We start from the raw sequence: 115,343 nt of genomic DNA on the forward strand, positions 1-115,343 counted from the left end.
AAAGCATTCACGATAAATATCAGTTCAATGCCATCCTATTTAGATTGCACAATGAATCCATTCCTCAACTGGAATTTATGGGTAATTTGCTAGGCAATGGACAGTGGGCAATGATTTATTATAAAAAAGATTATGAAGTTATTTTAGTTAAACGCAATGAAAAAAATCAAGCATTGATTCGTCAATACGAGATTATTCCCAATACGGAGTGACCCTCCACAATCCCTTAAAAAATGAACCTACTACTACTATTATTATTAATCCCCCTAGTTACTAATGCTCAAACTTATACAGAAGTCGCACAATCCATAGGTATTCATCATGCCCACAAGGATCTCAATAGAATGGGCGGAGGGTGTGCTTTTTTTGATTATAACAATGATGGCTACGAAGATTTGTATTTGTCAGGTGGCAATGATCGAGATTATCTGTATAGAAATAACGGAAACGGTACGTTCTCAGAAGTTGGAATTGCAGCAGGTTTAGCGTCTACAAGTAACTATCAAACCTTTGGCGTTACAACTGGTGACATTGACAATGATGGCGACAGAGACCTTTTCTTAACGACTTTTATGGATACAGATTCCTTGGGCAACGATTATTTTGTGAACAACAAATTATTTGTCAATCAAGGCAATGGTACCTTTTTAGATCAATCTACTGCGGCAGGAATTACAGATAGCACTATGAGTATTGCCGCTACATTTGGTGATTTTAACAAAGATGGCTTTTTAGATATTTATGTAGCCAACTACTTAGATCACGATGGTCCAATTCAAGACTCTTCAGGCAATCTTATAGGTATCATGGCACAAGGATTTGCCAATTACTATTACATCAATAATGGGGATGGAACATTTACGCAAAGCGCCAATGGCTCCCATGTTATGGATATGGGATGTGGCTTAGCTGTAGCGGCAACAGATTATGATAATGATGCAGATGTGGACATCTATATCGCCAATGATTTTGGAGAATGGAATAGTCCCAATACACTTTACCAAAACAACTACCCTAATCCGCAATTCACAGACGTTAGCATTTCTGCTAATGCCAATATCGGTTTGTTTGGAATGGGGATTGCGATAGGCGATTATAACGAGGATTTGCACCTTGATTATTATGTAACTAATTTAGGTGCTAATGTATTGTTACAAAACAATGGAGATGGGACATTTACGGACACAACTGCTTTTGCAGGGGTCGAGAATGGATGGGTAGATACCTTGCTTAGTACCGGTTGGGGCTGTGCCTTTTTTGATTACAATAACGATAGCTATCTGGATTTATTTGTTGCTAATGGTCAGATTCCAATGCCTTCTACATTTCGTGCTACGCATCCTGAAGATCCCAATAAATTGTACCACAATAATGGAGATGGTACATTTACAGACACCAGTACTTATCTAGGCTTAAATAGTCCTACTATTGCTCATGGAATGGCTTATTCAGATTATGATAATGACGGAGATATAGATTTTGTAGCGGTTGTCATCGATCAAGCTATTCCCTCTGATTCTATGCCTCATACATTGTTCTATCAAAACAATTCAGCTACGAATACATATAATTGGGTGCAACTAAAATTAGAAGGTACCCTCAGTAATAGAGATGCCTTTGGGACACACCTTGTCATCCATGCTGGAGGACGTACCTTTTTACGAGAAATTGATGGTGGCTCTAGCCACGCCTCTCAAAACACTAGTATTCAACATATTGGACTTCAAAATATCCACCAAGTAGATTCTATTGTCGTTTACTGGCCCAATAGTGCCCCTCAGACCTTTTATAATATTAGTATTAACCAACGACACACACTAGTCGAAGGTCAGATAAATCAACATATAGGCTTAGAAAAACAGAACAACCAATTAGAGGTATATCCTAATCCAACGGCTCAACAAATACACATTCGCTTGCAAGAAGAGCCAACCTCTCTTTTTGATATATCCTTATGCAATGTCTTAGGCAACACTGTTTATCAAAGAAAAAACTGTACTCAATCTGAGCTAACTATCTCATTAGAAGCCTTAAACCTACCTTTTGGTCTCTATTACTTAAAAATCGGATCACTCAAAACAAAGAATATTCTTTTTACAAGCAAATAGGTGAAATTTTTATTTAAATATATTGCCTATCACAAAAAAAAATAATAGTTTTAATAGTTTGTTAACATTATTTTCAATTCCAAAAAAGGTAAGCAAATTATCTTTCTGAAAAAAGAAACAGAAACTTGCCTGTAAAAAGAAACAATATAACACTCAGTTAATTACATTACTTTTATTACTAATCAAAAAAACTATGCGAAAGGTATTACGAATTCCTATTCTGGTTTTAATGTTGGGATTGCTGATTCAGCACGCCCAAGCACAAACCAACTGTGGCGACATTATATATGTGTCGCCCACTGGGCTAAGTACCGCCCCTGGTACTATTGGTAGCCCTACTGATTTAGAAACAGCCTTAACAATGGTTACGCCAACAAAGCATAACATTAAGGTGCTGAATGGTATCTACTCATTTTCTAACACATTAAACATTCCTACTAGTGCTGTGCTAGATGGTGGCTATGAAATAGTTGCTGGAGAGTGGGTTAAGAATAGCTCTTTATTAACTAGGCTTGATATTAATGCTCCTTTTACCACTTCTGCTGGAGTTGGGCATTATATTGCAGTCCGCTTGGATGGAGTGACAGACGTTTACATCAAAGATATTTCAATTGTAAACACTAGAAACGCATCTGGTACAACAGGAAATAGAGGTCGTACGGTCTATGGCATCCATGTTGCCAACTCGACCAATTTCTTTTTTTCTCGTTTAGATATTACCACTAGAGATGCGTCCGCAGGGGCTAATGGTGCTACTGGGGCTGCAGGACTCAATGGGTCTAATGGTCGTAGTGGTCATGGAGGAGATGATGATGGTTCTTCATGTGGTGGTGCTGGTGGTGTTGATGACGGACAAGGTGGTAATGGTGCTGGCGGTGGCGGCAATGGAGGTACAGGAGCTGTTACTTGTAACGGCGCTACTAATGGTAGTGTTGGTGTTAATAGTGGTATTTTCCGTGCCGGCGGCGGTGGCGGTGGCGGTGGTGCTGGTGGTACCGATAGTGGTGCCGATGGGCGTCCAGGTGGTCGTGGTGGTAATGGTGGCGCTGGTGCTGCTGGTGGAAATAATGGTAATGGAGGAACAACCCCTTCTTCTTGTGCTGGAAATAATGGAGGTAGCGGCGCGAATGGTGCTATAGGAGCTAATGGTGCGGATGCCAATACTCCACCTCCTGCGGTGACCTTTGCTCAATTTTTCCTCCCTGCTACCCAAGCTCCACAAGGAGCTGATGGTGCTGGCGGCGGCGGCGGCGGTGGCGCTGGTGGTGGCGGCGGTCAAGAAGATGATGGTTCTTTTGGTTGTTTTGCAGATGACGGTTCTGGCGCTGGTGGCGGCGGTGGCGGTGGCGGCGGTCAAGGCGGTCAAGGTGGCTTTGGCGGCTTTGGCGGTGGTGGCTCTTTTGGCATCTATGCTCAAATGGGAAATACCAACCCCAACCTAAACGATATTGCTATTACAACTGGTGCCTTTGGAAATGGTGGCGCTCGTGGTCTTGGCGGTGCTCCTGGTCTTGGTGGACTTGGAGGTGCTAGAGGAACTGGTTCTGGTGGTGATTGTAGCGAAGTTGGCTGTGGTGGTACTGGCGGTCGTGGCGGCAACGGTGGTCGTGGCGGTCGTGGGCAAGCAGGTCGTCCTGGGGTCTCTGTACCTGTACAAGGAACAACCCGAAATGGAACAACTATCCCTAATCCTCGTGAAATAACTGCCTCCATGTTTGGTGGTTGTACCAATTCTGAAATTGTTATCACTAAAGATGGTGGTACTTGGGGAAGTCCTCCTAACAGTATATTTATCAACGACCTTACGGCTAGTACTTCGTCTTATAATACCAACTCTCCTACGGCAATTGTTAGTTATGGTGCCACAGGACACTATGATCTAGTTGTCGATGGTGTAACCTATACTAGTTTTATTTATATCAGAGATACTAGAGCTTTGCCAACGTTTGATCCAGCAATGTCTCCAACAATTTGCGAGGGGCAAACATTTACGATGAACACTCCTGTAACGGCTGCGGCTTACGAGTGGATTCTATTTGAAGGAGCAAACAATACTTCCAATCCTATTGGAATTTACAATACCAAAGTAGCCTCCTTCCCTACTCCTGTAACAGGGGCTACTGTTAATTATCACTTACGCTTAAGAGTAAGAGACGATTGTTGTGGTTGGTCTGCTCCCGTCTACTTTGATTTTGATGCGATTCCTACATCTGCTGGTCCTAGCGTCACACTAGATACAGTTTGCGCAGGTGAGTCAGCAAGCATCACGGTAACAGGCTCTGGTACTTTAAATTGGTTTAGCGATGCTTTGGGACAAGTTAATATTGCTACTGGTCCCGCCCCCACCTTAACGCTAAACACTCCTATTCTTAATCAAAATACCGTTTTTTATGCAGGACAATCTATTGGTTCTTGCTTAGGTCCATTGACTTCAGCAGAAGTTATTGTCAATCAATTACCGAATCAACCAAGTACAACTCCTATTGAAGTCTGTTCAGGAGAAGATGTTGTGTTGACAGCTACAGGGTCTGGTGTTGGCGATTTAGTGTTTTACGATGCCGCTTTGAATGAAGTTGGGCGGACAACCATGTCTTTAGCCGTTCCTAATGCTAGCCTTAATCTTGGACCATTAGCAGTAGGTTCTTATTCTTATTATACAAGAGAAGACAATGGTACTTGTGAATCTCCATTGAATTTGATTGGTGTAACCGTCCATGCTTTGCCTACGGCTCCTACTGCTACAGGAACTACAATTTGTGCAGGTAATTCCGTTAGTTTATCAGCCAATGCTGCGGGGACTATTAATTGGTATAGCGATGCTGCTTTAACCAACTTATTAGCCACAGGTAGCACTTATACAACGGGCAATTTAATGACAACAACCTCTTATTTTGTTACTCGAGCGGATGCCAATAGTTGTGAAAGTTCTGCGACTACTGTTACCGTAACTGTCAACCCAAGTCCTACTGCTCCTACTGCTGCGGGTACTGCTATTTGCTCTGGCAACACAGCTACACTAACAGCAACAGGTGCTGGTGGTATGTTAACTTGGTACAACGATGCTACAGGTACTACTGTTGTAGGAAATGGTGCCTCATTTACAACACCTACTCTGACCCAAAATACCACATACTACGTGCAAGAAATGAATACAACTACAGGTTGTATGAGCACTTTAACTGCGGTGGTAGTTACCGTCAACCCATTGCCAACAATGCCTAGCTCTGGAACATCCGTTATGGTCTGTGCTGGCGAGGATGTTATTTTAACAGCTGTTGGGTCTGGAACAGGAGATCTTGTTTTTTATGACAATACTCCTACTGAAATTGGGCGCATTACTATGAGTGGTGCCCCTACAGCAAATTATAATGCTGGTGCCCTAGCAACAGGCAATTATAACTTTAGTGTCCGGGAAGATAATGGCACTTGTTTATCTGCTGCTACGGCAATTAGTGTTACTGTTAATGCCTTACCTACAGCACCTACTGCTGCGGGCACAAGCATCTGTTCTGGTAATAATGCTACCTTGATGGCCAACACTACAGGAACTGCAAACTGGTATAGCGATGCAGCTCTGACTAATTTAATCCATACAGGATCCGTATACCCAACAGGTAATTTGAATATTTCGACAGACTTCTATGTCACTCAAGTAGATAACAATGGATGCGAAAGCCCTGCAACTACAGTGACCGTTACTGTTAACTCTAACCCGACAGCACCAACAGGAACACCAGATACAATATGTGCAGGAGCTACAGCAACACTGATGGCTTCTGGTGCTGGAGGAACTATAAATTGGTACAGTGATGCTTCTGCTACACTTCAAATCGGTACGGGTACTTCCTTTACGACAAATGTTCTTGCACAATCAACAACTTACTATGCACAGGAAGTTTCTGCTGACGGCTGCTTAAGCCCTCTAACTGCCATAACTGCTGAAGTTAATCCATTGCCTAATACACCTAGCGCAAATACGATTACAGTCTGCCAAGGGCAAGATGTTATTTTATCAGCAACAGGTTCTGGATCAGGCGATCTTGTTTTTTATAACAACAGCAATACAGAAATCGGTCGAGTAACTATGGCTGGTAATCCTAATGCCACTTTTAACCTTGGCGCTTTGGCTGCTGGCAACTATGTCTATTATGCTGCCGAAGATAATTCAAATTGCACATCTGGTTTGGTTGCTATTGGAGTGAGTGTTAATGCCCTCCCAACAGCGCCTGTTGTTGCAGACGTAACAATTTGTGCAGGTACCACAGCAAGTTTAACGGCTGGTAGTACCGTAAATTGGTATAGCGATGCTGCTTTGAGTAATTTATTGGCAACAAGCAACACATTTACAACAAGTACGCTAACAACAACGACCAACTACTATGCAACTACAGTCGATGCCAACGGTTGTACGAGTTTATCAGATACAGTAACAGTAACAGTTGACCTACTCCCAACTATACCCACAACAATGCCTGACACAACTTGCGAAGGCAATGCAGCTACTCTGATGGCTACAGGTAGCGGAGGAACGATCAACTGGTACAGCGATGCTACGGGAATGACTGTATTAACAACAGGTACGACACTAAATTTGCCTATTGTTAATCAGACAACAACCTACTATGTAAATGAAACCAATTCAACAACAGGCTGTGTTAGTAGTATGGGGATGGCAACAGTAGTAGTTCATCCTAATCCGAATCCTCCTAGTGCTTCTAACATCGTAATTTGTAGTGGAGCCGATGTCATTTTAACAGCAACAGGTTCTGGAACGGGCGATCTTGTTTTTTATAATACTAGTAATACAGAAATTGGACGTTTTACCATGTCTTCTGGTAATGCAACAGGGACATTTAATGCTGGACCTTTAGCTGTTGGAAATTATGTCTATTTTGTTGCTGAGGATGCGGGGGATTGTATCTCTACGCTAACTAGTATCAATGTAGAGGTACGTCAACTCCCTGCTGCTCCTACGGCATTTAATGATAGTCCTGTTTGTGAGGGCGAGTCTGTTTTTGTGCAAGCCAATACGATTGTGGGGGCTAATTATAGCTGGACAGGTCCGAATGGATTTAGTACGACACTGCAAAACTTTAGCCTCAACAATGTTACGGCAGCTCAAGCAGGCACCTATAATGTAGCCGTAACCTTGAATGGCTGTACGTCTAACAGTACACCTACGACTGTCACCGTTAATCCTAGACCTGTTTTAAATCCATTAACTAGTAATAGCCCACTTTGTGAGTTAGATGCTTTAGACATCACAACGACTCCTGTTGCTGGTGCTACCTATGCTTGGACAGGTCCAAATGGTTTCGCTGCTACTACACAGAATGTTAATATACCTAGTGTTTCTGAAACAGATCATCAAGGATTTTATACATTAATTGCAACAGATGCTAATGGTTGTGCTTCATTACCTTTGTCTACGCTTGTAATGATTACAGCCCTTCCTGACGCAGGTATGGCTTCTAACAATAGTCCTGTTTGTGTTGGAGAAGAAGTTAAATTGCAAGTTCCAGAAATATTTGGTGCAACTTATGCATGGACAGGTCCAAATGGTTTCACCTCGACTAATCGTACGCCTAATTTCAATGCAACTATTGGAGATACAGGAACGTATTCTGTCGTTGTAACCGTTAACAACTGCTCTTCCACATACACCACAGAGGTAGAGATTGCTCCAAGTCCATCTATTGTAATTATGCCAGATACAACAATCACATTAGGCACCTTATTAGAACTTTCTGTTACAGGTGGGGTGACTTACGAGTGGATACCTGCTACTCATTTAAACAATGCAACAATTCCAAATCCAATATTTACAGCTCCTGGTGTGGGAACGTATACCTATGTTGTAAAAGGATATAATGCTTTAGGCTGTTCTAGTATGTCTCCTAAACTTTTGATTACAGTAGAACAACCAGCGGTTGAAGACTTAAAAATTGTTGACTTATTTACACCAAATGGCGATGGGGTGAACGACTATTGGCCAGTAGACTTTTTGCAAGATCCTGCAATTGGACCATATACATTGCAAATTGTCTCTCGTGGCGGAATGGAAGTTTTAAACACTCAAAATTATCAAAATGACTGGTATGGTACTTATAATGGTAAAGATTTGCCCGATGGTACCTACTGGTACATTATTCGTCTAGAAAATGATGACACGATTATCAAAGGTGCTGTCACTATTAAACGATAAAATGACTTTCTATTGCTATGGAACTGCTCTGCGGAGTAGTTCCTAGCTAAGAAAGTTTTCAAATTGAAAATTATTATGATAAAAATAATTCAAAAATGTATAGGAGCAGCCTTGTTGTTTAGTGCCTTTCATCTTCAAGCACAACAACTACCTTTGCTCAATCATTACATTTACAATCCATATCTGTACAATCCTGCTCGTACAGGTCAAAATGACTTTGGAACAGCAAGTTTGCATTTTAAAAAGCAATGGACCTCTTTACCTAGCTCTCCTTTTAGTGGCGTTGTTAGTGTAGAATCGCCTATCAAAACAGAGAAATTAGGGAACATGGGACTTGGAGGAATGTTGTACGTTGACCAATTACACATTACTACTAATGTTGGAGGGATGGCCACCTATGCTTATCATATCCCGTTTCAAAAAGAGATTGATTTTAAGCATGGTCTGAGTGCTGGACTTTCTTTGGGTTTTGTCCACCAACGATTTAATTACCCTGATGCTACCGTAGAAAATCCTAATGACAATCAATTATTACCTTCTGAAAGTAGTGGGACGTCATTTGATTTCAGTGCTGGCTTAGATTATCAATGGAAGGAGTTACACGTTGGGGTTTCTATGCTTCAAGGTCTAAATACTGGTCTTCGATTGTTAAATGGCAGTCAAAGCGATCTTAGGTATATCAATACCCGTCAATGGTTGGTCTCGGCAAGCTATAAGCATTTGTTTGGACCTGAAGACAAAAAACATCGAGTGTATTTGCAACCAATTTTTATGGGTAGAATCATAGAAGACATTCCTTTTCAAGCTGAAGCTAATGTAATTGTTGGTTTAGATGGAATGGGATGGCTTGGTATTGGTTACCGTTCTAGTAATAATACGACTGCAACCTCTTCTATTGATGTAACCCTAGGAGTTGAAATCAAACGCCAATTTATTTTTGCCTACACGTTTGGAATTGGTGTAGATGCCAATATGAATGCTAGTATGGGGACGCAGCATGAGATGATGCTGGCTTATCGTTTTGGTGAAAACAAAAAGATCAAGCAATTGGAAAACAGCATGAAGGAAATGGAAGCTAAAAATCAAGCTTTGCAGTTGAATATTGAAAATAATCGAAAAACAGTTGATTCGTTGCAAACTGTTCTCAAAGAAACCAATTCGGTTATTGAGAAAAACACCAAGTCTATTGAGCAACAAGGGAACGCAATCAAAGAGAATAGTTCTAAAATTCAAAAACATGATTCTGCTATCAAAAAGAATCAAGATGAAATTAATGAACTTAGAAAAATGCTTGAAAATCAACCGTTGAAATACAAAAAAATTGGTGAAGTATTTTTTGATAATGGCTCTACTAAATTAGGGGCTACTTCAGAAGCCAATCTAGATGCGGTAAAACAAGCATTAGACCAAGCCAAGGCTAGAGGAAACGAAATTCGTGTTTACATCAAAGGCAATGCTAGTACTGATGGTAATGCCAAACGAAACATGGAATTGTCCATGCGTCGCGCAACTGCTGTTCGTCAATATCTAGTTAACAAAGGGTTGAATGGTGATGCTGTTACGCTCATTCCGATGGGAGAAGAAGATCCTACCGATGGTACCAAAGCGAATACAAATGGTGACTCGAAAGATCGACGCGTAGATATTATTTTTACAGAGAAAAAACCAAAAGGTAGATTATAAACCTTTTTAATTTCAAATTCATACATAGAGGCTACGTCTTAGGACGTAGTCTTTTTTTTGTTTATTCCCTTGCCAACTTGTTGGATCAATTATTTTTGTCGTTAGAACTATCTTAAAAAGAGATGCTCTATAAACCTAACTTCCTCCCAAACATCCTAGTTGTTTCTATATCAGTCTATTTCTTATGATATAAAACCGAATAAGTCTATGAGAAACAAACCATTTTTATTTACTTTTGATATTCTAACAGTTCGTTGATTAGTCGCTCTGCTACTGCATGGTTTCAACAAACTACTGATATTTCCAATAGCCAAACAAAGTACATAACCATAAAAGATGACGTACATCAGTCCAATTAAAACCTATTTTAACACAACTCTGAAACATTCCCCCTCTCTGATTAGTCTACTACTTGTTATTTTTTTAATAACAGGCAAAAAGAGCTATGCACAAACGCCTTCTAATCAATTAATAAAACAATCCCAAAAGTTCTTTTATACCAATCCTGATAGTGCCCTGTTCTATGCCCAAAAAGCATTAGAACAATCTAAAATAGAGCAAGATAGTCTACAAATAGCCTGTGCCTTAAAAACAATAGGTATTGTCTATTCATTTACGCAGCAATACAAAAAGTCTGTTTCATTCTATTACGATGCCCTTCAATTATTTGGACAACTAAAAGAAGCCAAGCAAATTGCTCAGACAGAAAATAATCTTGCAATAGTTTATAGAGACTTAGGACTATATGAGCAAGCGGCTGCCTTGCACCTCAATACTTTGCGTTTTTTTGAGTCAATTGAGGATACGCTACGTATATCACAGGTATACAATAACCTTGGGATTACTTATGAAAAAATAAAAGATTTTAAAACCGCTCTAAAGTATTATAACAAAGCTTTAAACCATACCGCTAAGCAAGACTCTATAACGATAGGGTGCATTTATTTAAATCTAGGAGTTGTATATGATTTGCGAGATCAAAATGATACGGCTCTATACTTCTACCAAAAGGCAGCTTTTATATTTAGTGCTATACAATCGTTAGACGATTTGGCAAGTACTTATTTAAATATGGGCGCCTTACATATCAAGACACTTACACTGGATTCCGCATTATACTATCAAGAAAAGGCTTATCAGTTACAAGAAGATTTTTTTCAAAATGACGTATCTTATTATACTCAATTAGGTGAAATTTATTACAAAAAAAAGGATTACCAACAAGCCCTAAAGCATTTAGATCATGCTTATAAACTAAATTCCAAAGTAGGAAGTCAAAAAAAATTGTTGGCTACACTGGGCTGGTTAAGAGAAACCTATGCTGCCCTTGGACATTATGCTCAAGCATATGCGTATACTGTTCAGGAAAAAATGCTCAAAGATAGTTTGTATACTTCTGAACGAATAAAACTGGTAGAAAGCTTAGAAATTCAATACGATGTCGAGAAAAAAGAACAGCAAATTGTTGTATTAAATGATCACTTAGAGCTAGAACAAAACAAAAGACTTTTGGCGGAACAGCAAGCAAAAATTCAACGCATTTATCAAAATGTATCTATTGTTGGTATTTTTATAGCCTTACTCTTTGTTGCCTTGCTTGTTAATCGGATGAGAATTCGAAAAAAACTTTTTTTAACGCGTGAGGCGGCCCTTCAACAACAGCACAAAATTTCAGAACTAGAGCGTCAGCAGTTGCAAGCAGATCTCGAACACAAAAATAGGGCACTCAGCAACTTGGCACTAGCTGCGGTACAAAAGAATGAAATGTTGGATTCATTAGAAGAAAAATTACACCTACTCACGCAAGAAAATCAAAAAGCAGCCGTCTCTATCAAGCCTATCCAAAAATTACTCAAACAGCAGGTTGCTATTGAGGAAGACTGGAATGAATTTAAAATTCACTTTGAGGAAGTCCACCCCGATTTTTATAAAAAACTATTAGCTGCCTCCGATGCTTTGACTCAAAACGACTTGAAACACTGTACTTACATGAAGGTCAAATTGGATAGCAAGGAAATTGCCAGAATTATGGGAATTTCACCCAAAAGTGTCCAAATGTCTCGCTACAGGATTAAGAAAAAATTACAGCTAGGCAAGGAAGATGATTTATTTGCGTTTATTGAACGCTTATAAACAGTAGCTTGAAGTAGACACAGCTTATCTGACAATTGTTCCTGTGACTACTTCAAGCTACTGCTTTGTCAAACAATCTACTTATTGACAACCAATGGCTTTGTCATACGCTCTTCTCCGACTTCTACAGTACAAAAATATTGTCCACTTGCCACTTTTTGGAGATTAACATCAATTTGATGCTCGCCTGCTGCCAATTTATTGTAGTTTTTACTCCAAACTTGTTGCCCTTCTGCATTGGTCAGACTTACCTTTACTTTTGTTGAGGTCTCTGCTAAATTCAGTAAAATTGTAGTTTGACTAATAGCTGGATTAGGGTATGTATTCAAGGTAAATCCCTGCTGTTGCACTTCTTCAATATTGGTCTTTGAGTTGATTGAAGTGTTGCCTTTGCGTTCTTTGGGTGCTTTCATTTCGCCATCCCACAAAACAAATCGAACTGCCCGCTTTCCTTTTCTAGGATGTCCTTCTGAGGTTTTGTGTGCTCCTCCTTTTTTTCTTTCCTCCTTACATTCTTTTCGTTTTGCTTTTTCTGCTTCCGATAAATATTTATCTAATATAGCTTCTTTCTTCGCTTTCCACGCCTCATGATTTGCCTTCATAGGTTCCATTGATTCTTTAATCAAATCCTTATTGCGCTCCATAAAAGGCTTCATAGATTCCATAAGTGCTTTCCGTTTTTCTCTTAACGGCTCCAACTTACTTTGGCGCATTGCACGGATTTCATCCCTACTTTTACCCGTTTCTTTGTATGTTCTCATCTCCTTATGTAGTAAACGCATTTCAGTATGCAAGGCTTTTTCTTCTATTCTTTTTTGTGCCAAAAAGTCTCTATCCTCTTGTTTCAAAGCTGCTAGAAATTGATCATGTGCTGCCTTTTTGATCGGGTAAACTTCTTCCTTATGAAATTTTTGCAAAGCCGCTCGCGCTTCTTTATTTAATTTTTGAGGATGCTTATGTCTTTTTTTATGTCCTTCTTGTGCCCATACGGCATTTAAACCCAGTCCTATTACTAATATTACTAACAATACTTGCTTCATCTTATTTATTATTTTATGAATATTTAATTTTATTTTTTGAACAATTACTTAAACCATCACCCCGTTTAAAAATCGTATCAACCTAATTATCAGCAAGATAATTTTTATATTTTTACTTCGTGAGCCTACGGGTTCGTAGAAAAACTAAACTTGCCAAGTAGGTTTGTGCTACTAGCACAAAAGCCCAAGTTCATGACCAGAGGGAACTAGTCTTGCGCTCTCATGAGCGAACCGAGCATAGCGAGCTCACGACCGAAGGGAGTAACAAAGCGAACAATAATCAACGGAGTATTATCAAACAATAATGTGTTTAAATTACCCTGTTGCCTCCTTAGAGTTGAAAGAAATGAAAAGGTTTAATACGTACTAGTATAAATTTTAATATCGCCAAGTACTTTGTTCCTCTTTTGATAATAATGCGATGAAAACTTGCTTTTTTAATATAGCTATCCTATATTCGTTGCATTACTCCGTTGAAGAACAAAACAAATAATGAGTACAGCAACTAAATATTTTAACACATCTTACTACTACTGGTATTTTATACTTAGTGGACAGGATGTCTTATGCCGTTGCTTGTAACTTCTACGATAACGATATAGAATTTAAAATCCTAGTCCACTTTTGGGCTAGGATTTTTTTTGTTTAAACAAACCATATTTCTTCACTTTTGAGTAAAAAGATATTTAATAATTACTCAAAGATTACAATCAAAACAGCATGAGACAAGAGTATGATAAATACACTGCCGAGCACCACCAAGTATGGGCATTGATGTACCAAGAACAAATGGATATTTTAACATCTAGAGCTACAAAAACCTATCTTAAGGGCATCGAAACAGTTCAATTTGAAGAGGACAAAATCCCGCGTTTCACGATAGTAAATAAAGCCTTAAAGACATTGACAGGCTGGCAAGTTTATGCTGTTCCTGGAATTATTGACAACAAGCCTTTCTTTGAATTATTAGCACAAAAACAATTTCCTGCTACAACTTGGATGCGGAGTCTGGCACAACTAAAATACATTGAAGAACCAGATATGTTTCACGATGTTTTTGGTCATGTTCCGCTATTGAGTGAACCCTACTTTGCTGGATTTCTAAACGGATTAAGTCAAATAGCTCTAGAGTTTATCGAATCTCCCACTGCGGTTGAATTAATGGCGAGAATTTATTGGTATACGATTGAGTTTGGACTGATAAAGGAAGAGGAAACGATTAAGATCTATGGTGCAGGTATTTTATCCTCTCCTGGTGAATCCGTTTACTCCCTAAGCGATCAACCCGAGCATTTTGCTTTTGATTTGGACAAAATATTAGGTACTCCTTACATTAAAGATAAGTTTCAAGCACAGTACTTCATTACAGAATCTTACCAACAACTATACAACAGTTTGCCTCAACTAAAAGAACGAATCAAACAAGCAGTTGAGTCCAATTTAGTTGTTGAAGATGGTCAAGCATTTAATTTTGAAGATTTGCTCGTCACTATAAATAACTAAAGTAATCCGATTGCACTATCTAATGAAATGCTAGTGTAATCGGATTCGTTATTTGGTAACAATGACGTTGTTTAAAATTAAGTAAGCACTCAAAATTATTATTCCACATTTTCCCAACCTTTTGAGTTAATCTTGCTTCAAAACCCAATACAAAATATAATTTAAGCTAATTCTGCTTTCTTGCTCGCTAAGAATTGGTTTTATGAGAAATAAAAACACCGTATGATACAACTACAGGATTATTCTATTCATTTTCAAGATAAAAATTTTGCGCTCCTAAGAGAACAACTAACAACAAATGCTTACTCTAAAATTTTTGTCTTAGTAGACAGCAATACCAACCGACACTGTTTGCCCATTCTTCAGAATGCTCTAGAAGGGATAGAATTGCATATTATTACCATACAAGCTGGAGAAATTCACAAAAATATAGAAACCTGCCAATTCATTTGGAAAGCTCTGATGCAACAAAAAGCAGATCGAAAGTCTGTTCTTTTGAACTTAGGAGGGGGTGTTATTGGCGACATGGGAGGCTTTTGCGCCAGTACTTTCAAGCGTGGAATTGATTTTATACAAATTCCAACCACATTGTTAGCGCAAGTAGATGCGTCTATTGGTGGTAAGTTAGGGGTTGATTTTGAATTGGTCAAAAATAGTATTGGTTTATTTAACAATCCCCAAGCCGTCTATTTGTATACCGATTTTTTTAAAACATTACCCAAAAACGAACTGTATAGTGGTTATGCAGAAGTTGTCAAACATACTTTGATTCAGAATAAAGAGGCATTTCTACAACTCAATCAAATGGATTGCATAGAGCATTCTGATTGGGAATCGTTGGTAAAAGATTCTTTGTATATTAAGAAATCCATTGTTGAACAAGACCCTTTCGAGGAAAACATTCGCAAAAGCCTTAACTTTGGGCACACCATTGGGCATGCCATCGAAAGTTTGAGCTGGGAAACAGATGCACCTTTACTACATGGAGAAGCCGTTGCAATTGGTATGATTGCAGAATGCTATTTGAGCTACAAACTACTTGGTTTGCCCCAACATGAATTGGATTTGATTGGGCAATATTTAAAATCATTATACGCTAAATTTGACCTCCATAAAATTCATTCCACCAATATTATCACCCTCATTCAACAAGATAAAAAAAACGAACACCAACAAATCTGTTTCACTTTATTGAATAAGATTGGTGCATTCAAAATCAACATACATGCTTCTGAGGCACTTATTTTAGAATCCTTAGCGTATTATAATAATCTATAAAAATCATGGCAGGCAACACATTTGGAAAAATATTTAAAATCACCACCTTTGGAGAATCACATGGAACAGGTATTGGAGTTGTTATTGATGGCTGTCCAGCAGGAATAGAATTAAATTTAGCTTATATTCAACACCAGCTCAATCGCCGCAAACCAGGACAATCCAAAATCGTCACACAACGCAAAGAGGCAGACGAATTTGAAATTCTATCGGGCGTATTTGAAGGCAAAACAACGGGCACCCCCTTAACACTATTCATTGCCAATACTAATCATAAATCAAAGGATTACGATCATATCAAAGATAAACTTCGTCCCTCTCATGCCGACTTTACTTATCGACAAAAATACGTCAATAGAGATTACCGTGGTGGTGGTCGTGCCTCTGCTCGTGAGACCGCAGCAAGAGTAGCAGCAGGGGCCATCGCTCAACAAATTTTGGAACAAAAAGGTATCGTCATTACCGCTTATGTCAGCCAAGTTGGTCCTTTGGAAATACAGCAACCTAAAGAAGAATTGGATTTTTCGCTAATTGAAGCAACCCCTGTACGTTGCCCAGATATTTCAAGAGCAAAAGAAATGGAGGCGTACATTAAGCAAATAAAAAAAGAAGGCGATACAACAGGCGGTGTCGTTAGTTGCGTCATCCAAGGTTGCCCAGTCGGATTGGGTGAACCTATTTTTGACCGTTTGCATGCTGAACTAGGCAAAGCTATGTTAAGTATCAATGCTTGCAAAGGCTTTCAATATGGTTCTGGATTTGACGGGGTTTGTATGAGAGGTTCGGAACACAATGATATTTTTATCAATGATAATGGTATAATTAAAACCACTAGTAATTACTCTGGCGGGATTCAGGGTGGTATTTCTAATGGTATGGATATTTATTTTAGAACTGCTTTCAAACCTGTTGCAACTATCATGCGCCCTCAACCTTCTGTTGATGTTAATGGCAATTCGGTTACTGTAACGGGCAAAGGTCGACACGATCCATGTGTGGTACCAAGAGCAGTCCCGATTGTAGAGAGTATGGCAGCACTAGTTTTGATAGATTATTATTTATTAGCGAGGACAGATCACTTCTAATATGACCATCTACTAACAATACTGTAATTACAAATTAGGAGAGTTCTACAAAAAAGCATATTTTTGTGTTTTGTTTTCATAAAAAATAAATTGTTGTGGCAACACCAAAAACCGTAGCTTTTCACACCTTGGGCTGCAAATTAAATTATTCTGAAACTTCCAGTATTGGACGTTTATTTGAAGAAGCAGGATATAATGAAGTAGCATTTAAAGAAGCTGCTGATATTTATGTAATTAATACTTGCTCCGTAACAGATTTTGCAGATCGAAAATGTCGAAAAACTGTTCGAAAAGCACTACGCCATTCCCCTAATGCCTTTGTAGTAGTGGTTGGATGTTATGCCCAATTAAAACCAGATGAAATTGCAGAAATACCAGGCGTTGATCTAGTCTTGGGTGCTGCTCAAAAGTTTAGAATTCTAGATTATGTAGATGACTTGAGCAAAGCCCCTTCCAAGGGAATGGTAAAGGCAGGCGACGTCAAAGAAGCTAATGAGTTTGTCAATGCTTTTTCGTTTGGCGATCGCACCCGCTCTTTCTTGAAAGTACAAGATGGTTGCAATTATAAATGTTCTTTTTGTACGATTCCTCAAGCTAGAGGTGCTAGTCGAAGCAATACCATTGAAAGTATTGTCCAAAATGCACAAGAAATTGCAGCTATGGGTATTAAAGAAATTGTACTAACAGGGGTTAATATTGGAGATTTTGGCAATGGTACGGAAGTTATTGAGGGGCTAAAGCCTAAAAAAGAGGCACTTTTTATTGATTTAATCAAGGATTTAGATTTGGTTGAAGGGATTGAGCGTTTTAGAATTTCTTCAATTGAGCCCAATCTATTGACGAATGAAATCATTGAATTTGTAGCCAACTCCAACCGCTTTGTACCTCATTTTCACATTCCGTTGCAATCAGGTAATAACAAACAATTGAGAGCCATGCGCCGCCGTTACAAACGAGAATTATATGCCGACCGAGTAGCTTCTATTCGTCAGCATATGCCGCATTGTTGTATTGGTGTTGATGTCATTGTGGGTTTTCCTGGCGAAACCGATGAAGATTTTAAAGAGACCTATCAATTTATTCAAGAACTAGACATTTCTTATTTACACGTTTTCACCTATTCTGAACGGGCTAACACCCCTGCTGCCGAAATGGATGACGTTGTCCCCGTCCACATTCGAAGAGAACGAAACGAAATGTTGCGCATTTTATCTGAAAAGAAACGTCGTCATTTTTATGAGCAATATATTGGCACTCAGCAAGTCGCTTTGTTAGAGGGTAAAAATGTAGAGGGCAAAATGACAGGCTTTACTCAAAACTATATTAAGGTTGCTGTTGATTATGATGAAAAACTTATCAATCAATTAGTTCCAGTACAATTGAACCAACTGACTCATCGAGAAGAGGAGTTGATGGTTGATGCTATTATTTTATAATGTTATATTAAGTAGTACTCCGTTGAAAAATTAACGGAGTTTTGTTGTATTAGTAGTTCGTTGATTAGCTCCCTGCGGTCGTGAGATCGCTATCGCTTAGTTGTTTACTTTTTTACCAAAAAGATAAAAAAGCACATTTATATTAGTTTTTCAACGAACTATTGTTGTATCAAAAGCTAAAAATATTCTTGTAACTATAAAAAACACCACCAATGAGCAAGTATCCATTTATCCCTCATTCTCGCCCCGTCCTTTCTGACGAGCAACTGCTAGAAAACTCTAAAACTTTTTATGAAGAGATGGATACTCGTCGTACCGTGCGACATTTTTCTAGTCGCCCTGTTCCCAAAGAGGTGATTGAAAATATCATCAAGACAGCTTCGACGGCTCCTTCTGGTGCACACAAACAACCTTGGACATTTGCAATTATTAGTTCTCCTGACATGAAGCGCAAAATTCGAATTGCCGCAGAAAAAGAAGAGCAAGAAAATTATCATGGAAGAATGTCTGAAGAATGGATTAGAGATTTAGAACCCCTTGGCACGGATGAACACAAACCATTCTTGGAAGATGCTCCTTATTTAATTGCGGTCTTTAAGAAAGCTTATGACATTCATCCAGAAGGCAAACGCAAGAATTATTATGTAAATGAATCGGTTGGATTAGCCGCAGGTTTTTTGATTGCAGCCATTCATCAAGCGGGTTTGTGTTCCTTAACGCACACACCTAGCCCAATGAATTTTCTAGAACAAATCTTAGAACGTCCTAAAAATGAACGAGCTATTTTGTTGTTGCCTGTCGGCTATCCGTCAGAAGAAGCGGTTGTTCCAGATATTCAACGCAAGCCACTAGAAGAAGTTTCTGTTTGGTATTGAACTTAGTTGATGCATTCAGCCTAGGCGCAATATCATCACTTCGTTGAAACTACAACATTAGTAGTTAGCTACGCTGCTACTATTGAACATAAAACCTTAAAACAATTGACATGAAACTAACACTAACTTACCTGACCTTTTTTGTACTTAGCCTTGCTAGTATTTTCAGCTCCTGTGAGCAACCCCAAAACCCAATAAACTCCCCTTCTCCCGATGATGAAAAAGTACTTACTAAAAAGGAAGAGACCACTCCTTTATCTTCGACTACCTCCTATAATGATTTTATAAGTTCGATGCGTAATTTAAAAGCAATTAATACTTATATCGAATCGTCTAATCAACAATTGGTCAGTTCAATGGATGCAACGGTAGTACATAAACAGCAATATCAACCACTGGTTTCTACTGCTTTTCAAATACAAAGCTTAACCACCGAATTTCATCAATATATCTATGCTTTAAAGGATTTGATGGCGCAAGAATCAAAAGGAGTTTATACACAATTTGATAGTGAAGCCAAAGCAAATTCTGACCTTATTGGAATGCCAAAAGATGGTGAGAACAAAGAAGTTGTTGAGCAAGTTTTTATCACAGGAAAATACGGCGGCGTGAACACTCAGGAACAACAAGGTCCTGTTCTCTACAACAAGTTAAATCAATTAATAAAAGACTATCTACATGTTGTTGGTAATCTCTGGAAAGACGGTGGTATTCGGGCAACTATATTTGCTGATTCCTACAAAAAAGAAGCCTTTGTCAAACGTATCAGTGAAGCTATTTTATTAAATACTTTTCATAAAAGCCTTGGCACATCCAATTGGGTGGAAGATAATTTTCAAAACAAAACGCTCCAAGAGGCTTATCTTAGTCTAACCTCATTGCAAAGTCAGGTTAACTTATCGGCAGCAGCAGTATTAAAACCGTTGTCTGAGCAAATGGGTAAATTAGAACTTACTTACGATCGGTTTGATGTCTTTACACAGTCTTCGAAGTCTTATGTTTTGTTAGGCGAAACTTATGAGAGTGAAATAATGCTAGGCGCCTATTCTTCTCAAGCCAATTTTGCGGTTTCTGTTGATGGACGTGGTCTTTCTGTCATAGATGGAAAAGCAATCTATTCTACTCCTACATCTAAGGTTGGGGAACACAAGTATACTGCCAAAATAGCTGTTCAAAATCCATTGACAGGAGAAACAGAAACCTTCAACAAAACATTCAAATATGAAGTCGGTCAACCTGCATTTACTGCCTCTGCCGACAAGCAAAATATACTATACATTGGCGTTGACAATCCTATTACGATTGCAGCAGCTGGTGTTGCTTCTTCAGCTCTAAAAATATCTGCTGTTGGCGCTTTCTTAAAAAAATCAAGCACTACTACAGGATACATCGCTCAGGTTCAAAAACCTGGAGAGGTTATCATCACAGTAAAGGATATACAAAAAGGACGTGCATTTCCATTTAAGTTTATCGCTAAAAAAATCCCCAATCCTGTGCTTAAATATGGTACTTATACCGATGGGACGATTTCTTCAAAGGATTTCAAAGCACAAACTAAATTAATGGCTGTCCTAGAAGACTTTGACTACGATGCTCAATGTACCATTCAATCTTTTAGGTTAACGTATACTAGAAAACGACAAGATGCCGTAGAACTAAATGGAAAAGGAGGGCATTTATCTGGACAAATTAAAAGTGCGATTCAACAAGCCAAACCTGGTGATCAGTATGCTTTTACAGACGTACATGTCCGTTGTTCTGGAGACAAAAGTACTCGTCGAATCAGTGGTCTAGCATTCGCTATCAAATAATATATATAGCATCTTGTATTCTTTTTAGAATTTTTCATTATGAGATCGTAAAGCATAAATTGTATTATGTTTTACGATTTTTTTTGATCTTATTTTTGCTTATTTATGTATAATATTTTGCTTTTGGGATGTCTTATTTTGGGGTTAAACAGCTGCCAGCATGCTATATCTATAAATGATAGCCAATCGTTAATTAATACTCAACGAAATAATTTAAAAACATTTCAATTATTAATTCAAAATCAAGTAGATAATGTCACCAATGAAGCTATCAAAAACAGAATAAAAAAGATACAATATATTACAATCAACCTTTATGACCGTATTGAATTGTATTATCAACAATTATCCAATTTTCCTACTGAAAAGCCATCTTCATATGTATCTCAATTGAATCTTTTTCAATCCGAAGCAGATTCTTTGCAAGAGAAGTACCTTCTACTTATAAGTGCAGTTTGGGATAATGAAGACATTAAAGGAACTATTGGAGATTCTAGCCAAAGAATAACAGCACTTCAACAAATAAAGCGTCAATTAGTTCCTCTACATGAATTGAGAAAAAATCTAGTACACAATCAACAATCTCAACAAAATGCTCTTCTTCAGTTGAGTCACCTTCAACATCAAATAAAGCAAAATGAATATGCATTTATTCACTTCTTAGCGCATCAAACAAAATACGTAAGAATTTGTGGTGGTTCCCCTTATTCTATCTTAGTCACTAGTCCTAAACCTTGTATACGACTAGGTGAAACCTACAAGGCAGCAATAACCCTAAAAACGTTCCATTCTCCTCAATTACTAGCTGCTCAAATTAATCAAGATAACCTTTCAATTACAAATAACTCCTGTATCTACCAAACTAAAGCTGCCAAAGTAGGAGAAGCAGCTTATCATGTTACTCTAACCTTTACCCATCCTAATTCAACCCAAACCATTACCCAAACACAAGCCTTTTATTTTGAAACAACTCCCTAATTCACAACAATGAAATCTTTCTGTTTACAATACTTGATAATTATTATTTGTTGCTTGAGTAGTTGTCAAAACAACAATTCAGACGCCTTTGTTCTCCATTACCACCAACTTAATCAAAGCTTGCATTATAGTAACCAACTACTTAGCTATGAGACGACTCATTCTTTGATAAATATGGAAGAAATTGCCCACGTAGCAACGCAATACATACCGTTCGTTGAAAAAGTAAAATCAGCTCATCGACAAAAAGAAACATTGGATCAGTTCATTCGTTCCATTAAAGCGAAATTAATATCCGAAACAGGTGGTGTTTATAATAAAGAAGAAGCGCTGGCAATTCAAGAAGATTCTTCTTGGGAAGGAATCCCAAAAGGAGCAAAAACGACTCGTTCTATTGAGAAAATATTACTTATGGAAAAGTATGATGATAAGATGAACTTACCTCTTGCAGAATTATTAGATCAAAAAATACAAGCATTTGTCTTATACAACACTAATTGGCTAGATTCTCTCTTACAAAATTCAACGTTCAACACTCCTACATTTGAAAAGGAGACAAGGAATTGTTTGCGACAATTTAAAAATAATATAGCTCTCAAAACTTCTCTAATTTATTCCAATCAGAAAAATTCATCAAAAGTTTGGGCAGAAGTAAATTTTCAAAACAAACCGTTGATTGCTATCTTAAACGATCTAATAAGCATACAAAATACGATTGAAATAGCGCAATACACCATCATAAACCTCTTTACGAATTATCTTTATTCTATAAACAATGATTCTTACAATCAAGTCGAAATAATATCTCATAGCACGACTCCTCATGTACAAGTTGGAAAAGATTATGAAGCAACCATCTCCCTAGCAACTTATTCAGCTAACGCTACTTTTGATGTTGTTATAAAAGGAGATACCATTGCTGCTATTAATGGCAAAGCAACTTGCCGTATACGCCCTCAAAAAACTGGTAAACAAGAACATGCAGCAACTATTCTTATTACCAATCCTATAACAGGCGAACGTACAAGCATTAACAAAAAACTTTCTTTTGAAGTCATCCCTTAATTCCATTTCTATGAAAAGCACCTTGATTTATATTCTTATAACTCTTGCCTGTTGTACAATGAGTTGCCAAACAAGTTCCTCCGATACAATGATTCTACAAACGTTGCTTCAAAACAAGCATCGGCAAAAAAATACGCTAATAATACAAGACAATACCTCCTCCATGTTAAAATCATTGCAAGAAATCACTGAATATAAAACACAATGTCGCCCTTTGTATTCAAAATGTTATGAAATTCGCCAATTAGCAGACAGTCTTTCAGAATACATCGACCATCTAAAAATAGACCTCATTAATTCTTCTGGAGGTTATTCCAACTCAGACGCCCCCTTACCTATGATGTTAACTAAAATTCCTAAAAATGCCCAAGCAACAGAAATTGTTCAGCAAATGCTGCTCACCGATAAGCAGCAAGTTGCTCCAACTCAAATCATAACTCGTAAGATTCAATTCTTCTATCAGTTCTGTATAAACTTGCTCAACGACTCTTGGGAAAATGGAGGTATTAAAGGGACCATTTTTGCAGACATTACCAAAAAAGAGGCTTCTATCCAATCCATAAAAAAAGTATTAAATAGTCCATTTCTTTATAAAGTTAGAACAATCCCCGATCAATTAGATCAACAACTTCAAGGCAAATCATTGGCAGTAGCTTTATCACTGCTAAGTCTCATTCAAAACGACATTTATCTTCAAGCACATTATATTACAAACTTCTTTTCTGCTCAAATATCATATATGCATCACTACACCTTCTTGCCTGGCTGTATCTCAGCAGCTAAACAAAGTGTCCGTTTGGGCGAAACCTATCATGCTAAGATTTTGTGTGGAATACCTACCAATGTTGATATAAAATCTGCCCGTATAAATGGAAAACATACAACTATTGATAATAACAAAGTACTCTATTCTACCCCTGTTACTCATGTTGGAGGGCATAGTTATCAAGTTAATTTGACGTTCTCAAATCCTTACACCAATACGATTGATAGTCTGGAAAAGAGCTTTTATTTTAATGCCAATCACTAATATCCATCATGAAAACATTATCATTTAGTTTAATAATTATAATAGGCTTGCTCACAACGGGTTGTCAACCCTCTTTTGACAATCACACAATTATCGAATATTTAGATTCTACTCAGAGCATGGAAGAAAGCAATGCATTGTTAGAGCAATCTAGTCGTCGATTAGTGTGGGACATTGCTGAAATGGCTAGAGAAAATTTGGAATTAAAACCCTTGGAGGACAAAGCTAAAGCATTTTTAGAAATAGGAAAAACATTGGATACATACATTGAACAACTGAAAGACTCTTTACTTGGTCCAACAAACCATCTATTTTTAAAAGATAAAGTATCTGTCTCTCAACAAATATCCATGTCTCAACTACAACTTGCTAAAGACAAAGCTATTGTAGAAGCACTATTTTTCAGCAACCTGTTTAATGGAACATCACAATTACCACAGGCGACCATTTTAGATTCAACCATTCAACATGTTCAGCACTCTTACCTTGACTTACTAGAGTCCTGTTGGGAACGGGGAGGTCTCCCTAATACTGTGTTCACTCAAGCCCGTCAAAAGGATAGTATGGTTCATTATTTGACACAAGATTTGCATTTTTATGGTGCTCAAGAAGCTCAGAATTGGGACACATTTTGCTTCAAAAATCAACCTATGGCTGCTGCTCTTTTAACATTAACTACTATTCAAAATAGTATTAAAATTTTTGAATATACAATAGTCCGTTTTTTAAAACAACAGACGACTTATGGGGCTCTTGTCTACGATAAGTTTGAGCTTGTTGCTCAAAGCACCTCTCCTAATCCTCGCTTAGGAGAGCACTATGAAGCTCAGATTAGTCTGGTCACCTATGCTTCTAAAGCGTCTATGCAAGTCGTTATTGACAATGATACAATTCCCGCTATTGATGGAAGCGTCTATTATAACATCCCAACCTCTAAAGTAGGTTGGCATCGGTATTCTGTTCATTTTATTTTGACCAATCCATTAACTAATGAAAAAGAAACTTGGAACCGAAACTTTGCTTTTGAAGTCATCCCTTAACCCTCAAAATGTCATCAAATTTCCATTAAATAAAGAAAAAAAACTTTTAGCTATCAATTTTCCTTTGAAGTCGTGAAATAAAGATAAATTTGTAGTGGAAACATCCATTATACAATAGCAATTGTAAATTTAGCAACTGCTTTTTTACAACTTGACAGATTTTATACAATGAATAAACTAATCATAGGAACTAGAGGGAGCAAACTCGCTCTTTGGCAAGCATACTATACTCAAGACCGTTTAAAAGAAATTGGCGTTGAATCAGAGTTGAAAATTATTAAAACCAAAGGAGATAAAATTCAACACCTGAGCTTTGATAAAATTGAAGGCAAGGGCTTTTTCACAAAGGAGATTGAAGATGAACTGTTAGCAGGAACAATTGATTTGGCAGTACATTCTATGAAAGATATGCCTACAACACAACCAGAAGGACTTTCTTTGGCGGCAATCTCTTACAGAGAAGACCCCGCAGACTGTTTGGTCATTCGCAAAGACGCAGCTACACAAGGTAAAATACTTCAATTGCCAGACAATCCCATAGTTGGTACTTCTTCTGCCCGACGCAAAGCGTTGATCAAATCCATTCGCCCCGATGTTGTACTCAACGATATTCGAGGCAATGTTCCTACCCGCTTACAAAAACTAAAAGAAGGTCAATTTGACGCTATTCTATTAGCAATGGCTGGCATCAAACGTTTGCAGCTGGATATGAGTGCCTTTGAAACCATTCGCTTAAACCCTAAAGAATTTGTCCCAGCTCCAGCACAAGGGGTCTTAACATGGCAAACGAAAACAGACAACATGGAGGTACGTAGAATTTTGCGTAAAATTCATCGTTCTGACGTGTTGCAATGTACCAATGTAGAACGCAAAGTTTTAAAATTATTAGATGGAGGTTGCCACTTACCACTGGGCGTATATTGTGAAACAGATGATATGGGCTACTATCATGTTTCTGCGATTCTTTCTGGAGGTTTGGATCAAGAACTAAATGTTGTCAATCTTTCTTCTAGTACAACTAATAATTTGGCGGAAACTATTTTTGAGCAATTGAAGCAAGGAGTAAACTTATAATGCAACCGACCGAACAACCAACCATTTTTATCTCTAGAGATTTAGAGCAAGACAGTGTTTTCGCCCAATACGTTGCTCCCAAGGCAACAATTATTGGAAGCTCTCTCATCGAATTTAAAGCGGTACATTTTGATAAGTTACCTACTTGTGATTGGTTGTTTTTTTATAGTAAAAAAGGGATTCATTATTGTTTATCTCAGCTAGAGGAGAAAGCGTCACTCCCACCTATTGGTGTGATTGGACAAGCTTCTGCTGATTTCCTGTACTCCAAATATCAAATTCAAGCCCAGTTTGTAGGAACAGGACATCCAGAAGAAACGGCTCTAGCTTTTTCAAAATTAGTACAGGGCAAGAAGGTTGTATTTGCACAAGCATTACATTCTAACCAGTCTGTACAACAATTGTTGGATAAAAATGTTATTTGTTATAATATGATAACGTATCAAAACGAGGTAAAAATTGACTTCAAACTCCCTCCTGTTGATGTATTGGTTTTTACAAGTCCTTTAAATGTAAAAGCTTATTTTGACCAATACACTTATCATACTTCGCAAAAAATAATTAGTATTGGTCGTGTTACAGCCAAAGCACTAAAGGCAATTGGAATTACGACTTTCACCATAGCAACAGCGCCCAACGAACGTGCTTTGGCAGTTGCTTGCTTACAAGCTATCCAACAAAAATGATGTTTAAAGAAGAAAATAATTGCTTAAAAGCTAGTTTTAAATTTAATGATTTTATTACTGCTTTTTCTTTCATGACAGAAGTTGCCTTTTGGGCAGAAAAACAAGCCCACCATCCTAACTGGAGTAATGTTTATGATACAGTTGAGATTGAATTGACGACACATGACGCAGGCAATACGGTTACAGAAAAAGACCATCAGTTAGCTAAAAAAATAGCTCAACTTTACGAAAAATATAACTAAATATATGGATACTATTTTAAAGTACTTTCCTGATTTAAGCCCTACTCAAATTGAACAGCTGAGTCAATTAGGAGATTTGTATACCGACTGGAATAGCAAAATTAATGTTATTTCTCGCAAAGATATTGAGAATATTTACCCACATCATGTCTTACATTCTATGGGCTTAGCCAAGGTTTTTCAATTCAAAGATGGTAGCAAAGTGATGGACTTGGGTACTGGTGGTGGTTTTCCTGGTATCCCTTTAGCTATCCTATTTCCAAAGGTCGATTTCTTATTAGTTGATTCTATTGGTAAAAAGGTTCGTGTGACACAAGAAGTTGCAGATGCGATTGGCTTGGAAAATGTACGCACTCAACAAGCTAGAGCTGAAGAACTAAAAGAAAAATTTGACTTTGTCGTTACGCGTGCCGTAGCAGTATTACCTAAATTGGTCGCATGGACACGTCGAATAATTAGTGACAAACACCAACATGGCGTACCGAATGGAATTTGGGCACTCAAAGGGATTGATCGTGCTACTGAAGAAGCAAAAGCATTGGGAAAAGGTGCTTACTCAGAAATATATCCAATGAGTGATTTTTTTGATGAGGAATTTTTTGGAACAAAATGTGTAATCTATACTCAAAAGTAAATATAGTTTCGTGCCTTTCTAGCGGACTATTGTAAAACGTAATGGTCTATTCCCCCGATTTTAGTTGTCTTGCCAGTTGTATAGTAACATCATCGGAGACTTTTATTTTTTGCGAACTTTGTTTGGCAGCGACATACCTTCTGCCAAACTCCAAGGTTTCATTTACGCTTGATTAGATAAACATCCATTTTATAGACCTACTCGTCATAAAAGGATACGACAGAATGGAAGATCGACATGAACAAAGAAATAAAACACCTCTACCAAGAACTTACCCCTGCTCACAAAGAAGCACTGCAACTCACATTCAAAAAGTCACCTAGAATGCTTCGTTATATCCAAGCTTTGGATGATTTAGGTTATGTTTCCACTCAAAAAGCCATACAGCTGATTTACTCGGACGATACAAGGCATATTGATGATGCAACCTTAATGAATCGTTTCTACAAATTGAGGCGAAATTTGCACCTGCACTTGCTTCAAGTCTGCCAAAACAATTTAAAAAGTTCGACAGATGAAGAGATAGAGTTAAAGTTTTTGCAATTGTTATCACAAAAAAATGAGCATGCTTACCTTTTAGAAAGAGCCCAAAAATTAGAAAAAAAGTGTTGGGAAGATAACCTCTTTGAGTTATTACCAGATTTACTAAATCTCATTATTTCTGCCTTGCATTTTTATCAACCTGAAAACATAAAAAAGATAGCTGCTTATATAGAAAAACTAGATCAGGCCAATGATCTACTTTCTGCTCTCCATAAGTTCAAAAATTATATTAATACATTTCGATTACAAACAATAACTGCCAATAATTATGAAGAACTCGCAACACATTACTCTTCTATTATTAATAAAATGCGACGCAAAGCAAACCTACTAAAACCATATGCTAGGTTTAATTTAATTTATCATTATACTGGATTTCTTGTTGGTAGTCAACTATACAATATCGTTTACAAAACAGGTAATGTACTCTCTCGTCATTTGAACCAATTGGAAAAGCTGCTTGCACAACATCCTCATATGCCCATCGTCAGTTATATTCCCAACCATCGAGTATATAGCCTTAATTCTATTCTTATTAATCGTGCTGTTTACTGGTATCAAAAAGGAAATTCTACTAAAAGTTATGAATCTATTCTCCAATATGAGCAACTAATTGACCAGCACCCCGATGTTTACATTAGGAATACCGTCAACGAATTTCACAATATTCTGCTCTGTTGTTGGGGAGCCAAAGAGTACAATGCTGTTTTAAAATACGCTCAAGAGTTAAAAACATTTCAATCCATCAACTCCTCTATTGAACGAGAGATGCCCTATTATATTTATGAAATGATGGCGTATACTGGCTTATATCCTAAAAAGAAACATACCAATCCTCTAAAATTGATTGCCTTGGGGGGCAAATTTCTTAAAAAAAGTGACCAAAGTTGCGTATGGATGTATGAAGCTGTCGGTTCTTTTGCCTTAGTATATGGCTTTTTTGAACAAAGCAGGTATTATCTGGAACATCCATTATTATTAGAATTCCAAGCAAAAATTCCTAAAGACTTGCGTACTGTTGAGTTGTTAAATTTGGCTGAAGCAGATGACAAACGAGGACTTCATAGCTTCTTACTCAAGATCAAGGCAAAGAAAAAAGAAGTATATCCTCGTACACTCTTGACCCACTTTAATGAATTAGAAATGCTTACAAAGTTATTTTTATGATAACTTTATAAGCATTTTGTTTTGTTCTCTTTTATTGGATTAATGCGCTTCAAGCCAATTGGCACCAGTATCCATTCCAACCAAAATAGGTACTTCTAATCCTGGCAATGCATTTTTCATATGCTCATCAATCAAGGCTTTGGCTTGCTCTAACTCGTTGAGTGGAACATCAAAAATCAACTCATCGTGTACTTGTGAGGTCATCTTAGTTTTTAAACCTGCGTCTTGTATTGCTTTATGAATTTTGATCATTGCCAATTTAATCATATCTGCCGCAGATCCTTGAATTGGCGTATTAATAGCATTTCGTTCGGCATGAGAACGCATCATAGAATTTTGAGAATTCAAGTCTCTCAAGGTACGGCGTCTACCTTTTAACGTTGTTACATAACCGTCTATTCTAGCTTGGGCCACGACGTTTTCCATATAATTTTTCAGCCCTTCGTACTCATTAAAATACTGACTAATCAAAGCCTGTGCCTCGGAGCGTTTGATGCCTAAATTTTTAGACAAGTTCGTTGCTCCTGCACCATAAATGATACTAAAGTTAACTGTTTTGGCATTGTAACGCTGCTCTTTGGTTACCTCATCCAATGACACATCATAAATTCTAGCAGCAGTAGCTTGATGAATGTCCAAACCATCTTGAAAAGCTTGAATCATAGCCTTATCGCCACTAATTTCGGCAACTAAACGCAATTCAATTTGAGAATAATCCGCTGCCAATAAAATATGTTGCTGATCTTTAGGAATAAATGCTTTTCGCACCTCTCTTCCTCGTTCAGAACGAATTGGAATATTTTGCAAATTGGGGTTTTGTGAGCTCAATCGACCCGTTGCAGTCAAGGCTTGATTGAACGAACTGTGTATCCGTCCTGTTTTCTTGCTCACTAATTTCGGCAACGCATCTACATAAGTAGATTTTAGTTTTGCCATAGATCGATAAGTCAACAAATCAGCAACAATTTCATGTTCTTGTGCTAGTTCAGACAATTTTTCCTCATTGGTTGAAAACTGTCCTGTTTTTGTTTTCTTCCAACGGTAAGGAATTTCCAACTTACCAAACAAAACCTCTCCTACTTGTTTGGGAGAATCTAGATTAAATGTATTGAGCCCCGCCGCATCAAATATTTTCTTCTTAATATCAGCAATTTCTTGATCTAATACTTTGGAGTAATCTTTTAAAAATGCGACATCCAAATTCACACCATTGTACTCGATTTCAACCAAAACATCAATTAATGGCTCTTCTATTTCGTTGTACAGCTGAAGCAAGTCTCCTTCCAACAACTTATCCAACTCCAATTTGATTTGTAGGGTAATATCAGCATCCTCTCCAGCATATTCTTTAATTTTTTCGGGTGCGACATCACGCATAGACAACTGATTTTTGCCTTTTTTACCGATCAATGTCTCAATTGCTACAGGAGAATAATTTAAGTACGTTTCTGACAAATACGTTAGGTTGTGTCTATTTTCTGGTTCCAATACATAGTGCATCAACATTGTATCCCAGTACTTTCCTTTCACCTCTACCCCGTACCATTTCAACATCAAAACATCGTATTTGATATTTTGTCCTATCTTATCAATTTCAGGATTTTCAAAAAGGATTTTAAACTCAGCAATAATGCCTCTCGCTTCCTCTTGATTTTCAGGAATAGGTACATAATACGCTTCATGAGGTTTAACCGCAAAAGCAATTCCCACTAATTCTGCTTCACTCACATTCAATCCTGTTGTTTCTGTATCAAAACAAAACCCTTTTTCCGTTCCAAGCAAAGCAATTAATGCAGCACGCTGTTCAGCTGTTTCAACCAAGTGATATTGATGTTCTACATTAGCAATATGCTTATCAGCGATACTGCCAACTTTCGCAGGTGCTTTTTTTGTAGATGATTTTTTAGCTACTACATTTCCAAAAAGATCCGTTTGTTTTCCTTCTGTACTCGAAGCAGAGGCTCCAATAATACGCTTCATCAATGTTCTAAATTCCAATTCAGCGAATAGTTCTTTTAGAGCATCTCTATTAAAGTCTTCTACTTTGTATCGCTCCGCATCAAATTGAATGGGACAGTTCGTGTCAATAGTTGCCAACTGCTTAGACAATAAAGCATCTTCTCTCCCTGCCTCTACTTTTTCTTTTTGTTTTCCTTTTAATTTATCTGTATTGGCTAAGATACCTTCAATAGAATCAAATTCTGCGAGTAGTTTCACGGCAGTTTTAGCCCCAACACCTTTAATACCTGGAATATTATCCACAGCATCTCCTTGCAATCCCAAGATATCAATAACTTGATCCACTCGTTTGATTTGCCATTTTTCCAAGACTTCTTTTTCGCCTAAAACACTCACAGCATTCCCCATTCTGGCAGGTTTGTACAAAAACACCTTGTCCGATACCAATTGGGCATAATCCTTATCTGGCGTCATCATATACACTTCAAAACCCTCCTTTTCAGCCTGTTTGGCCAACGTCCCAATTACATCGTCTGCCTCGTACCCTTCACAGAATGCCACAGGAATATTAAAAGCCTCTATAATTTTTTTGATATAAGGAATAGCTGTTGTAATATCTTCAGGTTGCTTTTCTCGATTGGCTTTATATTCTACATACATTTCATGTCTAAATGTAGGACCAGGCAAATCAAAGACCACTGCAATATGACTTGGTTTTTCTTTTTTGAGCACATCCCACAATGTATTTGTAAATCCCGTAATAGCGGAAACATTCAAACCTTTTGAGTTGATCAATGGTCTGCTAATAAATGCAAAATGAGCTCGGTATATTAATGCAAAAGCATCTAGTAAAAATAATTTTTTCATAAAAATATAGGCATTTTTTTGTTGCCGTAATCTATTCCGTGTCCTTAATAGGATGAAACCTAACGTTTTTAAATTTTAGCAAAAGTACAAAAAAAGTAAGCAAAGACGCTATTAATTTACAGTCCATTCTTTACGAAAAAGAACAGAGGCTCTATTCAAAGATATTGCTTTAATCTATAAGCAAATTTAATTCTAGCTAGTCCTTGATTGCTCTTCTGATAAAAGTAATTTTCGATTGCTTATCAATTATTTTAGAATCACTATACTAGATTTCGATCTACCGAACCAAATTAATCAACACTTGATAATCATCGTATTTTGCATTTCCACCCTTCATTTCCAAAAGATCCATAAATTCAGAAGGATCCATTGCATTTTGGCTAATTAACTCTTCCAATTCTTCATGTGTTAGTTCGGTTCGAACTTCAATTTCGCCTGCTGCAATTTGCTTCATTCGCCACTGGTATGTTTTCTCGATGCAATCCCAAATCTTTTGATGAACCGCTCTAAAATCTACGTCTTGTGCAACTACTTCTGCATTCTTAAAAGCTATGTTATTCCTAGCAATGATTTTTCCAGACTCGATAATAAAATAGGCGGTATGCGCCCATCCTTCGTGTCGTTCCAACAATTTTGAATAAATAACCAATTGCAAATCCTCCCCATTTCTCAACTGTTCTTTTCGATAGGTTGCTCCACCCCACTTCAAATCAACAATTGCCTTCTCGTAAGACGTTCCTTTTTTTCGTTGCAACACCAAATCAACCACACCTTTTAATTCTTGTGTAGCTACTTTGCCACTAATTGGAAGTTCTGTATCTACTATTGTCCAACCATTTTCTTGAATAGCAAAAACCAAAGCCCAAGCAGCTTGCTTAATTCGATTCGTCAAACCAATTCGCTCTGCCTCTTGCCCATACATTAATAAGACCGCTCCTTCTCGTTCAAACAAGTCGGATATATGCCCTTCTACCCACTCTACCACTTCCTCTTTTGACCAAGTTTTTTCTGAAGTTTTGATGGTATTAAAAAGCCCTTCAAAAACGCTGTGTGCTATATTTCCTTTTAAGATACGATCTTTGACAACGCTAAGCATGGATGACTTTTTGAACTTCACTTGATAGCGAAAAATCCATTGATAAGGATAATACAACAAAGAATCCAAGCTAGAGTAGGATTCCGTTTCGGTTTGTTGAATGTTTTTATCACTTGGGATATAAAAATAAGGCTTGGGATGCCCTAACACATTTGGCATCAAAGAAATAAATCCAGGTAAAGTATAAAACTGTCCTAAAAATTGAATATTCTCTTGTGTGTCTAAGTTAACAATGATTCGACTCAAGTCGTTTTCACCCAAAGCAGCACACAAATCCCCCCACAAAGGGTGTGGTAGTTGTTCTTTACCTTCTATATATTGAGGCATTACCAAAATCAACCGCCTTTGTGTTCGCAACACGACCTGCATGCGTTGCCAAAGCAACCTAAGATTTTCTTCCGATGGCGTTTCGATTGGCACATCTTCCTTTTCCAAATACGTGCGTTCCTTTCGATACCATCGTGCAAAACCTGTTTCCCGTTCTATATCTACAAAGTTCCACCAAAACACATCTTCTGTCGGTCGAACAACGGCACTTCCCTTGTAAACATAAGGCAAATGCCCAACTTCTTCTGATCGAAATCGAATAGCGGCCGGTTCGTTAATTGTTCTGACCAAGCGTTCCAATCTTAGATTGGATAAATGCGTATCATTCTCAGGCAAAGCTTCTAATACCTGTACGATATTATTTGATTGAATTCGCAAGCCTTCCAAGGCAGGTAGTCCATTCTGTAAATCTTCCTTGTAACGCTCAATTTCTTGAATTTTATTGTGGGGAGTACTAGGACTATCTAGTTTTTTTTGAAGGCTTTCGATCAATTTTTTGTGTTCATCTTCCTGCTTTCTCGCCCAAATAGACACATATCGGTACAAATCAATTACCTCTGATTTGGGAACAGCTTTAGTCGTGTCGTAGCGTCGTCTAGTAAACCAAAAGCGATACTCCTCTTGCGCTTTTTCTTTTTCTTCCTCTAAAGCCGCTCGATTTTCTGGATTTTCTTGTATTTTTTCATCATAATAATCAAAAAATTGACGCACCATGGCATTCCATGCCCCACTAAATAAACCTGGTTTTTGAGCCATAATTTTAGCAATACCTCTTGCTAAAGCAGGGTGAATAGGTGTATTGGGCAAAGAGACGAACTCCAATATTTTGTAGGGATTAATTGGACGCCACAAGAAGGTGCTTACTAATTTTAAAATTTGCAAAGTTGGTCGTGCAATAGAAGCAGATAAAATCCCCAAACTTGGTAGCCCTTCTTCAACCAAAGTATTGTCTAAGGTTCTATTTTTATCTGGAATCAAACAAACAGGTCGATAAGAAGGATTTTCAACAAAGACTTTCGCCCAATATTCTGCGGCATATGTTTCTCGCTTGGCTTGAATAATAATTAAAGAGCCATCTGCTTTTACCTGATTTCGCTGGTAAGGTTCTTTTAATAAAGCTTTTTGAAAGGTTTGTAAATCACCTGCCTCTTTTGCTATTGAATGCTTTAACTCTATTAAATCAATGCCTGTATTTTGCAGTGTTCCCAACAGTTCTTGCAAATGTGGCGGCAACAAGTACAACGGTTCATTCAAGTAAATTTTATCCACAGGCAAAGGCAGTATATTTACAAAATGTAAAACTCGACGAAAACGCTCTGCGAAACCATCAAAAAGAGCTGTTGGCTCTCCATTTTGGACTAAGTTTTCAATCTCCACTAATGTCCGAAGTCGAGTGGGCATATCTTTTTGATATGCAAAGTCCCACCCATTTATCAATAATTCATCCCGCCGTTGCAACAAAGCAATGGCTGTTGCCATATTATCTGCTTCAAAAGAAGCTCGGTAAAAAGCATTTGGGTTTAATTCCAGATGCACCGTCAATATTTGGCGATATTGCTCATACCTCAAATAGTCGTGACGTTCTGGATAACTAATTCCTAAATGTTTTTCTAGATAAGTAATTAGACTATTACTATTACAACACAAGTCGACCTCTTCCGGTATTTTGATATAAGTTGGAAAGGTTCTTTCCTCTATTTCTAATCCAAATTGTATAATCATGTTGAATATTTACTCTAATCTGCCGAAATCACGTTTAATTCTAATTGAATGTTTATTGTTTTTGAACGATTACTTAATATAGTAGTTCGTTGATTAGTTCGCTACGCTCATGAGGGCGCAAGCTTAGTTTTTTACTTTTTTACCAAAAAGATAAAAAAGCACATTTATATTAGTTTGATAATCAAAATTTTAACATAAAACACAACAAAGACACAACTTGCTGATTATCAAACTAATAAAGTTTAGCTTCGCTGCTACTGCGTGGTTTCAACGAACTATTGTTAATATCAATAGACTCATTTCATTAGACTACAAAACAAAAGTCTTTTGATTCTTATCCAACTACATTACTCCATTAAAAAATCAACGGAGTATTACAACTAGAAACACCCAATAAATTTAAGCACAAATAACTTGTACTTTAGCTGTTAACTTCTCCAAACAGTTTGAAGAATGTTTCTCAAACCTCTATACATCACATTTGCCAAACATGAAGGTAAACAATCCTACTTCATTCTCCAATCAAGTTTCTATTTTTGAGTATTCTGATTATAGACTGTTGTCTAATTCATCAAAGAACTAACCTTCCAATGCCTCAAAAATAAGTTGAAGCTATTAAAATAACAAAGGCGCAAGCCTCCTTAACTTGCGCCATTTAACTGGGTTAATAGATCATTTTTAGTAGAGAAGTAAGTAAAAATGGCTAACAGTTAGCAAAGTAGCACGGAAAATTAATAACTGTTGACCATTTTAGTCTTATTCCGTTAGTATACTATAGCATACTATCAAGAACACTTTCTATTGTGAAATCCAATGGGCAGTACTTCCGTTTCAACTTGTTGAAACATTTCGTCCTTTAGGTATTTAAACTCATCTATGTTCACAATATTTTGGTTCTTTAGCCAATCTAGATTATGCATTTTTTGGTCGTAACAGTCTACGCAATCCCAATATTTTTCAACTAAAAATATTTTGCGTTGCTCTAACAATTCAGTAATAAATTCATCTGCTTGTTTTTTATAATTGGCATCTCTAAAAAAGCCAATAGAGCCATTTTCTATCGTATCTAAGTATAAAATTTCTTGTGCATTTCTATAAACAATATAAAATAAGAGACTAGACATAGCTACTCCTAGAATTGGTGCAAAAAGATTCGTAACGCTGCCTGTTCCATAACCTATAAAATTTGCCATAGACAACCAAAACAAAATAGAAGCCGCTACAAACAAAATATAATTAGGTTGGCGCCTAGTCCTTCGTTCGCCAATAATATCTTCATACCTCAACTCTACTTCATAACCACTCAATAAACCCATCTCCTTAAAATGTAGAATTCCATCATCTAATCTAAATTCTTTTTCTTTCCATAATCTTTTTTGAACCATTTTACGAGTCTCCATTGTCAAGATTTTTATTTGTAGTAATAGATAGTATCTCTGCCAATATTTCTATTTGTTTATTGTTAGTATAGTATACGTTTTTTGAAAAATTTTGTTTCAACAAAAAGATGCAAAATTTAACAAAATAAAACTTTTTTGTTTACAAAAAAAACAAAAATCTATCAACCACCTCATTAAAACACTTTCTTGTTTTAAAAAAAAGTGAGCCAACACAATCTGTTGACTCACTTTAATAATAAAAACGCTAATTTTTATGTAAGAGGTTATTTTACTTTTAGTACGTCCAAAGATCGTGTTCAAAATGAAAAATCCCTTCTTTTATTTTATCAGACTCCAATAATACAGCCATTGGTTCGTTCTTATAATCTTTAATTCTACGATCGTATACGTTAGACTCTTTGGTAATGTAGCCTGAGAACATACGAGCTTCAAAAATATCTTCCCAACTCATACGAGCAGCGTCATTTTCTGTATTAAACGCCTCTGTGCGTGCTAAGGTCTCTCTTAATTCTGGGTAATATGCCCAAAACATAGGTCCTGAATTTAAATAGTTTCCATTGTCATCTCTACGATCTATAATTGGAGCAATTCCCAAAATTCGAACATCCATACTTGAGGTTTCTTCATCAAAGAAATAAACTTCCTTGATACGATATTTCGTGATGTCTTCCCAATTTAATTCATTGCGAACAATTACGGTTTCTTCTGTAAAATCTTCTGGTCTAAAAATAATTGTTGTATCAATAGAAACGCCTATTGTTTCTGCTTCGGCTTGAGTCATTGGTGTAGAAAATTCACTACCAAAAGAATGGTGATACAAGGTGATGTCTCCTGATTTTCCTGCTTCAATCAAGATATTGATAAATGGAGCTTGTTCATTTCTAAAAATATGGTTTCGCTTTTCACGTGTATCAATCAATCTCCAAACACGTTTTTCCCAAAATACATCCTTTTCATGGATATAGTCGTATGGCAACACTTGTTTTTCTTTGTGCAGGTAACGATCATAAAAACCATCTCTAGGACTTGCTTTTTCTATATTTCCTGATTCTGTTACATTGTTATTCTGCGCAAAAGTTGTTGTCCCAACTAAAAAACAAAAGCTCCATACAAAAGCAGACATTATTTTTTTCGTCATCATTTTTTTTCAATTTTAATTATTAACTAATCAAAAGTGTTGGAGTAAAAGGCAAAGAAACTCGTTAGCACTCTTTGTAGTCATAATTACCAAGCTTCAAAAGGTTACAATTATTCAATTTATTTTTTTTAGTTTTTAAAATAAAACGCTTAGTGACAACTCTATTTCTTGATTCTGAATACGTTCTATTTCTTCAAGCCTTAATCTATTAAAGCTTTATAGGCATATATATAGTATTGTGATAATCAAAATCAATGAGCATCTTTAAATTGATTGATTTTTAATTCGGTAATTAAAAAATTAGTGTGAACATTATTGTACAACAATGGTTAAAATTATACTTATGAAAAAGGAAATTAACATAGTATGGTTAAAAAGAGACGTTCGTTTGCACGACCACTTACCACTTCACAATGCAATATTGGATGGGGTTCCTATTCTGTTGGTCTATTGTTTTGAACCTCCATTAATAGATATGCCTTTATACAGCCAACGGCATTGGCAATTTGTTGTAGAAGGACTTAGAGACTTGCACCTTCAACTCAGAACACTACACCCACACAACCTTCAAGTTATTAAAGGTGATTTTTTACGTTTTTTAATCGCTTGTCAAAAACACTTTAGAATAAAAGCGCTCTACTCTAGTCAAGAATCAGGCATACAATGGACATTTGACAGAGATAAGAGGATTAAAAAATTTTTAGAAAGTAAAAAAATACCTTGGTACGATTATGCTACAGAAGGCGTTAGGCGTGCCGTTTTTAATCGAGACAATTGGTTTAAAGATTGGTATATCTATATGGAAACAAGCATTCCAGTTACAGATTATACCCAAGCGGAATTTATAGCTCTGCCTAGTAATTTATCAACGACTTTTGATGCTACCCATTTTACCAAACAATTTCCTACTATCAATAAAAAACAAGCTTTTCAAATAGGCGGTGAACGACTTGGATTAAAAATCTTGAAAAGTTTTTTAGATAAGCGTTACGAGCACTATAGGTGGCATATTTCTAAACCACTAGAAAGCAGAACAAGTTGCAGTAGGTTATCGCCATATTTGGCTTGGGGACATATCAGCCTCCGAAAAGTTTATCAAGCAACCAAAATAAGACAAGCACAACATACCAATGGAAAATTATTGCGTGGTTTTATAGATCGATTGACTTGGAGAAGTCACTTTATTCAAAAGTTTGAAGATGAAATTACCATGGAGTCTTTACCTTTAAATCGAGGCTATACTGCTCTAACAATAGACCATAATCCATCTTACATAAAACGTTGGAAAGAAGGTCAAACAGGATATCCTTTAGTAGATGCGTGTATGCGTTGTTTGATTCGAACAGGTTATATTAATTTTAGAATGCGAGCCATGCTTGTTTCCTTTTTCACCCAACATCTTTTGCAAGATTGGAAGATTGCAGCAGAATATTTAGGCGCATTGTTTTTGGATTTTGAGCCAGGAATTCATTTCCCTCAAATTCAAATGCAAGCGAGCATTACAGGAATTAACATCGTTCGCATATACAATCCTATAAAACAATCATTGGAACACGACCCCAAAGGTTTATTCATAAAACAATGGGTGCCTGAGTTGCAATCCATTTCTCATGAGTACATTCATATGCCCTGGACATTGCCTCCCTTAGAAGCATCTAGAATCAACTTTGTACTCGGCAAGCATTATCCGCTGCCTATTGTTGATACCGCCCAAACAGGCAAACGAGCAAGAGATTTATTTTGGTCTATAAAAAAAGACCCTATTGTTAAACAGGAAACAAAAAGAATATTAAAAATTCATGCAAATCCAAGAAAAACAGCTAAAAGAACTGAGTCCTAGAGAAAAGGATAGAATTATAGAAATGGCTTGGGAAGATCGCACTACTTTTGATGCAATTGAATTTCAGTTTGGACTCTCAGAAGCTCAAGTTATTCAATTGATGCGCCAACAAATGAAGCCTTCTAGTTTTAAAATGTGGCGCAAACGAGTTTCTGGTAGAAAAACGAAACATGCCAATAAAAGAAATTTTGAAGCAGGACGCTTTAAATGTTCTCGGCAACGCTCTGTCTCCAACAATAAAATTTCTAAACGATAAATCAATAGTTAGCTGTGCTGCTACTAATAAATAATACATGAGGACTTATACTACTTTGCGGTTAATATTAGGTGATCAACTGAACGAACAACATTCATGGTTCAAACAAGTAGATAATCAGGTACTTTATGTCATGATGGAAATTGAGCCCGAAAGTGCTTACGTGACCCATCACATACAGAAAATTGTTGGCATTTTTGGAGCAATGCGTCAATTCAATACTCAGCTGAAGGCAAACGGGCATGCTGTCTGTTATTACAAAATATCTGATCAGAATAACCAACAATCGTTTGCTGATAATGTTGATACATTAATACACCAATATCAAATTCAACATTTTGAATATCAACTACCTGATGAGTATCGTCTAGATCAACTGCTTCGCACTTATTGCAATCAACTAAATATTACCTCCCTAGCAGTAGATTCCGAACATTTTTATACTCAAAGAGAAGACTTAACGCTCTTTTTCAAACAGAAGAAAGCAACCATTATGGAGTCTTTTTATAGAGCCATGCGCAAAAAGCACGACATCTTAATGGAGGATACCGAACCCGTTGGAGGAATTTGGAATTATGATAAAGAAAATCGCAAAAAAATCCCTCGAAAGCATTCTATCGAAGCACCATACCTGCTAAAGCATGATGTTGGTTCTATTTATAAAGACATCCAAACTGCTAACTTAAAATATATTGGGCATATTGATCCCAAAGCATTTATATGGCCCTTAAATAGACAAGAATCCCTAAATCTTTTAGACGATTTCCTACAACGAATGCTTCCTTTTTTTGGTCTTTACCAAGATGCAATGCATCAAGAACATTGGAGTTTGTACCATAGTCGATTATCTTTTTCACTTAATATTAAACTTATTTCGCCTAAAGAGGTTATAGTAGCTGTAGAAAAAGTTTATCGACATAACAAGGTGGTTGATATTGCTCAAGCAGAAGGTTTTATTCGCCAAATATTAGGATGGAGAGAATTTATGCGAGGAATCTATTGGAGAGAAATGCCCGGCTATCAACAGCTTAATAAATTAGATGCTCAAAGGGATTTGCCAGCTTTTTTTTGGACAGGCAACACAAAAATGAATTGCCTACAAAAAGCGATTCAACAATCCCTAGATTATGGATATGCTCATCATATTCAAAGGTTGATGATAACAGGTAACTTTTGCCTGATTTCTGGCATCAATCCTACGGATGTGGACAATTGGTACTTGGGTATCTATATGGATGCTTTTGAGTGGGTAGAAATTACCAACACTAGGGGAATGAGTCAATTTGCTGATGGTGGTATTGTTGGCACCAAGCCGTATTGTGCTTCTGCTAATTATATCAACAAGATGAGCAATTATTGCCAAAATTGTCATTACAATAAAAAAGAAAAAACAGGAGATAAAGCCTGTCCTTTTAACGCCTTGTACTGGAACTTTATTCATCAACACAAAAACCTACTAAAATCTAATCCTAGAATGAGTATGGTATATCATATCTGGGAAAAATTTGGCTCAAAAGAGCAGGATATTATATTACAACAAGCTTCTAAATATTTAAATAACATTGAACAACTGTAATCTAAATACTTGTCTATACCTCTTTCAAAACAACTTGCGTTTACAAGATAACCCATCTTTGTACTACGCCTACTTCCATTTTTGGAATGTAGTCCCTGTACTTGTTATTCCCGAAAAAGCAAATACTCATTTGAATGAAATTGGTCAAGAAATGGGCACATTTAGACGGCAATTTTTAATAGAAGCTGCTCTCGATTTAAAAGCATCTCTGGCAAAAGAAAAGATTGATTTAATCATTCTAAAAGAAGATAAAAATCTAGTTTCTAGACTCAAAACTATTTGCAAAACTTATGACATAGAATACACGGTTACTTCCTATCCTAGAGGAACCTATGAAGGAAACTTGTTAGGGGCTTTGTGTGAGTTCACGGCTGTTTTTACTTGTGAAGATGATAATTTGGTAGCTATGGAAGAATTACCTTTCACAGAATTGCCCAAAGTATTCACCCCTTTTCGCAAAGAAATGGAAGCCAACTTGGATATCCGTGACAAAACTCAAAAACCATTGTTAAAAAAATTCAAAGACAGTCATAAATTTTCAGATACCCTAGAACTGATTCAACACCCCAAGCATCCTAATTCTGCTTATCCTTTTATGGGTGGAGAAACGGCTGCTCATGAACGACTTAATTATTATTTGTGGGAATCTAAAGCTATCACGGATTATAAAGAGACTCGAAACGAATTGATTGGCGAAAACTATTCCTCCAAACTTTCGGCTTATTTGGCTTTAGGCAATTTATCTCCCGTACAAGTATATTATGCGATTAAAGACTTTGAGGCACAAGTAGAAAAAAATGATAGCACCTATTGGTTATTATTTGAATTGCTTTGGCGGGAATATTTCTTGTTAGTAGCTCTTCAAGGACACACCAAAATTTACTCTATCCAAGGAATTCAGGATAAGGAACCTAAGAATTATTCCAACGATATTAAGAAATTTGAGCAATGGTGTACAGGTAATACCGACCACCCGTTTATTAATGCTAACATGAAAGAATTGGTTGCTACAGGCTATATGAGTAATAGAGGACGCCAAAATGTGGCGAGCTATCTTGTTCACCATCTAAAAATTGATTGGCGTTGGGGAGCTTCATTTTTTGAGAAACACTTGATTGATTATGATATTTCACTCAATTGGTGCAATTGGATGTATGTAGCAGGTGTGGGTAATAATACTCGTAATAAAGTATTTAATCCAACCCTTCAGCAAGAACGCTATGATCCAGATAGTACGTACTGCAACTTGTGGAATCAATAATATATTTATAGGATCAAAAATCTATTTTGAATGCCCTACTACAATGGGCATTCAAAAGTAGTATCATTCATTTTTTGAGAAGCATTTGATTGATTATTATAAAGATATTTCTTTTGTAAAAATATCGACAGCGTATTAAGTTTTGTCAGCTTCTGCTATTTAATCTGAAATGCCAAGCCATTGATTTTTCTCCCAATAATATCTCCAGGGCAACGTACTTTTATATCTGCAAACGCGTATTGATCTCCTGGTTTGGCTTTTTTGATTACATCTGCAATAGTTCCCGTAAAACGTCCGCCAATCCCTTTATATTCCAGCACATCACAACTTTTACAAGCGTAATACAACGTATAGGATTGTATGGCACATCTTAGGTCCATATCAAAATTATTCAACCTTGCTACCAAACCTGGTTGAGCTTTAAATTCGCCCGACCCAATTAAGCCATTCATTTTATTTGCTAAAACAACAACAGGATCAGGGATTCGTTTTACTCTGAAATTAGCGGTTTGAGACTGACCAGTACTTTTATTAGTAACGGTTATGGTTGCTTGCCCAGGCTTCTGACAAGTTACGGTATAATGCCCGTTTCCTTGTTGGGTAATTATCGCTCCTTCTGATTTGATAGATAAGTTATTATGATCCAATCCTGATGCAGCTACCGTAATAGGGTTTTCAACACCGATATAAAATACATTCATCTTGTCTGCTGCTACCGCTAATGTTCCCATTCCTGAATTAGGGTCTTGCACACTAGTTTCCCCTATAAAACTATAATCATTACTAGGCGGAAAGACGCACAATAGCCCCTCCATAAAAACACTTAAATTACTAGCAAGCAAAATCATAAAAAAAGCTGTAACCCCTATTGATTTGATTGTGTTCATAAGCAAATCATTTTATCGTATTTTGAAATATAGGCTATTGGCAGGACGCCCAACCGTATCGCCTGGGCATTTTACTTTTACATCGGTAAAGGTATATTGGTCACCCGAAGCAGCTTGTTTGATAATTTTGTTCACCATCCCTTTGAATTTTCCTCCTTTCGCTTTTAGAACAATGGGATCTTTTCTTTTTGCTGTATAATACAAAGTATAAGAATCAATAAGGCATTTGGCATCAAAATCAAAGTTATCTAGCCAAGCAATTAAACCAAGTTGTGCCTTAAATTCAGCCGCAGTAATATTTCCAGTTTTATTAAAATTTGCAGTAGCAGGTACAGTACTCGTGCTAGACATCAATACAGTGCTCAATACCACTAAAGGTAAAAGCATCCTTCTTTTTGTGAATATCATAATTTTTCAGTTTAGGCAAAAGAAGGGCTATGCTGTTTTGGGCAGCACAATCTTCTCTCGATTCATTATTTAAAGGGTGGGCAGAATGAACTCCCCAATTGGAATAAGCAACAATCTTTTATTATCGAATTGTAAACGACAAACCATTGACACGGCGCCCCACAGTATCTCCAGGACATTTTGCTTTTACTTCTGTAAACATATAGGTATCACCAGGCTTTGCTTGGCGCACTACTTGAAGCACTTGTCCTGAAAATCTAGTTCCAGAACCTATTATTTCAACTGGATCTTGACGCTTTCTAGTATAGTACAATTTGTAACTTTGAATAGTACACTTAGCATTAAAATCAAAGTTTTCTAAATTAGGTATCAATCCTAATTGAGCTTTAAACGTTCCAGATTTAATGGGACCATCTACCTTGCCAGCACATTTAACCACAGGATCAGGAATTCGTTTTACTCTAAACTCAAAATCTGTTTTTGCCAAACCGCCTCCAGAAAGTGTGATTTTAGCCATTCCAGTTCTTTTAGCCGTCACTATACGTTTTGCACCTGAGCCCTTCATTGTAACCCCAGTACTCGTTACTTTTAGCTGAGAAGATGGCACCCCTGCTGCCGTAACAGTAATTGGATTTTCCACTCCTACATAAAACACATTCATTTGATCTGCCGAAACTGTTGCCGAACGCATCCCAACCTCATACTCAAATGTACTCGTTCCTGTTTTCACTTCACCTGTCAAAGGATTTCTAACTTTACAACCCAAAGTAAGTTTTTTACTACCTGCAGAAGTGGTGTTTTGAGTTAGAATAGCCTTTCCATCTGCTCCAATTTTCAACGGAGAACCATTAACGGTAAGTTGTATATTGGCAGGATCCAATTGAGAACTATAAGATCCCAATGAAATTTCTGCTTTAAAAGGTTCTCCTTTTATGACATAAGATTTTTCGGCATTGATAACAGGAAAAAACTGATCAATTACGATCGTTTTGCCTCCTGCAATCGCTGTCAAATCATTAACCATGGTAGCTTCTGCACTTCGGGCATTAGATTGAATTTGGCTCAACAAAGGCAACACAGCAGCCAAAGGCATTTGTCTAAATTTAAAATCTGCCCAACTTTTCTTATCACTATGTGTCCACTCATCGTCAATATTAAGCGTTATGTTTTTTTCTAAGCCTTTAATTTTCAGCTCTATTTCTTCTTCTTTGAGATCAAATGCTTTTCCATGCTCTCGCAATAAATTGGTATATAACTCCAACAAATGCTGTTTGGATGTTATAATCTTTTGCTCCAACTCATTGCCTTTGCCACCGTCTACTAAAATTCGAGTGGTGATGTCTTTATTTTTTTTGCCTTTAGGAACCATTTCCCCATGGCTCTCTATAAAGTCTCCATCATCTTTTTGACCATTTATATTTCCACCTTCATCAATCAATTGATCTCTGATTTCTTCAATATAGGTAATCAAAGCTTTGGTAGTGTTTCGAATGTCTTTTACAGCAGGTACAATTGGTTTAAAGTTCTGCTTTGATTCATCTGCTAACAATTCCTCTAAACCCTTTGCGGTCGCATCCAATTGCTTATTAACAATATTCATAGAGTCCTGATTTCCTTTATCTAAGGCAAAAAAAGCATTAATAATCTCCGCAGAAACATTTAAAGCTAACATAGCCGTTAACACTAAGTACATCAAATTAATCATTAACTGTCTCGGTTCTTTAGGTATTGACATAGTTTTATTTTTTCTAATTAATAAATAAACCCATGACAGCTAAATTTTTCTTTATACAACCCACCTTTTGTAGGCATATCTATTGCTTTTTTGTTAATCCATCATTTTAATGAAACAGATACATGATGTTATACTTGACACTAAACATAAATAGTAATTATCAAGTCAATAGGATCTATTTTAACCAATCACTAAATGCAATAATTAGCAGGATAACGGTAGGGGGTTATACTACAAAATTATTGTTAAAGAGCAATGATGAATAACTTGTATATCCTTATAATTCTACTTTTACGAAAGGTTACAGTTTGGAACAGCATAATTGTATTTTTATAAAAAAAAAATTGCCAACCCGCTACGCAGATTGGCAATTTTCATCAATATCAACTCTTAAAGAGTACTTTATCCGATTTTAATAAGACCAAAGATCATGCTCAAAATGGAAGATTTGTTCTTTAAGTTTATCAGATTCTAATAACATATCCATCGGATTTGTTTTGTAATCCTTGATTCTTCTATCATACACGTTAGATTCTTTGATAATATAAGAAGCAAACATTCTCGCTTCAAAAATATTTTCCCAACTCATACGTGCAGCATCATTATGAGGATTAAATGCCTCATGACGCGCTAGGATACTACGCAACTCAGGATAATAAGCCCAGAACATTGGTCCTGAATTTAAGAAGTTACCATTATTATCAACACGATCAATAATTGGCGCTAAACCTAAAATACGTACATCCAATGTAGAGGTTTCTTCATCAAAGAAGTACACCTCTTTGATACGATATTTTTTGATATCCTCTGGGTTCAAATCATTTACTACTACCTGTACAATTTCTTCGAATGTTTCAGGGTCAAAGGTAATGATTGTATCTACTGAGCTACCCAAGTTTTGCATTTCTTCTTGTGTCATAGCTTGAGAGAACTCATCATCAAAAGTATGATAAAGCGTAATATCTCCTGCTTTGGCATGTTGTAGAAGGATGTTAATAAATGGCTCCTTCTCATTTTTGAAAGGATGATTCATTTTCTCACGAATATCTATCAGACGCCAAATTCTTCTTTCCCAGAATACATCTTTTTCGTGGATGAAATCATAAGGGATAACTTGTTTCTCTGTATATAAATATCTGTCGTAGAAATTATCTCTTGGTTTAACTTGATCTGTGTTACCAGATTCTGTTACATTAGGATTGTTTTCAGGTTGAGCCCAAACAAATGCAGGCGTTATCACTGTTAGAACCAGTCCTAAAACGAAGAATCGTAAAAATTTATGATTCACATTCATTAGTTTAATCGTTTTGAGTATTACCGAATAATAAAATTACAAAAAGTTGGTTGCTTACGTTATTAATAACGCAAAACAACCAACTTGTATTTTATCAATCTCAAAAAAATTTGAAATTATCTAATCTTGAAAGTCAAACCGTTTACACGACGACCAGCACTATCACCTGGACATCTAGCTTTTACGTCTGTAAATGCATATTGATCACCTGGTTTTGCTTGTCTAACAGCAGAAGCAATTTGACCAGAGAAACGACCTCCTTTTCCTTTTAGTTCTACTGCATCTTGACGTTTACGTGTATAGTACATAGTATATGATTGTACTTGACATCTCGCATCAAAGTCAAAGTTTTCTAACCATGCAGCCAAACCTGGTTGAGCTTTGAACTCACCAGATCCCATTAAACCATCCACTTTCTTACCTAACTTTACGATAGGATCTGGAATACGTTTAACACGGAACTTAAATGGAAACTTCTTACCGTTTTTAGTATCAGTTACAGTAATTGTTGCTTCACCTGGTTTTTTAGCTGTTACGATATAGCTAGTTTTTCCTTTAGATTTCAAAGTACCACCAGTCATAGAAACTTTCATAGCTGAAGTTGTGATACCAGCAGCAGCAACTGTTACTGGGTTGTCAACACCAACATAGAATACATTCATCTTGTCAGCAGCAACGTTCACAGAAGGTTGACCTACTTCGTAAGAGAATTCTTTTTTGAATGTTTCTACCTCACCTGTTTGTGGATTTTTTACAGAGATAGTAGCTGTATATTTCTTCTCACCTACACTAGATCCAGAAGCTGTATACTTTGCTTTACCATCTACTACATTTAATCTGCTACCACCAACAGAAACAGAGAAATCAGCTTGAGAAGAGTACGCTCCCAATGCAATTTCTGATTCGTACTTTTCACCTAATAAGATGTAAGGCTTAGAAGACTGGGAAAATACGTCAAACTTATCGTAAGTCAACTCCATTTTACCCATTTGACTAGCCAAGAAGTTAATCACAGCAGCCTCAGAAGTTCTTGCATCGTTTTGGAATTTACGCAACATTGGATAAATCGCAGCTACTGGCATGTGCCCAAAAGTAAATTCTTCCCATGATTTACCTTCGTGTTGTTCTGGATTATATTTTTCGTCTGCAACTAAAGTCATTTCAGACTCCAAACGCTTCAATGTTTCGTCTTTTTTGTTTTTATCAGCAAAGATAGTTCCTTTGATACCACCATTGTCCCAAAGACCACCTACGAAATCAAGATAAGCTTGTTTTAGCTTTTTAATTTCAGCAGCAAGAATTTGACCTTGAGGTTCTTTTTTCTCACTACCATAGTCTCCAGATACAAAGATACGTTGAGGAGTATCTTTATCTTTTTTACCAATAGGTTTTCCTGCCAATTCAGGATGACCTTGTGACTCAGCCTCTTCAGCAGTATAAGCTCCACCAGACTCTTCTACCATACGCTCTCTCAAACCAGTAACGAAAGTATTGAATCCAACAGTAATATTTTTAGCCTCTTTTGCTTTTTCTACTAAAGGTTGGTATTGTGTTTTAGTTTTTGCAGTTTCCGCCATACTCTCAATAACACTGGTTACGGAGGCCTCTACAATTTGATTATTTTTCTTTATACCCTTATCGAGCATAAAAAACGCATTTATGATTTCAGCTGATACATTCAACGCTAACATAGCTGTCAAAACCAGATACATCAGGTTAATCATCAGCTGTCTTGGTTCCTTAGGAATTGACATGCTTCTTTTTTTTTTGTCTAATTAATGTTTTTTCTTCTGTTTTCTCCAATCAGATTAAATGGTTTCCATACTGAAATCAACTATGGTTATAACGCATCAATCTATTAAAGTTACAGTTTTTTGCCTCTTAAAAAAGAAAGATATTATCCTTTCATAGCAGTTAGCATACCACCGTATACTTTGTTCATGCTAGATAAGTTACCATTTAATTTCTTAAGCTCTTCTCTGTAAACATTTACGTCTTCAGCAGAATCCGCAACATTTTGAATAGCGTTAGAAAGAACAGATACAAATTTACCAGTCTCTTTAGTTAATTTTCCTACATCGTCAAAATCAAGACCAGCAAAGATATCCAAGCTCTTCATAGTTTTAGACATAGTTTGTAACTCTGCTACCATTTGGCTTTGTTGAGACTCCAATGGAGTAACAGCAGTTTTCATTCCGTTCATTGCCTCAATTAAAGCTTCTGGATTTGCAGATCCACCACCACCGTTACCAGCTTGGTCGCTAATATCTACACCTGCTTTATCCAACCCTGGGTACAATTGCTCCCAGTAGTAATCTTTGTGTGGAGGAAGTACTCCTAGCATTAAGAATAGGCATGCCTCTGTAATTAGCCCAACAGTTAACATCTCAGATGCAAAAGGCCAACTTTGAATCTTAAAAAGAGCACCGACAAGTACAACAGCTGCACCCACACCGATGATAAGATTCTTTACATAAGCAAACGTTGAAGAATGTATGAAACTCATGATTTAAAAAAGTTTAAAAAGGTTATATAAAATATAAAATAAAGGGTCTCTAGAAAGAATTCGGATGGTGTTTTTGTTGATAAAGCAAAACATCACTTTCCAAAAACTTTCGTAAGTATAACACTATTTTATATAAAGGTTACACTTTTTGAAAAAAAAAAAGTTTTTTTTTTCAAAAAAAATGCGTCTTAAACAGTTTACACCTTCGATTCATAAACAGATAAAGCAATTTATCCAAACTAAATTTTGTCTTTTTTTTCATCCTCAAAGTTTCCTTTCTATTTGCCTGTTTTTTGTTTTATCAAATGCTATTTTTAGCACCTCCTACAACAATAAGCTAATCAACAAAATACACATAAATATTTTGATTTTTAAAATTATTTTTTTTAAAGTAGAACACTTACTTTTATTTTTTTTGAAACGATAAGAATGTACACCAAACGATTGCAATTAAAATCTTATTTGGTCTTTGCTAAAAGACATGTTTCTAACCTTTTATTTTGATAAAAAAAGGAAATTCTATTTTTTCGACTATTTTGTCAAATTTTTGACATAAAATGCTGTTTCTAAATTTTGGCATTTCTCCTATTTTGGATTCAAACGAGGAAATTTATTTATAAAAGACAAGATTTTGTGTCTAAAGAATCGAAACAACTAGCAACAATAATTCCTACTCTAGATTACTAAATAAACATACAAGAGCAATATAAATTTGACCTGTAAGTAACCTTCATAGAATAGAAAAAGTCGTATTACTCATTCGTGAGCAATACGACTTTTTTATTAGAATCAAACGGACTAGTTTAGTTAAAATCATTCATTGAACGTCCCAAGAATGTCAATACATTACGGAAACCGATGTATGATTTTGTTGTATCTTGGAATTCCCAGTGACGAGTTCCTGTTTGAATATAATACATAATATCTTTCCAAGAACCACCGCGAATTACTTTACGCTTCCAAGCTGTAGGATCTTCTTCTTGAGCATCAAAACGAATATCTGGTTGCAAATCGTGCAAGAAAGCATAAGCATTCTCATAATAAGCAGAAGAAGTCCACTCTGCTACGTTTCCAGACATATTGTATAATCCATAATCGTTTGCAAAGTAAGCATCTGCACGTACTGTGTACAATCCACCATCTGCAGGATAATCTCCACGACCTGGTTTGAAGTTAGCTAACAAACATCCTTTGGCATTACGCACATAGTAACCTCCCCATGGGTAAGGTGCCATATCATGCCCACCTCTTGCAGCGTATTCCCACTCATGCTCTGTTGGCAAACGGAAATCTTCTGTATTTACTTCTTCAAAGTTGTTCCAAAGGTTTGTTCTCCAGTAAGAGAAAGCATTTGCTTGTTTCCATGCAATACCTACAACAGGATAATCATCAAAAGCAGGATGCCAGAAGTAGTTACGCGTCATTGGCTCATTATAAGAGTAAGAGAAATCGCGAATCCATACTAAGGTATCTGGATAAATTCTTGTTGCATCTTTTTTGATATAATCTGAACGATTGTGTTTTTCTTTAGAATGTCTGTTATAGTCATCAGACCAAGAGAAATCTTGTGCCGCTCCTTTCCAATCGTACCATTGGTAATCAAATACCAATTGACGAATATCTAAGTTACGAGAGCTACCAAATTGTTCATCTCCTTGATAGAACATTCCGTCTAGTTCTCCACCAGCAGAATAATCTAACTCTTGTTCCCAATCTACTCCTTGGATTCCTCCAGGATAATCTCTAGTATGGCCCAATTGAATGTGAGCAATAGAATCGCGTACCCATTCTACAAATTGACGATACTCATTGTTTGTAATTTCGGTATCATCCATAAAAAATCCTTGAATAGAGATTTGTTTTGGACGTTGTACTAAAGAAGAATTTACATCTTGATCACTTGGTCCTATATGTAAAGTTCCAGAAGGAACATACTGCATACCATAAGGTTGGATAGGCTTCCATGTTGGTCGTTCTAATATCCCCGTCAATTGACCAGATTCTACTTTTGCACATGAAGCAAAAAGTAAAGTGATGAATAAAATAGCTAAAATTTGTTTTTTCATGTTCGCACCCGAGTTTAAAACCGTTTTTCTTAAAAAAGCACTAACTATATTTTATTGGAAAGGCGACCGCAAATATAGCTGTAAAAAAGTTAGTTATCAAATAAAAGGCTTGTTTCTTATCAGACAAGGCAACATCTGATGATAATATTAGAAACGTGTTTTGATTACTAACGGTAATAATGGTCTTCTTATTATCTACTTTCGTAAACTTTCAAAGTTTTTTTTGTGAAATTATAAAAATCTAGGGTTATAGATAATTTTTGAAGGTATTTCTTTCCCAATTTTTTTATTAAGATTGTAATTTAACACTACTTCATGAGATCCACTGTTGTAAGATTGAAGACTTCCTACAGACAAATCATAGGAGTAGGCTAACATTATATTTTTGGTAATTTGCATTCCTACAAGAAAGACAACAGCATCTGTCGAAGTATTATCATACCCTCTAAACGCTACTCCTCCAAAAATATTGTTGTTCCATTTTAAAATAACGGCAATTTCTGGTTGAAATTTTATAAAATCTGTTTTTAAGAGAAAAGAAGGGTGCAAATAGAACTTGTCTGTCAACTTGATATTTCCAGCAGCACTAAAGAAATAGCCTCTATTGTAAGTTACAGAAGCATCTGTTGCCAAATCTAATGTAGGCTGGGTCAGATTAATAGCAGCTACTCCTATTTCAAAAAAACGATGTTTGTAATAAGCCGCGGCATCCATACTAAAAGACATTCCTGTTTCATTCGCTATTGGCACATTAGGATCGTTGTGGTCAATTCCTAGTTCGTAGTTTCCTTCGGGTGTAAGCAACTTAGAACCGTCCAAACTTTTTTGCAAAAATCGCCCTGCCACTCCCAACGACAGCTTTCCACTTTTGCCTAAGTCTACAATATAACTGTAAGAGCCTCTAATGGATAAGTTTTGATAAGCTCCTATGGCATCGTATTCAAATCCCAATCCAACTCCACTACTGATATATTCAATTGGCAAATGCGCATTAAAATTGATATTAAGAGGACTACCAGGAAATCCGACCCACTGTTTTCTAAATACGCCTGTTATACTAAGCGATTCATCTAAGCCATTATAGGCATTATTATAAGCATACTTATTTAGCATGTACATAGAATATTGAGTCGGTTGCTGCGCCCAACTTTTTGTTGTGATAAACAATAAACAACCAAACAGTATATAGTTAAGTCTTTTCATAAGTAAAATTATAATAAGTGTTTGCTGATCTATTTTAACAAACCACCAACAAACCAGTGATAATTAACAGTTTTTTTTAGTTTGGTTACACTAATTCCCTAAAACTATACTAGCAGACTCAATTTCCCAAGACTAATTTTAAGCAAGGTACCTTTTATAAAGAAGCTCTCTTTATCCCAAATAATAGCCTAGTATTGCTGCTAAGATAAATAGTAGAACAACCTGCCACCAGACTACAGGTCGATTGGGTTTTCGCAAAAATCGTCTCGTCTCAATTGTCTCCTCTTCTTCCAAAACTAAAGGCACATGAGTTGGTGGTTCCCAGTTTTTTATGACCGCAATAATTTCTCCACAATTGCCCCAGCGCATTTCTTTTTCTCTTTTAAGGCACTTTTCGACAATTTTTTGATAAGGTTGCGGGATTTCATCCAACAAACCTAATTCCCAATCCTCCTCTCCCACAATTCTATCTTGTATTTTAGCATTGGTTAAACTGGCGCTTTTCTCACCAAAAGGCAAACGTCCTGTCCACAATTTATACAACAATACACCATATGCCCAGATATCGGTTTGCTCACTAACTTCTGCCGTCTGCTCAAACTGCTCAGGTGCTAGGTATTCGTAGTCTGAAAAAAACGCTAATGGAACTTTATTTTTGTTGCCATAATTGATAAACACAGGAACATAATTACCAAACTCTTTTTGCAATAGAATATGCCTAGCAGATAAATTTTGCCACACAATTCCTTGGGCATGCAGATAATAAAGTCCATCTAAAACTTGATCTGCAATCAACTTCTTGTCTGCGTTTTCTAAGTACAGTTGTTGGTTTAAATCTCCTAAATTTAACAATGGCATCAAGGCAATTGTTGTTATAATCCCCTCTGCAAAACGATAATTTTCCGAATAAGGCATTAAGTTGGGATGTTCCAACTCCTTAGCTGCGTGATATCGCTCCTCAAAAATCCCTTGATCAAAGTTAGGATGTACTTCACTAATTTTGGCTGCCCAAACCTTATTTGTTTCTTTATCTATAGTCTTATAAACGCTCCCAAAGTTTTTTTGGTCCAGTGAGGCGGTTTGATCTACCTCGTATTTTTCAAAAAAATCCTTTAAAGTTTTCATTGGTATTTCTTCCTTCGTCACGATATTAACGATATGCTATACAATTTTGGGACAATCATGGTTCAATTCTTATTGTTTGTTCTCAACCTTTCAACAAAGCTCTTCTATTTTATTAGATTTGTCAAGTCCCCTTTTGTTTTTGTATAGAAGTTATAAAAAACGGTACTATTCATGCCATTTACTCCAATCACCTGTAATTGCTAAGGTCAAGCCAGGCACTTGAATATTTACAAATAGCGTTTTTCCCGATGGAGAAAAACAAACACCTGCAAATTCGGATTGATAACCTATGTTTTCAGCAATTTGATAAAATTTTCCTTTGGGAGTAATTCCAAAAATTCTCGGCTTAATCCCATCCTCACAAAACACCACATCGCCCCAAGGGGCAACTGTTAAGTTATCACAATACCTAAGAACAGAAGTATCGTTGGGTTCTGCGTACAACTCTAATCTACATTCATTCCCTTTTCGTTCCTCCTTATACGTACCCTCGTATTGGCTTGGTATATACTTAAAAATTTGCCCTGTTTTTAGTTGACCACCATTGGTACAGGCAAAGTACAGTTCTTTTTCACCAAACCAAATCCCCTCTCCTCGTGCAAAAATAGCACTGCCTGCGGCATGTCCACGAATCCTCAGATCATCTTTGTCTGTATCTACATCTTCCATATCAATCCACTTAACAGCATACTTTATTCCTGGTTTTAGCCGAGCTTCGTCCCAATTGCGCGTATCCATTCCTGATTTCCAAACAAATGCCAATGCTTGCAACTTACCACGCTTGTGCAATTCTCCTTTTACATTTGGAATAAAACGATAAAACAGACCTTCGTGTCTATCTTCTGTTAAATAAACAATACCTGTACGAGGATCGACCGCAACAGCCTCGTGATTAAAACGCCCCATAGCTTTGAGAGGCACAGGGTATTTTAATCCTATTTTTTCGGTTGCAGGCACTTCAAATACGTAGCCATGCCTTTTTTCATGTACGTCATCTTTAATATAAACGTATTCCTCACAAGTCAGCCACGATCCCCAAGGTGTCACCCCTCCAGCACAATTTCGCCCAGTTCCTGCCAAGCTCATAAACACTTTTTCTACTTGTTGTGTTTTTTCATTATAAATACTAGTAGTAGTCCCTCCCAAATGAGGATACTTATTATATCCCATGTCATAAATTCGTTTTGAATTTGCTCGGTGCAAATATTGATTGCTATATCCAAAGGGCGAATCGGTCAAATAGCCTGGTGAGTTTTCATGATTTCGAATTAAAATGACTCGACCATTTTTTCCTTCAAAAGTTCCCATTCCATCCCCTCTTCCTGGCAACAATAAGCCATCGTGCATGGTTGAGCCTTTCTCTGCAATAATCTTAAAAGAAAACCCTTTGGGTAATTTCAATATTCCTTGATCTTCTAAAGGTCCATACCCATTTACCAACAAATCGTGTTTGAGTTCATGTGCAAAAGTTTGCAATCCAGAAAACCCTAAACTGACAGCCCCCATCATTTTTAAAAAACTTCTACGCGTTGATTTCATATTGTTTATTTTAAGAAGTAGTTAGCGATGCTGCTACTTCGTGGTCGTTGATTTTTTAAGCTATACCAAAGATGGCATCTCCAACCATGGCAATAGCATTTCGTTCTTTAGGCTTACTCCTCAAAACCATGTTTCTTTTTTTTGTAACAAATGACTGCAAGGAATACTAATATTGTTAAAGATAATAATTGAAACGTCCATCGCCAATTACCAACTCGTTTTTCTGCTGCTTGGATAGGAACAACATTCGCCCATGCAATAAATGCATCTGCAATGGGTTCCATTCCTAGTACATATCTTTTCTCTTCATTAGAAGTATAAGCAACACCAAAACTCTCTATACAATTTCTCAAACCTACTGCTGTTTCTGTTTGGTTGTATAGTGCCATTATTCGTTGCCCTACTAATGATGCCGCTCCCCCTATCTCTAAAATAATTGGTCCTGAATCAACATCTTCCATCCCTTTCTTTCCTTTAGGATATTCTCGAATCCCAGGCAAGCCAAAACGATAATCTAAAAATTGCTTTTGGTATTTTTCAAATTGTTTGCGAGCAAAAGTAGTATCTAAATCCAATAAGAAATTAAGCATTAAACTTTGTGATGACCCCTTAGCTCCTTCGATCACTTCTCCTGTTTCAAAATCAACTTCATGAGGAATTAGTCCCGTTGTTGTATCCAAATGCTGTTCTACTTGTCGCAACCATTCTTCAACAAAGTTTTGATAAATGGGAGTATCTAGTTGATTGTATAACCTCAACGATGCTATTGCAACAACATTATCAGCAGGCCAAGCCAAACCTTTGTAGGACTCCAAATAAGTTTTGCCGCTTGTTTTATATGCCGTATAAATCTGCTTTGATTGTTCTTTGAATTGTTCATACTGTTCAGAAGGAGGATCTAAAGGGGCATGAAGTAACAACTTCTGACCCAACAAGTAGTTTTTCCAGCCCAAGTAAAAAATACCACGTTTAGGAGTTAATGCATACGGAAAGTTCATTCGTGCATATTGACTATCCAGCTCGTCCAACACCCAATTTATTTTTTTGAGCCCCAAAACTCTTGTTGGGTGTGTAGAAGGGAGTTCTGCTATAAAATCTGCCCACGTTAAGCCATATAACACATTGAGAAAAATAAATCCTTCAGGATATTTTTCCTGCGCTAACTTACCTCCTCCCTTTTCTAACATAGTTCCAAGGTAATTGAGTTGATAATGCACATCTTTATTAATCCCCTCTGTATAAGTTGGCTGATAAAACAACCGAACATTAAGGTAAATTAACAATAGGCATACTAAAAAGATTAGTAGGTAAAGTATAAAACTAACGACAAGCTTTAACATGCCTTTAAAAAAGTGCATCAATGACTGAATTTTACGGAGATGTTTCATTCTTGCAAATTAAGTCTCGATTGAGCTTCTGAGTGACGTTTGCTCTGTTCATAAGCTTGGATTCTATCTCTTGCATTTTCTCTAATATTCTGAAAAAAGAAACTATAATCGTACAAGTGATAATTTCCTTTTCCCATTGGCATTTGCAACGTAGACTGATTGGCTGGAGGCGTAATTTTCAAAGCATCATTTTCTATTTTTGCATCACAATAATCTAAAATAATTTCATCTATTTTTGTCTTTTTGTTGGGTTGTAGCGCCCCTAAATTTTCTGTTTTGGAAACGTATGTCGTATCTAGATTCCAAGACAAAGGATTGACACACACAATCGGTTCTCCTTCTCCAATTTTTTCAACCAAACTCAATTTGGGATTCCCACTTTCCGTGTTCCACGAAACAAGGCAGCCCGTTTGGGTTGCCGTAGAACAAACGCCAATGGGTAAACTTTCCTTTACATAATGTTCTTTGATGGGCCAACCTAGTACATAGGCAACGATCAATTTGGATTTTATCAAAGAATCTTGCAATACTTCTGCTAACAAGCGTTGACTGTGGTAAGAACCTTGACTATGAGCAGCTAAAATAAAAGGTCTACCTTCGTTCAGGTGTTCTATATAATAGTAAAACGCTTTTCGAACATCTTGATAAGCTACTTCCAAAGCTTTTTTGCCATTCTCTTTTTTATCAACAAAAGAATAAAAAATAGCTTGTCGGTACTTCGGTATAAACATTCTACAATCTTTATAAAATGTGGCAGCTTGATAATTTAACGGCAATACCCTCGTCCTCCAATTAACATGCTCATCGTCCAACGCTTGATTCCATCCTTTGCCTGTAATATATGTGGTAGGGTGCACATAAAATACATCTGTTGTTTTATCTTCTCCTCTTAGATGGGGTTTGTGCCAATTGTTATGATCCGAATAATCGGGCGCTGGCGGAACCTTCTCCGTCTGAAACTTAACTGGTGGTTTGATAAACACCATCAACGACAAACGACTGCAAGAAGTTAACAAGGTGCAGTTGATTATTAGTATAGATAATTTTAAGAGACTAGTTTTCATCGTTGGTATATTTTGATTAGAAGAAGGTAAGATATTTATTATTATTTTTTTTTATTTTAACAATTTTTAATTCTATCTAGTTTATCACAAGAGTTTTAACTGTTTCATCAATCTAATTAACCAACTTCCTGCACTAAGGATCATCCCCCATAGATTTTATGTAAAAAAATACTATAGCGCACCATATAACCCTATTTGCGATAATCATTGCTATATCTAAAATAAATTTAGTTGAGAAAAGTCAATTATTTTTTGTACCTTTCCGAGTGTATATTTTTTTAAGAATTCACTTTGTTTTGTTGTCAACAAATTAACTTCCTTCCAATATGAGTTTCCATTCTGCATTTGATGCTTTTGTTCGTTCTTGCAAACAATACCAAAAACAGGTTGATGAAAAAGGACTTCATTTTAATGAGCCTTATCAATCCATCTATTTGGATATTAATAAAGTATTAAAGATTCATACCGAACAGAAACTTGAATTAGAAGCCATGGCAGCAGGGGAACAAAGCGCTCCTGGTTTTCCTACCTTGACACCTGCTAGAAGGGAGTATTATGAGCTAGAAGCAGAGGTTCCTTCTTTTTTGGCTAATGGAGGTACAGCATATTACTACCTGCAACGTTACAAAATCGCCTGTACCTACTTGGTCAAAACGTTTAGTTATTCGACTTATAAAGGTGACTGGGAAAAAATGCGTCATTTGGGAAGCTGGTTAGCAGCTATTTATAACCAACAACAACAAAGCAACTCTAAAGACTCTTTAGAAAATAGCTTGGAAATCATTAAAGATTTAGGTGACTTTGATAATTTGGATATCAAAGAATTGCAACGCTTGGAGGAAGAGGTTCGCAATATTCAAGCTTTATTGGTAGAAAACTCTAACCTACAAGAAGAGTTGACAGCTGAGGATGCCAAGTTGTTGCAAGAAGCTGCAGATTATATCAAAACCAAAGAAGATGTATTAAAAGGACTGCCTGAAATAGATGATAGTTTTAAATACGACGAACCGCCTGTGATCGAAGTGGTTGCTTATCGTTGTAAACAACTAACTGTTTTGCTTGACCATTTTCATGAAAACCACCCTAAAGAAACGCTTGTCACCGAACTAACAGCCTTCAAACAAGAATTGCGAGATAGCTTTGATTTGCACGTTGGCATTTGTGCTGATATTTACAATTCGCTTATCGATGCCTTGGGATCATTACAATCGTTAGACATTAAAAAGCTTTGTACAATACTCCACAAGGGATTAGAACAATTTCTGAACGAAGAATTTTTGTACGAACGTTATGGTTCTACAATCTCCGTGAATCACATTGTCGCTACCCAAGGTATCCCCGATACGATTCACTTGGAAGTCTTATTACTAATCGCTATAGGGGCTATTTAAATAAGAAGTCGTTCAACAATGGGTTCTAATCAAACAAACGCCAAGAAATGCCAAAACGCACCACAAAATTTGTCACAGGATGACGATAGGCAGTTGCATAATTTCGTTCGTAAACAAAATACAGCAAATTTTCAGCCCGTGCAAAAAATCGGAATTGCCAAATTCGGAAACTAGCATAAAAATCTAAACGAGGATCAATGCTTGTTGTAAAACTGTTTTGATTGTAAAAAGCCCCTGTTAGAGGAGCGTATCCATCTGCCTTATAAGGCGTATGATAATAAAACAAAACTCCAACTTTTGCCAACATCGCACGTTTAAATATATAACTTTGGAAATACAAATTATGCTTTAGCAACAGCTCTGGCAATCGAACATACTCTTCCCCTGCCAAAACAGGCTGCCAAATGACTTGATTGTCTAAGTTCAACTTCCAAATTCTAAAATTCCCCTGTGCTTTTACTTGTAAAATATTGACAGATTCTGTCGCTTGATGTACCTGACTAGAGTCATAATAAATCCAATTGCTCAAGGTGTGATTGAGTACCTCGCCTTTAAAATCTAATCCCCAGTTTTTCCGATCTAACTTGTAAGTATAAGTTCCTCCAAAATTAATTTCTTGAACCTGTTTGAATAATAAATTATTATCCCAAATTTGATCCCAAGATACATACAGTTGTCGATCTATCAAACTAGGCTGGTAGCGCTGAAACAAGGCACTCCCTTCTAAATAACCCAATACCCCCAAGTCATATCCAACACGACCTTTAGCAAAAAAGTCCAACTGTCTTTCTGCCCAAGTCAAACGCCCTTCTAACCTATATTTAAATTTAAACTGAGGATTGTTTTGGGCAATCAGCCCGGCTGTTATATTGTGAATATCAAACGTGATTGGCTCTTGATATACAGCATTCCAACTATGGCGGACATAGGCTTTTACCCAAAGTGGTGCTGAAGTAAGACTACCTCCCAATGCTTGCCTAAAACTCAATTCGTTTTCTAATAATTGATGCCTTATAAACTGCCTTATGCCTCTAGGATTGACATAAGCGATTCCATAGATTGCGCCATTGGTTGGAGGCAATTTATCAAAAAATTTATATCGGTTAAATTGGTAGGTTATTCGATGACTCCACTCATTTGTAGCAGCTGTTTTAGCTTTTATAGAGTCTGTTTTATTGTTGTACAAAAAATGCGTATAACTAACTTCGGTAAGGTTATATTGTGTTTGAGCGGTTGTACTGTTAACATTGACATTTGCCAAAAAATCTGTTCCTAAACCAATAACAGTATCTTGCAATACACCTCCATTATTTTCATGTTTAATGGCATTGGTAAAAAAGTTGAGATAACCATGGTACTTAAAGTCATTGGAAAAAAAACGAAGGGTTGCCCCTACATTTTGATTTCGTAGTCGTTGATGGCTAAAAAAACCTGTTTGGTTCGCCAAACTATATTGTAATGCTAGATAAAAATTTTCGCTAAATTTATGGGCAAAATCTGCTTTTACAAAGTTGTTCTTTTGATTTATTTGCGAATAATACAAATCTGTATAAGGGCGGTTATCTTTTATTTGATAATACTTTATATCGTTGCGTCCTAATTGATATAACTTAAATTGGTCTAAGCCCACTCTAAATCCTCCTTTTAGTTCAGGCTGATAGACTAGATCAAAACTTGGTGTTGCCAACAACCCTGTTAAACTTACGTACCATTTTCTTTCGTTCCAAGTTGCATTTACCTCTTCAAATTCATATAAACTTGAATCTACTAGTAGTCTTTCCGTAGGATTGGATAAGTAAGTGTAATAAACCTTTGTGGTATCTCCTATAATTTTTATTTTCTTACTCTTTCTAGAAGCAACTCTCTGCTGTGCTTGCAAATCAGACGTTTCAGCAAATAGACCAATGAAGCAAATCAACCTGAGTATTAATCTACCTTTGGTTATATAATCGTTATAATTGACCAATGTAATTTAAATTTATAGTTAGGACTCAAATTCCAAAATTACACAGTTTTCAAGAAAGTTCAGCTTTTTTCGGAAATAGCTAACATTACTTTATTAGATTTTAACATTACATTCCTAATAATTAATAGTTGGTTATGTTGCTTAGTAGTTCGTTGATTAGTTCGCTACGCTCATGAGGGCGCAAGCTTAGTTTTTTACTTTTTTACCAAAAAGACAAAAAAGCACATTTATATTAGTTTGATAATCAATTTTTTAACGAAAAACACAATAAAGCTATAACTTGTTAATTATCAAGCTAATAAGGTTTTTTAACGAACTTTTGGTTGCTAGTCTATGTTTTTTACAAACTAGTGTATAACTTTAGTAAAAAAAAGCGAAGCCTTTCTAGAAGACTTCGCTATCAAGTTTTATTTATAATTGGTTCGTTTGCTTTGTTTAATGCTATTCTCTGTTAGAATCTAAAACGCATAGCGTGCTGTAATAGCAGCCTCGTCGTACCAGACGCCCAAGTACTCAAAAAAGTGGAAACTAGGCTTTATATCTGCTTGCAAGGTTAATGGAATTTTCTCAAAAGTATACTCAACACCTGCAACAAAATCAAGCCCTGTTAAAACATAGGGTCGAGTATCATCATCAAAATAAGGATGATCTACATAGCCTCCCCATACACCGACATGTCCACCACCACCAATAAACCAATTAAACCCTCTTACCCTTCCTATGGGAAAATGCCATTCGAATAAAGCGGTAAGGTTAACGCCTGGTGTAGTATTCCAATGTCCATAAGCATATCCTCTTGGGACAGGACCTCTTCTATAAGGTCCAAAATAGCGGCTGGTTACTAAGCCTTCAAATGCGACACGCTCTGCAAAAAAATGCTTTAAAGAAAATCCATAGCTAGGTCCTAATCGACCACCTATTGACGTATTGTAATTTTTTTGGGCATGCGCCTGTTCTGTACTCACTAACAATAAAATGGTAGCAAGCAATGTACTAATTGCATATTTCATAAACTAAAAATTTGTTTTGTTCTATGAACGATTATTATCTATAAATTCGTGTGTTTGGATGTATAATTTTATCATTAAAAATTATACTGATAACAATCATCACTGAGTATCTGATTAGACCTGTAAATAAAACACTTTTTTAGTCTTTTTGTTTAAAATCAAAAGTTTTTTTTAATGACAGCAGTTATCTATCCGCTCTAAAACGACCTTCTTTTTTGAGTCTCTCTACCTCCTTATTGGCAATTGAAACATAGGAAGCATCTATCTTATCAGCCTGTTCTTTTGACATCAATGCACGAGTGGCCACTAAACGTGCTAAATCTTTTTCTTCAAGTCTTTTTTCTTCGTTTGGTTGAGCATTATAATGTCTTATAATAGCATTAAATTCTTCCATCATTCCTACGGTTGCCTTCCTTTTAGGAAACTTTTTAGGTTGAGCTTTAGGTGATGGATAAGCCTCTGGGAATGGCTTTGGACTTGGTGGTGGTGGTGGCGCTAGCGGAGTTGGAGGGCAAGGTGGTGGTGGTGGCGGCGGTGGAATGTCTCCATTAGCAGCCATACTAATTCGTACTTTATTATCTTGATCTAAATACACCAATGTTCCTTCAGGAAGAGGTTTTAGTTCCTTCGATTGATCTTGCATTGGTGGCGGTGGTGGCAACATACGCTTCTTTTCCTCAGTTAAGGTATTATAAGATTTATATACCTTCTGATCCTTGTTTCTAGAAATTACAAAGGTTGCATGTTGAAAATACATCTCTTTCAACTCTAGTTCTTTTTTTATCTCCGTTTTACTTGGAGTTATTTGGGCTTCTACTTTGTTGCTAAACAAAACTAGTAACCCACAAAATAGCGGTATGGTCATTGAAGCAAGGGAATACGCCTTTAACCATGAAGTGTTTTTTGTCATCATTGTTAAACGTTTTTTAGTTGATAAAAAATTAAAATTACTGGTTAGTGATACAGATTGTTTTTGTGCTATTTTATCTAGTAAAAGATGTTGGTAGGAGGCTATTGTGGGGAACTCTTGAATCACTTGGCTGTCTGCTAAAAATTCGTGATTGAGTTGAATTGCTTTTTTATACAGTATTAAAATAGGATTAAACCAAAAGAATACTTGAAGCACTTCTACCACTAGTACATCTATGGAATGCCATTGACGCACATGAGCGAGTTCGTGTAAGTACAACTCTTCTTCTATCTTTCCCATCCGATATAACTCTTCAGAAACAAAGATGTATCGACCAAACGTATATGGCAGATTATTCCCATGCAACAAAACTAATTGGGCACCTCTAAAATTTACCTGCTGGTGCTTTTTAATTGTTTGCCACAAATTATTCAAGTGATAGCTCAACCGAATCATCAAAATAAATACAACTATGCCATACCCCATTGTCAGATAATACATCCAATTCCAACTTTTTTCTTGAGGTACATGATTCGCTGTCATTATATTTTCATCGAACAAGTACACAGGTATAGACTCTATTTCTGAAACAATTACAGTGTATTCAATACTAATAAGTGGTACTATAAAAGAATACAGCAATCCAAATAACAAAAACCACCGATTAAATACAGCCATTTTTTCTCGTTCTAAAAACAATCGATAGCCCCCTAAAATAAGTCCTAGGCACAATCCTGATTTTAAAATATAAAGCATCATTCGTCTTTCTTTTTAATCTCTTCATCAATGACTGCTCTTAAGGCTTCCAATTCGTCTTTTGTCAAATCTGTTGATTGTGTAAAAAAAGAAGCAAATCGACTGGCAGAGTTTCCAAAAAAATTTTGAAGCAAGCCTCTAAAGTGCTTTCCAAAATAATCCGACTTACTAACTAGAGGATAGTACTTTCTAGACTTTCCAAACGTTTTATAATCTATAAATCCTTTGTCTCGAATTCTCTTTAGCAAAGTAGCTATAGTTGTTGTTGCTGGCTTAGGCTCCTCATAGGCTTCTAGAATGTCTTTCATAAACGCATTTTCCAATCGCCAAATATGCTGCATTAGTTCTTCTTCTGTCTTTGATAATTTCATAACTAGTTGTTCTTATTCTATAATTTAGTAGTTAGCTGCGCTGCTACTTCGTGGTCGTTGATTTTTCACGAAGTATTGATTAAGTATCGTAATTGTTCCTTCTCATTTCAAAACTTACTCTACAAATGTAGAATAAAAAATTTAATTCTACAAGTGTAGAGCTAAAAATAACATTTCAACTAAAAAAAAGTCCCCAACCTCTAAATAAAACTCATGCATAGTATTAGGTTATTACAGCACTAACAAGCAATTAATTTTCAGTACATTACCATAATTTAGATCTTTTTATATTCTATGAAAATAAATTCTTATTTTTCTAATGATCAGACTTTTACAACAGTAAAGACACTAAGCCTACATTACTGATAATCAATACTATGAAACTTTCACAAAAAGTAATATGAGGTCAAAATAAAAAAACAAATAAGATAGGGAACTAAATAAACTTATTCTTAGTTTAAAAAACAAACTAAGCAAAAAATAACTTTTAAATAGACAACAAAATCAACACATTATGTTTGGATTTAAATTTATCAAATTCGATGCAATGACTTATGTCCTTCAGTATAAAAATGGAGGTATTAAACAAGAAGGCAGAGGGCTTTCATTTTGGTATTATCAGCCAACAACTTCCATTGCTGCGATTCCAATGGGTAGTGATGATGCTCCCTTCATTTTTGAAGACTCTACCAAGGATTTTCAAACGGTTACCGTGCAAGGGGAAATCACTTATCAAATCACAGATCCCAAACGATTGGCGGATTTACTCGATTTCACAGTCAATTCCAAAGGGAAAAGAATATCCGACGATTATCAAAAATTATCACAACGTATTATTAATGAAGCACAAGCCGCAGCTAGTGTTTTTCTAGGTAATAACACCTTAAAAGATGCGATGGCAGGTTCTAAAGTTCTAGAAAAAGCCATTCTAACACAACTTCAAAACTCAGAAGCCATCCAATCAATAGGTATTCAGCCACTAAGTATCATTGTACTATCTGTAAAACCTACTCCTGAAATGGCTCGTGCATTAGAGGCTGAAACTCGTGAAGCGCTGCAAATTGAATCGGATGAAGCAATTTATAAACGTCGCAATTTTGCGGTAGAACAAGAACGTGCCATCAAAGAATCAGAGCTGAATACAGAAATTGCCGTAGAGGAAAAGAAGAAGCAAATTGCCGACAAAAAAATGGAGGCAGAAATCAAAAAGGCAGAAAATGATAGAGCACTCCGAGAAATGAAACTCAATGCAGATATTGCCGTAGAGGAAAGTCGCAAACAGCTTATTGAATTGCAATCAGAAAACAAACGAAAAGCAGCTGATGCAGAAGCCTACCGACTAGAAAAAATGCTTGCTCTATACAAAGGTATGGATTGGAAAACCATCATGGCTTTGAATGGCAAAAGTGATCCCAAATTAAATGTGGCACTTGCCTTTAGAGAACTAGCCGAAAACTCAGGCAATATACAGAATCTCAACATCAGCCCTGATTTACTCAGCGATCTAATCAAGTAATATAAATTAAACAACAAATCATGGGTTTACAAAAAGATAACTTAATCATTATTAAGGGCGAATCTAGAATGAAGCAACTCAAAAAACGCTTCAATACCAAGAAGCAGGCTAAGTTCTATATGAGTAGCAAAGGTATCAATATAGATCAGGTAGAAAGTGAAGATGAGGCCATAGAGCGTTCGGTCGAAGCAGCTCAAAAAATATCCACCAACATGATGCGGACGCAAGTGGTCGAGCAAAACTTTTTGCCTAATTTCTCATTTGGAGAGGATGATGTTGTTGTTGTTATTGGGCACGATGGATTAGTTGCCAATACCGCCAAGTATGTGCACAACAAACCAATCTTGGGGGTCAATCCTGATCCCGAATTATACGATGGCATTTTGCTGCCTTTCACATTAAACAACTATCAAAAAGCGGTTGAAAATGTCAAAAAAAACAACTACCTGTCCAAGAAAGTGACGATGGCAGAAGCAAAACTCAACGATGGGCAAAGGCTACTGGCGTTTAATGATTTTTTTATTGGGCACCAGTCTCATAAATCGGCACGATACAAAGTCCATTTTCAAAATAAAGAAGAAAATCAATCTTCTAGTGGCATCATAGTTTCCACTGGTGCAGGGTCAACGGGTTGGCTGAGTTCTTTGATTAATATGGCCAACTGCATTTCTGCCCAATTTGGAAATAGCACCTCGGTACAGCAACAACGACTATCATGGGAAACCGATCGGCTTGTTTTTATTGTTCGAGAACCGTTTTTGAGCCGTGCTTCTAATATCCAATTAACGACTGGTTTTATCACCCATCAACATCAGTTACAACTAGAATCAAGTATGCCTAAAGAAGGTGTTATTTTTAGTGATGGTGTGATGGATGATTTTATAGAATTCAATTCTGGTGCCATTGTGCAAATTGGCATTGCTAAAGAGAAAGCGATTTTGGTAACGGGCTAATATGGGTACAAAGAGTTGATGCCTAACTAGTATTGGATAGTAAGTTATTCTTTATCATCAAGATATTTCTAAGAACTTTACTTCCCATACTGTTTCATTCGTCCGTCCAAATTGCTTGGTTACTCTCTTGAGTAAAAACTTGATTCGAACAAGTACTTCTTTCTCTTTTTTAAACTGTGTTGCACCTTTCTTTTTTATTTGAATTTGTTGGTAATAAGCTAATTCTCCTTGATAAGTTTCTCTTGATAATGGATGTAGTTTTTGCTGTATTTTCACTTTCCTACTTCCTACTTTCAACTCATAAGGAGCTTGTTTTAATAAGTCGCTTAATAGACGTTGGGGCACACACTTTTGCGGCTCAATAGAAGTGGCATTAGACAACCAGTTACAAGACAAACTAGCATTGGCATCAAAATTAGACAGGGCAGCTTCCATCGCTGCTTTACGTAATTCTAAGTTGTATTGAGAGCTGCTTATAATCTCTATATAATCCAATACATCCTGAAGTTTTAAGACCGCTTGTTCTTCATAAACGGCTAAATTTTCCCGTTCCAATTGTACAGATTTCAAATCAGACAAAGCATGGTCAGGTACAGCAACCGACTGCCCAAAAGAAAATACTGTTGCCCCAATCAACACGATAGTTACCAATATCTTTTTCATCTTATTTTTCATTTTGTACAAATCGGATTTCAATGATTTTTTTGCCTTTGTATTTGGTTTCTAGAATATTGATATTTTGCAAGCTTTTAATTGGCATGGTCATTTTATTGATAAATTCCTCTTTATTATACAAAGCCATGCCTCCACCTGTTTGACTGTGAATTTGAATAATTTGCGCTTCGTCACTCAACATTACATCCAATTGCGCCCGTCTTTCCTTCCAATCTTTCATTTTATTCATCGAGAAATAATGAATCATCAAAGCATAATCGTCTTTTTTTAGCGCAATTCTCTCTTGCTTCTTGGCACTACTAATAGAACGATGAATCAACAACGGCTGGTAATAAAGTGCTTCGATCTTTAATTTTATTACCTCCCCTCCTACATTTTCTACCCGCAAGCAGCTCAAGCTATCTACGGTTAAAGCAAGCGGTGATTCCCCTTTCTTTAACAAGAAAGCCTCAATATTCTTAGCTGCAATTGGCATTCCGTCATCCTGATCAACAATGCAGAACTGATAAGTTGTTTCTTTATAAAAAAATGAGCCCAATAAAAATACTCCTCCTATTACTAATGCAAGCAATGGTAGTAAAATAGTTGTTAATTTAGAGGAAGGTCTTGGAGTATCATCAAGCCACTCTTCCTTCACAACAGGCTCTAGTTCTAGATTACTCAAAAAAGCTTGCCAATCTGCAACACCAACATAACGAGATAATAAATTGAGCATATCTATTCGAGGAAGCTTTTCATTTTTCTTTACTTTCAAATGAGTATAAAACCACTTCTCACTAACATAGCCACCTACTGTTTCACTTAAAGTATCTTGGAACAATTTAATTTGCTTTCCTTTCCACTCGTGAATGGATTCTTGACAAGAAATCACTTGCTGCCGAAACGTTGCTTCTACCTCTTGCTTTAGCAACTCAAAGCCTCTTAATTGTTTTTCGGTCATGTTGTATAAATTTCTAATCTCATAATCGCCTGTTTTCTTCAACTCTACACCATTTTTTCTTTGCAAAACCCTTGTAAAATAGTTTACAAAGCGTTTACAAAGCATTTTTTAGCCGTTTTTGGGTGCGAATACTACTTTTGGTTTATTCTTTTACAAAATAAATAATTATTCCATGAAATCAGTTTTCTTAAGTTTTGGGCTTCTATTTATTGGCTTCAGTTTATGTTCTGCTCAAACCAAAAAAATTGCTTTGCGCAGCCACAGTGGCGCCAACTCAAGTTTTACAATTTATGTTCCAGATGAATTTGGTTTAGGACCTATTGACTATCGGATTCCGTCCCAAGTTAAAAAGAAAAAATGTCCGATTAACATCAAACCAATTACATCCAATAAGATTCCTTTAGAGGATTCTTTGGAGAAAATTCAACCTTGTAATCCTCCAAAATTTAACAAAAAATCCCAACAACGTCCTATTCATTCCAAACCTAAACCAAACCTCCTCCCCAAAAAATCACATCAAACCCTACAAAAAGATTCAACAGTAGATAAAACAGAAACTGTCTCTTCCTCCAACGACACCACTTCTATAAAACTAACTACTGTTCCACCTCAAAAATCTAGGGCTCTTATTTTAATCCTCCTCTTATCTACAATTTCACTGATAGGTTTCTTTTCTATTCTGATGAAACCGACAGTTTCTAATACGACTCACTAGCTTTATCGGTAGCCATTCAGACCATTACAAAGCCCCCCTTTCACTACGGATTATAAGCAGGTAATCTAAAAATCATGTATTAATCTAAGATTAAAATAGCACTTTATTCATTGTACTGCTTTGCGGTTTCTGTCATTTTTTCTGAATGGCTACTACTTATCAAAAAACATACTATGTCTATTAAATCTGCCCTTGGTAATAAGTCTTCAATAAAACAATATACATGGAGAAGCACCATCTTATTTGTTTTATTATTTACCATTAGTTTTTCCACCCCTACTAATTATATTCCTACCTTTCGAACGTACTCTGACCCTTTTTTTGAGCAGCTTATCTTGTGGACAGGGCTTTTTATTTTTAATCTCCAAGAGCCATTTATTTATCAATTAACATCAGATTCGACAGGAGCATATCTTCATACCTTTAACTTATTGATTATTTCGGTTGTTATAGCTTATTGCTGGAAACAACGACAACCCAAACTTAATGAGGCTAAATTAGCCTATGCATTCTATACATATGTTCGGTACTACTTGGCATTGCAGTTATTTTTATATGGATTTAACAAAGTATTCAAATGCCAATTTTTCCTACCAGAACCGAATACATTATACACATTTGTTGGGGACACTCCTAAAGACTTGTTGTTTTGGTCTACTATGGGGAGTTCCTATATTTATACATTTTGGGGAGGCGCGTTGGAAGTTCTTGCAGCCAGCCTGCTGTTATTTAGAAAAACCTATTTGATTGGTAGTTTATTTGCCCTAGGAATTTTGAGCAATGTTCTTGCTATCAATATAGGATTTAATATTTCTGTAAAACTCTATGCTAGTTTTTTTCTCTTCCTCTCGTTTATTTTGATTCTACCTTACCTCCCTTCACTACATGCTTTTTTTATTCATCAAAAATTAGTCCCTCCTAAGATTTGGTGGCCTGCATTTGAACAGCATCCCAAACGACTTGTATATGCTACGGTCAAAACCCTTTCAATTTGGCTTATCTTATTTGAATGTCTTATTCCTTATTTTGAAGCGAATAACTTCAACGACGACATCCAAACTCGCCCTCCTTTTCATGGTGCTTATGAAGTCAACTCTTTTTTAGAAAATGATGTTCCTATACCTGCCCTATCTAACTTCACCAAACGCTGGAAAAGGGTATTTGTACATCGTCGCAATTATTTTATTGTTCAAACCATGGATGATAAGATGCAAGATTACAAATTTCAATACAATGCAGAAGAACAACTATTCTATTTGACTCATACAGGCACTTTAGTTGAATATCCTTTCAGATATCAAGTGACCAATACGGGGGATTTAATATTGATTGGAAAGCAAGAAGGACAATCTATAGAAGTACGGTTAAAAGAGTTAAATTGGAGAAAAATGCCCCTTTTAGCTCCTAATTTTAGTTGGACAATTGATGCCATTCAATAAAAAAAGGCTAGAGTACCTTGCAGTACTCTAACCTTAGAAAACTAAACCCTAAAACCCATGAGCTACAAATATAGTAATATTTTTTTCTTTTACAGCTATTCTCTCATTTTTTTTATAAAAAATAATTACTAAGGCACAAAAAGACACTTAAACAACTAAAAATAAATGACTTACCAAGATATTAATGTTGTTTTATAACCTACTTTGTTATTTTTTTAATTATATTGTATAATAATTCTTCTAGCAAGAGTTCCATTTACCATCAATGAAGGTGTAGGATTCCCCCTAATAGCTTCACTGGAAAATTAACACACATAAGGTATGCGTGATTATTTATATTGCTGTGTAAAATGGTTAATTATTGTTTGTTTGCTTTTAAGATCTACCACCTCCTTAATAATATCTCAAACATTATTACCCCAAAATCTTCTAGCTTCACAACTAGAGTATACTTCTATTGCCCAAATAGAAGCTGCATTGTCGAAAGGTAAAAACATCTATCGCGTCAATCTGAGTAATCAAACCCCTAAATTAACAAGCATTCCAACCATTATCTTTACGCTTCAACACTTGCAAGCACTCAATTTGGAGGGAAATTATATCTCTATACTGCCTAACGAGCTAACAAACTTAAGCCATCTCCAATATTTAAACTTATCTAATAATGGCGTACAAGGTTTTCCAAAAGATCTAAAACCTTTAAAAAATTTACAAAAACTCCATTTAGAAAAAAATGGTTTACAAAAACTACCAACTGTTATAGGGCAGCTTGAGCATTTACAAGTATTACTATTAAAAGATAATGAATTAGAATCCTTGCCTTCAGAAATTGGCACACTAAAACAGTTGCAAACACTCAACCTAAAACGCAATCGATTGCACTCTATCCCCAAAGAAATTGGTCAAATCGAGACTTTAGAGGTACTTAATTTGAGTTCTAACCAACTACAAGCTATTCCTCTACTACATTTGCCTGCCTTAAAAATATTGGATATAAGCTACAATAGGCTAGATACGCTTTCTGATGTTATTAACAATCTTCAGCAATTGCACACACTCAATTTATCCAACAATCGCCTCAATTCTTTTCCTAAACAGATTTTGAGCTTAGAACAATTACAAATTTTGGATGTTTCTTCCAATCAAATTCTAAGTCTCCCCGAAACACTTCATCAACTGCAAACATTAAAGCACTTGTATGTCGAACGCAACCGATTAAAAGAACTTCCGTTGACGATTGGGAACTTACAACAACTTGAACACTTAGGATTAAAAAGCAATCGGCTACAAAATCTTCCTGCTTCTATTGGTCGGTTGACCTTACTCCAAAATTTAAACTTGACGAATAATCAACTTCAAGAGCTGCCCTCAACAGTAGCTCAACTAACCTCACTCACGAGCTTAAAAATAAGCAATAACTCCATAAACACCTTTCCTGAAGTCTTAGTTGCCTTACAAAAACTAGCAAGCTTAGACCTCTCCTTTAATAAAATCGAAATTATTTCTGATAAAATCCTAGCTTTAAAATCGTTAAAGACACTCAATTTGAGAGGCAATCAACTCACTTTATTACCACAAAATATAGCTTACTTCAATCAGTTACAAAATTTGAATTTAGCTGAAAATAAGTTAACTCATCTTCCTTCAAGCATTGGAAAATTACCCCAACTTCAAGTATTAACCCTTGAAAAGAATCAACTAAGTCACCTTCCTAATGAAATTGGTACCGCAAGCAGCTTAACTCACTTAATGGCGAGAAACAACCAACTTCAAAATATCCCCGCCACCATTGGGCAGCTAAAACAACTACAACTACTTGACCTTAGTAAAAATCTTTTATCCGAACTACCACAAGAATTTAAGCACTTAAAAACCTTGCAAAGCTTAGATCTTAGCAAAAATCAATTCGCATCCTTTCCTACTGTGTTGTTTCATTTAAGCAACTTGGTTGAATTGGATTTAAGTAGAAATACAATTTTAAGTATCCATGGAAATCTTGCCAATTGGAAAAAGTTAGAAAAATTAGATTTGCATGCGAATAATATCAATAAAATTTCCACAGACCTTAGCCCCTTAGAATATTTAAGGGAAATCAATCTTGAACGCAATGAATTGAGTGATTGGCCGATAGGTTTTGATCAACTAAAACGATTAGAAATTATTGAAGTGACCAACAATCAGTTGACAACAATCCCTGAAAGTTTCAAAAATCTAACGCATTTAACAGCACTCTATATCAACAACAATAGGTTAACGCAAATACCTGAAAGTTTGGCCCAGTTAAAAACATTAAAGATGCTCTACCTAATGGGCAATCCCTTAGACACTTCAACTGTGACCATCGAAAAAATCCACCAATGGTTACCAGAAACGAATACCGATTTATAAACTATTTAATACACCTTGATTTGTACTTTAATGAATCTATAAAGTATCAAATTGAATAAACCTCTAATTATGATAAAAAAACTATTACTTTTTTCTACACTAGGCTTCTGGGCTGTTCAAACCAACCTACAAGCGCAAAATGTGGGAATTGGAACCAATGCTCCCACTGAAAAACTGCATGTCGTAGGAAATGCTAGAATTACGGTGCTTGGGGGCACTGGAACTCGTATGGTTGTTGCCGACCCCAATGGCGTTCTTGCAACTCAGGCAATCCCAGCAGGAGGAGATATTACAAGCGTTACAGCAGGCGCAGGTCTCGTCGGTGGAGGAACTACGGGGGCAGTTACCTTAACAGCTAGTGCCGACAATGGATTGTATGTCAATGCTGGTGCTGACCGCATTCGTATGGGGGGTGCTTTAGTTGAAAATACTACTATTACACAAGGCAATTTTAATTTAACATACAACCTTTCTGGATCGGGTGATTTTGTCGTTCAAGATAATGGAATCAATAAATTTACAGTTCTAGATAACGGCACCTCTCGATTTGGGGGCGATGTAGAGTGGCGAGACGAAAACACAGGAGGTACCTTGTTAGCTAACTTATTTGACGATGGTGATGATGGTCGCTTCATTATTAGAGAAAACGGTGCTACATCTATTGATTTGGATGCCAACACACAAGTTATTTTCAATGAACAAGGACTAGATCGTAACTTTAGAATAGAATCTGACGGGATTGCGAATATGTTTTTTGTCGATGCAGGCACCAACCGAGTTGGTATTGGTACAGGCACGCCTGTTGATCGTTTGGAAGTAGCTGGTGGTCGAGTAGAATTTACCGCAACAACTGATGCAACAGGTACTGCTGGCTCTGGTGTTTTAGAAATTGGGAACACCTTAAGAATTGATGGCAATGAAATGATTACCAATGCCAACACACCTCTCTATTTGCAAAGTGATAATGGTGGAGACTTAATTGTAGATGGCAATAGTCTGATGGTAGATGCTAGTACCAATCGAGTCGGTATTGGAACAGGTGCTCCTAGTAGAACACTGGATGTTAATGGTACAGTTCGTATTCGTGGTGGTGGTGCCACTGCTGGTGATGTCCTACTATGTCAAGATAATGCAGGTAATGCTATTTGGTCTAATGCAGGTTATGGAATGGTTCCAATCGGATCCATTGTTGCTTGGCATGGAAATATCGGTGGGGGACTTCCTGGTTTACCTGCTGGTTGGGTGGAATGTGTCGGGGGAACTGTTGTAGATGCAGCTAGTCCTATCAATGGTCGTCCTATTCCAAACCTAAACAACAATACAACTTCAGTCTCTGGTGATGTATCTAGGGGTCGTTTTTTGAGAGGAAGTACTGTCAGTGGACAATTTCAAAATGATGATGCCAATAATTTTGAACAGGTACAAGCCGATGACTCGGATCAAGGGATAATCAATGGTGTTAGCACAATAGATGATGATGGAAACTGGGGTAGTTATATGGCAACGTCTAGAGATGGTGGCGATAGAGATCCTTTGCGGTTTAGAGTAGCAGGTATTGAAAACCGAGTAACGAATATGAGTGTTCGTTGGATTATGCGAATTAAATAAACAGCTCTCACTCTATATCATGTGTTCGTAGCCTAATATTAATTCTAACACCAACTTTTAAGATGCGCCTAGATGAAACATTACGTTTTAGGCGCATTTTTTATTTGTTACTGAATGGTTGTTTTTTGCTGCATCAATTGTAATAATATTTGATAGTTTTGTTGAGCTAGAATAAACGAAGTATTATCCTGAAATAATTTTTTATACGTTCTTTGAGCCGCTTCCAAATCGTTTGCTTGTATTTGTATTGCCCCTATAAAATTTAAGCTAGCATGATAATAAGTAACGAGTTCGCTTTCTCCATTTTCTAAAATGATTTCTCGTTGTAACAATTTAGCCAAAGGATCATCAAGGTTCTTCTCCATTTGCAAGACGGCATTCCCAAAATCACCATGTGCTTTATATAAAACTGCCATCTCATAACGATACTCTAAGGCTCTTTTAGGTTCTACCTCAATCAAAGCCATATAAGCAGCCACAGCATCAACATAATTTGTTTGTTCAACCAATGATTTTGCTTTTAACAACAATAGTTTTCGTTGTTCTAATTCATTAGCCTCTTTTAGAGCTATATCTACGGCTTTTATAGCGGAGTCGTAAGCTCCTACTTTGAAGTAACAATCGGCTAACCTTTTGTACACGCTGTTGTTGTTAGGATCTAAATCTTCGATTTCATGCAAGTACACAATAGCGGTATGATAATCGTCTAAACTGAGTGCTCTATTGTATTTGTTCTCAATATGAGAAACTGTTTCTGGTGCCACACAAGCCCATAGCAGCAAAAAAAATGAACAATATATCAAGTATTTCATAACTCTATTTTTGGGGTATATAATCATGCTCGTCCAATACATTATTCCTATAATGTAACGAACCGTTTATTCTTCTTTATTCTTCCTTAGTAGTTAGCTAAGGTGCTACTTCCTAGGACAGCCTTAAATTATCAGATTACTTAAAATAACCATCTTCATCTGAATAGCGTAAAATCCAATCGTTGTGTTTCCAGTAATGCGTCTCGACACTTGCTAAATCAACATCGGGATGAACAATGGGCACAAAAGGGCGCTTATTTCTTGAGACAAGTATTTCACCTCTAATTTCAACATTCTTAAAACCTGCCAACTCGGCTTCCTTTTTTAAAAATCGAGCAAACTGAGGCACTAAAGTCGGCCAGATTCCTAAACTCTTAACCTGTCTAGGGGATAAAAAATTCTCAGGTACTAATTCAGAATAACCCAACTCTACTGTTTTTGTATCGTCCATTTCGACAACACTCATTTTAGCATAAACATCACTACTACCAGACATCATATGCCAGCTGTATAATTTTCCTTCCTTCGTCCAAAAAACACTTCCATCTATTGCCCAACTTCTAAAAGGGAATAACAACTGAAAAACAACAAATACTCCCAAGCTTATCATTACGACTGATTGATATACCAGTGACGCTGTTTGTTTCTCTACGACTTCGGCTTGTCCTTCGAGCTGTTTGTTTCTAAAACGTTTGTTAATAAATGCAGCTAATTCAACAGGAGGAATAAATAAAACAAATGACAGCAACATGGTATAAGGAAACGTTCCTATTCTCAAAAACAAAGCATTCGTCATATTAAAACTAACGACAAGAATAAACGCCAGCCACAATGTTCTTCGACATAATAAAAGTCCTCCTATGAATAGGTCAAAAAATATTCCTCCCCAAGTAATTAACATCGAGCAAGGATAAATAATGTGATGTTTGACCGACCAACCTTTTAACGCAAAACTATTCTCTACCAAAGAATAACCTGCCATATTATCAATCCAATCTTTATTTTGCAACTTAGAAAGTCCTCCATAAAAGTAGATCACCAGAAACTGGAATCGAAACAAATACAACTGCCACCTAGGAATTTTTCCACTCAAGCCCAAACGCCACTTATCAATTGAAAATGCCTGATGTGCATCGGTTGTAGCAAAAAAAATAGCTACTAGTGCGTAGGCATAATAATGATTGTTCCAATACGAAACGTCAATTAAAAATACATAGATGTAGACAACTGCCATTGCAATACTAGCAAACCGATAATAAACTCCTAACAGTAACATAACAGCCAAAATACAGCCAAGATACAAGGTAAAATTCATGAGTCCTGGCGGAAGAATTTCTAGCCATTCAAAACCAGGGTATCTAAAATGAAAAATAGGATCAATATAGCGCAGTTTGCCAAGATTCGTCCACAAAATGAGCTTCCCAAAAAAGTAAAACATAATCACGCCCCAAGCCATTCTAAAAAGAGCTAAAGACTCAGCAGGAACAGACTCAAAAAGGTGTGCTCTTAAACCAACTTTTTTATCGATGTTAGCTACTTCTGTCATATACAAGTTTTATTTCTTGGCAGTACTTGCTTTTAATTGTTCCAACAATTTTTTGTTTCCTGCGGCCAACTTAAAGGGAACCCCCAAGCGAGTAATTTCATCATAAATAGCGGTGGCAGCATCAAAATCATTGGTTTCAATTTTTATATATCCGATATAATTGAGAGCCGCTAAATAATAAGAGACATTATCTTCTCCCCAATCCGAATGAATTTTAGTTAAAGTTGTTTTACTCGCTGGCAAATCCCGCACCTGTTCCATTGTTTGAATACCATTCTGAATATCTCTTGCTTGAAAATACAGGACACCAATTTCATACAAATACTCCAACGCCTTCGTTTTATCTAGCCCTTTGAGTACATTGTAGGCAGCTATTGCTTCTGGATAGTTTCGAGATGCTGTCAATGATTCTGCTTTTAATGTCCATAAAACTAGCTGTTCTTCTAGAGTTACTTTAGGTATTAACTCCTCTGCAACTTTGATTGCACCAGCATAGTTTTTAGTTACCTTGTATAATTCTGCTAATTGTATCGCTGTAGAATCAAGATTGGGGTTGATTGCTAATAGCTCGTGGGCATAGTAAATAGCCGTGTAATAATCATTATAACCAATTGCTTTGTCCAATTGTACTTGCAACTGTTCTGTAGATGTAGTATTATTGTTGGTACACGAAACAAAGAGACCAAACAGAATGCTGTATAAGGTTATTTTGAGGTTCATAGACTTTTTTGTATTAATTTAGTAGAGATTATCAATAGCTCGGGTTTTAATACGCTCTAGTTTTTGAAGGAGTTGTTATTAGTTAGTCATTCGCACTCCACGCCCTCACAAAACCACTAACTATCAACAAAATACACCTTCAATCAGATTAATATTTTGTCATCCTAATGGTGCTAATAGATAATTTCAACGACCACAAAGTAGTCGTGCAGTTAACTAACTATTGTATTAAGAGAATCCTAACAAATATAACATTATTACGCAATTTTCCTTCTATAAAATTTATAACAATCTTATTTCTCATAAATCGACATTAACAAAATAAAATATCGCCCAATACACATTCCTTAATAAACCACTAATACGAATCAACTACAAAAAACCAATATATTCATGGAAACTTTTATTGGAATTATACACCGAGTAACTTATCACAATACAGAAACGGGGTGGACTGTTTTAAAAGTTAATCCAATGCAAAGTTTGCACGAGTTAAGAACGGTTACAGTCCATCAAGCCAATGTTTTTGCGGGGGCAACGATGGAATTTGAAGGAGAATGGGTACAACACCCTAAATTTGGCGAGCAGTTCAAAGCTCATAAAATTATTGAACGAAAGCCCGCTACTGCCTCTGCTTTAGAAAAGTACTTAGGTTCAGGGATGATTCGTGGAGTAGGTCCCAAAATTGCAAAGCGCATTGTCAACTATTTTGGAGCAGATACCTTAGATATTTTTGAATATAAAATTGAACGGTTAACGGAAGTTCCTGGAATTGCCAGTACAAAATTGCAGCAAATTACCAATTCATGGGTCGAGCATCGAGAAATTCGAAATGTGATGCTATTTCTTCAAAGTTATGGCATTAGCACCCTATTTGCAGTGAAGATTTTTAAGCAATATGGCAACGATGCGATCCGTATTGTTCAAGAAAATCCTTATCAATTATCCAAAGATATTTATGGCATTGGTTTCTTTTCTGCTGATAAAATTGCCTTGAATATTGGTTTGGAAAAAGACAGCCCTCAACGAATACGAGCAGCAATTAGTCACGTTTTGGCAGCTAGTAGAGAGCAAGGACATTGTTATTTGGAGTTAGCAAATATTCAATTAGAAGTAAAAAAATTATTACAACAGGATTTTACAACATTGGTTCTTCAAGAAATTGTAGGTATGGAGGCTGATAACGAGCTAAAAACAAGACAACAAGATACCTTAACGTGCTACTACTCCAAGAGCTTATACTATGACGAACTCAATACCGCTCATTTAACCAAACAACTACGCCAACAAAAAATCCAAATTGATCTAAAAAGAGTAAACAATTGGCTAGGACGTTATAATCAGCGTCAAAAATTTCCGCTTAGCCAAGAGCAATATCACGCTGTACTAGGTGCTGTAGCGCAGCCTTTTTCTATCTTAACAGGAGGTCCTGGTTGTGGAAAGACCACCACCACAAAAGCCTTGGTTCAACTCCTTCGTGCTATGAAAAAGCGTATTTTATTAGCCGCACCAACTGGTCGAGCTGCACAACGCATGGCTGAAGTTATTGGTATGGAAGCTCAAACCATCCATCGTTTATTGGTTTGGCAACCTGGCTCTGGGCAGTTTCAAAAAAACGAAGAAGAGCCTTTGGAATGTGATTTCATTATTATTGACGAATCGTCTATGTTAGATATTTCTCTGGCTGCTTCCTTACTCAAAGCCATTCCAACTAAAGCCCAAGTCTTGTTGATTGGAGATGCCGACCAATTACCTTCGGTAGGCGCAGGAAATGTTCTAAAAGACTTGATAGATAGTCAAGTTGTTCCTACGTACCAGCTCTTGAAAATTTTTCGCCAAGCACAAGAAAGTCGCATCATTCAATACGCACACCAAATTAATAAAGGACAAGTACCTAAAATTGAGTCGCCAATTCACCAAACTAATGCATGGGAACAAGGTATTGATTGCCTATTCATTGATTCGGACGAAGCGACCAAAGATCAATTGAAATTCATCCAGAAAATCAACAAAACGATGAAAGAGGTGCTTGAAAACAATAATATTGCCTTTGTCAAGGAATCGGATGAAACCTACAAATCTGTTCAAATGAAAAAAGATTTCTACATCCAAGAAACTTCAGAAAAAGAAATAGATGCAATTCGACGCAAAGGAGTTCGTTCTTATGTTTTTAATATTCCTGATAAATATTTAAATGCTGATTTGAATGCGCTTTTAAAATCGTCAAGTGAAGCAACAGCTTTAAAACAAGTTTTGCAAAATATTCATCCGTGGTCTTCGCTTCATTATGGTTTGACCGCAGCAGAAATGATCGTTCGTTTATACACCAAAACAATTCCTAACAAATTCTCTACTCTATTAGAAACACAGATTTTAGCTCCCATGAAAGTAGGCAGCATGGGAACCAACAATCTCAATCAGTTGATTCAAGCAATGGCAAACCCCGCTCAACAAGGCAAAGCGTCCATCGAGATGGGGAGCCGTGTCTTTAGAATAGGCGATCGAGTTATTCAACGCCGAAACAATTACGATTTAGAAGTTTTTAATGGTGATATTGGAATTATTACGTCCATCAATTCTTTAGATATGGTATTAGCTGTTCAATATCAAAATGGCTCTGAAACTAGAATTGTTGAATATCAAAAACAAGACATTATTGACCTAGAGTTAGCCTATGCCATTACCATTCACAAATCTCAAGGAAGTGAATTTGATATTGTTATCATTCCATTGGTTTTACAACACTTTAGCATGTTGTATCGCAACTTGATTTATACAGCATTGACCCGAGCTAAAAAAATGGCTATTTTTGTAGGTACTCGAAAAGCATTGGGTATTGCGGTTCGGAATATTGACAATCGTCAACGAAAGACCATGCTAAAAGAACTTTTGCTACAATCATGACCAATTACTGAATGGCTGCTATCAATATTTCCCATTCATCTGTCTGTGCCTTATCCAAAACAACGGCTTTGTTCTCTAAATCAACCACCTTATCAAAACTTCTTAAATCGCCATCTTTAAAATACAACTTCACCTGACGCTTTTTTGTTTTGTCTGCCTCGTAAGCCGCTAAGTTTGCAGGGGAAGCATTGTACTCTTCCAAAGTGTAGAGTGCCGCTATTGGTTTTCCTTCATGGTAATAAAAAACAGCTTCTTGTGCTTTCATTCCTCCTGCAAAACAGAACACATATTTTTTTAGATCCTTATAATCTTTAACTGCACACTCATGTATTTCTTGAATAGTAATATTACGCTCAATCGGTTTAAATTCCGCTGTTTCTTGATCAATTTTTTGAATTAGTTGATCTACATTTAATGTTGTAGTAGCAACAGTAGGCTTTGAAGGGGCAACTTCTACCTTGACATTCACCTCTTGCGGATTGGTTGTTCTGTCCTTCGTTTTCTTGGTTCCACAACCAATTAAAATAAAAAGCCCTGTGCCGAATAGTAGTTTGTATACTTGCATGTTACGTTATTTATAAATTAAGTCGGTTTATTTTCATAGAAAAATCAAACATCTACGAAATCTTCGGTTGTAATACAACGATTAACAAATTTCATTACAACATCTTAACCTTTATAGTGTGTGTTTTGTTTTTCATTGAATTGACTTCTTCTATCAAAGCATTGGCACTAAATATATTATTATCCGAAGACGTTCTACTACTATAAAAATTAATTGTAATCATATAATTAGGATTCTGCAAGGCATCCAAAGCTTCCTTACTAATGTTTAAGTTTTCAATGTGCATGGTTTGGGTCTCATTCTGTTCATATAACAATGCGATACTTTTAAGGTATATTTGTTCATCCTCTTCATTATAATAATCTTTACCAGCAACATTTGACACATCTTTGGGCAATCCGCTTAAAGCAATATCAACAACCAAACGCTCTTTACCACTATCCAATATCTTTTGTACACCTTCTGAAAAATCAAAATGAATGGCAAAAGATGGCACAGGAATGCTATCTGGAGGATTCGGAGTTGCTTGGTTCTCATCAGACACTGTTGTATTTTCTTCCACCTCTCGCAACACTTCTGTATTGGTTGCTAAAGTATCCGTTACTGTCTCTACATTAGTCGATGGGCTTGTTTCATTAGCGCAAGCAGTTAATAAAAATAAGAAAATTAGATAGTAAAATTTCATGACTTAGTTTTGTGTAAAAAAGTTATTTAATATCGCTACGAATACAATTTTTAAGCATTGTAACCACCTCTTTTTGTAGCAAACAGAGGTAAATCTCCAATTAAAATGGCACTATTAATGTACGATTAACTATCATTATTAAATACAAAATCAAATATTATGCATCAGTCCATTTTAAGCCTCTTTTTTAGTTGCTTTTTAGCACTTTATGCTCAAGCTCAACTCCAAAACACAGGTTCTCAAAAACCTCCTTTTGAAATTTTGCATGACCAAACAAAGGAATACTGGTTTAATCAAATAGAAAAGAGGCTACAAGAAAACGAGCTCTCTAATGAAGAAAATTTCACATTTAGTTTTGTAGATTTAGATGGCAATAAACAAGTTGAACTAATTACTTTTTCTGGAGATGAACATTATAAAATTACTAGAGTTTTTAATCTTGTTTTTTTAGAAAATGGGAATATACAATTAAAAAAAATTCATCAGTGTAATGATGCCTATTCTTTAATTCTTGACTTGGATAAAGATGGCATTCCTGAATTATTGGAACCAGCAGTTACCCCCCAATTTTTAGCTCAGTTTGACAGTCCGTTATCCCCAGAAAATGCTTCCATTCAAGACTATATCGAGACGATTTTTAGTACAAGTCCTTCCTCCTATTCTGATGTACAGGCAATCCATCAAAAAGCAGAGCATGAATTCTCAAAAATTATTAATGATCAAGATCAAAAAGCAAACTACTTCCAAAACTCTAGGTTGTTTTTTCGAATGCCCATCCAAATTCTCACATACCAAGATGGAAAATTTGTTAACGCAACTTCGTTTTATAAAAATCATCTAGAATGGAAAGCAGCCATACTCGAACAACTAAAAAATAAAACGACAACACTACAAGCGAAGCAGTTTCTTGATTTGGTTCTTAAAGACACTCAATTGATGTTAGAAAAATGACTTTACTCTAAAGTACAACGTACTATTTGTTTTAGACAAATAGTACGCTGCCGACCAAGCCTTAATAAAAGAACCTTAATCTAAGTAGTTTTGTTCAGGAATATTCCAACTAGAAGGTACTTTATAAGCAATTACTTGCCTTCTCTCCTTTTTGATATTAACAGAATTGTTCTGGTTACCTCCCAACATTGTAATTACCTTAGTTTTCTTGTTGTATCCTACAACAAAACCAATATGCCCTGCACCACCTCTTTTAACAATTGCCAAGGCTCCATAAACAGGTCTGGAGACTTCTTTTCCATATTTGGCGGCATATGTTTTGGCTCTCATGCCATCAAATCCAGATAAAGGAGATTGTCCTGTTTGTTTAAAACAATAAGAGACAAAAGCAGCACACCAATTGGCATCGCGCACTGTTTGAGTTTTTGCCCAATCATACGCCCCTAAGCTTTCAAACAACATTTTAACCCATGGATCATCTTTTACCATTCTAGCAGTTTCTTTTTTTCCCAAATGCTTTTCTGCCTCTCTAATCCACGATGGTTTAATGTAGCCACCTTCTGCCAATTCGGTCTCTTCCCCTTCACTGGTTTTGCCATCATCTGAAACATTACCACCAGAGGAACTACCTCCTTTTATCATAATCGTCTCCCCAGCATTAAAGCCTTGCTCTCCATTGCCATAAGTTTTTAATTTGTCTGCATTCCATTCCTTCAACTGCTCTACTGTCACCCCATGCTCCTTTGCAATTCGCAACAAGCCCCAACCCGAAGGCACCTCAAAGGTATTTCCTGAATTAGACTCAGTATTAGATTCTGTATTCTTAGTTTCTTGCTCACCACCTTTAAATCCAGTCAATCGAGCTGTTCTATTTTTCCACCCTTTGATATACTTACCAAACTTGGTAGGATTCTTTTTGACCAATCCATCGTAGTACTCATTTTGGTACACTACAAATTTTTCAACCAATTGATTAGCATTACTAGCATTGATTGCAGCAATTTCAGCTGTTGTAAATTCGGAATTATTCACAGGGAATTTATTGTTAGAATCTAATGTATTTAAGGCTCTTTTGATGTTCTTTTTAACAATTCCTGGCGTCAAAATACTTTGGTCAAAAATAGCATTGATAACCTTGGTACTCTTAATTTTATCCAAGCCATTTTGCTCAAATCTAGTCTTGATATAATATTCGTCTACCTGTTGTTTCGTAATATCCTTAATCAAGGAGGGATTATTAACATCTAAACCAAACATTTTTGCAAAAGCAGGCCATTCTCTTTTTTCAGCAATTCCATATTTGGTTTTTCCTCCTGGATCATTAGGATCATCCACATAACCACCTTCTGATTTATGAATACCAGTTAAAAACTCTTTTACAGCGGGGGTTTCGGCAATTGCAGCATATTTATCCTGACCTTCTTGTATTGAAGAATTATCATTTGGACTAGGTTGATCATCAACTCGTGGGGTAGGATTTTCTTCTTGGTTGACAAGAGAATGATCTACTATATCATCTCTTTTGCTCAGCGAATCACCAATATTTTCTGTCGTTTCATTAACCTTATTGACAATCTTTCCACCAAGTTTCAATTTTTGCTGCCTTTGAATAACATTATCTTCTATTTTTTGAATAGCAGCGTTCAACCGATCCAATTTAGAACGTTCTTGATCGTCAATAACGCCATCTTCATTAAATAGTTTTTCATAATAAGCCAGTGTATCTTTGTATTTTCGAACTTGACCTCTTAACGTTTTTAGTTGTTTTAATAACTTAGACATAATAGTGTGTTTTATTAGGTGTAATGGTTTTATAGCAATGAATTCAAGAGATTTATAATCTCAAAAAAACAATATACAACTATTAAATCTAGTATTTTTTTACCAAAAAAACAAACAAAAATATCTTTTGATCAAGAGTCTAATGTTTTATTATAGATAAATTAACCTATAATTCATCTATGCAGGGCATTGTAGATAAACAATTAAAAATCAAATTGAAGCATAAAAGCGCATAAACATAACATAAAAATTAACCTATATATGCTTTAACGCCTTCCTTCTATTTCCTTAATAAGCTTAATATTTCGTTTCTCCAAGGAGGTTAAAAACTTGGTAACATCTGAATGTTGAGGTCTATACCAATCTTGCTGCCTAAAATAAGTATCCATTTCCCCCCCCTCGATAAATTGATATCCGTATCGAGCAAAGATTTCGTTTCTCATAATTTGAAGTGCTTTAGAAGACATCTTTTCAAGGTTTTCAGGAATTAGATTTTCAAACGAAGCATTTGCATACTCTCCATAAAACTCTTCTGATATCTTACTATTTACCCTACGCCCAAGCTCGTATTCTTCTTCTTTCTCCGATAGATTACTCCAAGAATCATAAATTTTCAAACACTTTATTCGTTTTCCATTATTTGTATAAATAACAAATTCCCCTTGATACTTATCTGATTGGAAGCGCCCATTTTTATCAATTGTAACATTAGTTAAATTTTTATAGACACAAATCCTCTCGGCTGTTTTAGCATCAACGTCCCATAGTCCACTTTTTATTTGGGCAATTATTTCATTACCCGTATTGAATAATACCAAAGTAGACTCTCCTTCCGAATCCCCAAAATGATACACTCCAAAGTATTCCATTTTAAATTTAGGACTCCATTTAGTAACATTAGCCGCATCAATTGGTGAAGCCCCAAGGTATTGCCCCCAAATGGCATTAGAAACAAACACTACTATTATCAGTACAAGTAATTTTTTCATTCGAACTATTGATACATTTAAAGCTGGCAAAATCACCAAACGACATCCTTCAACACAGCTCCCCTAAAGCGGCTTCCCTCTAAAACAGCTCCTCTAAAATCGGCTCCTGTCAGATTGCAATTTTCAAAATCAGCTCCTCTAAGGTTTGCATTTACAAAACTCGCTTTTTTGAGATTAGAGCGAGAAAAATCAACATTTTCTAAGTTAGCATCTGCAAAGATAGCCTGCTCCAAATTGGCATCCGTTAACAAACTTCCAGTAAAATCTACATCACTAAAATCTTGTGCTTTGGCATAAACGCCACACCAACTAGAGTAGGGTAAAAACAATTCTTGCAATTCTAGATGATGCTCCATTTTTTTCATATCCAAGATAGCCTGTTTCCCCCGTTTGTTTTCGTTCCCTTTATAAATGCCCAATGCCTGCCCTTGTATCGCTATCAATTGCCATTTTCCGCCTACTCCACCTGAATTTAGAAAGTCTTGGTGCGCTGCAACGACTTCTGCCAATTCCTCCGCACTGAACGCTCCTGCTTGATAGGCTTTCTCTTGCATTTTTTGAGTTTTGATAGGCATTTTTCGAGCTAGTTGATCTGCTAAAGGAAAATGTTGTGTCAGAACCAATATATCCAATGACCAATACTGCTGAATTTTAGGGGGCAACTTCTGAATTGGTGTCTGCTTGTAACCTTCTGGTATTCCAAAAAATTCTTTGCGACGACGCCCAAATGCTTTAGAAGCCAAGACAAAGTCTAAGTACGTAGCAAAATTTGTCCATCTAGAATCTTCAAAGCAAGTACCTGCCTCATCTCCCAAAAGAACTAGTGGCGATTGCCCTTTTCTAAAGAAGAAAGCCATATTACAATAATAAGAGAACTTATCAAAAGGACGAATACAAGCATGGAAATCAACGGTAGAATATATTGTACTTTCTAATACGATATCATCTTGGTAAACATTAGGAGATACTACATTTCGCAAAACATTCTCTAATGGCAGTAACAAGACACAACCATCTTCTTTTTCAAAACTTTCCTCTGTATAATCCCATCCAACGGGAGCAATAGATCGGTGAAATGGCGGGTATTTATCGGTGTGATAGGCAGGATTGTTCTTAAACATCCAACGCAACTGTAGACCATTGGTTTGGCTATAGAATCGACGTATAGCCTCATCAAATTGACAATTGTACTTTGCTTCCAAGGCTTCCAGCTCTCGTTCTGTTAGCGGGGCAAAAGTATGGTAACCTAACAATTCAATGTTTGAATGTCGGGCCAATTCCTTAGCTAAATTATTGAAAGCTTCTATATAGTTTTTTGTTGCCAAAAGGTTCTTTTTATAAAGAATCGAACTGCATAAATTGATGCACACAAGCACTAATATAAACTATTTTAATGATTTATACAAGCCTTCAATTTTAAGACCTTAGGTTTTTATTCCTTGCTTCTTGTTCTCTGTATTTATAATGGCTTCTTCATTTATCCAAGAACTTAAAAAACTTTATTAGCAGTGTTTGTATTTTAAACCAAATTTAGCTAATATCGTTGTTTACTTGTTAAAATCAATGGAATTCCCTAATGTGCCTTTTTTAAAGGTGTTTATTTAGAATGAATGCGATGAACTTTATATTCACAATTCATTATGTAATCGTTCAGAAAAGATTTAATACTTATTTATAAGTAATCGTTCAGAAAAAACTATTATAAAAAACAACCTTCTTTTTGTACTATTCTACATCAAAATTTGCTTCCGCTCTATGCGCTAAAAAATACAAGCATCGTAGATTAACGTCAAAAAGAAGACAATCTTATCTCTGGTTACTGAAACTAAACAACTTAGGTTTTCCTCAAAACTTATCGTTGAAAAGAAAAAAGAACTGTCATGACAAATAAAAATGATAAAATCAGAATACTAGAAGTTCCTTCTGAATTAGGTGCTGGAACTCGTGGAGCCAGTCTAGGAATTGGCGCTATAAAGGTAGCTGCTTTGAATGCTCAAAATAAATATTTTTCAAAATATACCTCTACAATCATCCCGAATGAAAATGAATTACTCTTTGAGGATAGCCCTACCCAATATGCCAATTATATAGATGGTATTGTCAAGGTTTATAATTATGTCTCGCATTATGTTTCGGAAGAGGTAACTTACAACAAACGCTTTCCAATTGTTTTGGCAGGCGATCACTCTACAGCAGGAGCAACGATTACAGGAATCAAAAAATCAAATCCTGACAAACGTCTAGGAGTTATTTGGATTGATGCGCATGCTGATTTACATACACCATACACAACTCCCTCTGGCAATGTACACGGCATGCCTTTGGCGGTCTGTTTAGGAATTGATAATATAGAGCACCAACGCAATGACATTCCCAAAGAAATTGCCGAACATTGGCATCAATTAAAACATATGGGCGGGGTTTATCCCAAAATAGAAGCCAATGATTTGGTTTTTATTGCTCTACGAGACACCGAAGAGGAGGAAGATTTTTTGACCGAACGTTTAGGCATTCGCAATTTTGCGGTTAAAGAAGTACGAGAAAAAGGAACACAACAAACGGTAAAAGAAGTCTTGGCTTACCTCAACAATTGTGACATGATCTATGTTTCTTTTGATGTCGATAGTATGGATTGTGAATTGGTCTCTAAAGGTACTGGAACACCTGTTCCCAACGGTTTATCAGAAGAAGAAGCAACGGATATTGTTTGTGGATTGGTAGCAGATCCCAAAACTTGTTGCTTAGAAGTCACAGAAGTCAACCCTACCTTAGACAACAAACAAAATACCATGGCTGAAACAGCATTTCGTGTTTTAGATCGAGCCACCAATATTGTAAAAAACAGATAATAATACATTTTTCTACTAAAACCTTGACACTTTTGAGGCTTTGAAATGAACAATTCAAAGCCTCAAAAAACACCAAACACCTATTGATAACATACATTATGAGTTACAAAGCAATTCTAGTTGCCCTTCTTATTTTTATTCCCTTTTTAAATTATAGTCAACAATTAATTTTTGCACATCGACCTTTTCATGATGCTCAAATATCTGCTTGGCGGTATAGTCAAGATACAGTAGTCTTTAGTCCAGAAGCATTGATAATGGGTTTTGTAAATTTACCCCATGCTGATGCTCAAAATCCTGAACTGAGCATTGTAATTGACAATCAGTCTGGCAAGCCTATTACAACGACCTTTAGATTAGTTCGATTTGATCCCAGCAAATTGCGTTGGAATGCAGAAGTCAAACGTTTACAAAAAGCCATCTTGAGCAATAAGAATTGGTATTATTTTGAGATAACTCCCAAGCCTGCGGTAACCGATGCTTATAATGGCGTAGCATTTTTGGGTGCTATTCATCAAATTGCAAAAAATAATAAACCAGTAACTCTAACTTACCATATTTCTGGCAAATACGAATCGAATGTATGTACCATTGATTTTAGTCAACAGCAAGGTATTTTTGAAGCACTTTGGGTCAAATTGGATTACTATCAAACGCTGCTCAAAAAAAAGGAAAGTATCGAACAACAACAAGCCAAACTTGTGCAACAATGCCGCCCCTATACATTTAATGAAATTAGTAAATGGGCAGCCAAAGCGACTGGTTTAAAAACTAATTTAGCGGCAACAGATTTGGACTTGTTTAAGGTAGTCGAAAATTTAAAAATTGTAACAGAAGCCATTCCAAACTCTATTTCGCCTTACTTAAAACGGGAGCTACACGCTTTATTTTTATTAGATGTTGCTATTGTAGAAATGCCAGATGGGCGCAGTAAAAATCAAAAAATTCGACAAAAAGAGGATTTGCTCAAACAACTATCGCTGTACCCCGAATTAAAATCGACTTTAGATTTGTATAAGAATACAACAGAGAATGTTCTACTCTACAAAAAAACAGAACAAGCACAGCAAAAGGAGCTGCAAGAGTTAACAAAAAAATATCGCCCCTATCAAGGCATCTATACGACGCATCAAGAACTTCAGGCAGAATTAGATTTGCTAGAGGTTGATTTACAATATTTCGATTAACAATAACTAGCTACCTCAAAATTATAACCTGCGTATACTCGTATACAAACACAAAAAAGTACACTTACTTTAAATAGTAAGTGTACTTCCTTAAAAGAACCTTAGTTCTTTTAATTATTTTGCCAATCCACCAACGTGTTTAGCTAATTTTCCTTTAAGGTTAGCCGCTTTGTTTTTGTGGATTTGATTTTTCTTAGCCAAACGATCAATCATAGAAACAACTTTTGGTAAGAAAGCTTCTGCTTCTTTGTGATCTTCCATACCACGTAATCTACTAATAGCAGTACGAGCAGTTTTTTTGTAAAAACGATTGTGTAATCTTTTTTTTGCGTCTTGACGCATGCGTTTTTTTGCTGATTTATGGTTTGCCATAATTATCTATAAGTTATGATTCTTTCAATTTTTCTTTACAAATGCCTTAAATAATTCCTCTAAGGGCATGCAAAGATAATAATAGTTTCAAAAAATTCAATGTTTTATCAAAAAATAATCATTTTTTCTTCCTTTATGACCTATTATCACTCATTTTTCAAGTAGCTCGTTCTCTAAACTTTATCAATAAATAAATACAGAATAAAAGGTACAACCTCTAACAAACTTCTATAAACCCTAGCCATCGCTTTCTATTCAATGATTTTAGGGAAATAAGCTTGGGAAGTAATTATAACTTTTGTACCTTTATTTTTTAATATAATGATAGGTTTTAGCGGCTGTAATGAATCCTTTTTTTAAAGACGTATCCAATCAATTATTGACCGTTGATTAAAGACCTAAAAAAGAAGAAAAATGTTAAGTTGATGGACTTGATTATTTACAATAATAAGTAATTGAATGTTAAATAACATAAATCCACTGCTTAAATATCATATAACAATAGTTTGTTAAAAATCTATTGACAAACTACTAATGTAAAATGTAATCGTAAAAACAAAATGGATTATTCATTTATTTCCAATGCTCATCCAGCCTATATAGAAGGCTTGTATCAACAATACAAAAACAATCCTGAATCTGTTGCCGATGGATGGAAAGAATTTTTTGCAGGCTTTGACTATGCGACTCAACACGAGAATGGCTTAGAAACAACAGACAGTGCTCCTACCAATCGAGCATCGTTTTCTTCTCCCAAGGAGTTAGCAGTTCTTAATTTGATTCAAGCATATAGAATGCGTGGTCATTTAGTTTCAACAACCAACCCAATTAGAGAACGCAAATTTCGATTCCCTAGCTTGGATTTGGCATATTATGGGTTGTCAAACGATGATTTGAACGCCCAATTTATTGCAGGTAGTGAGATTGGTTTGCCAAATGGCACCTTAAATGAAATTTTAGACAAACTAAAAACCATTTATTGTAGTAATATTGGCTTCGAATTTGCCCATATTGACAATCAAGATAAATACCATTGGCTAAAAAATCGCATTGAAAAAATCAAAGCAGGAGATTACGGTCATAGCTTGGATAAAAAGAAGCGAATTTTAGAAAAATTAAATGGTGCAACTGGCTTTGAAAATTTCTTAGGCAAAAAATATGTTGCTCAAAAACGTTTTGGATTAGAAGGTGGTGAATCTGCAATTCCTGCTTTGGACGGAATCATCAACACAGCCGCTGCTTTAGAAGTAGAAGAGGTGGTGATTGGTATGGCGCATCGTGGGCGTTTGAATGTTTTGGCCAATATCATGGGCAAAACCTATGAATACATTTTTAGTGAGTTCGAAGGAAATATGCCTAAAGATACCATTTTTGGAGATGGTGATGTAAAATACCATTTGGGTTATTCTTCTCAAATCAAAACTCCAGAAGGCTTTGATGTACATCTCAAACTTGTACCCAACCCTTCTCACTTAGAAGCTGTAGGTCCTGTTGTGCAAGGTTTTTCGAGAGCAAAAGCAGATTTGCTTTATAATTCTAATTTTGATAAAATTCTACCAATCCTAATCCACGGTGATGCGGCTGTTGCTGGTCAAGGGGTTGTTTACGAATTGGTTCAAATGAGTGAATTGGAGGGTTACTACACTGGAGGAACCATTCATTTTGTTATCAACAATCAAATTGGTTTTACAACAGATTTTGAAGATGCTCGCTCGTCTACTTATTCTACAGCTGCAGCAGCTTTGGTTCAAGCACCTGTATTTCATGTCAATGGAGACGATCCTGAGGCAGTCCTATTTGTTGCTCAACTAGCTGCTGAATATCGCCAAGAATTTAATACTGATGTTTTCATAGACATGGTGTGTTATCGCAAGCATGGTCATAACGAAGGAGATGACCCAAAGTTTACACAGCCACAGTTTTATGAAAAAATCAAAAAGCATAAAAATACCAGAACCATTTACAGTCAGAAATTGATTGCTAATGGGGAAATTGAGGCAGCTCTAGCCAAACAAATGGACAAGGAGTTTGACGCTTTGCTACAAGCAAAATTTTCGCAAGCGAAAGAAGAGGCTCCTACTTATGAATACCAAACGCCAGAACAAGCTTGGCGTAAGTTAAAGAAACATACTATTCCAGAAGACTATGTTCTTTCTCCAGATACAAGCATCAAAAAAGAAGTCATTACATCAGTATTGAATTCTTTGCAAACGATTCCTGAAAACTTTACACCTCTGCCTAAATTCAAGCGTTTATTAAACCGTACACAGGATTTTATAGATAGAGGATTGATTGATTGGGCAATGGGAGAACACCTTGCGTATGGTTCTTTACTTTTAGAAGGGCACGACATTCGTATTAGTGGTCAAGATGTTAAACGAGGAACTTTCTCTCACCGAAATGCAGTATTGTACGATGCAAAAACAAACAAGCAATACAATCGCTTTAATGATTTAGAGAAAAAACAAGGTCAATTTAGAATACACAATTCTCTACTTTCTGAGTTTGCTGTATTGGGTTTTGAGTTTGGCTACTCATTGGCTAGTCCAGATCCACTTGTTTTGTGGGAAGCTCAGTTTGGTGATTTTGCGAATGGTGCTCAAACTATGTTTGATCAGTTTATTTCTTCGTCTGAAAGCAAGTGGCAACGTATGTCAGGTTTGGTTATGTTACTTCCTCATGGTTACGAAGGGCAAGGTCCAGAGCATTCTAGTGCTAGATTAGAACGCTATTTGCAGAGTTGTGCCGAATTTAACATGACTGTTGCCAATGTCACTACACCAGCCAACTTCTTCCACTTGTTGCGTCGTCAACAAGCTCGACCATTCAGAAAGCCATTGGTTGTGATGAGTCCCAAAAAACTCTTACGTCCGAAGGATATGAATCGTCCTGATGAAGAGGTGTTATATAGAGAATGTGTTTCTTCTTTTGAAGACCTAACGCAAGGTTCTTTCAAAGAAGTTTATGACGATCCTAAAATTACGACTACCAAACAAGCTCAAAAGATAAAACGTGTACTTTGTTGTAGCGGAAAAATCTACTACGAATTACTAGATAAAAAAGTAGCTGATAAGAGAGACGATATTGCTATTGTTCGCTTGGAGCAATTGTATCCGTTTCCTAAAAATCAAGTAAAAGAGGCTATTGAAAAATATAGTAATGCTGAATGGTTCTGGGTACAAGAAGAACCTTCTAACATGGGAGCATGGCAATACATTTTAGCCTTTTATCGTCATTATGACATTCAGCTAGTCGCTAGAAAATCAAGTGCATCGCCTGCTACTGGTTTCAAAAAAGTACACGAGGCTCAACAAGAAAATATTTTGTTGCGCGCTTTTGGTGAATTGGAAAATACGAGTACCTCTTCTAGAGAAGCTAATGTCATGCACTCCCCAACCAACAGTCCTCCAACGAATGGAAGCAAACCAGATGACTTAACAGCTTTAAAGGGACTTGGGAAAGTAGTTGCTAAACAATTGGAAACAGCAGGAATTACAACATTCAAGCAATTGGCTAAATTATCTAACAAGGAAATTCATAATCTAAATGATCAAATCCCTGGATTTGGTGCCAAATACAAACGTTACGATTGGAAAACACAAGCACAAGTGCTGAACTAAAATAAGTTATTTCAAAGACAGTAGTTTTGTGACTCAACAATATAAATAAGTCGTCTAGCTTTAGTCTAGACGACTTTATTGCTTCTTTCAAGCAGTGCAAAACTCACAGAATTAGTAAGACGAATGCCGACACTTTTTATTTTATTTACACTTTTAGGTTTCTTTTTTCTAACCATTGTTTTGGCGGGCTTGTTTTTGCCTTCTACTTGGATTATAGAAAAAGCCGAACTCATCCATGCCACTCCTTCCGACTTATTCTCTTTAGTCAACTCTTTAGAAGAATGGTCTAACTGGACGGTTTGGTCTTCAGAGGATAAAGACTCTAATTTGACCTTTGAATACCCTGATCAAAAAGAAGGCTTGGGTGCTGTTCAAATATGGAGAAACAATCGAATCAATGGAGTTCTAACCATTACGGAAAGTGTTGCAAACAAAGAAATAAAGTACCAATTTGATATTCAAGAAGGCAATCTAACCTTATTGGGCACTATCGTTTTGGCACCTGCTGATACTAACTATACACAAATTGCTTGGCGTTGTCAACTAAAGGAGTTAACCGACAACAACCCCATTCGACGCTATCAAGCATATTTTTTAAAAAATTATTTTGATACGACTATTGAAGCAAATTTGGCATCTATGGCATCTATGTTTAATACAACAGATGATGCTTCGGACGTATAATTAGATAGCTTGGTTTGTCCTATATATATAATAGTTTGTTAAAACTATGTTAGTAGTAGTAAATTAACTTAAGTGTAGCGATCTTACACTATCATTAGCCAACTAATTACTTGAGGCTGTACTCACAAATAAGCAACTCTCTTGGTATAATGCATTCTTGTTACTCATGTGTATAGTTTGCAGCCATGAACCTATGATCTAAAAAATACAACAAAGCATTTTGTATATAATTGATTATTAATACGACATTTAATTCAGAAAACCTTAAATAATTCATTTCATACATTTTAGCTAACTGTTGTTAGATATACATTATAATAAATAACATTCTTTGCAGGTTTAGCTTATCCACCAAAGTGTTTGATTTACTTGTCTTTGTTCAAGAATTAAGCTGCAAAGAGTAACCATTCTTTTATCTTATGAACAATAATAACTATGTTGTTATTATGGCTGGCGGAATTGGTAGCCGCTTTTGGCCTAGTAGCCGCAAAAAAAAACCCAAACAATTCTTAGATATTCTCGGACTAGGAAAAACGCTTTTGCAATTGACATTCGAGCGTTTTACCAATGTTTGCCCTGCTGAAAATATCTTTGTTGTTACCAACTTGGAATACAAACACCTTATCAATGAACAGCTCCCCCAATTAACGGATCATCAAATCCTAACCGAACCCTCTAGAAATGATACCGCACCTTGTATTACGTATGCTGCTCTAAAAATTCAAAAAATCAATCCTAAGGCTAACTTTGTCGTAGCTCCTTCAGATCATATTATTTTGAAAGAGGAACAATTTGTTAATAGAATTAAAGAAGGATTAGATTTTGTAGAAAAAAACAACGCATTGCTTACCTTAGGTATTCAACCTCATCATCCCAATACAGGATATGGCTATATTCACTTTGATAAGGAAAGCCCTGCACCTATTTACAAAGTCCACCAATTTACCGAAAAACCCGACTTAGAAAACGCAAAGAAATTTGTTGCTAGTGGTGACTATCTATGGAATGCAGGTATTTTTGTTTGGAACGTTACTACAGTTTTGGACGCAATAAAGAAATATGCCCCAGAAGTTTATAATATACTAAATCAAGGTGAAGCTCATTGGTGTACGTCGCAAGAACAAAATTTCTTAAATGAATATTATCCTACAACGCCAAGCATATCAATTGACTATGCAATCATGGAAAAAGCAACCAATATCTACACCTTGCCTGCAGATATTGGTTGGTCAGACTTGGGAACTTGGGGCTCTTTACATGAGCAATTTGATAAGGATGAGCACGACAATGCCATCAGTAGCCCAACCCCTGAACTTGTTCAAACCCTAAATACATCTAATTGCATGCTTCGAGCAACTAAAGATAAGCTGGTTGTAGTGAAGGATTTGGAGAACTATATTGTTATAGAAGAAGATAATGTTTTATTAATTTACCCTAAGGATAAAGAACAGGAAATCAAGCAGGTTTCTAAAGAACTAGCAGCTCGTTTTGGCGAAAATTATCTCTAATACGAACTTGGTTATCAACAAATAAAGTTAAGACTCTTGTAAATAAAGAAGCTCATCAGTATACAACCTGATGAGCTTTTTTATATTTCAATAATTCACCGAAAATTCTACCAGCTTAATAGTCAAAAAATTACAATCAACCACAAAGTAGTAGTACGGCTAACTACTAGTATCTTATAAATAGGTACAAAATGGTTGAAACTAGCTCCTATTCTTTTATCTTATCACTTCTTCGACCTCCAAACAAAAAGAAAGCCAATACACAACAAGCTAATAGTACCCAAAGACCACTATTATCTGTTTCTGTAGTATTCGTAGCCAACAACAAGGGAATGTAACTTGCAAACAAAAACAAATGCTTCCTTCCTGTTCCTTCTACAAAAAATCGATGATCAATATAACTCTCTATTTGACTATTTTCGATGGGTGCTTCTAGTCCTATGGCAATGCCTCTATTTCTATTTAGAACCATGCGTTCTGCCGAGTAACTAGCCGCAGCTTCTGGACAATTTTCTATTCTTAGCATAGTACATTTAATTTTAATAATCATTATACAACTATTCCTAGCATCCTAATAGCTCTTATATTGTTAGCAACTATTATTAGCTAAAGAAATCTGTACTATATACAACTTAGATTTTAAAATAATCGTTCAACTACACCTATTTTCAATCAATATAATCGTATTTGATATCCATTAAAAACAAACCTTCGGCAGGAGCAGAAAGGGCATTTTTGAGGGTCTTTTTTTCGTCCAAAGCTGACTTTACTACATCCAGAGACATATTTCCTTTTCCTACATTAAGGCACATTCCAACAATCAGACGAATCATTCCACGCAAAAAACGATTGGCAGTCACTCGATAGATCAACTGTTTTCCATCTTCTTCGATTCCCCATTCAGACTGGCGCAAATCACATAAATTCGTTTTATTATCGGTTTTACTTTTACAAAAAGTTGTAAAATCGTTGTATGCTAAAAGCAGTTGAGCTGCAGCTTGCATTTTATCAACATCTAAGTGTTTTCCAAAACGGCAATAATAAGCCGTTTCTTGTCGAAATGGATTCTGCACTAAATCAAGCACATATTGATAACTTCGAGAAGTCGCATCAAATCGAGCATGAGCATCATTTGTCACCTCGATCAAACGGTAACACACAATATCTTTTCCCAATAAACTATTCAAGCGATAGACAAAATCCTTTTGCAGACCTTCAGGACCATCAAAATGTGCAAAATATTGAAGTGCATGTACTCCCGAATCCGTTCGACCACAACCCACGATTTTAGTGGGTTCCCTCAAAAGGATAGCCAATGCTTGTTCTATTTGAGATTGAATAGTAACTTGATCGGGCTGCTCTTGATAACCACAAAACCGAGTTCCATTATAAGCTAATTCTAAAAAATATCGCATGCTATTATTATTATGATAGGGTTAATAGTTCAAATTATAGCAGTGCAATTTCAAATCCAGCATTATAAACCCTTGTTATAATTTCTTCCGCTGTAACCGTATTCGTTTCTACTGTCAATATTTTTTGTTCATTGCTTGTATCTACAGACCAATCGTGTACCCCTTCTATTTCATCTAAGACAGGTGTAATTTTTTGAACACAGTTGCTACAATTAATATTCGTTTTAAAATGTATTTTGTTCATTATTTTTATTTTTCAATAGTTTGCTAAAACCACATAGCAAGTTGTATGAGTTAACTACTAATTTTTGTTAGTGGTATTTTTGATAGGCTACAAAAATAAAAAAATCGAAGTTACTGAGCAGTAACTTCGACTAATTTAATAACCCTAAAACCTTTCCCGAACCACTGGGATAACCAAAACTTGTTGTATACCATATACAACCTTATAAACCCTTTATATATTTTATCGCACTTTTTTCTTGTATTTCTATCTAATTAGATACTTACAATACTTGTACTTTTATTTTACTTTTCTCTTCCTCTGTTTTTTTAGGAATGGTTACCAATAACACTCCTGCCTCGTACTTTGCTGTAATGTTTTGATAATCGAATTTATCAGTTAAACAAAAGGTTCTTTTAAAAGTTGAGTAATTGAACTCTTTTCTTTTAATTTTTATTTCTTCTGACGCATTTTTGACAATAGCGTTGGCAGAAATAGTCAAGATATCCTCTTCGATATGCAAGTCAAAATCTTCTTTCGCAAGTCCAGGTGCTGCTACTTGCAACTCTAGATAATCAGGGTACTCTAGTGAATTAACGGGTGGAATTGTTTTGGTTGAATCTGTTCCAAAAATATCATTTACCTTGATGTTGTTGACAAAATCATCTACAGCTTTTCCTAATTCGTCAAAATTAAAACCAAATGAATTAAACTTGTAATTACTCATAACTTGTTGTTGTTGTTGTAAGATTATCAATAAATGGCTCCTTTCTAGTTGTTGAAGTAAGAATTGTTTGCTATTTATTGAAGAATATTAGGAGCTAGACTTGAAAACCGGTGCGTCAAATGAAAAACTTATTAAATCAAAATGCTAGTCCTAATATTCTAAAAAACTATTTCTATTAATGATTGTGTTGTTGCTCTACTTAGGTCAATCCTTGTACCAAAACTAAAAAGCTGCCATTAAGTCCATTTTCAAACAAAAACAAGTGACTTAATGGCAGCTTCGGATTACCTTTGGCTGCTTTATTGGCAAATGAGAACAAATTTAAGCCATTAATCAGGAAAATCGCCCCAAGGTTTGCCAGCAACACACTCATACCGAACTTTATTCCATTCATCATAAGCGTATTTATCCTTAAAATCGCCAAAACTAGCTTTTTCAATCAATCCCCATAAGGCTATATCAGCATTTGCAATTTGCTGCTCGTCTTGTCCTTCAAATATAAAAGAACCATATACCGTACGAGCTTTCCAATCGAAAATCGTAAAGTAATACTTTACACCATTTTTGTCCTCTATCTTTATCTGGTATTCAAAAGAAGTTTTGTACCCATCCCCCTTGCCTGTTGGACTTCCAAATAAAAATTGCAATTTTGCTCGAACTTCTGCAATGTGATTAAAACTATGAGACGACAATCCAAAATATGTTTTAATATCTTCGCCAATTAATTTTAATCCATCCAATCGTTTTTTCTGAATCGGTAATTTGCCTTTGGCTTTTCGAATAAAAAATTCATTCTGTTGGTATTCTTCAGCAAATTTGATTTTCCCATCAGGTTTTAGAAACTTTGGTATTGCAGCCAATCGTTTAGCTTCTAACTCTTTTGCTGCTATCCTTGCTTTTTCATCCTCTACATCTTTAACGGCTGCAACGGCTGCAACTTCTTCTTCATCAACTATAACTTGCATCCCTATATCTTCGAAAAATGCAACTATAGATTCGGGATATTCTCGTTCTTTAGCATGCGCCAAAGCATTTTTTCCTTCAAAAGTAACATTAAGATCAGCTCCTTGATCTATCAAAAATTGGAGGGGTTCTACCTTTATAAATTTCTCACGAATCAACTTAATCAACAAAGGCATGCCATCCGAGAAACAAGCATTAACATCTAATTCTTGTTGAAACAGCACATTTCTAAATTTGAATTGAGGATCGGCATATTTTAATACTTTAAATATTGTCGAAACCGAAATAGACATTCCTGCTTCTAACAAAAGAGCCAAACAAGCTGCATTCCCGCCTGCAATAGCAGCATCTAACAAGTTGGTATTCACTCTTGCTCCTGCTTGAATCAATAAAGCAACCGCCTCACTATTGCCCATTTTTAGCATACTCAGCAACAACTTAGACTGATCTACATTAGGGTCAAACCCCATTCCCAACAATAATTCTAATAATTTTAGATTTCCTGTTTTCTGTAATTCATAAAAAATATCGCTTTGCCCCTTCTTATTAGGCAAGGGATAACCTTTATCTATCAACAACTTAGCAACAAGAGGACGACCATGCTTTACAGCATAATACAACAAACTGCTAGTAACATATTGTTCATTAAAAGCATCTTTAAGCATTTCTTCGTCCAATAAATTTTCAAAAATATCTTGAAAACCATCCTCTATCGCCTTTACCAAATAATACTTTTTACTGTATTGGTTTTCTTTTAATTCTTGCAATAGTTTTTTACGCCTACTGGGCTTGATTTTAGGCTCAATCCACTGTGGCCAAGCAACCCGTTTTACAAGGTCGCTAGGATCTGAATGATAAGCAGTATGTTTTGTAGGGTCGTACAAATCGCAAGAAACAATGTCTTTACAATAAATACGAATTCTTCTAGAGGACAATTGGCGCGTTTTTTCAATAGCATATTCCAATTCCAAATCACCTAAAGGTTCAATAATAACAGCTGTCTTATTGGTTGAATAATCCCTACATTGCTCAAAACCTGTCACCCAATTATTATTTTTTAAATGAATAACAATTGGCTTTTGTGGAGCAACGCTTCTAAAAAGTGTTAACGTAGAAGAGTGATCTTTTTTCATAGTATTGTTTTTATAAAAAGCTTGATGCTTAGAATGGAGATAAATCCTTAACAAGGTGCATCAACTAATTTAGTTTTGCAAGCCAATTCTTTGATGTTATATAACTTTTCAGAACCTTTCAAAAATCACAACCACCTAACTAGCAATCTATTAACCAATAAAAAAATCAACTTTCACTCTTAAAAAATAAAAAAAAACACAGCTATAATCTTTAGATTTACAGCTGTGTCAAAATATATTCTTCTAAAAATAGATTTTTTTATTTTAGTTTGTGAAATGGCAAACCAACTATTTTGGCTTCCATCCTTTTGCCTCTAGCGTCAATAAAAATCGAACTTCCTTTCTTAGAATGCTCCTTGGCAACATAGCCCATTCCAATAGAAATATTAACAGAAGGTCCTTTGGTTCCAGATGTTACAACTCCAATCTCATTTCCATTGGCATCTAGAATAGGGTAAGCATGACGAGGAGGACGTTTTCCCAACACCTCAAAACCTACCAACTTACGTTGAACACCTGTAGCCTTTTGTTCAATCAAGAAATCCTTATCAACAAAGTCAACATCCTTTTTCAGTTTAGTTATCCACCCTAACCCTGCTTCTAAAGGCGATGTAGTATCATCTATGTCATTTCCATACAAACAATACCCCATCTCTAGGCGCAATGTATCTCGTGCTCCCAAACCAATTGGTTTGAGACCGTATTCTCCTCCAGCCTCCATAATTGCATCCCAAATTCGGGTAGCATCCTCATTGGCAACATAAATTTCAAAACCTCCAGAGCCCGTATATCCTGTCGCAGAAACAATCACGTTATCGACACCTGCAAAAGTTCCTCTAACAAAAGTATAGTACTTCATCCCTTCTAGGTCAATGTCTGTCAAAGATTGTAATGCTTTTATCGCATTAGGTCCTTGTACTGCCATCAATGAAGTAGCATCTGAGATGTTTTTCATATCAACAGCTGCAGTATTGTGAATTGTCAACCAATCCCAGTCTTTCTGAATGTTAGATGCGTTTACAACCAACATATATTCTTCCTCCCCAAGGTTATAGACCAATAAATCATCTACAATTCCTCCCTTGCCATTGGGAAAACAAGAGTATTGCGCATCGCCTTTTCCTAATTTAGAAGCATCATTAGATGTAACTCTTTGAATCAAGTCCAACGCACCTTCTCCTCTAATAATAAATTCTCCCATGTGAGAAACATCAAACATTCCAACTTGCTCTCGTACCGTATGATGTTCTTCAATTATTCCACTATAAGAAACAGGCATATCATAACCTGCAAATGGTACCATCTTAGCATCTAAGCTAATGTGTCTATCGTATAAGGCTGTTTTTTTCATTGCGAAACAGTATTTAGAAAATGAAGTAGTTAATTGAGTTATTTTTTATAGATGTCTTTTTAAGAGTCTTTCCTTGTCTATCAAAAAAATCTACCTTTTGATAACTTTTGTAGTATTACGAAACCGCTTTTTTGACGCACAATTGGAAGCATTAGTAGACGTAATTACGCCTCGTTTTGCTTAATTCATAATGCTAATTCTACTAATTAAGTAATCGTTCAAAAAATAAGTTCAGTTCAATAAAACACTTATTGCCGTGAAGTTAAATTTTGTTTTGGACAATTCGGCTAAATTTTTGCTATTAAATTTCTATTTAAACCAACTTCCAAAGCAACCTTTCTCATTCTGAATTGTCCTTTTAATAAAGGGACATTATTAAAAACAACCTTTTTATTAACTTTTCGCACAAACAAACCGCCACACACTAAAACAAACCCAATTGATAACCAAACCACTAAATCAAAATAAAAATAGTTTTAATCTAGCAAAAATGATTATCAAAATAATGTAGTAGTGCTTTTTTCATTTTTTTCAAAAACGAAAAATTAGTACGCCACTCATTCACAATAAGCAATATTTATACATAAAACATCTATTGCAACAACATTTAATACGGATAGTTGGTTGAGTAAAAGTCTCTAAATTATTTATCCCCAAATAAAAGAAGTTTATAGATACTTCTTTTTTTAATTGTAAACACAATTCGAACCTTTCACCGCACAAAAGGTTATAAAAACCATTTACGTATGAAACTTCTCAAATGGCTTTTGCCTGTTGTACTGATTCTATTGTCCTCTGCAACTAGCTTTTCTCAAATTAATATTAATACCAATGACTCTATTGCGGTTATCGAGTTGCGAGATAACTTAGGTCTTAGTAGTGTTGCAGGTATAGCTTCCCCTAATGTATCCACTTGGATTCCAACTTATATAGATACCATATACGATCCAACAACTGTTTCTTATAAAGTAAAAAGCATTAATTTTGATGGTTTAGTAGCTGCTCCTGCTACAACAACAACGATTTTGCCCGATTCTATTATTACCGATATACAACTAAACTTTTTGGAGTCCTTATCCTTAAGAAATAATGGAATTGACGATATGGAAGGGAATTTATATGTTGGCTTAATCCCTCCTAGTCTTACCGAAATCAACCTTAATAACAATACAATCGCCAATACTACGGACTTCTTTGTCTTTCTACTCCAAGGATTGACCAATTTGGAAGTCCTCAATGTAAAAAACAGCTTGCTGTCCAATGCTTCTCCTCTGACCAATTATACGATACCTAACTCAGCGGTTTTAGAACATTTGGATATTAGTGACAACGACTTTACAGGAACACTTGACGTAACAGGGCTCGTTACCAGTAGGTTTCCTGGATTGCTTTTTTTATATGCCAATGACAACGATTTTTCTACTTTAATAACTCCTACCACCTTTTCTTCAACGGTTATTTTAGAGAAACTAAGCGTCAACAACAATCTATTACAAGATTTCAAGCCTTTTGAAGATTTACTTAATAACGTGACAACTCTAAAGTGGCTCTATGCTCACAATGCTTTAGATACGGTCTCTATTCAAGATTCACTGGAATTTTCGATTACAACACCTCTTTTAAATCTCAAAATTTTAGACATTTCTTACAATCTTCTTAGAGGAGTTCTTCCTGCGGATATGGTGGAACGTATTCCTAATATAGAGGTATTGTATATTAATAACAACCAAATTAGAGGCAATTTGCCGCAACCTATAGGTACTATTCCTGCCCCAATAAACAACAGCGGCTATGAAGGTTTTGACAACTTGAAAGAGTTAGATATTAGCAACAATTTATTAAAAGGAGAGCTTCGCATAGATTGGTTATTTGGCAATCAATTGTTTAACTATACATCCAACTCAACAATGCCTATTGAGGCATTCTATGCCAATGGCAATAAATTTAATACTGTAAAACCTAGTTTAAACCATCCTTTAGCCAACACTATTTTGAACAATTCATTTGGTGGTCGCTTTGACAATTTAGAACAACTCGAAGTAGGAAATAATATTTTAGGTTTTAGCGATTTATTCAAAATCAAACGAATATTTAATTTAAAACAAATATCAGGAGTTTCTTTTAACCACTACATTCCTCAAGAAGGGATTGATTCAACCTCCTTCGTTTATGCTCCTCAAAAAGAGATAGGAATCGGAGGAATACGTCGTCGCACACCTGGTAGTAGTATTTTATTTACTGCTGGAGCAGGTATTATTGCACAAGAGCAGACTCAAACCAATTACATCACCAACCAATATACTTGGGAACGCATAGATACAGCTAATATTGTAGGGGGTAGTACTGGCAACCCTGTTGTTCAAACCTTAGGTTTGGCAGCCCAACAAGGTGGTACAATTAATCCCAATTTAACCTCTAATAATATTGTTGGAGATCCTTCTTTTGTTTTTGGCGTGGACACAACGGCTGTCAATATTCATCGCTTGGCAATTTTGCCTTTGGATTCTGCCACTCATAGTAATTGGTTGTATAGGGCACAAATCAACAATGATTCTTTCCCTAGCTTGACTTTGTATAGCAAACCCAAAAAAGTAGAGGTAGGCTTTTGTACCGATAGTTCTGGGGCAAATATTTTTTGCCAATCTATTATTGTGCAATTTGATCCAGATAGTTTAGCACAGTTTTCGACACAGCAAGAACAAGATTCATTTAGGACAGCACTTCGTGAAAGTTTGGGAGTGGAATTGATTGAAGAATGTTTGTGTGGGGATATAGAGCTTTGGGCACTTTCTGATACTGCTAAGGCGATGTTAGAATCCAATGGAAAAGGAACCAAACGAGCCGCTTCTGCCGCTTCAGGAAAACCAGAGTTGTTAAGTGCAGACCCCAATTATCCTCTGCTAGAAAGTTCTTCTTCACCTAATTCCAACAATGCTAACTTACCTACTGGTGCGGGCAATTCAACCGCTAGCACCTTAGTAGCTATTATCGACTCAGGAGTGGATTATGACTACACTCCGCTCACTCCTTATTTATCGGAAGGTGCTTCTACGACTACAAGTTGTTTACCCAATGCTACCTTTGGTTATAATTTTGTTGATGACAACAATAACGCCACAGATGATCATGGGCACGGCACCTCTGTTGCAGGGATTGTAGCAGGTATTAGCCAACAAAATATCCTTCCTGATACTGGAAATCTAAAAACAGATATAGGTATCTTACCTTTAAAATATACGGATAAAAATGGCGCTGGCTCATTGTTCCATGCTGCTTGTGCCTTGCGTTATGCAGCAGATTATGAACGTCCAACAACAACAGGAGGTACCGCAAAAGTGCGTGTGATCAACACAAGTTGGGGATATTATGGGGATCCCTGTATTGTTTTAGAAAACGTCATTGAATACGCTGCTGAAGAATGCGATATTTTAATTGTCGCTTCTGCAGGAAATGATGCCACTCAGGTTCATGGTAGCAAAGAAAGACGCCACTGGCCCTCTAATTCTATTTTTGATCCCACGAATAGCATTGTTGCCGACAATATCTTATCTGTAGCAGGTGTAACCCCTAATGGTGCTGTTTTGAACCCTAATTCTAATTATAGCAACATTCATATTGATTTGGCAGCTCCTTGGAATGATGTAACCGCATTGGCGGGAAGCAACAATAGCTTCCATACGGTTGGAGGAACTTCATTTGCTGCCCCTCAAGTAACCCGAGCAGCTGCTTTATTATTTGACAAATATCCTGATGCTACTTATTTTGCTGTTAAGCATGCCTTGATGGAGGGGGTTGACATTTTACCTAGTGCCGATAGCGCAAAACTAGTTTCTGGTGGACGAATTAATTATGCAAAAGCAGATTCTATTCTCAATATTATTACCAACAGAGCAACTTGTACTCCTAACATAACTGTAAATGTTGACAAAATAACGGAACTAAGTCATTCCATCAAAATCTACCCTAATCCATTCTCCAACAACTTAACACTTGAATTTGATTATGAATTGAGTACGCACCCTATTGAACTCAAGTTATTCAATATTAGTGGTCAAGAAATTCACTATCAAAGACTAACGACAGGTACCACCAATACCAATGTTACTACAGAAAACTTAGCTGCTGGTATTTATTTTATGCAAGTCACTATTAATAACAAACAATACAGCCAAAAAATTATTAAATTTTAATTGTACTCAACAATAGTTAGCTGCGCTCACGAAGTACCACGTATAGCAGCGAACCGAGCTATGCGAGTTCACGACAGTAGGGAGTAACAAAGCTAACTAAAAGCGCAGCGCTCACGAAGTAAACTAATATAAATGTGATTTTTTATCTTTTTGGTACCTAAGCTTGCGATCTCATACACTACTTTTAATTAAACCGCAATACAATTAAATAGTAGTTCTACTGCACGACTACTACGTAGATTAAGCGGACTAATTCTTAAAATAGTGTATGAGGTAGTATAACAACCCTAAGCTTCACTTTTTGTCTTCTATAATGGCATTTTTCTAAGGCAAAATAGCGGACTCCTTTTAACTGCACACACATTTTTGACAATTTATTTAGACACCTATCAGGGTTTAATTAACTTTGTTGGTGGATTATTGCGTCTTGATAACAAATTTAAAATCAATACACAATAGAAAATCATGAGTATTACTCAGTTGTATTGGAGTAGACTAAAAATAAGCGGTCCCCCTCAATACTATTTCAAATTTCTATAGTAACCATGATTATTTTTTAACGGCTATTGTTGCAAATATTGTAATTATTTGTGCTCCGCCATTCGTTTAAAATTTATGATGTCTATCACAAAAAAAATACGTTCTTACCTTCTCAATTCATTACTAGTAGTAGTATTACTTGCACTTGGGAGAACCATAAGCTTGGCACAAGTTTGTCATCCAGATGATCGTGCAGCTCTAATTCGCCTACGAGATGCAACCAATGGTGGAGGTGGAGTTGGTTCGTGGAATATTGCCTCCAATTTACCCAATGGAATTACCAGTCGTTGGATTGGTTCTAATGTTTATGAATGGCATGGAATTGACACCATGCACGACGCAAGCTTTCCTACTTATTATCGAATTCGTACGATTAATTTAGATGGTAATAATTTTGTTGGTGCCAATCCCAATTACTTAGAGAATGACCTGCCTGACTCGCTCTTTGTTGGCGACGGATTGCAAAAAGTAGATTCTCTAATTCTAAGTAATAATAGTTTAACAGGAATTCAAGGATACTTAAAAGCACAAATTCCATTTTCAGCACACCAGTTGAAGTATTTAGCACTAAACAACAATAACTTCTCCCACAGCAATACCAATACATTTACTTATTTATTTAGCTTTTTTGGTAGCCTTTCTCGAGTTTATATGTCTGGTACAATGGGATCAGGTAGTGCAGCATTGAGCACATTTTCGTTGCCAACTTCTTTTACTTTAAATAAATTACATTTAGAGAACAACAATTTTACAGGCACCCTTGAACTATTTACGATCACCAATAGTATATGGGAAGGCTTACAGTATTTTTATGTAGGTGACAACGATTTCACAGCCATAAACATCACGTCAAACACTGTTGGAAATCTGACGATTTTGAATATGAACAACAACAGTATCCAAAACTTTCAAGACATCTCCAACTGCTTAGAGTTTGTCAATAACCTAAACGAGCTTCATGCCATCGCAGCAATGGATACCAATACGGTTAATCCTTTTGCCTTAACCACAACAAGTTTTCCAAACAACTTAGAGGTAATCAACTTATCTCACAACAAACTATCAGGAACCTTGCCGCTCTCCCTTTTTGAGGAAATTCCGACACTCAAGCATCTTAATTTGGCAAATAACAATCTTATAGGCACCCTTCCGTTGCCAAGAGACAGCTTTTCTACTGGAGCATTCATGGGAATATACGCTTATCAAGGGCTTCCCGAGCTGCGTTTTTTGGATTTAAGCAGCAATGATTTGCAAAAATCACTCAACCTAGATTGGTTTTTCTTGAGTCAAATTGAGAATTATAGTGCCAATGGAGGTTATAATATTCCACTAGAAGTTTTTCGTGTACGAGACAACAATTTCTCAGAAATAAAACCCAAGCTTATTAGAGGGCATATTACACAAATATTAAACTACCCGAACCGTTTTCGCAACTTTATTGACATTGATGTTGCTCAAAACAGATTCGACTTTAAAGATTTGTTTCGTTTGAAGCGTTTCTTTAGGTTCAAACAAACAACCATTGCCTCGCAAGATCATTATGCTCCTCAATCAGGTACAGCACCTATCAACTTTAGGTATTCTAACCAAGATTCCATCGGTATTGGTGGGGTAAAAAGGAGAAATCAAGGTGATAGTGTTATTATAGAAGCAGGACGCAATGTGATAGAGTCCGAACAAGCAAAGGTACACGTTCTTAGAAATAAATACACTTGGGAACGAATCAACCCAGCCATAGGCATTCCTCTACATATTGGTACGGTCAACCCCAATGGTACGTTCACCGCAGGTTTGGGGGCACATAATTCTTATGCAGGTGCTTTAGGCTTGCTCAACGATTCTACCCACAGCCACAAACTAGCTATTTATAATTTGGATAACACCGATACCGTACACCACAACCGCTTATTTACAGCTTGCGTTAGCAACGACTCCTTCCCTTTGTTAAACCTTTGTATGAAAAAGAAAAAGATAGAGGTAGGTCCTTGTACAGATTCTACGGGGAGACCAATTCAATGTCAAACAATGGTGGTACAATTTCACCCTGACACCTTAGCGCAATACAGTCCTGAGCAGCAAGATTCTATCAAAGAAGAAAGCAGAAATTCTATTGGTGCTAAGCCTGTTGCTTCTTGTGTTTGTGGTAATTTGGAACTCTGGGAAATATCAGATACTGCCTCTACAATGACCGAGGCAAACGGAAAAGGCACCAAACGTTCTGCTTCTGCGGCAAGTGGCAAACCTGAGTTGTTGAGCGCAGAACCCAACTATTCGTTAATGGCAGCTAACAGTGGTCCCTTGCCTGATACGGTAGACTTACCTAGTGGTTCAGGAAATACAACTTCCAAAACATTGGTTGCTATTATTGATTCTGGATTAGATTATGAATATAGTAGTTTGGTACCTTATGTGTCAGAAGGCGCTTCTCAAAATAGTAGTTGTATGCAAGATGCGGTCTGGGGGTACAATTTCTTAGATTCTACCAATAATGCTAGTGATGATCATGGTCATGGTACCGCCATTGCAGGAGTTGTCACAGGGTTAAGTCAACAAAATCAACTACCCGATACAGGTAGCATTGCAGGTAGCATAGGTATTTTACCACTAAAATATACTGACAAAAATGGCGAAGGAACGGTTTTTCATGCCGCTTGTGCTATGTATTATGCTGCGGATTACGAACGAACAACCTCTAATGGAGAAACGGCTCGCGTTAAAGTCATTAATAACAGCTGGGGCTATTATGGAGAGCCTTCTAATATTTTAGAATATACGATTGACTATGTTGGTAATGATTGTGATATCTTAGTCGTTACGTCGGCTGGAAATGATAATACACAAGTAAGTGGAGCCGATTCATTAATGCACTGGCCTTCCAACTCTATTCATGACCCATTAGATACCATTCAGACTGATAATATCTTATCTGTTGCCGCTGTTAACTATGCTAATAGCAACACCTTAGCTTCTTATTCTAATTATGATAATACATTTATTGATTTGGCTGCCCAAGCAACCGACAACACGACCCAAGCAGGAAGTGTGAATGGGTATGTTAGTGTTTCTGGAACTTCTTTTGCAACGGCACAAGTCTCTAGGGCTGCTGCTTTATTGTTCGACAAATATCCTGATGCTACTTATTTTGCCGTTAAATATGCCTTGCTAAACGGGGTAGATGTGTTGCAAAGCAACGATAGCTTAAAATTGGTATCTGGAGGACGACTAAATTATCAAAAAGCAGATTCTATTTTGAGTAACATGCCAGATCGAACAATTTGCGAAGAATATACAACTCCCAACTCTATTACTAAAATTATAGATGCTAATGCTGCTTTTTCTATTTATCCGAATCCTACAAATCATACATTAACCGTAGAATTTGATCAATTTACCGATGCTACGACGATTGAAATCCGTTTATTCAATGCTCATGGTCAAACAATTACGACAAAAACGATCGTAGGGGGAAGCTATAGCACTCAATTGCCAATGCAGACGTTAGCTGCTGGAATTTATTTTATACAACTACACGTTGACGGTAAACAATTTAGCCAGAAAGTCATCAAAGAATAGATTGTTCATCGAAACATTGTAGACCATTTCCCAACAAGTGTTAATTTAATTTCATTATGAAGAATTTATTATATCTCTTGCCTTTCCTAATCCTTCCTTTGTTCTCTTTTGGACAGGATGCTAGTGCTTTAGTTCAACAAGCCAACGAAGCTGTAGATGCAGAACGTTTTGAACAAGCTAATACGCTTTTTTCAGATGCTGCAAAACGCTATGCAACAGATGGAAATTGGGATGCATATTTTGATTGCGGTGTTAATATTATTTCTAATTGGATACAATTAGGCAACTATGAAGAGGGCTTAAGTTCAGCCAATGACTATATTAGCAAGGCAGAATCGGTTAACTATGAAGGTTTATCACTGTCTTTGATCTATAAGAATATTGGTAGAATCTACTATGCTCAAGATGATTACAAAGCTGCATTGCCTGCATTAGAACAAGCTCTACTAATTAGAGAAAAAATCAATGCAGAAGATCCTGATTTGGCTCGTGACTATGGCAACTTAGGTATTGTCGGACGTTTATCCAATCGGAATAGTAGAGCCACTGAATTTTTAGAAAAGGCTATCGCCTTACAAGACAATGATAATGTATTGGCTCGCTTATATACTGAAATGGGAATCAATTACAAGAATATTGGTAATTTTCGCAAAAGCCTAGATTATCAAAACCAAGCCCTTCGACTCTTGGAGTCAGATGCATCAAAAGACTACTTTGCCATTGGACTGGCTTATCTTGAAAAAGGCGTTACATTGACGGAATTAAAACAAGAAGGGGAAGATATTATTGCCCTCCAACAAGCATTGGCTTTATTTAAAGGAGCTGCTTTTGATTATACTAACCAAGTTAATTGTTACCGAAACATTGCCTATTCCTACTTGCGATCTGGGCAAGGAAAAACCTATGATGCTGCTTACTTAGATTCTGCTCAATTTTATTATGAGAAAGCATTAAAAATTGCAACCTCTGAATTGCCAGAAAAGAATGCTTATAGTACTCAAATCTTATTTGATTTAAGCTCTGTACTGGTTGCTAAGAAACAATTTACAGAGGCAGAAGCAGCCCTAAACCAAGGCACTAAAATGAGCATCCATGCATTTGATTCTAAAAGCCTTGAAAACTTTAAGGCTCTAGCCAGCACAGCATCCTTTTATCGTTCTAAAGGAGACTTTGAAACGGCTCTTAATTTTCACCAGAAACAATTGATTAGTATCATTCAAGATTATGACAATACAGATTACTGGCACTTGCCCAATTTAGAACAAAGCAAAAGTAGTTTGAGTTATGATGCCATAACAGATGTTTTGGCCGCCAAGGCACGTACTTGGTTTTTATATTATAAATATGGTCATGGCGACTCCAAAAAACTAGATGCGGCGCTAAAAACAATCCGCCTGTTTGATGAAATGGTCAATCACATTCGCGCTGATTTCTCTACTAGTGGCTCTAATATTGCTTGGTCGGACTTGACCTTGGATGCGTACGAAAATGGTATTGAGATTTGTCTAGCACTTTTCAAGGAGAAAGGAGACCCTATGCACAAAGAGTTGGCGCTGTATTACTCTGAGAAAAGCAAAGGCTTGACTTTATTAGAATCTTTTCAAAATACGAAAGCCAAAGAAGTCGCAGGACTCCCCGAAGCTGATTTGATAAAGGAACGAGAACTTAAATTGGATATTGCTGATTTGCAACAAGAAGTCTTTTTGCTAACACAACAGAACAATCCTAAATTAGCAGACCAAATAGCAGCGTTAAAAAAGCGTATTTTCCTAAAAAAAGAAATTTATCAAGATTTCTTAAAAGAGTTAGAACGCAATCACCCACAGTATTATAATACCAAATACAAGCTTGAAATTCTTAATTTGACCCAAATGCGTGAATTATTAAAAGAAGACCAAGGTTTTGTAGAGTATTTTGTCGGAGATTCAAGTCTTTTTGCCTTTAAAATTACCAAAACAGAATTTGAAGTTTTCACCTTAGATGTTCAAGAAAATATGCTCCATCAAGTTGGCGATTTTAGAAAAAGCATTTATGGGTACTTTTTGTCTAGCAAGGATCGTAGCGAACAGATGAAATCTAAATATGCCAATCTATATGCCGATCAAGCATACCAACTATATCAAAACTTAGTTGCGCCTCTAGGCACATTGCCACATCGCTTGATAATTATTCCTGCAGGACCAATGTGCGACATGCCATTCGAGCCTCTCTTGACTCAAAAAGTTGACGAACCTGAAAACTATCAAGCGCATCCTTATTTGTTGCACGACCATTTGATTAGCTACTGTTATTCGGCTACGCTTCTCAAAGAAATGATGCACAAACAGCATCTACCAACAGACTATACCTATGTTGGTTTTGCTCCTTCTTTTGGAGAAAGTGCGGTTAGTATTATTCGAGGTAAACGTTTTGCTTTATCTCCGTTGGCCTATAACAAACCTGAAATAGAAAACATCAACCACCTATTGGGAACAGGAACTATTTTCAAAGATCAAGATGCTACCGAAAATCAATTTAAAGCAATTGCTTCGGATTATAAAATTATTCATTTTGCCACACATGGTATGGCCAATAGTAATGATCCTGATTATTCTTTATTGGCATTTACAGAGGTAGAAGATGAGGAAGAAAACGAGTTTTTATATGTAAGTGACTTGTACAATTTAGAGCTCAATGCAGAAATGGTTGTTTTAAGTGCCTGCGAAACTGCCTTGGGAAAAAATTTTAGAGGAGAAGGGATTATGAGTTTGGCTAGAGGTTTTTCGTATGCAGGTACCAAAAGTATTTTTACAACATTATGGAGTGTTAACGATCAATCTACTTATAACATTATTAAAAGTTATTATACCTACCTACAACAAGGAAAAGATAAAGATGAAGCATTGCGTCTTTCTAAAATTGATTATATTCAAAAAGCATCGCATTTTACAGCACACCCCTTCTTGTGGAGTCCGTACATTCTCATTGGAGACACGGACGAGGTTCCTGCACTTCAAAAACAGAATGCTTGGATGTGGATTGGTGGTGGTATCGTTGTACTCCTACTATTAGGAGGACTCCTTTTTTCATTTCTACGCAAAGAAAAGCAATAATTCTATCTCTCCCATAAAATTAAAAATCCTATTGAGTTTTAAACTCAATAGGATTTTTTTATAGTCAAAGACAAAAGTAATCGATTTTTATTCATTCGAAAACCTTTGAATATTTACTTGATTTTTAGCGATACTTTCAGCATTACTTAATTCTACAAGTATACCCTTCTGCTTCATAAGCATTTTTGTACTCTGCATTGGTAGAACCACTACTTACTGGTATTAAATTACAAACTCCTCCGCCTTCTGGTGTAGCTGTTTCGTCACAAATTTCCACATCACATTTAGAAGGATGTGTACATTCATAACAGAATACATTTTCTGTTTTTGTACAAGAAGACATTCCGATTGCAAACGAAGCACATAGTGCTAAACCTAATAACTTTTTCATTTTTGGTGTATTTTTTTTGTATTGATTAAATTAGATAGTTCTTTTTTTGAGTAACTGGGCATATATCTGTTAATTGTGATTTATGAGTACTAATAAATTAGAGAACTATACTATTTTCTTTATAAAGTACTTGCTGCTATTGAGCAGCAAGTTAATTATTTCTTTTCTGATGATTTTATGCTTACAGAATTAATGCAGTAAAATCAAAGTTTAAACTGGCTTGTGCCTGTGCATTAACAGTTACAGCTCCTAACACAGTTCCGCTTAACAAACCGCCTATTTCGAGTGTTCCTTTAAAAACAGCTTTGTTCTGTGCATCGTACTCATAAGAAGCAAATACGACATCATACTCCCCATCTTTTAAGTAAGATAATTGGAAATCACCATTGGCATCGACAACAGAACTACTGACTGCATTTTTAAATCGAATATTGCTAGTTCCCTGTGGGTTTTTCTCAGAACTACTGTACGATCCCTTAGTATATATGTAGGCAACTACTTTATCATTGTTAGAACCTGAATTATTGGTTGTTGATCCTTTTACAGTTCCTGTTTCATGTTTAACAACCGTTCTAACAGAAGAAGACAATTCAGCAGAACTTACAAAATCATAATCGTTGTTGTTAGCACCATTCTTAATTGCTTTACGCAGATCAAAGTCTAATACAACCTCTACAGAAGAACGTGTTTCTGTCGCCAAATCAATAGCGCCCTGAGAAGTTACCTCAATTGTCCCTGTAGCTGAACCTGCTAAAGACTCTTTGGTTCCATTGGCTCGCTCAATATAGCAGCCCATTGCATTTCCTTGAGCATCAGTATCTAGATCTAATACTAAGGTAATATTACTGTATGCCTTGGCATCTAAATCAGCTGTTCCCAAAGCATCTACAGAACCATTTTGCAATGCTTTTACATTGATTGTTTTTTTGCCTGAAAAACCACTAAAAGTTTGACCATCAACTTTCACTTCTGCGACAGTTATAAATACAGCATCTACATCTGCATCATCAATAGGAGCGTCTGTTAATTGTATAGATACTTCTTTTTGTTCTTCTTGTGTGTCACTATCTTGAGTACATTGTACAAATGCAAAACTACACACTGCAAACATTAACAAATACTTCATTTTTAGCATAACTATTCTTTTTTTTTATTTGGAAATACTCCTTAAACTTTAAGTTGGGGTATAGAAGATGCATCTTAATAACAAGTAGTTATTAGTATAGAAGCTTAAAAAATATTTCTCTGAATTTGTTTTTGGTAAGATCTTAGGAATCTTGAATCATTTATTTTTTGATCTGTATTTTATGTGAAATAATTTTTGAATTATATAAACAGAAATCAATAAATGTAAGTAAGTAAGCAGAAAAAATATAGACTTATTTTTATATAATTCTTTCTGAACGATTACTTATTTAAATGTAATAACTAACTATTGTTATTGTGTTCATCACTGTAATTAAAACAGCTTAAGTTTAAAATTGTTTAAAAAAAATAGATTTTTTCTATTTTAATTAGAGTCTATATGCACCTCTACCCCATTGTTCTTTTTTATGATCAAAGTTTATCTTTTGTGAACACTTCCTCCTTTTTTATTAATGCACCTCATTCCCAACGAAACATACTAAACTAATTATCAAACAATAATAAAATAAGCCAT

Annotated in this window: 81 protein-coding genes (1 of these 81 only partly in view); 41 read left to right on the forward strand and 40 right to left on the reverse strand. The window is 36.2% G+C overall.

What is annotated here, in order from left to right; translation table 11 throughout:
• The 5 genes from CG11_RS07730 to CG11_RS07750 form a co-directional block, all read left to right on the forward strand.
• Positions 1 to 212, forward strand: partial view of a hypothetical protein gene (locus tag CG11_RS07730; protein WP_052594787.1) — the final stretch only. It extends 1,321 nt beyond the left edge of the window; the window shows 212 of its 1,533 coding nt (coding positions 1,322-1,533); the start codon falls outside the window, past its left edge; its stop codon occupies positions 210 to 212.
• A 21-nt stretch (positions 213 to 233) separates the two neighbouring features.
• The gene (locus CG11_RS07735; RefSeq protein WP_052594789.1) at positions 234 to 2,108 is read left to right on the forward strand and encodes an FG-GAP-like repeat-containing protein; all 1,875 of its coding nucleotides are present in this window, start codon (positions 234 to 236) and stop codon (positions 2,106 to 2,108) included.
• A gap of 193 nt (positions 2,109 to 2,301) precedes the next feature.
• Positions 2,302 to 8,313 carry a gliding motility-associated C-terminal domain-containing protein gene (locus tag CG11_RS07740; RefSeq protein WP_052594791.1) on the forward strand — a complete coding sequence of 2,004 codons (6,012 nt, stop codon included), beginning with the start codon at positions 2,302 to 2,304 and terminating at the stop codon, positions 8,311 to 8,313.
• A gap of 75 nt (positions 8,314 to 8,388) precedes the next feature.
• On the forward strand, positions 8,389 to 9,996 hold the full coding sequence (locus tag CG11_RS07745) for a PorP/SprF family type IX secretion system membrane protein (protein WP_052594793.1): 1,608 nt from the start codon (positions 8,389 to 8,391) through the stop codon (positions 9,994 to 9,996).
• Positions 9,997 to 10,332: 336 nt separating this feature from the next.
• Positions 10,333 to 12,129 carry a tetratricopeptide repeat protein gene (locus tag CG11_RS07750; protein ID WP_052594795.1) on the forward strand — a complete coding sequence of 599 codons (1,797 nt, stop codon included), beginning with the start codon at positions 10,333 to 10,335 and terminating at the stop codon, positions 12,127 to 12,129.
• Between the two features lie 77 nt (positions 12,130 to 12,206).
• Here the strand turns inward: CG11_RS07750 and CG11_RS07755 are convergent, their stop codons facing one another.
• Entirely contained in the window at positions 12,207 to 13,169 is a 963-nt protein-coding gene (locus CG11_RS07755; protein WP_052594797.1) for a T9SS type A sorting domain-containing protein, read from the reverse strand.
• Between the two features lie 720 nt (positions 13,170 to 13,889).
• Here CG11_RS07755 and phhA point away from each other — a divergent pair.
• The 15 genes from phhA to CG11_RS07830 all read left to right on the forward strand — a co-directional run bounded on the left by phhA (position 13,890) and on the right by CG11_RS07830 (position 29,616).
• Positions 13,890 to 14,672, forward strand: a complete 783-nt coding sequence (gene phhA / locus CG11_RS07760; RefSeq protein ID WP_052594799.1) for a phenylalanine 4-monooxygenase — start codon at positions 13,890 to 13,892, stop codon at positions 14,670 to 14,672.
• A gap of 222 nt (positions 14,673 to 14,894) precedes the next feature.
• Positions 14,895 to 15,950 carry a 3-dehydroquinate synthase gene (aroB, locus tag CG11_RS07765; protein WP_052594801.1) on the forward strand — a complete coding sequence of 352 codons (1,056 nt, stop codon included), beginning with the start codon at positions 14,895 to 14,897 and terminating at the stop codon, positions 15,948 to 15,950.
• Positions 15,951 to 15,955: 5 nt separating this feature from the next.
• On the forward strand, positions 15,956 to 17,035 hold the full coding sequence (aroC, locus tag CG11_RS07770; RefSeq protein WP_052594804.1) for a chorismate synthase: 1,080 nt from the start codon (positions 15,956 to 15,958) through the stop codon (positions 17,033 to 17,035).
• A 95-nt stretch (positions 17,036 to 17,130) separates the two neighbouring features.
• On the forward strand, positions 17,131 to 18,471 hold the full coding sequence (mtaB, locus tag CG11_RS07775) for a tRNA (N(6)-L-threonylcarbamoyladenosine(37)-C(2))-methylthiotransferase MtaB (RefSeq protein WP_052594805.1): 1,341 nt from the start codon (positions 17,131 to 17,133) through the stop codon (positions 18,469 to 18,471).
• A gap of 212 nt (positions 18,472 to 18,683) precedes the next feature.
• Positions 18,684 to 19,346, forward strand: coding sequence for a nitroreductase family protein (locus tag CG11_RS07780; RefSeq protein ID WP_052594807.1), 663 nt, complete (start codon positions 18,684 to 18,686; stop codon positions 19,344 to 19,346).
• A 110-nt stretch (positions 19,347 to 19,456) separates the two neighbouring features.
• Positions 19,457 to 21,157: a GldM family protein gene (locus tag CG11_RS07785; RefSeq protein ID WP_052594812.1), complete on the forward strand. Its 1,701-nt coding sequence runs from the start codon at positions 19,457 to 19,459 to the stop codon at positions 21,155 to 21,157.
• Positions 21,158 to 21,280: 123 nt separating this feature from the next.
• On the forward strand, positions 21,281 to 22,135 hold the full coding sequence (locus CG11_RS07790) for a hypothetical protein (RefSeq protein ID WP_156039692.1): 855 nt from the start codon (positions 21,281 to 21,283) through the stop codon (positions 22,133 to 22,135).
• A 9-nt stretch (positions 22,136 to 22,144) separates the two neighbouring features.
• Positions 22,145 to 23,200: a hypothetical protein gene (locus tag CG11_RS07795; protein WP_052594814.1), complete on the forward strand. Its 1,056-nt coding sequence runs from the start codon at positions 22,145 to 22,147 to the stop codon at positions 23,198 to 23,200.
• On the forward strand, positions 23,184 to 24,230 hold the full coding sequence (locus CG11_RS07800; RefSeq protein ID WP_156039693.1) for a hypothetical protein: 1,047 nt from the start codon (positions 23,184 to 23,186) through the stop codon (positions 24,228 to 24,230). The genes CG11_RS07795 and CG11_RS07800 overlap by 17 nt, the downstream gene beginning before the upstream one ends.
• 8 nt (positions 24,231 to 24,238) lie before the next feature.
• A complete protein-coding gene (locus CG11_RS07805; protein WP_052594817.1) occupies positions 24,239 to 25,270 on the forward strand; it encodes a hypothetical protein in 1,032 nt (343 codons plus the stop codon).
• 168 nt (positions 25,271 to 25,438) lie between these two features.
• A complete protein-coding gene (gene hemC, locus CG11_RS07810; protein WP_052594819.1) occupies positions 25,439 to 26,344 on the forward strand; it encodes a hydroxymethylbilane synthase in 906 nt (301 codons plus the stop codon).
• Positions 26,344 to 27,030 (forward strand): uroporphyrinogen-III synthase, encoded by a 687-nt coding sequence (locus tag CG11_RS07815; RefSeq protein WP_052594821.1) that lies wholly within the window; start codon positions 26,344 to 26,346, stop codon positions 27,028 to 27,030. The genes hemC and CG11_RS07815 overlap by 1 nt, the downstream gene beginning before the upstream one ends.
• Positions 27,030 to 27,272 (forward strand): 4a-hydroxytetrahydrobiopterin dehydratase, encoded by a 243-nt coding sequence (locus tag CG11_RS07820; RefSeq protein ID WP_052595041.1) that lies wholly within the window; start codon positions 27,030 to 27,032, stop codon positions 27,270 to 27,272. The genes CG11_RS07815 and CG11_RS07820 overlap by 1 nt, the downstream gene beginning before the upstream one ends.
• Before the next feature lie 4 nt (positions 27,273 to 27,276).
• A complete protein-coding gene (gene rsmG, locus CG11_RS07825) occupies positions 27,277 to 27,906 on the forward strand; it encodes a 16S rRNA (guanine(527)-N(7))-methyltransferase RsmG (protein ID WP_052594823.1) in 630 nt (209 codons plus the stop codon).
• A 237-nt stretch (positions 27,907 to 28,143) separates the two neighbouring features.
• Positions 28,144 to 29,616 carry a hypothetical protein gene (locus CG11_RS07830; RefSeq protein WP_052594825.1) on the forward strand — a complete coding sequence of 491 codons (1,473 nt, stop codon included), beginning with the start codon at positions 28,144 to 28,146 and terminating at the stop codon, positions 29,614 to 29,616.
• Between the two features lie 39 nt (positions 29,617 to 29,655).
• Here the strand turns inward: CG11_RS07830 and polA are convergent, their stop codons facing one another.
• The 4 genes from polA to gldN (CG11_RS07850) all read right to left on the reverse strand — a co-directional run bounded on the left by polA (position 29,656) and on the right by gldN (CG11_RS07850) (position 38,128).
• Positions 29,656 to 32,442 (reverse strand): DNA polymerase I, encoded by a 2,787-nt coding sequence (gene polA / locus CG11_RS07835; RefSeq protein WP_052594826.1) that lies wholly within the window; start codon positions 32,440 to 32,442, stop codon positions 29,656 to 29,658.
• A gap of 277 nt (positions 32,443 to 32,719) precedes the next feature.
• The gene (locus CG11_RS07840) at positions 32,720 to 35,587 is read right to left on the reverse strand and encodes a hypothetical protein (RefSeq protein WP_052594829.1); all 2,868 of its coding nucleotides are present in this window, start codon (positions 35,585 to 35,587) and stop codon (positions 32,720 to 32,722) included.
• Positions 35,588 to 36,372: 785 nt separating this feature from the next.
• Positions 36,373 to 36,987, reverse strand: a complete 615-nt coding sequence (locus CG11_RS07845; protein WP_052594831.1) for a hypothetical protein — start codon at positions 36,985 to 36,987, stop codon at positions 36,373 to 36,375.
• 274 nt (positions 36,988 to 37,261) lie between these two features.
• Positions 37,262 to 38,128 carry a gliding motility protein GldN gene (gene gldN / locus CG11_RS07850; protein ID WP_052594833.1) on the reverse strand — a complete coding sequence of 289 codons (867 nt, stop codon included), beginning with the start codon at positions 38,126 to 38,128 and terminating at the stop codon, positions 37,262 to 37,264.
• A gap of 340 nt (positions 38,129 to 38,468) precedes the next feature.
• On the opposite strand from gldN (CG11_RS07850), the gene CG11_RS07855 reads away from it, so the two are divergent.
• The 4 genes from CG11_RS07855 to CG11_RS07870 are packed head-to-tail and all read left to right on the forward strand — an operon-like array spanning position 38,469 to position 43,058.
• Positions 38,469 to 39,965, forward strand: coding sequence for a cryptochrome/deoxyribodipyrimidine photo-lyase family protein (locus tag CG11_RS07855; RefSeq protein ID WP_052594835.1), 1,497 nt, complete (start codon positions 38,469 to 38,471; stop codon positions 39,963 to 39,965).
• Positions 39,925 to 40,221 (forward strand): TIGR03643 family protein, encoded by a 297-nt coding sequence (locus tag CG11_RS07860; protein WP_052594837.1) that lies wholly within the window; start codon positions 39,925 to 39,927, stop codon positions 40,219 to 40,221. The genes CG11_RS07855 and CG11_RS07860 overlap by 41 nt, the downstream gene beginning before the upstream one ends.
• A 37-nt stretch (positions 40,222 to 40,258) precedes the next feature.
• Positions 40,259 to 41,797, forward strand: coding sequence for a cryptochrome/photolyase family protein (locus CG11_RS07865; protein ID WP_052594839.1), 1,539 nt, complete (start codon positions 40,259 to 40,261; stop codon positions 41,795 to 41,797).
• Positions 41,784 to 43,058, forward strand: coding sequence for a DASH family cryptochrome (locus CG11_RS07870; protein ID WP_052594841.1), 1,275 nt, complete (start codon positions 41,784 to 41,786; stop codon positions 43,056 to 43,058). Before CG11_RS07865 ends, CG11_RS07870 begins: the two co-directional genes overlap by 14 nt.
• A gap of 155 nt (positions 43,059 to 43,213) precedes the next feature.
• On the opposite strand, the gene CG11_RS07875 is transcribed toward CG11_RS07870, so the two are convergent.
• The 12 genes from CG11_RS07875 to CG11_RS07930 all read right to left on the reverse strand — a co-directional run bounded on the left by CG11_RS07875 (position 43,214) and on the right by CG11_RS07930 (position 58,273).
• A complete protein-coding gene (locus CG11_RS07875) occupies positions 43,214 to 43,945 on the reverse strand; it encodes a GldM family protein (RefSeq protein WP_052594843.1) in 732 nt (243 codons plus the stop codon).
• A 12-nt stretch (positions 43,946 to 43,957) separates the two neighbouring features.
• Positions 43,958 to 44,353: a GldM family protein gene (locus CG11_RS07880; RefSeq protein ID WP_081909497.1), complete on the reverse strand. Its 396-nt coding sequence runs from the start codon at positions 44,351 to 44,353 to the stop codon at positions 43,958 to 43,960.
• A 121-nt stretch (positions 44,354 to 44,474) separates the two neighbouring features.
• Positions 44,475 to 46,088 (reverse strand): GldM family protein, encoded by a 1,614-nt coding sequence (locus tag CG11_RS07885; RefSeq protein ID WP_052594847.1) that lies wholly within the window; start codon positions 46,086 to 46,088, stop codon positions 44,475 to 44,477.
• 412 nt (positions 46,089 to 46,500) lie between these two features.
• A complete protein-coding gene (gene gldN, locus CG11_RS07890; protein WP_052594849.1) occupies positions 46,501 to 47,382 on the reverse strand; it encodes a gliding motility protein GldN in 882 nt (293 codons plus the stop codon).
• 116 nt (positions 47,383 to 47,498) lie between these two features.
• Entirely contained in the window at positions 47,499 to 49,136 is a 1,638-nt protein-coding gene (locus CG11_RS07895; protein WP_052594851.1) for a GldM family protein, read from the reverse strand.
• A gap of 143 nt (positions 49,137 to 49,279) precedes the next feature.
• On the reverse strand, positions 49,280 to 49,888 hold the full coding sequence (gene gldL, locus CG11_RS07900; protein ID WP_052594853.1) for a gliding motility protein GldL: 609 nt from the start codon (positions 49,886 to 49,888) through the stop codon (positions 49,280 to 49,282).
• 803 nt (positions 49,889 to 50,691) lie between these two features.
• Positions 50,692 to 51,954: an SUMF1/EgtB/PvdO family nonheme iron enzyme gene (locus CG11_RS07905; protein ID WP_052594856.1), complete on the reverse strand. Its 1,263-nt coding sequence runs from the start codon at positions 51,952 to 51,954 to the stop codon at positions 50,692 to 50,694.
• Between the two features lie 231 nt (positions 51,955 to 52,185).
• Entirely contained in the window at positions 52,186 to 53,157 is a 972-nt protein-coding gene (locus CG11_RS07910) for a type IX secretion system membrane protein PorP/SprF (protein WP_063833046.1), read from the reverse strand.
• Positions 53,158 to 53,328: 171 nt separating this feature from the next.
• Positions 53,329 to 54,282, reverse strand: coding sequence for a protein kinase (locus CG11_RS07915; RefSeq protein WP_052594859.1), 954 nt, complete (start codon positions 54,280 to 54,282; stop codon positions 53,329 to 53,331).
• A gap of 165 nt (positions 54,283 to 54,447) precedes the next feature.
• Positions 54,448 to 55,821, reverse strand: coding sequence for an alkaline phosphatase PhoX (locus CG11_RS07920; protein WP_052594861.1), 1,374 nt, complete (start codon positions 55,819 to 55,821; stop codon positions 54,448 to 54,450).
• A 113-nt stretch (positions 55,822 to 55,934) separates the two neighbouring features.
• Positions 55,935 to 57,209, reverse strand: coding sequence for a hypothetical protein (locus CG11_RS07925; protein ID WP_156039694.1), 1,275 nt, complete (start codon positions 57,207 to 57,209; stop codon positions 55,935 to 55,937).
• Entirely contained in the window at positions 57,206 to 58,273 is a 1,068-nt protein-coding gene (locus tag CG11_RS07930; protein WP_052594865.1) for a DUF3089 domain-containing protein, read from the reverse strand. Before CG11_RS07930 ends, CG11_RS07925 begins: the two co-directional genes overlap by 4 nt.
• A gap of 326 nt (positions 58,274 to 58,599) precedes the next feature.
• Between CG11_RS07930 and CG11_RS07935 the strand changes: the two genes are divergently transcribed.
• A complete protein-coding gene (locus tag CG11_RS07935) occupies positions 58,600 to 59,664 on the forward strand; it encodes a hypothetical protein (RefSeq protein ID WP_052594867.1) in 1,065 nt (354 codons plus the stop codon).
• A gap of 25 nt (positions 59,665 to 59,689) precedes the next feature.
• Here the strand turns inward: CG11_RS07935 and CG11_RS07940 are convergent, their stop codons facing one another.
• The 4 genes from CG11_RS07940 to CG11_RS07955 all read right to left on the reverse strand — a co-directional run bounded on the left by CG11_RS07940 (position 59,690) and on the right by CG11_RS07955 (position 64,677).
• Complete coding sequence (locus CG11_RS07940) at positions 59,690 to 61,582, reverse strand: putative porin (RefSeq protein ID WP_052594869.1); 1,893 nt, start codon at positions 61,580 to 61,582, stop codon at positions 59,690 to 59,692.
• Positions 61,583 to 62,088: 506 nt separating this feature from the next.
• Positions 62,089 to 62,640, reverse strand: a complete 552-nt coding sequence (locus tag CG11_RS07945) for a hypothetical protein (protein WP_052594871.1) — start codon at positions 62,638 to 62,640, stop codon at positions 62,089 to 62,091.
• A gap of 184 nt (positions 62,641 to 62,824) precedes the next feature.
• Positions 62,825 to 64,309: a M56 family metallopeptidase gene (locus CG11_RS07950; RefSeq protein ID WP_052594874.1), complete on the reverse strand. Its 1,485-nt coding sequence runs from the start codon at positions 64,307 to 64,309 to the stop codon at positions 62,825 to 62,827.
• Complete coding sequence (locus CG11_RS07955; RefSeq protein WP_052594876.1) at positions 64,306 to 64,677, reverse strand: BlaI/MecI/CopY family transcriptional regulator; 372 nt, start codon at positions 64,675 to 64,677, stop codon at positions 64,306 to 64,308. Before CG11_RS07955 ends, CG11_RS07950 begins: the two co-directional genes overlap by 4 nt.
• A 514-nt stretch (positions 64,678 to 65,191) precedes the next feature.
• Between CG11_RS07955 and CG11_RS07960 the strand changes: the two genes are divergently transcribed.
• Positions 65,192 to 66,193, forward strand: coding sequence for an SPFH domain-containing protein (locus tag CG11_RS07960; RefSeq protein WP_052594878.1), 1,002 nt, complete (start codon positions 65,192 to 65,194; stop codon positions 66,191 to 66,193).
• A gap of 20 nt (positions 66,194 to 66,213) precedes the next feature.
• Positions 66,214 to 67,146, forward strand: coding sequence for an NAD(+)/NADH kinase (locus CG11_RS07965; protein ID WP_052594880.1), 933 nt, complete (start codon positions 66,214 to 66,216; stop codon positions 67,144 to 67,146).
• 57 nt (positions 67,147 to 67,203) lie between these two features.
• Here the strand turns inward: CG11_RS07965 and CG11_RS07970 are convergent, their stop codons facing one another.
• Both CG11_RS07970 and CG11_RS07975 read right to left on the reverse strand, forming a co-directional pair.
• Positions 67,204 to 67,809, reverse strand: a complete 606-nt coding sequence (locus CG11_RS07970; protein WP_156039695.1) for a hypothetical protein — start codon at positions 67,807 to 67,809, stop codon at positions 67,204 to 67,206.
• Position 67,810: 1 nt separating this feature from the next.
• Positions 67,811 to 68,866, reverse strand: coding sequence for a hypothetical protein (locus tag CG11_RS07975; RefSeq protein WP_052594884.1), 1,056 nt, complete (start codon positions 68,864 to 68,866; stop codon positions 67,811 to 67,813).
• Positions 68,867 to 68,933: 67 nt separating this feature from the next.
• On the opposite strand from CG11_RS07975, the gene CG11_RS07980 reads away from it, so the two are divergent.
• From CG11_RS07980 to CG11_RS07995, 4 genes are all read left to right on the forward strand, one after another.
• Entirely contained in the window at positions 68,934 to 69,476 is a 543-nt protein-coding gene (locus tag CG11_RS07980) for a hypothetical protein (RefSeq protein ID WP_052594886.1), read from the forward strand.
• 173 nt (positions 69,477 to 69,649) lie between these two features.
• A complete protein-coding gene (locus CG11_RS07985; protein WP_052594888.1) occupies positions 69,650 to 70,915 on the forward strand; it encodes a hypothetical protein in 1,266 nt (421 codons plus the stop codon).
• A gap of 321 nt (positions 70,916 to 71,236) precedes the next feature.
• Positions 71,237 to 73,303: a leucine-rich repeat domain-containing protein gene (locus CG11_RS07990; protein WP_052594890.1), complete on the forward strand. Its 2,067-nt coding sequence runs from the start codon at positions 71,237 to 71,239 to the stop codon at positions 73,301 to 73,303.
• A gap of 69 nt (positions 73,304 to 73,372) precedes the next feature.
• The gene (locus CG11_RS07995; protein WP_052594892.1) at positions 73,373 to 74,911 is read left to right on the forward strand and encodes a hypothetical protein; all 1,539 of its coding nucleotides are present in this window, start codon (positions 73,373 to 73,375) and stop codon (positions 74,909 to 74,911) included.
• 107 nt (positions 74,912 to 75,018) lie between these two features.
• Here CG11_RS07995 and CG11_RS08000 read toward each other — a convergent pair whose 3' ends face one another.
• The 3 genes from CG11_RS08000 to CG11_RS08010 form a co-directional block, all read right to left on the reverse strand.
• Positions 75,019 to 75,723 carry a lipopolysaccharide assembly protein LapB gene (locus tag CG11_RS08000; RefSeq protein ID WP_197043797.1) on the reverse strand — a complete coding sequence of 235 codons (705 nt, stop codon included), beginning with the start codon at positions 75,721 to 75,723 and terminating at the stop codon, positions 75,019 to 75,021.
• Between the two features lie 136 nt (positions 75,724 to 75,859).
• Positions 75,860 to 77,269 carry an HTTM domain-containing protein gene (locus tag CG11_RS08005; RefSeq protein ID WP_052594896.1) on the reverse strand — a complete coding sequence of 470 codons (1,410 nt, stop codon included), beginning with the start codon at positions 77,267 to 77,269 and terminating at the stop codon, positions 75,860 to 75,862.
• Positions 77,270 to 77,278: 9 nt separating this feature from the next.
• Positions 77,279 to 77,989, reverse strand: a complete 711-nt coding sequence (locus tag CG11_RS08010; RefSeq protein ID WP_052594897.1) for a lipopolysaccharide assembly protein LapB — start codon at positions 77,987 to 77,989, stop codon at positions 77,279 to 77,281.
• A gap of 393 nt (positions 77,990 to 78,382) precedes the next feature.
• On the opposite strand from CG11_RS08010, the gene CG11_RS08015 reads away from it, so the two are divergent.
• A complete protein-coding gene (locus CG11_RS08015) occupies positions 78,383 to 80,893 on the forward strand; it encodes an AAA family ATPase (RefSeq protein WP_052594899.1) in 2,511 nt (836 codons plus the stop codon).
• A 4-nt stretch (positions 80,894 to 80,897) separates the two neighbouring features.
• Here CG11_RS08015 and CG11_RS08020 read toward each other — a convergent pair whose 3' ends face one another.
• Together CG11_RS08020 and CG11_RS08025 are read right to left on the reverse strand one after the other, a co-directional pair.
• Positions 80,898 to 81,458: a hypothetical protein gene (locus CG11_RS08020; protein WP_052594902.1), complete on the reverse strand. Its 561-nt coding sequence runs from the start codon at positions 81,456 to 81,458 to the stop codon at positions 80,898 to 80,900.
• A gap of 94 nt (positions 81,459 to 81,552) precedes the next feature.
• Positions 81,553 to 82,143, reverse strand: a complete 591-nt coding sequence (locus CG11_RS08025; RefSeq protein WP_052594904.1) for a hypothetical protein — start codon at positions 82,141 to 82,143, stop codon at positions 81,553 to 81,555.
• A 159-nt stretch (positions 82,144 to 82,302) separates the two neighbouring features.
• Here CG11_RS08025 and CG11_RS08030 point away from each other — a divergent pair, with 159 nt between their 5' ends.
• A complete protein-coding gene (locus CG11_RS08030; protein ID WP_052594907.1) occupies positions 82,303 to 83,094 on the forward strand; it encodes a hypothetical protein in 792 nt (263 codons plus the stop codon).
• 75 nt (positions 83,095 to 83,169) lie between these two features.
• Here CG11_RS08030 and CG11_RS08035 read toward each other — a convergent pair whose 3' ends face one another.
• The 3 genes from CG11_RS08035 to CG11_RS08045 all read right to left on the reverse strand — a co-directional run bounded on the left by CG11_RS08035 (position 83,170) and on the right by CG11_RS08045 (position 87,190).
• Positions 83,170 to 84,876, reverse strand: a complete 1,707-nt coding sequence (locus CG11_RS08035; RefSeq protein ID WP_052594909.1) for a TIGR02594 family protein — start codon at positions 84,874 to 84,876, stop codon at positions 83,170 to 83,172.
• Positions 84,877 to 85,142: 266 nt separating this feature from the next.
• Positions 85,143 to 85,865 carry a YARHG domain-containing protein gene (locus tag CG11_RS08040; protein ID WP_052594911.1) on the reverse strand — a complete coding sequence of 241 codons (723 nt, stop codon included), beginning with the start codon at positions 85,863 to 85,865 and terminating at the stop codon, positions 85,143 to 85,145.
• A gap of 32 nt (positions 85,866 to 85,897) precedes the next feature.
• Entirely contained in the window at positions 85,898 to 87,190 is a 1,293-nt protein-coding gene (locus CG11_RS08045) for a pentapeptide repeat-containing protein (protein WP_052594913.1), read from the reverse strand.
• Positions 87,191 to 87,745: 555 nt separating this feature from the next.
• Here CG11_RS08045 and CG11_RS08050 point away from each other — a divergent pair.
• Complete coding sequence (locus CG11_RS08050) at positions 87,746 to 88,714, forward strand: arginase (RefSeq protein WP_052594916.1); 969 nt, start codon at positions 87,746 to 87,748, stop codon at positions 88,712 to 88,714.
• A 98-nt stretch (positions 88,715 to 88,812) separates the two neighbouring features.
• Positions 88,813 to 89,901, forward strand: coding sequence for a hypothetical protein (locus tag CG11_RS08055; protein ID WP_052594918.1), 1,089 nt, complete (start codon positions 88,813 to 88,815; stop codon positions 89,899 to 89,901).
• A 114-nt stretch (positions 89,902 to 90,015) separates the two neighbouring features.
• Here the strand turns inward: CG11_RS08055 and rpsT are convergent, their stop codons facing one another.
• The gene (gene rpsT / locus CG11_RS08060) at positions 90,016 to 90,273 is read right to left on the reverse strand and encodes a 30S ribosomal protein S20 (RefSeq protein ID WP_052594920.1); all 258 of its coding nucleotides are present in this window, start codon (positions 90,271 to 90,273) and stop codon (positions 90,016 to 90,018) included.
• Positions 90,274 to 90,833: 560 nt separating this feature from the next.
• Between rpsT and CG11_RS08065 the strand changes: the two genes are divergently transcribed.
• The 3 genes from CG11_RS08065 to CG11_RS08075 all read left to right on the forward strand — a co-directional run bounded on the left by CG11_RS08065 (position 90,834) and on the right by CG11_RS08075 (position 96,085).
• Positions 90,834 to 93,893, forward strand: coding sequence for a 2-oxoglutarate dehydrogenase E1 component (locus tag CG11_RS08065; protein WP_063833047.1), 3,060 nt, complete (start codon positions 90,834 to 90,836; stop codon positions 93,891 to 93,893).
• Positions 93,894 to 94,016: 123 nt separating this feature from the next.
• A complete protein-coding gene (locus CG11_RS08070; RefSeq protein WP_052594922.1) occupies positions 94,017 to 94,577 on the forward strand; it encodes an SRPBCC family protein in 561 nt (186 codons plus the stop codon).
• Positions 94,578 to 94,996: 419 nt separating this feature from the next.
• Entirely contained in the window at positions 94,997 to 96,085 is a 1,089-nt protein-coding gene (locus tag CG11_RS08075; protein ID WP_052594924.1) for a mannose-1-phosphate guanylyltransferase, read from the forward strand.
• Between the two features lie 208 nt (positions 96,086 to 96,293).
• On the opposite strand, the gene CG11_RS08080 is transcribed toward CG11_RS08075, so the two are convergent.
• From CG11_RS08080 to gcvT, 6 genes are all read right to left on the reverse strand, one after another.
• Positions 96,294 to 96,611 (reverse strand): hypothetical protein, encoded by a 318-nt coding sequence (locus CG11_RS08080; RefSeq protein ID WP_052594926.1) that lies wholly within the window; start codon positions 96,609 to 96,611, stop codon positions 96,294 to 96,296.
• Positions 96,612 to 96,753: 142 nt separating this feature from the next.
• The gene (gene truA, locus CG11_RS08085) at positions 96,754 to 97,500 is read right to left on the reverse strand and encodes a tRNA pseudouridine(38-40) synthase TruA (RefSeq protein WP_052594928.1); all 747 of its coding nucleotides are present in this window, start codon (positions 97,498 to 97,500) and stop codon (positions 96,754 to 96,756) included.
• A 34-nt stretch (positions 97,501 to 97,534) separates the two neighbouring features.
• Positions 97,535 to 97,744, reverse strand: a complete 210-nt coding sequence (locus tag CG11_RS08090; RefSeq protein WP_052594930.1) for a heavy-metal-associated domain-containing protein — start codon at positions 97,742 to 97,744, stop codon at positions 97,535 to 97,537.
• Between the two features lie 262 nt (positions 97,745 to 98,006).
• Positions 98,007 to 98,450 (reverse strand): Hsp20/alpha crystallin family protein, encoded by a 444-nt coding sequence (locus tag CG11_RS08095; RefSeq protein WP_052594932.1) that lies wholly within the window; start codon positions 98,448 to 98,450, stop codon positions 98,007 to 98,009.
• A 329-nt stretch (positions 98,451 to 98,779) separates the two neighbouring features.
• Entirely contained in the window at positions 98,780 to 100,546 is a 1,767-nt protein-coding gene (locus CG11_RS08100; protein WP_052594934.1) for an ankyrin repeat domain-containing protein, read from the reverse strand.
• A 259-nt stretch (positions 100,547 to 100,805) separates the two neighbouring features.
• Positions 100,806 to 101,897: a glycine cleavage system aminomethyltransferase GcvT gene (gcvT, locus tag CG11_RS08105; protein WP_052594936.1), complete on the reverse strand. Its 1,092-nt coding sequence runs from the start codon at positions 101,895 to 101,897 to the stop codon at positions 100,806 to 100,808.
• A 746-nt stretch (positions 101,898 to 102,643) separates the two neighbouring features.
• Between gcvT and CG11_RS08110 the strand changes: the two genes are divergently transcribed.
• From CG11_RS08110 to CG11_RS08120, 3 genes are all read left to right on the forward strand, one after another.
• On the forward strand, positions 102,644 to 106,087 hold the full coding sequence (locus CG11_RS08110; RefSeq protein WP_052594938.1) for a S8 family serine peptidase: 3,444 nt from the start codon (positions 102,644 to 102,646) through the stop codon (positions 106,085 to 106,087).
• A 615-nt stretch (positions 106,088 to 106,702) separates the two neighbouring features.
• A complete protein-coding gene (locus CG11_RS08115) occupies positions 106,703 to 110,200 on the forward strand; it encodes a S8 family serine peptidase (RefSeq protein WP_081909499.1) in 3,498 nt (1,165 codons plus the stop codon).
• A gap of 56 nt (positions 110,201 to 110,256) precedes the next feature.
• Positions 110,257 to 113,292: a CHAT domain-containing protein gene (locus CG11_RS08120; RefSeq protein WP_052594942.1), complete on the forward strand. Its 3,036-nt coding sequence runs from the start codon at positions 110,257 to 110,259 to the stop codon at positions 113,290 to 113,292.
• A gap of 142 nt (positions 113,293 to 113,434) precedes the next feature.
• On the opposite strand, the gene CG11_RS08125 is transcribed toward CG11_RS08120, so the two are convergent.
• Both CG11_RS08125 and CG11_RS08130 read right to left on the reverse strand, forming a co-directional pair.
• A complete protein-coding gene (locus CG11_RS08125; RefSeq protein WP_052594943.1) occupies positions 113,435 to 113,683 on the reverse strand; it encodes a hypothetical protein in 249 nt (82 codons plus the stop codon).
• Between the two features lie 181 nt (positions 113,684 to 113,864).
• Positions 113,865 to 114,809, reverse strand: a complete 945-nt coding sequence (locus CG11_RS08130; protein WP_197043798.1) for a DUF4382 domain-containing protein — start codon at positions 114,807 to 114,809, stop codon at positions 113,865 to 113,867.
• Between the last annotated feature and the right edge of the window lie 534 nt (positions 114,810 to 115,343).

Origin of the sequence: Aureispira sp. CCB-QB1, from assembly GCF_000724545.1 — a bacterium.
Taxonomy (GTDB): Bacteria; Bacteroidota; Bacteroidia; order Chitinophagales; family Saprospiraceae; genus Aureispira.

What these genes read in the sequence shown, in the direction of transcription:
- CG11_RS08120 (WP_052594942.1), top strand. Translation starts at nt 110,257, where the DNA reads ATGAAGAATTTATTATATCTCTTGCCTTTCCTAATCCTTCCTTTGTTC.
- gldL (WP_052594853.1), bottom strand. Translation starts at nt 49,888, where the DNA reads ATGAGTTTCATACATTCTTCAACGTTTGCTTATGTAAAGAATCTTATC.
- CG11_RS07780 (WP_052594807.1), top strand. Translation starts at nt 18,684, where the DNA reads ATGAGCAAGTATCCATTTATCCCTCATTCTCGCCCCGTCCTTTCTGAC.
- CG11_RS08055 (WP_052594918.1), top strand. Translation starts at nt 88,813, where the DNA reads ATGAGTTACAAAGCAATTCTAGTTGCCCTTCTTATTTTTATTCCCTTT.
- aroC (WP_052594804.1), top strand. Translation starts at nt 15,956, where the DNA reads ATGGCAGGCAACACATTTGGAAAAATATTTAAAATCACCACCTTTGGA.
- CG11_RS07970 (WP_156039695.1), bottom strand. Translation starts at nt 67,809, where the DNA reads ATGAAAAAGATATTGGTAACTATCGTGTTGATTGGGGCAACAGTATTT.
- CG11_RS07745 (WP_052594793.1), top strand. Translation starts at nt 8,389, where the DNA reads ATGATAAAAATAATTCAAAAATGTATAGGAGCAGCCTTGTTGTTTAGT.
- gcvT (WP_052594936.1), bottom strand. Translation starts at nt 101,897, where the DNA reads ATGAAAAAAACAGCCTTATACGATAGACACATTAGCTTAGATGCTAAG.
- CG11_RS08075 (WP_052594924.1), top strand. Translation starts at nt 94,997, where the DNA reads ATGAACAATAATAACTATGTTGTTATTATGGCTGGCGGAATTGGTAGC.
- CG11_RS07965 (WP_052594880.1), top strand. Translation starts at nt 66,214, where the DNA reads ATGGGTTTACAAAAAGATAACTTAATCATTATTAAGGGCGAATCTAGA.
- CG11_RS08000 (WP_197043797.1), bottom strand. Translation starts at nt 75,723, where the DNA reads ATGAAATACTTGATATATTGTTCATTTTTTTTGCTGCTATGGGCTTGT.
- CG11_RS07815 (WP_052594821.1), top strand. Translation starts at nt 26,344, where the DNA reads ATGCAACCGACCGAACAACCAACCATTTTTATCTCTAGAGATTTAGAG.
- CG11_RS08010 (WP_052594897.1), bottom strand. Translation starts at nt 77,989, where the DNA reads ATGAACCTCAAAATAACCTTATACAGCATTCTGTTTGGTCTCTTTGTT.
- CG11_RS08080 (WP_052594926.1), bottom strand. Translation starts at nt 96,611, where the DNA reads ATGCTAAGAATAGAAAATTGTCCAGAAGCTGCGGCTAGTTACTCGGCA.
- CG11_RS07840 (WP_052594829.1), bottom strand. Translation starts at nt 35,587, where the DNA reads ATGATTATACAATTTGGATTAGAAATAGAGGAAAGAACCTTTCCAACT.
- polA (WP_052594826.1), bottom strand. Translation starts at nt 32,442, where the DNA reads ATGAAAAAATTATTTTTACTAGATGCTTTTGCATTAATATACCGAGCT.
- CG11_RS07950 (WP_052594874.1), bottom strand. Translation starts at nt 64,309, where the DNA reads ATGATGCTTTATATTTTAAAATCAGGATTGTGCCTAGGACTTATTTTA.
- CG11_RS08110 (WP_052594938.1), top strand. Translation starts at nt 102,644, where the DNA reads ATGAAACTTCTCAAATGGCTTTTGCCTGTTGTACTGATTCTATTGTCC.
- CG11_RS08070 (WP_052594922.1), top strand. Translation starts at nt 94,017, where the DNA reads ATGCCGACACTTTTTATTTTATTTACACTTTTAGGTTTCTTTTTTCTA.
- CG11_RS07990 (WP_052594890.1), top strand. Translation starts at nt 71,237, where the DNA reads ATGCGTGATTATTTATATTGCTGTGTAAAATGGTTAATTATTGTTTGT.
- CG11_RS07955 (WP_052594876.1), bottom strand. Translation starts at nt 64,677, where the DNA reads ATGAAATTATCAAAGACAGAAGAAGAACTAATGCAGCATATTTGGCGA.
- CG11_RS07975 (WP_052594884.1), bottom strand. Translation starts at nt 68,866, where the DNA reads ATGCTTTGTAAACGCTTTGTAAACTATTTTACAAGGGTTTTGCAAAGA.
- gldN (WP_052594833.1), bottom strand. Translation starts at nt 38,128, where the DNA reads ATGATGACGAAAAAAATAATGTCTGCTTTTGTATGGAGCTTTTGTTTT.
- CG11_RS07785 (WP_052594812.1), top strand. Translation starts at nt 19,457, where the DNA reads ATGAAACTAACACTAACTTACCTGACCTTTTTTGTACTTAGCCTTGCT.
- phhA (WP_052594799.1), top strand. Translation starts at nt 13,890, where the DNA reads ATGAGACAAGAGTATGATAAATACACTGCCGAGCACCACCAAGTATGG.
- CG11_RS08040 (WP_052594911.1), bottom strand. Translation starts at nt 85,865, where the DNA reads ATGAAAAAATTACTTGTACTGATAATAGTAGTGTTTGTTTCTAATGCC.
- CG11_RS08090 (WP_052594930.1), bottom strand. Translation starts at nt 97,744, where the DNA reads ATGAACAAAATACATTTTAAAACGAATATTAATTGTAGCAACTGTGTT.
- CG11_RS07945 (WP_052594871.1), bottom strand. Translation starts at nt 62,640, where the DNA reads ATGAAATATGCAATTAGTACATTGCTTGCTACCATTTTATTGTTAGTG.
- truA (WP_052594928.1), bottom strand. Translation starts at nt 97,500, where the DNA reads ATGCGATATTTTTTAGAATTAGCTTATAATGGAACTCGGTTTTGTGGT.
- CG11_RS07960 (WP_052594878.1), top strand. Translation starts at nt 65,192, where the DNA reads ATGTTTGGATTTAAATTTATCAAATTCGATGCAATGACTTATGTCCTT.
- CG11_RS07885 (WP_052594847.1), bottom strand. Translation starts at nt 46,088, where the DNA reads ATGTCAATACCTAAAGAACCGAGACAGTTAATGATTAATTTGATGTAC.
- CG11_RS07860 (WP_052594837.1), top strand. Translation starts at nt 39,925, where the DNA reads ATGCAAATCCAAGAAAAACAGCTAAAAGAACTGAGTCCTAGAGAAAAG.
- CG11_RS08005 (WP_052594896.1), bottom strand. Translation starts at nt 77,269, where the DNA reads ATGACAGAAGTAGCTAACATCGATAAAAAAGTTGGTTTAAGAGCACAC.
- CG11_RS07920 (WP_052594861.1), bottom strand. Translation starts at nt 55,821, where the DNA reads ATGAAATCAACGCGTAGAAGTTTTTTAAAAATGATGGGGGCTGTCAGT.
- CG11_RS08050 (WP_052594916.1), top strand. Translation starts at nt 87,746, where the DNA reads ATGACAAATAAAAATGATAAAATCAGAATACTAGAAGTTCCTTCTGAA.
- CG11_RS07930 (WP_052594865.1), bottom strand. Translation starts at nt 58,273, where the DNA reads ATGAAAACTAGTCTCTTAAAATTATCTATACTAATAATCAACTGCACC.
- CG11_RS07905 (WP_052594856.1), bottom strand. Translation starts at nt 51,954, where the DNA reads ATGAAAAAACAAATTTTAGCTATTTTATTCATCACTTTACTTTTTGCT.
- CG11_RS07875 (WP_052594843.1), bottom strand. Translation starts at nt 43,945, where the DNA reads ATGAACACAATCAAATCAATAGGGGTTACAGCTTTTTTTATGATTTTG.
- CG11_RS08015 (WP_052594899.1), top strand. Translation starts at nt 78,383, where the DNA reads ATGGAAACTTTTATTGGAATTATACACCGAGTAACTTATCACAATACA.
- CG11_RS07910 (WP_063833046.1), bottom strand. Translation starts at nt 53,157, where the DNA reads ATGAAAAGACTTAACTATATACTGTTTGGTTGTTTATTGTTTATCACA.
- CG11_RS08025 (WP_052594904.1), bottom strand. Translation starts at nt 82,143, where the DNA reads ATGAAATTTTACTATCTAATTTTCTTATTTTTATTAACTGCTTGCGCT.
- CG11_RS08035 (WP_052594909.1), bottom strand. Translation starts at nt 84,876, where the DNA reads ATGTCTAAGTTATTAAAACAACTAAAAACGTTAAGAGGTCAAGTTCGA.
- rpsT (WP_052594920.1), bottom strand. Translation starts at nt 90,273, where the DNA reads ATGGCAAACCATAAATCAGCAAAAAAACGCATGCGTCAAGACGCAAAA.
- CG11_RS07935 (WP_052594867.1), top strand. Translation starts at nt 58,600, where the DNA reads ATGAGTTTCCATTCTGCATTTGATGCTTTTGTTCGTTCTTGCAAACAA.
- CG11_RS07980 (WP_052594886.1), top strand. Translation starts at nt 68,934, where the DNA reads ATGAAATCAGTTTTCTTAAGTTTTGGGCTTCTATTTATTGGCTTCAGT.
- rsmG (WP_052594823.1), top strand. Translation starts at nt 27,277, where the DNA reads ATGGATACTATTTTAAAGTACTTTCCTGATTTAAGCCCTACTCAAATT.
- CG11_RS07915 (WP_052594859.1), bottom strand. Translation starts at nt 54,282, where the DNA reads ATGAAAACTTTAAAGGATTTTTTTGAAAAATACGAGGTAGATCAAACC.
- CG11_RS08115 (WP_081909499.1), top strand. Translation starts at nt 106,703, where the DNA reads ATGATGTCTATCACAAAAAAAATACGTTCTTACCTTCTCAATTCATTA.
- CG11_RS07795 (WP_052594814.1), top strand. Translation starts at nt 22,145, where the DNA reads ATGAAATCTTTCTGTTTACAATACTTGATAATTATTATTTGTTGCTTG.
- CG11_RS07845 (WP_052594831.1), bottom strand. Translation starts at nt 36,987, where the DNA reads ATGGAGACTCGTAAAATGGTTCAAAAAAGATTATGGAAAGAAAAAGAA.
- CG11_RS08100 (WP_052594934.1), bottom strand. Translation starts at nt 100,546, where the DNA reads ATGAAAAAAGATCACTCTTCTACGTTAACACTTTTTAGAAGCGTTGCT.
- CG11_RS07925 (WP_156039694.1), bottom strand. Translation starts at nt 57,209, where the DNA reads ATGAAACATCTCCGTAAAATTCAGTCATTGATGCACTTTTTTAAAGGC.
- CG11_RS07895 (WP_052594851.1), bottom strand. Translation starts at nt 49,136, where the DNA reads ATGTCAATTCCTAAGGAACCAAGACAGCTGATGATTAACCTGATGTAT.
- gldN (WP_052594849.1), bottom strand. Translation starts at nt 47,382, where the DNA reads ATGAATGTGAATCATAAATTTTTACGATTCTTCGTTTTAGGACTGGTT.
- CG11_RS07995 (WP_052594892.1), top strand. Translation starts at nt 73,373, where the DNA reads ATGATAAAAAAACTATTACTTTTTTCTACACTAGGCTTCTGGGCTGTT.
- hemC (WP_052594819.1), top strand. Translation starts at nt 25,439, where the DNA reads ATGAATAAACTAATCATAGGAACTAGAGGGAGCAAACTCGCTCTTTGG.
- CG11_RS08125 (WP_052594943.1), bottom strand. Translation starts at nt 113,683, where the DNA reads ATGAAAAAGTTATTAGGTTTAGCACTATGTGCTTCGTTTGCAATCGGA.
- CG11_RS07855 (WP_052594835.1), top strand. Translation starts at nt 38,469, where the DNA reads ATGAAAAAGGAAATTAACATAGTATGGTTAAAAAGAGACGTTCGTTTG.
- CG11_RS07880 (WP_081909497.1), bottom strand. Translation starts at nt 44,353, where the DNA reads ATGATATTCACAAAAAGAAGGATGCTTTTACCTTTAGTGGTATTGAGC.
- CG11_RS08065 (WP_063833047.1), top strand. Translation starts at nt 90,834, where the DNA reads ATGGATTATTCATTTATTTCCAATGCTCATCCAGCCTATATAGAAGGC.
- CG11_RS07740 (WP_052594791.1), top strand. Translation starts at nt 2,302, where the DNA reads ATGCGAAAGGTATTACGAATTCCTATTCTGGTTTTAATGTTGGGATTG.
- CG11_RS07805 (WP_052594817.1), top strand. Translation starts at nt 24,239, where the DNA reads ATGAAAACATTATCATTTAGTTTAATAATTATAATAGGCTTGCTCACA.
- CG11_RS08095 (WP_052594932.1), bottom strand. Translation starts at nt 98,450, where the DNA reads ATGAGTAATTACAAGTTTAATTCATTTGGTTTTAATTTTGACGAATTA.
- CG11_RS07985 (WP_052594888.1), top strand. Translation starts at nt 69,650, where the DNA reads ATGTCTATTAAATCTGCCCTTGGTAATAAGTCTTCAATAAAACAATAT.
- CG11_RS08030 (WP_052594907.1), top strand. Translation starts at nt 82,303, where the DNA reads ATGCATCAGTCCATTTTAAGCCTCTTTTTTAGTTGCTTTTTAGCACTT.
- CG11_RS07735 (WP_052594789.1), top strand. Translation starts at nt 234, where the DNA reads ATGAACCTACTACTACTATTATTATTAATCCCCCTAGTTACTAATGCT.
- CG11_RS07830 (WP_052594825.1), top strand. Translation starts at nt 28,144, where the DNA reads ATGAACAAAGAAATAAAACACCTCTACCAAGAACTTACCCCTGCTCAC.
- CG11_RS08130 (WP_197043798.1), bottom strand. Translation starts at nt 114,809, where the DNA reads ATGAAGTATTTGTTAATGTTTGCAGTGTGTAGTTTTGCATTTGTACAA.
- CG11_RS08020 (WP_052594902.1), bottom strand. Translation starts at nt 81,458, where the DNA reads ATGCAAGTATACAAACTACTATTCGGCACAGGGCTTTTTATTTTAATT.
- CG11_RS07755 (WP_052594797.1), bottom strand. Translation starts at nt 13,169, where the DNA reads ATGAAGCAAGTATTGTTAGTAATATTAGTAATAGGACTGGGTTTAAAT.
- CG11_RS07820 (WP_052595041.1), top strand. Translation starts at nt 27,030, where the DNA reads ATGTTTAAAGAAGAAAATAATTGCTTAAAAGCTAGTTTTAAATTTAAT.
- CG11_RS07865 (WP_052594839.1), top strand. Translation starts at nt 40,259, where the DNA reads ATGAGGACTTATACTACTTTGCGGTTAATATTAGGTGATCAACTGAAC.
- CG11_RS07750 (WP_052594795.1), top strand. Translation starts at nt 10,333, where the DNA reads ATGACGTACATCAGTCCAATTAAAACCTATTTTAACACAACTCTGAAA.
- aroB (WP_052594801.1), top strand. Translation starts at nt 14,895, where the DNA reads ATGATACAACTACAGGATTATTCTATTCATTTTCAAGATAAAAATTTT.